Source organism: Streptomyces paradoxus (assembly GCF_014202475.1).
In the GTDB taxonomy this organism is placed as follows: Bacteria; Actinomycetota; Actinomycetes; order Streptomycetales; family Streptomycetaceae; genus Streptomyces; species Streptomyces paradoxus.
The window spans coordinates 1-112,669 of sequence record NZ_JACHGV010000011.1 but is presented as its reverse complement, the minus strand read 5'-3'; the positions used below and the strand labels follow the sequence as shown (position 1 = coordinate 112,669).

The 112,669-nt window shown below is 71.8% G+C and carries 101 protein-coding genes and 9 pseudogenes (1 of these 110 cut by a window edge); 66 read left to right on the top strand and 44 right to left on the bottom strand.

Features of this window, described 5'->3' with window-relative positions:
- The 4 genes from HNR57_RS30895 to HNR57_RS30880 form a co-directional block, all read left to right on the top strand.
- Nucleotides 1-68, top strand: partial view of a rod shape-determining protein gene (locus tag HNR57_RS30895; RefSeq protein WP_313675236.1) — the final stretch only. Its footprint begins 739 nt before the window's first position; the window shows 68 of its 807 coding nt (coding positions 740-807); its start codon lies beyond the left edge, outside the window; it ends in the stop codon at nucleotides 66-68.
- Nucleotides 69-182: 114 nt separating this feature from the next.
- Nucleotides 183-755, top strand: a complete 573-nt coding sequence (locus tag HNR57_RS30890) for a dihydrofolate reductase family protein (RefSeq protein ID WP_184565166.1) — start codon at nucleotides 183-185, stop codon at nucleotides 753-755.
- Nucleotides 756-1,057: 302 nt separating this feature from the next.
- Nucleotides 1,058-4,924 (top strand): Pls/PosA family non-ribosomal peptide synthetase, encoded by a 3,867-nt coding sequence (locus tag HNR57_RS30885; RefSeq protein ID WP_184565164.1) that lies wholly within the window; start codon nucleotides 1,058-1,060, stop codon nucleotides 4,922-4,924.
- 77 nt (nucleotides 4,925-5,001) lie between these two features.
- The gene (locus tag HNR57_RS30880; RefSeq protein WP_184565162.1) at nucleotides 5,002-6,345 is read left to right on the top strand and encodes a M1 family metallopeptidase; all 1,344 of its coding nucleotides are present in this window, start codon (nucleotides 5,002-5,004) and stop codon (nucleotides 6,343-6,345) included.
- Nucleotides 6,346-6,399: 54 nt separating this feature from the next.
- Here the strand turns inward: HNR57_RS30880 and HNR57_RS30875 are convergent, their stop codons facing one another.
- Nucleotides 6,400-7,794, bottom strand: a complete 1,395-nt coding sequence (locus HNR57_RS30875) for a hypothetical protein (protein ID WP_246555100.1) — start codon at nucleotides 7,792-7,794, stop codon at nucleotides 6,400-6,402.
- A gap of 239 nt (nucleotides 7,795-8,033) precedes the next feature.
- On the opposite strand from HNR57_RS30875, the gene HNR57_RS30870 reads away from it, so the two are divergent.
- The 11 genes and pseudogenes from HNR57_RS30870 to HNR57_RS30820 all read left to right on the top strand — a co-directional run bounded on the left by HNR57_RS30870 (nucleotide 8,034) and on the right by HNR57_RS30820 (nucleotide 20,112).
- Nucleotides 8,034-8,684, top strand: a complete 651-nt coding sequence (locus HNR57_RS30870; RefSeq protein ID WP_184565160.1) for a LysE family translocator — start codon at nucleotides 8,034-8,036, stop codon at nucleotides 8,682-8,684.
- A 121-nt stretch (nucleotides 8,685-8,805) separates the two neighbouring features.
- Nucleotides 8,806-9,369 (top strand): snapalysin family zinc-dependent metalloprotease, encoded by a 564-nt coding sequence (locus tag HNR57_RS30865; protein ID WP_184565158.1) that lies wholly within the window; start codon nucleotides 8,806-8,808, stop codon nucleotides 9,367-9,369.
- Between the two features lie 825 nt (nucleotides 9,370-10,194).
- Complete coding sequence (bdeA, locus tag HNR57_RS30860; RefSeq protein WP_184565157.1) at nucleotides 10,195-11,124, top strand: bis(hydroxyethyl) terephthalate hydrolase; 930 nt, start codon at nucleotides 10,195-10,197, stop codon at nucleotides 11,122-11,124.
- Nucleotides 11,125-11,444: 320 nt separating this feature from the next.
- Nucleotides 11,445-13,070 (top strand): annotated as a pseudogene (locus HNR57_RS30855) (helix-turn-helix transcriptional regulator); the annotation flags it as partial.
- 116 nt (nucleotides 13,071-13,186) lie between these two features.
- Entirely contained in the window at nucleotides 13,187-14,455 is a 1,269-nt protein-coding gene (locus tag HNR57_RS30850) for a PucR family transcriptional regulator (protein ID WP_184565152.1), read from the top strand.
- A 263-nt stretch (nucleotides 14,456-14,718) separates the two neighbouring features.
- Nucleotides 14,719-15,540 (top strand): ABC transporter ATP-binding protein, encoded by an 822-nt coding sequence (locus tag HNR57_RS30845; protein ID WP_184565151.1) that lies wholly within the window; start codon nucleotides 14,719-14,721, stop codon nucleotides 15,538-15,540.
- Nucleotides 15,537-16,337 (top strand): ABC transporter ATP-binding protein, encoded by an 801-nt coding sequence (locus HNR57_RS30840; protein WP_184565149.1) that lies wholly within the window; start codon nucleotides 15,537-15,539, stop codon nucleotides 16,335-16,337. Before HNR57_RS30845 ends, HNR57_RS30840 begins: the two co-directional genes overlap by 4 nt.
- Nucleotides 16,334-17,230, top strand: a complete 897-nt coding sequence (locus tag HNR57_RS30835) for a branched-chain amino acid ABC transporter permease (RefSeq protein ID WP_184565147.1) — start codon at nucleotides 16,334-16,336, stop codon at nucleotides 17,228-17,230. The genes HNR57_RS30840 and HNR57_RS30835 overlap by 4 nt, the downstream gene beginning before the upstream one ends.
- Nucleotides 17,223-18,362 (top strand): branched-chain amino acid ABC transporter permease, encoded by a 1,140-nt coding sequence (locus HNR57_RS30830; RefSeq protein ID WP_376772308.1) that lies wholly within the window; start codon nucleotides 17,223-17,225, stop codon nucleotides 18,360-18,362. The genes HNR57_RS30835 and HNR57_RS30830 overlap by 8 nt, the downstream gene beginning before the upstream one ends.
- A 5-nt stretch (nucleotides 18,363-18,367) precedes the next feature.
- Nucleotides 18,368-19,654 (top strand): ABC transporter substrate-binding protein, encoded by a 1,287-nt coding sequence (locus tag HNR57_RS30825; protein WP_184565374.1) that lies wholly within the window; start codon nucleotides 18,368-18,370, stop codon nucleotides 19,652-19,654.
- Nucleotides 19,655-19,734: 80 nt separating this feature from the next.
- Nucleotides 19,735-20,112 carry a VOC family protein gene (locus HNR57_RS30820; protein ID WP_184565145.1) on the top strand — a complete coding sequence of 126 codons (378 nt, stop codon included), beginning with the start codon at nucleotides 19,735-19,737 and terminating at the stop codon, nucleotides 20,110-20,112.
- Between the two features lie 33 nt (nucleotides 20,113-20,145).
- Here HNR57_RS30820 and HNR57_RS30815 read toward each other — a convergent pair whose 3' ends face one another.
- Nucleotides 20,146-21,255 carry a hypothetical protein gene (locus tag HNR57_RS30815; protein ID WP_184565143.1) on the bottom strand — a complete coding sequence of 370 codons (1,110 nt, stop codon included), beginning with the start codon at nucleotides 21,253-21,255 and terminating at the stop codon, nucleotides 20,146-20,148.
- 2 nt (nucleotides 21,256-21,257) lie between these two features.
- The gene (locus HNR57_RS30810; protein ID WP_184565141.1) at nucleotides 21,258-22,325 is read right to left on the bottom strand and encodes a hypothetical protein; all 1,068 of its coding nucleotides are present in this window, start codon (nucleotides 22,323-22,325) and stop codon (nucleotides 21,258-21,260) included.
- Nucleotides 22,326-22,492: 167 nt separating this feature from the next.
- Between HNR57_RS30810 and HNR57_RS30805 the strand changes: the two genes are divergently transcribed.
- Both HNR57_RS30805 and HNR57_RS30800 read left to right on the top strand, forming a co-directional pair.
- A complete protein-coding gene (locus tag HNR57_RS30805; protein ID WP_184565139.1) occupies nucleotides 22,493-22,840 on the top strand; it encodes an antibiotic biosynthesis monooxygenase family protein in 348 nt (115 codons plus the stop codon).
- Nucleotides 22,841-22,989: 149 nt separating this feature from the next.
- Entirely contained in the window at nucleotides 22,990-23,508 is a 519-nt protein-coding gene (locus HNR57_RS30800; RefSeq protein ID WP_184565137.1) for a hypothetical protein, read from the top strand.
- A gap of 289 nt (nucleotides 23,509-23,797) precedes the next feature.
- Here the strand turns inward: HNR57_RS30800 and HNR57_RS30795 are convergent, their stop codons facing one another.
- On the bottom strand, nucleotides 23,798-25,720 hold the full coding sequence (locus HNR57_RS30795; RefSeq protein WP_184565372.1) for a protein-arginine deiminase domain-containing protein: 1,923 nt from the start codon (nucleotides 25,718-25,720) through the stop codon (nucleotides 23,798-23,800).
- 156 nt (nucleotides 25,721-25,876) lie between these two features.
- Complete coding sequence (locus tag HNR57_RS30790) at nucleotides 25,877-26,299, bottom strand: DUF350 domain-containing protein (RefSeq protein ID WP_107458967.1); 423 nt, start codon at nucleotides 26,297-26,299, stop codon at nucleotides 25,877-25,879.
- Nucleotides 26,300-26,448: 149 nt separating this feature from the next.
- Between HNR57_RS30790 and HNR57_RS30785 the strand changes: the two genes are divergently transcribed.
- The gene (locus HNR57_RS30785) at nucleotides 26,449-27,138 is read left to right on the top strand and encodes a 2-phosphosulfolactate phosphatase (RefSeq protein WP_184565135.1); all 690 of its coding nucleotides are present in this window, start codon (nucleotides 26,449-26,451) and stop codon (nucleotides 27,136-27,138) included.
- A 187-nt stretch (nucleotides 27,139-27,325) separates the two neighbouring features.
- The gene (locus HNR57_RS30780; protein ID WP_184565133.1) at nucleotides 27,326-28,375 is read left to right on the top strand and encodes an enoyl-CoA hydratase/isomerase family protein; all 1,050 of its coding nucleotides are present in this window, start codon (nucleotides 27,326-27,328) and stop codon (nucleotides 28,373-28,375) included.
- A gap of 60 nt (nucleotides 28,376-28,435) precedes the next feature.
- Here the strand turns inward: HNR57_RS30780 and HNR57_RS30775 are convergent, their stop codons facing one another.
- The 5 genes from HNR57_RS30775 to HNR57_RS30755 all read right to left on the bottom strand — a co-directional run bounded on the left by HNR57_RS30775 (nucleotide 28,436) and on the right by HNR57_RS30755 (nucleotide 33,892).
- Nucleotides 28,436-29,476, bottom strand: a complete 1,041-nt coding sequence (locus HNR57_RS30775; RefSeq protein WP_184565131.1) for a vWA domain-containing protein — start codon at nucleotides 29,474-29,476, stop codon at nucleotides 28,436-28,438.
- A 227-nt stretch (nucleotides 29,477-29,703) separates the two neighbouring features.
- The gene (locus HNR57_RS30770) at nucleotides 29,704-30,075 is read right to left on the bottom strand and encodes a DUF6234 family protein (protein ID WP_184565129.1); all 372 of its coding nucleotides are present in this window, start codon (nucleotides 30,073-30,075) and stop codon (nucleotides 29,704-29,706) included.
- Between the two features lie 128 nt (nucleotides 30,076-30,203).
- Nucleotides 30,204-31,439 carry a SpoIIE family protein phosphatase gene (locus HNR57_RS30765; RefSeq protein ID WP_184565127.1) on the bottom strand — a complete coding sequence of 412 codons (1,236 nt, stop codon included), beginning with the start codon at nucleotides 31,437-31,439 and terminating at the stop codon, nucleotides 30,204-30,206.
- A 33-nt stretch (nucleotides 31,440-31,472) separates the two neighbouring features.
- A complete protein-coding gene (locus HNR57_RS30760) occupies nucleotides 31,473-32,393 on the bottom strand; it encodes a universal stress protein (RefSeq protein ID WP_184565125.1) in 921 nt (306 codons plus the stop codon).
- A gap of 38 nt (nucleotides 32,394-32,431) precedes the next feature.
- Nucleotides 32,432-33,892 carry an aldehyde dehydrogenase family protein gene (locus HNR57_RS30755; RefSeq protein WP_184565123.1) on the bottom strand — a complete coding sequence of 487 codons (1,461 nt, stop codon included), beginning with the start codon at nucleotides 33,890-33,892 and terminating at the stop codon, nucleotides 32,432-32,434.
- A gap of 192 nt (nucleotides 33,893-34,084) precedes the next feature.
- Between HNR57_RS30755 and HNR57_RS30750 the strand changes: the two genes are divergently transcribed.
- From HNR57_RS30750 to HNR57_RS30735, 4 genes are all read left to right on the top strand, one after another.
- On the top strand, nucleotides 34,085-36,514 hold the full coding sequence (locus HNR57_RS30750) for a SpoIIE family protein phosphatase (protein WP_184565121.1): 2,430 nt from the start codon (nucleotides 34,085-34,087) through the stop codon (nucleotides 36,512-36,514).
- A 65-nt stretch (nucleotides 36,515-36,579) separates the two neighbouring features.
- A complete protein-coding gene (locus HNR57_RS30745; RefSeq protein ID WP_184565119.1) occupies nucleotides 36,580-37,080 on the top strand; it encodes a VOC family protein in 501 nt (166 codons plus the stop codon).
- A 177-nt stretch (nucleotides 37,081-37,257) separates the two neighbouring features.
- Nucleotides 37,258-37,425 (top strand): hypothetical protein, encoded by a 168-nt coding sequence (locus HNR57_RS30740; RefSeq protein WP_376772307.1) that lies wholly within the window; start codon nucleotides 37,258-37,260, stop codon nucleotides 37,423-37,425.
- Between the two features lie 36 nt (nucleotides 37,426-37,461).
- Entirely contained in the window at nucleotides 37,462-38,094 is a 633-nt protein-coding gene (locus HNR57_RS30735; protein ID WP_184565117.1) for an HAD family hydrolase, read from the top strand.
- Between the two features lie 15 nt (nucleotides 38,095-38,109).
- Here the strand turns inward: HNR57_RS30735 and HNR57_RS30730 are convergent, their stop codons facing one another.
- Nucleotides 38,110-38,973: an LLM class flavin-dependent oxidoreductase gene (locus HNR57_RS30730; protein ID WP_184565115.1), complete on the bottom strand. Its 864-nt coding sequence runs from the start codon at nucleotides 38,971-38,973 to the stop codon at nucleotides 38,110-38,112.
- A 71-nt stretch (nucleotides 38,974-39,044) separates the two neighbouring features.
- Entirely contained in the window at nucleotides 39,045-40,349 is a 1,305-nt protein-coding gene (locus HNR57_RS30725; protein ID WP_221343257.1) for an MFS transporter, read from the bottom strand.
- A 94-nt stretch (nucleotides 40,350-40,443) separates the two neighbouring features.
- On the opposite strand from HNR57_RS30725, the gene HNR57_RS30720 reads away from it, so the two are divergent.
- On the top strand, nucleotides 40,444-40,602 hold the full coding sequence (locus HNR57_RS30720; RefSeq protein ID WP_184565406.1) for a hypothetical protein: 159 nt from the start codon (nucleotides 40,444-40,446) through the stop codon (nucleotides 40,600-40,602).
- A 95-nt stretch (nucleotides 40,603-40,697) separates the two neighbouring features.
- On the opposite strand, the gene HNR57_RS30715 is transcribed toward HNR57_RS30720, so the two are convergent.
- Complete coding sequence (locus HNR57_RS30715; RefSeq protein ID WP_184565111.1) at nucleotides 40,698-41,900, bottom strand: YncE family protein; 1,203 nt, start codon at nucleotides 41,898-41,900, stop codon at nucleotides 40,698-40,700.
- 85 nt (nucleotides 41,901-41,985) lie between these two features.
- On the opposite strand from HNR57_RS30715, the gene HNR57_RS30710 reads away from it, so the two are divergent.
- The 11 genes from HNR57_RS30710 to HNR57_RS30665 all read left to right on the top strand — a co-directional run bounded on the left by HNR57_RS30710 (nucleotide 41,986) and on the right by HNR57_RS30665 (nucleotide 54,639).
- Nucleotides 41,986-42,963: an ABC transporter substrate-binding protein gene (locus HNR57_RS30710; protein ID WP_184565109.1), complete on the top strand. Its 978-nt coding sequence runs from the start codon at nucleotides 41,986-41,988 to the stop codon at nucleotides 42,961-42,963.
- A 110-nt stretch (nucleotides 42,964-43,073) separates the two neighbouring features.
- Nucleotides 43,074-44,195, top strand: a complete 1,122-nt coding sequence (locus HNR57_RS30705) for a FecCD family ABC transporter permease (RefSeq protein ID WP_184565370.1) — start codon at nucleotides 43,074-43,076, stop codon at nucleotides 44,193-44,195.
- Nucleotides 44,192-45,199, top strand: a complete 1,008-nt coding sequence (locus HNR57_RS30700) for a FecCD family ABC transporter permease (RefSeq protein WP_184565107.1) — start codon at nucleotides 44,192-44,194, stop codon at nucleotides 45,197-45,199. The genes HNR57_RS30705 and HNR57_RS30700 overlap by 4 nt, the downstream gene beginning before the upstream one ends.
- Nucleotides 45,200-45,219: 20 nt before the next feature.
- Nucleotides 45,220-46,041 (top strand): ABC transporter ATP-binding protein, encoded by an 822-nt coding sequence (locus tag HNR57_RS30695; protein WP_184565105.1) that lies wholly within the window; start codon nucleotides 45,220-45,222, stop codon nucleotides 46,039-46,041.
- Nucleotides 46,042-46,097: 56 nt separating this feature from the next.
- A complete protein-coding gene (amiA, locus tag HNR57_RS39850) occupies nucleotides 46,098-46,211 on the top strand; it encodes a streptamidine family RiPP (RefSeq protein WP_244310224.1) in 114 nt (37 codons plus the stop codon).
- A 90-nt stretch (nucleotides 46,212-46,301) separates the two neighbouring features.
- Nucleotides 46,302-47,150 carry a hypothetical protein gene (locus tag HNR57_RS30690; protein ID WP_184565103.1) on the top strand — a complete coding sequence of 283 codons (849 nt, stop codon included), beginning with the start codon at nucleotides 46,302-46,304 and terminating at the stop codon, nucleotides 47,148-47,150.
- A complete protein-coding gene (locus HNR57_RS30685) occupies nucleotides 47,147-48,628 on the top strand; it encodes a CocE/NonD family hydrolase (protein WP_184565101.1) in 1,482 nt (493 codons plus the stop codon). Before HNR57_RS30690 ends, HNR57_RS30685 begins: the two co-directional genes overlap by 4 nt.
- Nucleotides 48,625-50,004 (top strand): YcaO-like family protein, encoded by a 1,380-nt coding sequence (locus HNR57_RS30680; protein WP_184565099.1) that lies wholly within the window; start codon nucleotides 48,625-48,627, stop codon nucleotides 50,002-50,004. The genes HNR57_RS30685 and HNR57_RS30680 overlap by 4 nt, the downstream gene beginning before the upstream one ends.
- A gap of 11 nt (nucleotides 50,005-50,015) precedes the next feature.
- The gene (locus HNR57_RS30675) at nucleotides 50,016-51,161 is read left to right on the top strand and encodes a SagB/ThcOx family dehydrogenase (protein WP_246555098.1); all 1,146 of its coding nucleotides are present in this window, start codon (nucleotides 50,016-50,018) and stop codon (nucleotides 51,159-51,161) included.
- Complete coding sequence (locus HNR57_RS30670) at nucleotides 51,158-52,897, top strand: ABC transporter ATP-binding protein/permease (protein ID WP_184565095.1); 1,740 nt, start codon at nucleotides 51,158-51,160, stop codon at nucleotides 52,895-52,897. The genes HNR57_RS30675 and HNR57_RS30670 overlap by 4 nt, the downstream gene beginning before the upstream one ends.
- On the top strand, nucleotides 52,894-54,639 hold the full coding sequence (locus HNR57_RS30665; RefSeq protein ID WP_184565093.1) for an ABC transporter ATP-binding protein: 1,746 nt from the start codon (nucleotides 52,894-52,896) through the stop codon (nucleotides 54,637-54,639). The genes HNR57_RS30670 and HNR57_RS30665 overlap by 4 nt, the downstream gene beginning before the upstream one ends.
- A gap of 34 nt (nucleotides 54,640-54,673) precedes the next feature.
- Here the strand turns inward: HNR57_RS30665 and HNR57_RS30660 are convergent, their stop codons facing one another.
- Together HNR57_RS30660 and HNR57_RS30655 are read right to left on the bottom strand one after the other, a co-directional pair.
- The gene (locus HNR57_RS30660; RefSeq protein ID WP_184565091.1) at nucleotides 54,674-55,108 is read right to left on the bottom strand and encodes a Fur family transcriptional regulator; all 435 of its coding nucleotides are present in this window, start codon (nucleotides 55,106-55,108) and stop codon (nucleotides 54,674-54,676) included.
- Between the two features lie 72 nt (nucleotides 55,109-55,180).
- On the bottom strand, nucleotides 55,181-56,350 hold the full coding sequence (locus tag HNR57_RS30655; RefSeq protein WP_184565368.1) for a GTP-binding protein: 1,170 nt from the start codon (nucleotides 56,348-56,350) through the stop codon (nucleotides 55,181-55,183).
- 292 nt (nucleotides 56,351-56,642) lie between these two features.
- Here HNR57_RS30655 and HNR57_RS30650 point away from each other — a divergent pair, with 292 nt between their 5' ends.
- Complete coding sequence (locus HNR57_RS30650; RefSeq protein WP_184565366.1) at nucleotides 56,643-57,608, top strand: hypothetical protein; 966 nt, start codon at nucleotides 56,643-56,645, stop codon at nucleotides 57,606-57,608.
- Between the two features lie 97 nt (nucleotides 57,609-57,705).
- Here the strand turns inward: HNR57_RS30650 and HNR57_RS30645 are convergent, their stop codons facing one another.
- The 3 genes from HNR57_RS30645 to HNR57_RS30635 all read right to left on the bottom strand — a co-directional run bounded on the left by HNR57_RS30645 (nucleotide 57,706) and on the right by HNR57_RS30635 (nucleotide 60,322).
- On the bottom strand, nucleotides 57,706-58,362 hold the full coding sequence (locus tag HNR57_RS30645) for a DUF1326 domain-containing protein (protein WP_184565088.1): 657 nt from the start codon (nucleotides 58,360-58,362) through the stop codon (nucleotides 57,706-57,708).
- 110 nt (nucleotides 58,363-58,472) lie between these two features.
- Nucleotides 58,473-59,309 carry a DUF2182 domain-containing protein gene (locus HNR57_RS30640; RefSeq protein WP_184565086.1) on the bottom strand — a complete coding sequence of 279 codons (837 nt, stop codon included), beginning with the start codon at nucleotides 59,307-59,309 and terminating at the stop codon, nucleotides 58,473-58,475.
- A gap of 116 nt (nucleotides 59,310-59,425) precedes the next feature.
- On the bottom strand, nucleotides 59,426-60,322 hold the full coding sequence (locus tag HNR57_RS30635; protein ID WP_184565364.1) for an AraC family transcriptional regulator: 897 nt from the start codon (nucleotides 60,320-60,322) through the stop codon (nucleotides 59,426-59,428).
- A 138-nt stretch (nucleotides 60,323-60,460) separates the two neighbouring features.
- Here HNR57_RS30635 and HNR57_RS30630 point away from each other — a divergent pair, with 138 nt between their 5' ends.
- From HNR57_RS30630 to HNR57_RS40675, 5 genes are all read left to right on the top strand, one after another.
- Entirely contained in the window at nucleotides 60,461-61,222 is a 762-nt protein-coding gene (locus HNR57_RS30630) for a nuclear transport factor 2 family protein (RefSeq protein WP_184565084.1), read from the top strand.
- Nucleotides 61,223-61,338: 116 nt separating this feature from the next.
- The gene (locus tag HNR57_RS30625) at nucleotides 61,339-61,719 is read left to right on the top strand and encodes a nuclear transport factor 2 family protein (RefSeq protein WP_184565082.1); all 381 of its coding nucleotides are present in this window, start codon (nucleotides 61,339-61,341) and stop codon (nucleotides 61,717-61,719) included.
- A gap of 189 nt (nucleotides 61,720-61,908) precedes the next feature.
- Nucleotides 61,909-62,508, top strand: coding sequence for a hypothetical protein (locus HNR57_RS30620; RefSeq protein WP_184565080.1), 600 nt, complete (start codon nucleotides 61,909-61,911; stop codon nucleotides 62,506-62,508).
- A 119-nt stretch (nucleotides 62,509-62,627) separates the two neighbouring features.
- Nucleotides 62,628-63,377, top strand: a complete 750-nt coding sequence (locus HNR57_RS30615; RefSeq protein ID WP_313675208.1) for a DNA alkylation repair protein — start codon at nucleotides 62,628-62,630, stop codon at nucleotides 63,375-63,377.
- Between the two features lie 61 nt (nucleotides 63,378-63,438).
- Nucleotides 63,439-64,425, top strand: coding sequence for a BtrH N-terminal domain-containing protein (locus tag HNR57_RS40675; RefSeq protein WP_184565075.1), 987 nt, complete (start codon nucleotides 63,439-63,441; stop codon nucleotides 64,423-64,425).
- A gap of 46 nt (nucleotides 64,426-64,471) precedes the next feature.
- Here HNR57_RS40675 and HNR57_RS30605 read toward each other — a convergent pair whose 3' ends face one another.
- Nucleotides 64,472-64,783, bottom strand: a complete 312-nt coding sequence (locus tag HNR57_RS30605; protein WP_246555095.1) for a response regulator transcription factor — start codon at nucleotides 64,781-64,783, stop codon at nucleotides 64,472-64,474.
- A 57-nt stretch (nucleotides 64,784-64,840) separates the two neighbouring features.
- Between HNR57_RS30605 and HNR57_RS30600 the strand changes: the two genes are divergently transcribed.
- Complete coding sequence (locus tag HNR57_RS30600) at nucleotides 64,841-65,140, top strand: hypothetical protein (RefSeq protein ID WP_184565074.1); 300 nt, start codon at nucleotides 64,841-64,843, stop codon at nucleotides 65,138-65,140.
- Between the two features lie 52 nt (nucleotides 65,141-65,192).
- Nucleotides 65,193-65,951 (top strand): annotated as a pseudogene (locus tag HNR57_RS40390) (DUF6531 domain-containing protein); the annotation flags it as partial.
- Between the two features lie 96 nt (nucleotides 65,952-66,047).
- On the opposite strand, the gene HNR57_RS30595 reads toward HNR57_RS40390, so the two are convergent.
- From HNR57_RS30595 to HNR57_RS30590, 3 genes and pseudogenes are all read right to left on the bottom strand, one after another.
- Complete coding sequence (locus HNR57_RS30595) at nucleotides 66,048-67,856, bottom strand: S8 family peptidase (RefSeq protein WP_313675205.1); 1,809 nt, start codon at nucleotides 67,854-67,856, stop codon at nucleotides 66,048-66,050.
- A 242-nt stretch (nucleotides 67,857-68,098) separates the two neighbouring features.
- Nucleotides 68,099-68,218, bottom strand: a pseudogene (locus HNR57_RS39835) (MarR family winged helix-turn-helix transcriptional regulator); the annotation flags it as partial.
- Between the two features lie 236 nt (nucleotides 68,219-68,454).
- Nucleotides 68,455-69,801, bottom strand: coding sequence for a jacalin-like lectin (locus HNR57_RS30590; protein WP_184565072.1), 1,347 nt, complete (start codon nucleotides 69,799-69,801; stop codon nucleotides 68,455-68,457).
- 207 nt (nucleotides 69,802-70,008) lie between these two features.
- Here HNR57_RS30590 and HNR57_RS40665 point away from each other — a divergent pair.
- Together HNR57_RS40665 and HNR57_RS30585 are read left to right on the top strand one after the other, a co-directional pair.
- Nucleotides 70,009-70,218: pseudogene (locus HNR57_RS40665) on the top strand (MBL fold metallo-hydrolase); the annotation flags it as partial.
- Between the two features lie 2 nt (nucleotides 70,219-70,220).
- Nucleotides 70,221-70,484, top strand: a pseudogene (locus tag HNR57_RS30585) (nuclear transport factor 2 family protein); the annotation flags it as partial.
- Here the strand turns inward: HNR57_RS30585 and HNR57_RS30580 are convergent.
- The 4 genes from HNR57_RS30580 to HNR57_RS30565 all read right to left on the bottom strand — a co-directional run bounded on the left by HNR57_RS30580 (nucleotide 70,483) and on the right by HNR57_RS30565 (nucleotide 73,252).
- Nucleotides 70,483-70,974 (bottom strand): DUF2975 domain-containing protein, encoded by a 492-nt coding sequence (locus HNR57_RS30580; protein WP_184565070.1) that lies wholly within the window; start codon nucleotides 70,972-70,974, stop codon nucleotides 70,483-70,485. The pseudogene HNR57_RS30585 and the gene HNR57_RS30580 sit on opposite strands and share 2 nt — an antisense overlap.
- Nucleotides 70,975-71,295: 321 nt before the next feature.
- Nucleotides 71,296-72,315 (bottom strand): zinc-dependent alcohol dehydrogenase, encoded by a 1,020-nt coding sequence (locus tag HNR57_RS30575; protein WP_184565068.1) that lies wholly within the window; start codon nucleotides 72,313-72,315, stop codon nucleotides 71,296-71,298.
- A 70-nt stretch (nucleotides 72,316-72,385) separates the two neighbouring features.
- Nucleotides 72,386-72,709 (bottom strand): putative quinol monooxygenase, encoded by a 324-nt coding sequence (locus HNR57_RS30570; RefSeq protein WP_184565066.1) that lies wholly within the window; start codon nucleotides 72,707-72,709, stop codon nucleotides 72,386-72,388.
- Between the two features lie 114 nt (nucleotides 72,710-72,823).
- Nucleotides 72,824-73,252, bottom strand: coding sequence for a serine hydrolase (locus HNR57_RS30565; protein ID WP_281403923.1), 429 nt, complete (start codon nucleotides 73,250-73,252; stop codon nucleotides 72,824-72,826).
- Nucleotides 73,253-73,273: 21 nt separating this feature from the next.
- Between HNR57_RS30565 and HNR57_RS30560 the strand changes: the two genes are divergently transcribed.
- A complete protein-coding gene (locus tag HNR57_RS30560) occupies nucleotides 73,274-73,858 on the top strand; it encodes a TetR/AcrR family transcriptional regulator (protein ID WP_184565064.1) in 585 nt (194 codons plus the stop codon).
- Between the two features lie 27 nt (nucleotides 73,859-73,885).
- Here HNR57_RS30560 and HNR57_RS30555 read toward each other — a convergent pair whose 3' ends face one another.
- Both HNR57_RS30555 and HNR57_RS30550 read right to left on the bottom strand, forming a co-directional pair.
- Nucleotides 73,886-74,362, bottom strand: a complete 477-nt coding sequence (locus HNR57_RS30555) for a tautomerase family protein (protein ID WP_184565062.1) — start codon at nucleotides 74,360-74,362, stop codon at nucleotides 73,886-73,888.
- 121 nt (nucleotides 74,363-74,483) lie between these two features.
- Nucleotides 74,484-75,110, bottom strand: a complete 627-nt coding sequence (locus tag HNR57_RS30550) for an NAD(P)-dependent oxidoreductase (RefSeq protein WP_184565060.1) — start codon at nucleotides 75,108-75,110, stop codon at nucleotides 74,484-74,486.
- A gap of 370 nt (nucleotides 75,111-75,480) precedes the next feature.
- On the opposite strand from HNR57_RS30550, the gene HNR57_RS30545 reads away from it, so the two are divergent.
- Nucleotides 75,481-75,651 (top strand): hypothetical protein, encoded by a 171-nt coding sequence (locus HNR57_RS30545; RefSeq protein ID WP_184565058.1) that lies wholly within the window; start codon nucleotides 75,481-75,483, stop codon nucleotides 75,649-75,651.
- A gap of 40 nt (nucleotides 75,652-75,691) precedes the next feature.
- On the opposite strand, the gene HNR57_RS30540 is transcribed toward HNR57_RS30545, so the two are convergent.
- The 3 genes and pseudogenes from HNR57_RS30540 to HNR57_RS30530 form a co-directional block, all read right to left on the bottom strand.
- Complete coding sequence (locus HNR57_RS30540; RefSeq protein WP_184565056.1) at nucleotides 75,692-76,156, bottom strand: winged helix DNA-binding protein; 465 nt, start codon at nucleotides 76,154-76,156, stop codon at nucleotides 75,692-75,694.
- Between the two features lie 99 nt (nucleotides 76,157-76,255).
- A pseudogene (locus HNR57_RS30535) lies at nucleotides 76,256-76,948 on the bottom strand (N-acyl homoserine lactonase family protein); the annotation flags it as partial.
- Nucleotides 76,947-77,356: pseudogene (locus tag HNR57_RS30530) on the bottom strand (hypothetical protein). The pseudogenes HNR57_RS30535 and HNR57_RS30530, both read right to left, overlap by 2 nt.
- Nucleotides 77,357-77,584: 228 nt before the next feature.
- On the opposite strand from HNR57_RS30530, the gene HNR57_RS30525 reads away from it, so the two are divergent.
- Nucleotides 77,585-79,105, top strand: coding sequence for an alpha/beta hydrolase (locus HNR57_RS30525; RefSeq protein ID WP_184565052.1), 1,521 nt, complete (start codon nucleotides 77,585-77,587; stop codon nucleotides 79,103-79,105).
- On the opposite strand, the gene HNR57_RS30520 is transcribed toward HNR57_RS30525, so the two are convergent.
- Nucleotides 79,068-79,526, bottom strand: a complete 459-nt coding sequence (locus HNR57_RS30520; protein WP_184565050.1) for an SRPBCC family protein — start codon at nucleotides 79,524-79,526, stop codon at nucleotides 79,068-79,070. The two genes, HNR57_RS30525 and HNR57_RS30520, sit on opposite strands and share 38 nt — an antisense overlap.
- 43 nt (nucleotides 79,527-79,569) lie before the next feature.
- Nucleotides 79,570-82,119: an AMP-binding protein gene (locus tag HNR57_RS30515; RefSeq protein WP_246555094.1), complete on the bottom strand. Its 2,550-nt coding sequence runs from the start codon at nucleotides 82,117-82,119 to the stop codon at nucleotides 79,570-79,572.
- 321 nt (nucleotides 82,120-82,440) lie between these two features.
- Here HNR57_RS30515 and HNR57_RS30510 point away from each other — a divergent pair, with 321 nt between their 5' ends.
- Genes HNR57_RS30510 through HNR57_RS30500 form a run of 3 tightly spaced genes read left to right on the top strand, consistent with a single transcriptional unit; the run spans nucleotide 82,441 to nucleotide 86,176 of the window.
- The gene (locus HNR57_RS30510; protein ID WP_184565048.1) at nucleotides 82,441-83,487 is read left to right on the top strand and encodes an iron ABC transporter substrate-binding protein; all 1,047 of its coding nucleotides are present in this window, start codon (nucleotides 82,441-82,443) and stop codon (nucleotides 83,485-83,487) included.
- Nucleotides 83,488-83,525: 38 nt separating this feature from the next.
- Nucleotides 83,526-85,121: an ABC transporter permease gene (locus HNR57_RS30505; RefSeq protein ID WP_184565046.1), complete on the top strand. Its 1,596-nt coding sequence runs from the start codon at nucleotides 83,526-83,528 to the stop codon at nucleotides 85,119-85,121.
- A complete protein-coding gene (locus HNR57_RS30500; protein ID WP_184565043.1) occupies nucleotides 85,118-86,176 on the top strand; it encodes an ABC transporter ATP-binding protein in 1,059 nt (352 codons plus the stop codon). Before HNR57_RS30505 ends, HNR57_RS30500 begins: the two co-directional genes overlap by 4 nt.
- Before the next feature lie 40 nt (nucleotides 86,177-86,216).
- Here the strand turns inward: HNR57_RS30500 and HNR57_RS30495 are convergent, their stop codons facing one another.
- A complete protein-coding gene (locus tag HNR57_RS30495) occupies nucleotides 86,217-87,164 on the bottom strand; it encodes a class I SAM-dependent methyltransferase (protein WP_184565041.1) in 948 nt (315 codons plus the stop codon).
- A gap of 93 nt (nucleotides 87,165-87,257) precedes the next feature.
- On the opposite strand from HNR57_RS30495, the gene HNR57_RS30490 reads away from it, so the two are divergent.
- Genes HNR57_RS30490 through HNR57_RS30475 form a run of 4 tightly spaced genes read left to right on the top strand, consistent with a single transcriptional unit; the run spans nucleotide 87,258 to nucleotide 90,879 of the window.
- Complete coding sequence (locus HNR57_RS30490; RefSeq protein WP_221343244.1) at nucleotides 87,258-88,271, top strand: branched-chain amino acid ABC transporter permease; 1,014 nt, start codon at nucleotides 87,258-87,260, stop codon at nucleotides 88,269-88,271.
- Between the two features lie 10 nt (nucleotides 88,272-88,281).
- Nucleotides 88,282-89,274, top strand: a complete 993-nt coding sequence (locus HNR57_RS30485; protein WP_184565038.1) for a branched-chain amino acid ABC transporter permease — start codon at nucleotides 88,282-88,284, stop codon at nucleotides 89,272-89,274.
- The gene (locus tag HNR57_RS30480; RefSeq protein WP_184565036.1) at nucleotides 89,264-90,136 is read left to right on the top strand and encodes an ABC transporter ATP-binding protein; all 873 of its coding nucleotides are present in this window, start codon (nucleotides 89,264-89,266) and stop codon (nucleotides 90,134-90,136) included. Before HNR57_RS30485 ends, HNR57_RS30480 begins: the two co-directional genes overlap by 11 nt.
- Nucleotides 90,137-90,138: 2 nt before the next feature.
- Nucleotides 90,139-90,879, top strand: a complete 741-nt coding sequence (locus HNR57_RS30475; protein ID WP_184565034.1) for an ABC transporter ATP-binding protein — start codon at nucleotides 90,139-90,141, stop codon at nucleotides 90,877-90,879.
- Nucleotides 90,880-90,901: 22 nt separating this feature from the next.
- On the opposite strand, the gene HNR57_RS30470 is transcribed toward HNR57_RS30475, so the two are convergent.
- Together HNR57_RS30470 and HNR57_RS30465 are read right to left on the bottom strand one after the other, a co-directional pair.
- Complete coding sequence (locus HNR57_RS30470; RefSeq protein WP_184565032.1) at nucleotides 90,902-92,149, bottom strand: ABC transporter substrate-binding protein; 1,248 nt, start codon at nucleotides 92,147-92,149, stop codon at nucleotides 90,902-90,904.
- Between the two features lie 170 nt (nucleotides 92,150-92,319).
- A complete protein-coding gene (locus tag HNR57_RS30465; RefSeq protein ID WP_184565030.1) occupies nucleotides 92,320-93,696 on the bottom strand; it encodes a pyridoxal phosphate-dependent decarboxylase family protein in 1,377 nt (458 codons plus the stop codon).
- Between the two features lie 437 nt (nucleotides 93,697-94,133).
- On the opposite strand from HNR57_RS30465, the gene HNR57_RS30460 reads away from it, so the two are divergent.
- Nucleotides 94,134-94,502: a VOC family protein gene (locus HNR57_RS30460; RefSeq protein ID WP_184565028.1), complete on the top strand. Its 369-nt coding sequence runs from the start codon at nucleotides 94,134-94,136 to the stop codon at nucleotides 94,500-94,502.
- Here HNR57_RS30460 and HNR57_RS41100 read toward each other — a convergent pair.
- Together HNR57_RS41100 and HNR57_RS30450 are read right to left on the bottom strand one after the other, a co-directional pair.
- Nucleotides 94,477-94,958: pseudogene (locus HNR57_RS41100) on the bottom strand (helix-turn-helix transcriptional regulator); the annotation flags it as partial. The gene HNR57_RS30460 and the pseudogene HNR57_RS41100 sit on opposite strands and share 26 nt — an antisense overlap.
- A gap of 77 nt (nucleotides 94,959-95,035) precedes the next feature.
- Entirely contained in the window at nucleotides 95,036-95,611 is a 576-nt protein-coding gene (locus tag HNR57_RS30450) for a CGNR zinc finger domain-containing protein (RefSeq protein ID WP_184565026.1), read from the bottom strand.
- 82 nt (nucleotides 95,612-95,693) lie between these two features.
- Here HNR57_RS30450 and HNR57_RS30445 point away from each other — a divergent pair, with 82 nt between their 5' ends.
- Nucleotides 95,694-96,866, top strand: a complete 1,173-nt coding sequence (locus tag HNR57_RS30445) for an epoxide hydrolase family protein (RefSeq protein WP_184565024.1) — start codon at nucleotides 95,694-95,696, stop codon at nucleotides 96,864-96,866.
- A 190-nt stretch (nucleotides 96,867-97,056) separates the two neighbouring features.
- Here the strand turns inward: HNR57_RS30445 and HNR57_RS30440 are convergent, their stop codons facing one another.
- A complete protein-coding gene (locus HNR57_RS30440; RefSeq protein WP_184565022.1) occupies nucleotides 97,057-97,656 on the bottom strand; it encodes a TetR/AcrR family transcriptional regulator in 600 nt (199 codons plus the stop codon).
- Nucleotides 97,657-97,840: 184 nt separating this feature from the next.
- Here HNR57_RS30440 and HNR57_RS30435 point away from each other — a divergent pair, with 184 nt between their 5' ends.
- Together HNR57_RS30435 and HNR57_RS30430 are read left to right on the top strand one after the other, a co-directional pair.
- Nucleotides 97,841-99,286, top strand: coding sequence for an FAD-dependent monooxygenase (locus HNR57_RS30435; protein WP_184565020.1), 1,446 nt, complete (start codon nucleotides 97,841-97,843; stop codon nucleotides 99,284-99,286).
- Nucleotides 99,287-99,483: 197 nt separating this feature from the next.
- Nucleotides 99,484-100,188: an alpha/beta fold hydrolase gene (locus HNR57_RS30430; RefSeq protein WP_313675190.1), complete on the top strand. Its 705-nt coding sequence runs from the start codon at nucleotides 99,484-99,486 to the stop codon at nucleotides 100,186-100,188.
- 13 nt (nucleotides 100,189-100,201) lie between these two features.
- Here the strand turns inward: HNR57_RS30430 and HNR57_RS30425 are convergent.
- Nucleotides 100,202-101,708: pseudogene (locus tag HNR57_RS30425) on the bottom strand (cryptochrome/photolyase family protein).
- 355 nt (nucleotides 101,709-102,063) lie between these two features.
- Between HNR57_RS30425 and HNR57_RS30420 the strand changes: the two are divergent.
- The 3 genes from HNR57_RS30420 (at nucleotide 102,064) to tpg (ending at nucleotide 105,513) form a co-directional block, all read left to right on the top strand.
- Nucleotides 102,064-102,639, top strand: a complete 576-nt coding sequence (locus tag HNR57_RS30420; RefSeq protein ID WP_184565018.1) for a hypothetical protein — start codon at nucleotides 102,064-102,066, stop codon at nucleotides 102,637-102,639.
- Between the two features lie 176 nt (nucleotides 102,640-102,815).
- Nucleotides 102,816-104,927, top strand: a complete 2,112-nt coding sequence (gene tap / locus HNR57_RS30415; RefSeq protein WP_184565016.1) for a telomere-associated protein Tap — start codon at nucleotides 102,816-102,818, stop codon at nucleotides 104,925-104,927.
- A 28-nt stretch (nucleotides 104,928-104,955) separates the two neighbouring features.
- Complete coding sequence (gene tpg, locus HNR57_RS30410; protein ID WP_184565014.1) at nucleotides 104,956-105,513, top strand: telomere-protecting terminal protein Tpg; 558 nt, start codon at nucleotides 104,956-104,958, stop codon at nucleotides 105,511-105,513.
- Nucleotides 105,514-105,875: 362 nt separating this feature from the next.
- Here the strand turns inward: tpg and HNR57_RS30405 are convergent, their stop codons facing one another.
- Both HNR57_RS30405 and HNR57_RS30400 read right to left on the bottom strand, forming a co-directional pair.
- Nucleotides 105,876-106,784 carry an SDR family oxidoreductase gene (locus HNR57_RS30405; protein ID WP_184565012.1) on the bottom strand — a complete coding sequence of 303 codons (909 nt, stop codon included), beginning with the start codon at nucleotides 106,782-106,784 and terminating at the stop codon, nucleotides 105,876-105,878.
- 38 nt (nucleotides 106,785-106,822) lie between these two features.
- Entirely contained in the window at nucleotides 106,823-107,599 is a 777-nt protein-coding gene (locus tag HNR57_RS30400; protein WP_184565011.1) for an SDR family oxidoreductase, read from the bottom strand.
- Between the two features lie 79 nt (nucleotides 107,600-107,678).
- On the opposite strand from HNR57_RS30400, the gene HNR57_RS30395 reads away from it, so the two are divergent.
- The 4 genes from HNR57_RS30395 to HNR57_RS30380 are packed head-to-tail and all read left to right on the top strand — an operon-like array spanning nucleotide 107,679 to nucleotide 111,155.
- On the top strand, nucleotides 107,679-108,461 hold the full coding sequence (locus tag HNR57_RS30395) for an enoyl-CoA hydratase family protein (protein ID WP_184565010.1): 783 nt from the start codon (nucleotides 107,679-107,681) through the stop codon (nucleotides 108,459-108,461).
- Nucleotides 108,458-109,324 carry a CoA transferase subunit A gene (locus HNR57_RS30390; protein WP_344517968.1) on the top strand — a complete coding sequence of 289 codons (867 nt, stop codon included), beginning with the start codon at nucleotides 108,458-108,460 and terminating at the stop codon, nucleotides 109,322-109,324. Before HNR57_RS30395 ends, HNR57_RS30390 begins: the two co-directional genes overlap by 4 nt.
- Nucleotides 109,321-110,094, top strand: a complete 774-nt coding sequence (locus HNR57_RS30385; protein ID WP_184565009.1) for a CoA-transferase subunit beta — start codon at nucleotides 109,321-109,323, stop codon at nucleotides 110,092-110,094. The genes HNR57_RS30390 and HNR57_RS30385 overlap by 4 nt, the downstream gene beginning before the upstream one ends.
- Entirely contained in the window at nucleotides 110,091-111,155 is a 1,065-nt protein-coding gene (locus HNR57_RS30380) for an NAD(P)H-dependent flavin oxidoreductase (RefSeq protein ID WP_184565008.1), read from the top strand. Before HNR57_RS30385 ends, HNR57_RS30380 begins: the two co-directional genes overlap by 4 nt.
- 16 nt (nucleotides 111,156-111,171) lie before the next feature.
- Here HNR57_RS30380 and HNR57_RS30375 read toward each other — a convergent pair whose 3' ends face one another.
- Together HNR57_RS30375 and HNR57_RS30370 are read right to left on the bottom strand one after the other, a co-directional pair.
- Entirely contained in the window at nucleotides 111,172-112,173 is a 1,002-nt protein-coding gene (locus HNR57_RS30375) for an acyl-CoA dehydrogenase family protein (protein ID WP_184565001.1), read from the bottom strand.
- Nucleotides 112,173-112,669: acyl-CoA dehydrogenase family protein (locus HNR57_RS30370; RefSeq protein WP_376772305.1), on the bottom strand; the 497-nt coding region annotated here is incomplete at its 5' end. The genes HNR57_RS30370 and HNR57_RS30375, both read right to left, overlap by 1 nt.

Below are 112,669 nucleotides of genomic sequence, written 5' to 3'. Positions count from 1 at the left end.
TCCTGCAAGCCGCCCAGGCCCACCCCTCGGCCTCCGCGGACCTCCCGCCCATCATTCGCACCCACTAGCGCCCGGCCCGATGCCGCGTCAGGTGGGGCACACCGCGATGGCCGATGGTGAAATGGGCGTCGTGAGCGGAGTGCGCCCCCGGTGGTCGGACCCGCTATCGAGGAGGTCTTCCGATGCGCAGCGTGACCTATTCGATGGGCGTCTCACTCGACGGATACATCGTCGGGCCGGACGGCGACTTCAACTGGACGGTGCCCGGCGACGACGTCTTCCGCTTCTGGATCGACGACATCCGGCAGGTCGGCGTCCACCTGCTGGGGCGGCGGCTGTACGAGACGATGCTGTACTGGGAGACCGCCGATCAGGACCCATCGCTCGACGACGCGATGCTCGAATGGGCCGCGCTCTGGAAGCCGCTCCCGAAGGTGGTGTTCTCCACCACGCTGTCGGAGGTGCAGGGCCATGCCCGCCTGGCTTCCGGCGGCGTGGCGGAGGAAATCGAGCGGTTGCGTGCCGAGCCGGGGGAGGGCGAGATCGCGATCGGCGGCGCGACGCTCGCCGCCGAGGCGGCCGCCTCGGGCCTGATCGACGAGTACCGGGCCATGGTCTACCCGGTGCTCGTGGGCGGCGGCATTCCGTTCTTCCCCCGGGATGAGCGCCGGGTGGATCTCGAACTCGTCGAAACCCGCACCTTCAGCTCACGGGTCGTCTACCTCCGCCACCGTGTGGTGCGTGAGCGGGCTTGAGCCGGGCTGAAATGCGTGCTGACCCTTCATCAGGTCCTGGCAGGCTCCGACCCGTCACGACCGGCGGACGCGACTTCTCTGTGGGGGAAGTCTCGTTCGCCCGAAGATCCCCAGGTCAGCGTCGGTGCGGTCGGCTCCGGACCACCCCCGAACGGCCGTGCCCGGTGGCATACCGAAGCGCACAAATCTAGCGTCGTACTAAGATTTCCGGCTTGTTACCGAGCTGGAGCCGGACAACCCCAGGCACACCTGCGGGCCCGCCAGCGCCCCGGAGTCATCCGGGATCGAGACGCGAGGACCGGATGGCAGCCATACAGGAGAGCGACGCTCTCGGCCTGCTCGACGAAACGCTCGGCGCGGAGATCCGGCAGGAGTTCGGGGACGCGGCCCGCTTCTCGGGGCGTCCGGCGGCGGCACCGCGCACGCTCGTCGACGTGTTCGAGGCGTCCGTGCGGTCGTATCCGGACGAGCCCGCCCTGGACGACGGCACGAGCGCTCTCACCTACCGCGCCCTGGCCGTGGAGGTGGACCGGCTGCGGCGGCGGCTCGCCTCGGCGGGCGTGGGGCTCGGGGACCGGGTGGGAGTCCGGGTCCCGTCCGGCACCAACGAGCTCTACATCGCGATCCTCGCCGTGCTCGCGACCGGAGCCGCCTACGTCCCCGTCGACGCCGAAGACCCCGACGAACGGGCCGACTTGGTGTTCGGTGAGGCGGGCGTACGGGCCGTCGTCGGGGCCGGGCACCACATCACCGTGCACGGGACCGGTGAGGCCCCCGCCGCACGCCCCGGCATCGAGCACGACGCGTGGATCATCTTCACGTCCGGCTCCACCGGGAAGCCCAAGGGCGTGGCCGTCTCGCACCGCAGCGCCGCCGCGTTCGTGGACGCCGAGGCCGCCCTGTTCCTCGCCGAGGAACCGATCGGGCCCGGGGACCGGGTCATGGCGGGGCTGTCGGTCGCGTTCGACGCCTCCTGCGAGGAGATGTGGCTGGCGTGGCGCTACGGGGCCTGTCTGGTGCCGGTGCCGCGATCGCAGGTCAGGAGCGGTGCCGACCTCGGGCCCTGGCTGGTCGAGCAGGAGATCACCGTCGTGTCGACGGTGCCCACCCTCGCCGCCCTGTGGGAGCCGGAGACCCTCAACGACGTACGCCTGCTGATCTTCGGCGGTGAGGCCTGCCCGCCCGAGCTGGCCGGACGGCTGGTGACCGAGGGGCGCGAGGTCTGGAACACGTACGGGCCCACCGAGGCGACCGTGGTGGCCTGCGCCTCGCTGATGAGCGGTCAGGAGCCGATCCGGATCGGGCTGCCCCTGGACGGCTGGGAACTGGCCGTCGTCGACGAGGCCGGCGAGCCCGTCCCCATGGGCGGCAGCGGGCAGCTGGTCATCGGCGGCGTGGGCCTGGCCCGCTACCTCGATGCCGAGAAGGACGCGGAGAAGTACGCGCCCCTGGAGTCCCTGGGGTGGCAGCGGGCGTACCGCAGCGGCGACCTCGTCAAGGCGGAACCCGAAGGGCTGGTCTTCCTCGGGCGGGCCGACGAGCAGATCAAACTCGGCGGGCGGCGGATCGAGCTCGGCGAGGTCGACGCCGCGCTCCAGGGCCTGCCCGGGGTCGCCGGCGCGGCGGCTGCCGTACGGACCGCGCGCAGCGGCAATCAGCTCCTCGTCGGGTACGTCGTCACCCAGGAGGGCTGGGACCACGCCCTCGCGGTCGCGAAGCTCCGCGCCGAACTGCCCGCAGCGCTCGTGCCGTTGCTCGCACCCGTCGAAGAGCTGCCGACCCGCACCTCGGGCAAGGTCGACCGGAACGCGCTGCCCTGGCCGCTGAAGGACCTGGAGACGGACGGCCCGGCGGAGCGGCTCTACGGCACCGAGGCCTGGCTCGCCGAGCAGTGGACCGAAGTGCTCGGCATCCAGGTCACCACAGCCTCCGACGACTTCTTCGCGATCGGCGGCGGCAGTCTGTCCGCCGCCCAGCTCACGACCCGGCTGCGTACCCGCTACCCGAGCGCGGCCGTCCTCGACATCTACCAGCAGCCGGTGCTGCGCAAGCTGGCCCGCCGGCTGGAGAAGTCGGCGCGGGACGACGAGGCCCGGCGCACGATCCCTCCGGTGCCGAGACGTACTCAGATCATCCAACTGCTGCTCCTCGTGCCGTTGTTCACCCTCCTCGGCCTGCGCTGGACCGTGGCACTGGCCGTTCTCGGCAATCTCCTGCCCGCCTACGCGTGGCTGCCCACGGCCCCCTGGTGGCTCCTCGCGGCCGGAGCCGTCGCCCTGTTCAGCCCGCCGGGGCGGCTCGCCCTGGCCGCAGGCGGCGCGCGACTTCTGCTGCGCGGTGTGAAGCCCGGCCGGTACGCACGCGGGGGCGGCGTGCATCTGCGGCTGTGGACCGCCGAGCGGCTGGCCGAGTTCAGCGGCGCGACATCGCTGACCGGCTCCTGGCTGCAGCGCTACGCGCGAGCCCTCGGCGCCAAGGTCGGCCCGGACGTCGACCTGCACTCCCTGCCGCCGGTCACCGGCATGCTCAAACTGGGGCGGGGCGCGGCCGTGGAGTCGGAGGTGGACCTGTCCGGCCACTGGCTGGACGGGGACCGGCTGGAGATCGGCACGGTCAAGGTGGGCGCACACGCCGTCGTCGGCACGCGCAGTGTGCTCCTCCCCGGTGCCCGGGTGGGCAAGCGGGCCGAGGTGGCCCCCGGCTCCGCGGTCACGGGACAGATTCCCACCGGTCAGCGGTGGGCGGGCGCGCCCGCGGTCAAACTGGGCAAGGCCAAGCGCAACTGGCCCAAGGAGAGGCCGCGGCGCGGCACGCACTGGAGCGTGCTGTACGGACTCACCGGCCTCGCGCTGACCGCCCTTCCGGTGCTGGCCGGTGTGGCGGCGCTCCTCGTGGCCCGGGTCTTCGTCACGCCGGGCTCGGTCCTCACGGGCGCCGCCCTGGCCGTCGTCCCGGCGACGCTCACCTACGGGGCGGCGTACGCCGTGCTGCTGCTGATCGCCGTACGGCTGCTGAGCCTCGGGCTGCGCGAGGGGACCCACCCGACGCACAGCCGGGTCGGATGGCAGGCCTGGACGGTCACCCAGCTGATGGACCGCTCGCGGGAGACGCTGTTCCCGCTGTACGCCGGGCTGGTGACACCCGTGTGGCTGCGGCTGCTCGGGATGCGGATCGGGCGCGGCGCCGAGGTGTCGACGGTGCTGGCACTGCCCAGCCTGACGACGGTCGGTGAGGGCGCGTTCCTGGCCGACGACACCCTGACCGCGCCCTACGAGCTCGGCGGCGGCTGGATGCGGATCGGCCGGGCCGAGATCGGACGGCGCGCCTTCCTCGGGAATTCGGGGATGACCGCGCCGGGGCGCAGCGTGCCGGACGGCGGGCTGGTCGGCGTGCTGTCGGCGACGCCCAAGAAGGCCAAGAAGGGCACCTCCTATCTGGGGCTGCCGCCGGTCAAACTGCCGCGCGCCGCCGCCGACGGCGACCAGAGCCGTACGTACGAACCGCCGGCCCGGCTGCTGTGGGCGCGCGGTCTGGTGGAGCTGTGCCGCATCGTGCCGGTGTTCTGCTCGGCGGGTCTGGCGGTGCTGACGATAGCCGCGCTGTGCGCCCTGGGGTCCTGGGCGCCGCTGCTGTCGGGGCTCGTGCTGCTCGCTGCGGGAGGCGGCGCGGCCCTCGTCTCGATCGCCGCCAAGTGGGCGCTCGTGGGCCGGCACCACAGCGGGGAGCACCCGCTGTGGTCCTCCTTCGTGTGGCGCAACGAGCTCGCGGACACGTTCGTCGAGGTGCTCGCCGTGCCGTGGCTGGCGGGCGCGGTGCCGGGCACACCGGTGATGACGGCGTGGCTGCGAGGGCTGGGCGCACGTATCGGCAGGGGCGTCTGGGTGGAGAGCTACTGGCTGCCCGAGACCGATCTGGTGACGCTCCAGGACGCGGCCACCGTGAACCGGGGCTGCGTCCTTCAGACGCACCTCTTCCACGACCGGATCTTGCGGACGGATACTGTGGTCCTCCGTGAGGGCGCGACGCTGGGCCCTGGCGGGATCGTCCTGCCCGGCAGCACGATCGGGGCCCGTGCGACGCTGGGTCCCGCGTCGCTCGTCATGGCCGCGGAGTCCGTCCCCGACGACACCCGCTGGCTCGGCAACCCGATCGAGGCATGGCGCCCCTGAGCGCGGGCCACTCGGAGCCGGAGGGCGACGGACCGGCAGGCAGTGGCAGCAGCGCGGCGCAGGGAGATCAGACGGCAGTGGCAGTCCAGCAGGCGGCGGGCGCGGACCCGTACTTCCCGGAGCACGGCGACCCCCGCTACCGGGTGCACCGGTACGAACTCGCGCTGGACTACCGCCCGGCCCCGAACCGGCTGTCCGGGACGGCCCGCGTCAACGCCATAGCGGGACGGGCGCCGCTCACCGAGTTCGTGCTGAACCTGGCCGACTACAAGATCGGCCGGGTGCGCGTCGACGGACGGCAGCCGCACTACACGCACCGCGGCGGCAGGCTGCGGGTCCGTCCCGCCAAGCCGGTCCGCGCCGGGGCGCCCTTCACCGTCGAGGTGCACTGGTCGGGCAACCCCGAGCCGGTCGACAGCCCCTGGGGCGGGCTCGGCTGGGAGGAGCTGGAGGACGGGGCGCTGGTCGCCAGCCAGCCGATCGGGGCGCCGTCCTGGTATCCGTGCAACGACCGGCCCGCCGACAAGGCGTCCTACCAGCTCTCGGTCACCACGCCGTCCGCGTACGCGGTGGTGGCGGGCGGACGTCTGCTGACCAGGACGACGAAGGCGAGCACCACCACCTGGGTCTACGAGCAGTCGGCACCGACGTCCAGCTATCTGGTCGGCCTCGCGATCGGCAAGTACCAGACGGTCCTGCTGGGCGACCCGGGGCCGGGCGGAGTCCCGCAGCACGGGCACATCCCCGCGCGGCTGCTGGGCGACTTCTCGCGGGACTTCGCACGCCAGCCGCAGATGATGGAGGTGTTCCAGGAGCTGTTCGGGCCCTACCCCTTCGACGAGTACGCGGTCGTGGTGACCGAGGAGGAGCTCGACGTGCCCGTCGAGGCCCAGGCGCTGTCGCTGTTCGGCGCCAACCACGTGGACGGGGCGCGGGGTTCGGAGCGGCTGGTCGCGCACGAGCTGGCGCACCAGTGGTTCGGCAACAGCGTGTCCATCGCCGACTGGCGGCACATCTGGCTCAACGAGGGGTTCGCGAAGTACGCGGAGTGGCTGTGGTCGGAGCGCTCGGGCGGGCGTACGGCACAGCAGCTCGCGGCCGCGGCCCACCGGATGCTGGCGGCCCTGCCGCAGGATCTGCGCCTGTCGGACCCGGGTCGCAAGTCGATGTTCGACGACCGGCTCTACGAACGCGGCGGGCTCGTGCTGCACGCGGTGCGCTGCGCGCTGGGCGACATCGCCTTCTTCCGCATGCTGCGCGGCTGGGGACAGCAGCACCGCGGCGGCACGGTCACGACCGCCGCCTTCGCCTCGCACGTGGCCCGTTTCGCCACCGAGCCGGTGGACGACCTGCTCCAGGAGTGGATCCACGGGACGACGCTCCCGCCGCTGCCCGGGGCGGGGACGCGGGCGGCGGGCTAGGACCCGCCTGTCGCGTCTGGCACGGTCCTCCCTGAGGCCACGGCGCCGTCGCTGTCAGCGGGGGATGCCCACGGCGTCCAGGTACTCGTGCATGACTGCCGCCGGGAGGCCGGGGTTGCTCAGGGCCCAGGAGGCGAGCTCCGGGTTCTCGCAGCTCGCCAGGACGAGGCCGACGGGCAGGGCGGGGTGCGCGGCGGCCATGCACCGGACGCGCTTCTCGGGGTCGGCGAGCAGCCGGACCACCACGGCGGCGGGAGCCTGCGTGTCGAGTCCCACCAGCCATCTGCGCTCCGGGTCCGGGTCGTCGGCGAAGCGCCGGCCGGCGCCCGCCCGGGGGAAGTTGGGGTGGCCGAGGAGACCGCCCTTGGTGATGACCTTGCAGTCCAGGTAGGTCTGCAGCACGATCTCGCCGTCGACGGTCGGCTGGTTCTCGCACAGCAGGAGTCTCACGGGGTAGTCGTCGTCGTGGGAGAGCAGTTCGACGGCGTCCGCGGGCAGGTGCGGACTGCACGCGGCGCTGCGGCGCAGCAGGACGTGGGCCGACCGGGCACAGTGGCGCAGCCGGTCCGGGTCGGCGCAGCGGAGCACCCACTCGACGGGCGACAGCCGGTCGTCCGGGTTGATGGTGATGCCGACGGCGGCCCGTTCGGCCTCCGTCAGCTCGGGCCGTACCGATACGGCCAGCCGGACGCTGTGCGCGTCGTCGCCGGCCAGCGTCCGGACGAGGTCGACGGCCACGTCCAGGTTGGCCGCCAGCTCGCGCCGGTCCGCCTCTTCGCCGCTCCTGGCGAGCCGTTCGGCGGTCGCCGTGCTCATGGCACCGCGGCGGATCACCTCCTGCCGGTCGAAGAGACCGAGGTCCGCGTCGAGCAGCAGGTCGGTGTACGCCGCGTCGTCGCGGCAGGCCTGCAGCATGGCCGCCTTGCGCACGTTCTCGTCGGCGTCGTGGAGGAGACGGTTCTGGACGTCGCCCGGCAGCAGGCGCCACTGGCGGCAGGCGGCCTTCCGGAGCTCCGCGTCCTCGTGGCCGGCGAGACGCGCCACGAGGTCCGGAGCCGTGTACCGGCAGGTGGCCGTGCTCCGGCGGACCCGTGCTTCCCCGTCGGCGAGCAGGCGCTCCTGTACGGACACGGGCAGGGGCTCCACGGGGATGCGGAACCAGTCGGGTCCGTGGGCCAGAGCCTCGCGTACCCGTGCGTCGGGGTCGTCGACGAGCCGGGCGCGTTGGTCCGGCGTCACCGAGGGGTTCGCGGCGAACGCCGACCGCAACCTGTGGTCGGGGTGCGCGACGATCGCGTCGACCACCTCGTCCGGCAGCGCGCGCCAGGCCAGCGTGTCCCAGGCCGCGACGGCCTCCTCGTGCAGCAGCCGGGTCAGTACGTCGACCGGTGCCGCCGGGTTGCGCGCGATGGCATCGATCGTCTCGCGGTCAGGACACTCGTCGCCCATGGTTCCCCCTGTTCGCCGGCGAACGACGCAGGCCAGCAGATTGTGCTCGTGTCGTGAACGCGAGGTCAACGCCGCTGATCACACCCTGCCGGGCACTGGTTCCACCCTCGTTCGGACAATGGGCTGTCCAGGCGGCCACAGGGGGTACCCGACGGTGCCGCCGGCTCGGTGGCCTTCGCACAAAGATGCCAACGGGCGTCGGCTGCGCGGGATTTCGCAAGCGTGGGAGTGGAGGGCGGATGACGGTCGACCTGGTCGGTTTCCTCGGGGTGGTGCTGATGGCGTACCTCGTGCCGGGCCCCGACTTCCTCGTGGTCGTCAGATCGGCGGCCGAGGATCCCTCTCGAGGCAGAGCCGCTGCGCTGGGCGCCCAGACCGGGTTGTGCGTGCACATGCTGGCCGCCGCTGCCGGCCTCTCGGCGATCGCCACCCGCTCACCCGTGGTGTACGACGGGATCAAACTGATGGGGGCGGCCTACCTGGTGTACCTGGGTGTGCGGGCCGTTCTCGCCGCCCGCCGGGCCGCCCGGGAGAGGCGCACCGCGCACGAGGCCGCGTCCCACGCCCCGCACGAGGGCGGGCCCGCCCGGCGACGCTCCCGGTCCGGCTTCACCCAGGGGTTCCTCACCAACCTGCTCAATCCCAAGGCCGCCCTGTTCTTCCTCAGCGTCCTCCCTCAGTTCGCCGACGGCGACGGGTCCCTGGCGCGGCAGATCTTCCTCCTGGGCCTGCTGGACGTCGTCATCGGCGTCGCCTACTGGTTCGCCCTCGTCGTCGTCGCCGCCCGACTGCGGGCCCTGCTCGCCAGGCCGAAGATCCGCCACCGCTGGGAGCTGACCACCGGCTGGCTGTTCATCGCCATCGGCGTCACGGTCGCGACCGCCGCCTGACGGACCGGCTTCCGCTGGGGCGCCGCGTACGCCGTTTGACGGATTCGATGGTGACCTTGCCGGGCCATGGGCTAAAGAATGTCATGAGCACGACTGCCCTTTCCCCACAAGGAGGTCGATCATGCACGTCCGAATGCTGACCGGCGGTCTCGCCGCCGCCTGTGTGGTGTCCTTGTCCCTGACGGGTGGCCAGGCCGTGGCCGCCGCCCCCCGAGTCGCGGAAGCCCCACTCGCCGCCCGCGTCCTGACCTATGACGCCAGCGGCTCCGCGGAGTTCAGGAGCGCCGTCAACCGGGGCGCGGCCATCTGGAACGAGAGCGTCGACGCCGTCGAGCTGCGGCCGGTCGCGGCCGGGCAGCGAGCGAACATCCGGGTCCTCGCGGACAACGGCTGGCCGCGCGCCCTGCCCACCACCCTGGGCAACGGCACCGTGTACATCGGGCGTCAGGCCGTCGACCAGGGGTACGACACCATCCGCATCTCCTCGCACGAACTCGGGCACATCCTGGGTCTGCCGGACCGCAAGCCCGGACCGTGCTCCAGCCTGATGTCCGGCTCCACCGCGGGCACTTCGTGCACCAACCCGTACCCGAACGCGGCGGAGAAGGCGGAAGTCGAGGGGAACTTCGCCGGCGCGCTCGCCGAGCGGGCCCCGGCGGGGCGTGCGGGGGTGATCGTGGACTGACGCGTGCGGCGTCACGCGTGAGAAGGGTCCCCACCCTCGCTCAACAGCGGCAGCAGCCCCACCGGGACCCCGCCGATGAGGACCCGCTGTCCGGACGACGGTGAGCCTCGGCGCCTCACCCCCGGCGGGAGTGAAAGCCGACCGCCCGGCGGAGGGCGTCGCGGCACGCGAGGACGGCGAGGTGCCGCCCCCGGGCTGGCGTACGACCGTGAAGATGCGGCGCGTGCGCCGGCCGCGGGGGAGTGGGCGCAGCGTGACGGTGGGGCCTGTCCGCTCCGGACCCGGCCATCAGGAAGGCCGCGGCGTGCTGCGCTGACCGCCGCAGGCCTCGCGGTCGCGCCGGCCGCCTCGCCCGCCCCCTGCCTCACCGTCAGGCTCCTCGGCCGGACACGTGCTGCTTCGGGGTGCGCAGTCGCTGCGGCAGCACCGCCGCACCGGACGGGTCTGGTCGGACACGCCTCACCCCGAAGATCGCCGTCTTCTGCACCGGCCTGCCGCCCACCCCGGCCCCGCCTCGACTCCCCGCTGGCCCGGGCCATGGCACTGCTCGTCGTCCTCCGCTCCGGCTGGGCGGCCACGTGTTCCCGCTGTCGAAGGCCGGGCCGGTCCTGCTCATCGGCTTCGGCCTCGCCGTGGCCGGCACTGCCCGCCGACGCGGCGGCGGCCGTACGAGACCGGTGACATTGCCGGTCCCCGCGCGGTGGCCGGTCCCCGATGGTGGCACGGCCAGCCCGACGGCGGTGCCCGACGCGGGCACGCGGCGGACGCCCCAGGTCCCGCGTGCCCGCGAACGGCCACCTGCCACGACAGAGAGGACGACTCGTCGTGCAACTCCACCCCCACACCGGCTCTCCCACCCGGACTCGGGACACCCTCGGGCACCGGGCCGGACGCCTGGCCGGTGCCGCAGCGGCCCTCGCGCTCGCCGTCGGCCTCGGGCCCCTGACCGGCCCGGGCGCCCACGCCGCCGACAACCCCTATGAGCGCGGCCCGGCCCCCACCACGTCCAGCATCGAGGCGGTCCGCGGCCCGTACGCCGTGTCGCAGACGTCCGTCTCCTCGCTGTCCGTCACCGGATTCGGCGGCGGCACCATCTACTACCCGACGAGCACCAGTGACGGCACCTTCGGAGCGGTGGCCATCTCGCCCGGCTACACCGCCTACGAGTCGTCCATCGCCTGGCTCGGACCGCGCCTGGCCTCCCAGGGGTTCGTGGTGTTCACCATCGACACCCTCACCACGCTCGACCAGCCCGACTCCCGCGGCCGCCAGCTGCTGGCCGCCCTGGACCACCTCACCGAGCGCAGCTCGGTGCGCGGCCGTGTCGACGCCTCTCGCCTCGGCGTCATGGGCCACTCGATGGGCGGTGGCGGCAGCCTGGAGGCCGCCAAGTCGCGTCCGGCCCTCCAGGCGGCGATCCCGCTGACCCCGTGGAACCTCGACAAGACCTGGCCCGAGCTCACCACGCCGACCCTGATCTTCGGAGCCGACGGCGACACCATCGCCCCGGTCTCCTCCCACGCGGAGCCCTTCTACTCCAGCCTGTCCTCCTCGCTGGACCGGGGCTACCTGGAGCTGAACTCGGCGACGCACTTCACGCCCAACTCGTCGAACACGACGATCGCGAAGTACAGCGTTTCCTGGCTCAAGCGGTTCATCGACAACGACACCCGCTACGAGCAGTTCCTGTGCCCGCTGCCCCGTCCGAGCTCGGCCGTCGAGGAGTACCGGGGCAACTGCCCCCACGGTTCCTGACCTCCGCCCCCTGCTGCCGAGCCGCGGCGGCGAGGGGGCCCGGCGGCGGGCGTGCACGATGTGTCCGCCGCCGGTGCCGTGCCCGGGTACATGCGGGACGGCCGGCCGTTGGGCCGGGGCACAACGCGTCACCGGGCCGGACCCGGTCAATGCGCAGGTGGGGCCGTGGCTGTGCCCACCGGGACGCGCGGACTTCAACCTTCCGGCCTTCCTTACGCACGAGTAACCTCCGTGGGGTGACCGGAGACAGCAGCAGGGCGCGGACGGCTCCCAGCGCAGGGAGCCGGTACGGCCGGGACGCCGCCCGGTCGTCCGCCGAGGACCGCGGGCGGACCGAACTCGCCCGTGGCCGACGGCAGTTGTTCGACGGCCCGGTGGACGACGCGCGCGAGACCCTGCTGCTGGCAGCGTCCCTGCTCGCCGCCGGTGCTCCGGACGGGGCCGAGGCCGCACGCCTCTGCGCGGCGGACGCCGCCTGGGCCGCGGGCGACGTCATGGCCTGTCTGACCGCCCTCGACGGCGCGGACAACCCAGGGCCGGCCGGCGGGAACGCCGTACCGGACACCGTCACGGCCGAGGAACCCGCCGACACCCACGGCGCCCCCGCGACGGGCGCGCACGGCGAGGCCCCGGCCGCGGCGCGAGGCGCCGGCGGCCCGCGGCCGCCCGACGCCGCGCACCTCACCGTTCCTCCCACCGAGGGCGGGCAGCCGGCGCCGCCCGGCCCCGGGCCGGGCCAGGATCGCGACCCCTTCTTCTGGGACTACCGCGACGGCATGCGGGCCCTGCTGACCCGGCGGCCGGAACACGCCGCCGGTCCGCTGCGGCGCGTACTGAGCCGCGTGCGCCACGACGACCCGCCGGAGCGGCTGCTGCGCGCCGCGTCGGCGGCCCTGCTGCTCGGGGACGTCCACGCCGCCCGCACGGCCGGGGCCCGAGCCCTCGCGGTCGCCCGCAACGCGGAGTGCGTCGCCTCCGAGGCGCGGGCCCTTGAGTACCTGGCCTACGGCGAACTGCGCGCCGGCCGTCACGCGCAGGCGCGCTCCCACGCGGAGGAGGGCGTGCGCGCGGCGCTGCTGGCCGGTCATCGCAACAGCGCGGCGAGCCACCACGCGATGCTCGCCCTGGCCGCCTCGATCGAGGGGGACACCGCCGCGGTCACCGGGTACGCCTCGGCCGCCATGGCCACCGCCCGCCGTCACGGCCTGGCCCAGGCCGCGACCCTGGCCGAGTGGGCCACCGCCCGCGCCGACCTGGCCCGCGGGCGCCCCTTGGACGCCGCCGACCGGCTCCGCCCGCTGGTCGGACCCGGCCCCCGGCGTGGTCACTTCGCCGTCTGGATGCTCGCCGTGCCCTGCTTCGTCGAGGCCGCGGTACTCGCCGGGCAGCCGGAGGACGCCCGGGGGCCCGTCGGCGACCTCGCCCGGTGGGCGGATTTCGGTGCCGATCCGCATGCGCCGGCCCAGCTCGCGCGCTGTCGTGCCCTGCTCGCCGCGGACGACCGCGAAGCCGACGACCTCTATCTGCGGGCGCTCGCCCTGCACGACGGGTCGGGCGGCGACTTCGAGCGGGCGCGGACCGAGCTTCTGTACGGCCGGTGGCTGCGACGCCGCCGCCGGCTGCGGGAGGCCCGTGGCAGGCTCGGAGCCGCCCTGGTCGCCTTCGAACGCTGCGGTGCCGGCGCCTGGGCCGACCAGGCGCGCGGCGAACTGCGCGCCAACGGAGCCGCGTCCGGGAAGGAGCCGGCCGCGGGACTGGCACGGCTGACACCGCAGCAACTGCGCATCGCCCGCCACGTGGCCGAGGGCGCCACCAACCGGGAAGTGGCCCAGCGGCTGGCCGTCAGCACCCGCACCGTCGACTACCACCTGCGGAACGTCTTCGCCGCTCTCGGCGTGCGCTCCCGCATCGAGCTGGCCCGCATGGTCGACCAAGAGCACCGCTGACCCCCCGGGATTCTCGGCGACCGCCCGGAGAAGAACGCCGCACGACTCTAGGGACCGACCGGACGGTATGCCATTCTTCGAAGCAGCAGTAGGACCGAAGTGGGGGGAGGACCGCCGTGCACCCTGCCGCACGCACACCTACGCCGTTCCGCGCCGGGCCGACACCCGTCCCGCAGCTGCGGTCCCGGCGGGTCCGGTCGCTGATCGACGCCGACGCGCTGCGCGTCCTGCACCGGGCCGCTCGCGTCCTGCTCGACGACCTGCCGGATCTGACCGACCGGCTGCTGGCGGTCCTGCGCGAGCAGGAACCGGCGTACCGGACGGCGCTGGAGAACGACCACGCCGCCACCTGGCAGGAGGTCTGCCGCTCGCTGCGGCACAGCGTGACCTCGCTGCTCGACCCGCGCGGCACCCGCGAGGCCGCTCACCGCTGCACCTGGCGGATCGGTGTCACCCGGGCCGAGCAGGGACTGCCGCTGGACGCCCTGCTGCACGCGTTCCGGCTGGGCGGGTCCCTGGTGTGGCAGCGGCTGGTCGAGGAGACCACCCGTTCGGAGCCCGAGGACATCCGGCTGCTCGTGCATGTGGCCACCGACGTGTGGAACTTCGTCGACGAGCACTGCACCCTCGTGGCGGACGCCTACCGGCAGGCCGAGCGGCAGCTCGCCTGGCGGCGCGAGAACAGGGTGCGCCTGCTGGCGGCGGCCCTCCTGGACGGCACGAGCCGGATCGCGGACCTGCCCGAGACCGCCGAGAGGCTGTGCCTGCCGGAGCACGGCCGGTACGTCGTCGTCGCGGTCGCCGGGGGCCGGCCGCAGGACCCATCGGCCGGCGGGAGCGCCTACTGGCACACGGGAGCCGAGGTGGATCACGGCATCGTCGTCGTCGGCGACGTGGGGGACGGCGAGGCCGACCGGGACCCCGTGGCGGCGCTGGCCCTGTCCACCGACGGCCCCGCGGGCCGCCGGATCGGCGTAGGCAGCGCCGTGACGGGACTCGCCGCCGTCGGCGACGCCCGGCGCCTGGCCGACCTGGCCCTGAGCATCTGCCCGCCCGAAGGTGGCACGGTCCGGCTCACCGACCACCTGCCCGAGGCGCTGGTCGTCTCCTGCCCCGAGCTCGGCGCGACCCTCGCCGAGAGGGTGCTCGGCCCGCTGCTGCGCCTGGAGCCGGCCGACCGTGACGTCCTGCTGGACACCCTGGTCGCCTGGTTCGCCTGTGAGGGTTCCGCCCAGCGTGCCGGTGAACGGCTCTACTGCCACCGCAACACCGTCCTGAACCGGCTGCGCCGCTGCGAACAGCTCATCGGCCGCTCCCTGGCCCGCCCGCACGACGTGGTGGAGATCAGCCTCGCCCTGACGGCCCGCCGACTGCTCCGCGGCTGACCGAACCTCCACCGGCGCCGCCGCGCGGCGGCGCCGGTCCCTCCCCTGCGCACGTCGTGTGTCTCGTCGCCGCGCGTCTCGTAGGCGCACCCGCTCGAGCGCACCCCCCGCTCCTGGGCAGCCGCACAATCCCCGCCGGACCCGGTTGGGACCACGCAGCCACCCGGCCCGAACACCTGTACCGCCCACCCGGGCCCGTGCTGTCGTGAGCTGCCCTTCCCCCGAAGCACCCGTGCCCGCCGGCACGGATCCGAGGAGCCGTGATGCCCGAAGCACCACCGGACGACGAGCCCGCCCTGCAGGTCGAGGACCTCGACGTGACCTACGGGCGCGCCGTGTCCGCCCTTCGCTCCGTGTCCCTGACCGTCCCGCACGGCACGGTCGTCGCCCTGCTCGGCGCCAACGGCGCGGGCAAGACGACCCTGCTGCGGGCCGTGTCGGGCACCCTGCGCCTGCACCGCGGCGCGGTCACGGCCGGCCGTATCCACTACGGCACGACGGAACTCGACGGACGCGACCCGGTCGCCGCGGTGCGCGCCGGGGTCGTCCAGGTCCCCGAGGGGCGCCGGGTCTTCGCCGGACTCACCGTCGACGAGAACCTCCGCTCCGGCGGGCTCGGCCTCGGGCGGCGCCGCCCCGACCAGGTCGCCCGGGCCAGGGAGCGGGTCTTCACGCTCTTCCCGCGCCTCGCCGAACGCACCCGGCAGGCAGCGGGGCTGCTCTCCGGCGGCGAGCAGCAGATGCTCGCCATCGGCCGGGCCCTCATGGCCGCGCCCCGGCTGCTCCTGCTCGACGAGCCTTCCCTGGGTCTCGCCCCGCAGATGGTCCACCGGATCGCCGAGGTCGTCCGCGAGATCAACGCCCAGGGCACCGCCGTCCTGCTCGTCGAGCAGAACGCCGGCATGGCACTGTCCCTCGCCGACACCGCCCACGTCCTGGAGGTCGGCGAGGTCCGGCTCTCCGGGCCCGCCGACGAACTCGCCCGCACGGACGCCGTGAAGCGCCTGTACCTCGGCGAGACCAGCGGCGAAGGCGCCGAGACCGCGCAGAGAGCCGGAACCACCGAGGGGCAGGGAGCCGCGTGACCGACCGCACCACCGCACCGCCCGAACTCGCCGTCACGGACGTGACCGTCCGCTTCGCCGGACTCACCGCCCTGGACGCGGTGTCGTTCACCGTCACCCCGGGTTCCGTCCACGCCCTCATCGGACCCAACGGAGCGGGCAAGTCCACCTGCTTCAACGTGCTGTCGGGGCTGTGCCGCCCGGCCGCGGGCACCGTGCGGCTCGGGGACGCCGACCTGACCCGGCTCGCCCCGCACCGCATCGCCGCCCTCGGCGTCGCCCGCACCTTCCAGAACATCGTCACCACCCAGGGCACGGTCGCCGACAACCTGATGCTCGGCCGCCACGCCCTGTCCCGCTCAGGGTTCGCCGCCAGCGCGCTGCGCCTGCCGCAGGCACGGCGCGAACAACGCGAACACCTCGACCGGGCCCGCGAGATCGCCGAACTCACCGGCCTCGCACAGCACTTCGACCACCCTGTCGCACTGCTGTCCTACGGCGACCGCAAACGCGTGGAGTTCGCCCGCGCCCTCTGCCTGGAGCCCAGCGTCCTGCTGCTGGACGAACCGGTCGCCGGGATGAACGCGGCCGAACGCGCCCGCACGGTCGAGGTCGTGCACACCGTACGGGCCGAACTCGGCCTGTCCGTCGTCCTGGTCGAGCACGACATGGGCCTGGTGATGCGGCTCGCCGACGAGGTCACCGTCCTCGACTTCGGCCGCCGCATCGCGCACGGCACCCCGGACGAGGTCCGCAGCGACCCCGAGGTGCTGCGCGCCTACCTCGGCACCGGCGCCGAGCAGGAGGACGCGGCATGACCTCCCTCCTCGACAACGTGTTCAACGGCCTCGCCCTGGGCGCGGTCTACGCCCTCGTCGCCCTCGGCTTCGTCATCATCTTCAAGGCCTCCGGCGTCATGAACTTCGCCCACGGCTCCCTGCTCCTGCTCGGCGGCTACCTCACCGCCGTACTCCACGACGACCTCGGCTTCGCCGGGGCCCTCGCGGTGTCCGTCCTGGTGACGGCGGCCGTGGCCGGAGCCATGGACCGCTTCCTGCTCCAGGCCGGCGGGCCGGACCCGCACACCGCCCATGTGCAGACCATCGTCACCATCGGCGTCGACATCCTCATCCTCACCGACCTGTCACGGCGTATCGGAGGGGACCTGCTCTCGCTCGGCGACCCCTGGGGCGACTCGGTCAGCGGGCTCGGCCCGGTGACCGTCGCGGACAGCCGTATCGCCGCGATCGTGGTCTCCGCCGTGGTCATCGCCGGTGTCTTCGCCCTGTTCCGGTACACCACCTGGGGCCTGTCGCTGCGGGCCTCGGCCGAGGACGTCGAGGCGGCAGCCCTGATGGGCGTACGGCTGGTGCGGGTCCGCATGCTGGCCTGGTGCCTGGCCGGAGCGCTGGCCGCCCTGGCGGCGGTCTTCCTCGCCGCGTTCCCCGCACCCGGCCTGGAGCGCACCACGGGGCAGATCGCCCTGAAGGCCTTCCCGGCGGCGATCCTCGGCGGCATGGCCTCGCCCCCCGGTGCCCTCGCGGGCAGTCTGCTGATCGGCATGACCGAGGCGCTCGTCGCGGGCTACCAGTCGGAACTGCACGTCCTGGGCGAGGGGTTCGGCGACGTCGCTCCCTACGCGGTGATGGTGCTGGTGCTGCTGGTCCGGCCGACCGGGCTGTTCGGCGGGAAGGCGGCGGTCCGTGTCTGAGCGACTCCCGCGCGCCCGCGCGATCCGGCTGGGCTGGACCCTCGCGGCCGTCGCCGTCCTGTGCGCCCTGCCCTTCTACCTCGACGCGTTCTGGCTGCGCATCGGACTGTTCTCGATGGCGGCGGCCGTGGGCGCGGTGGGCCTGGGACTGCTCTCCGGCACAGCGGGCCAGCTCTCCCTCGGGCACGCCTTCTTCCTGGCCATGGGCGCCTACGGCTACGTCTGGCTGGCCGGTGAACCCGGACCGGGTCTGCCCACCGCCGTGGCCGCCGTGCTCGCGGTGCTGCTCGCCGGGGCGGCCGGCGGGATCTTCAGCCCCGTCGCCGGCCGGGTGCGCGGCATCTACCTGGGCGTCGCCACCCTGGCCCTGGTCTTCCTCGGCCACCACGTCCTGCTGACCGCCGACTCCGTCACAGGCGGATTCAACGGCCGCTCGGTGCCGCCCCTGGAACTGGGCGGCTTCTCCTTCTCCACGGACTCCGAACTGACCCTGCTGGGCGTCCCGTTCGGCGCCGAGGAACGGCTCTGGTACCTGGGACTGGCGCTGTTCGCGGTCACCTGGTTCACCGCCCGCGGACTGCTCCACGGCCGTCCGGGACGCGCCCTGGTGGCGCTGCGGGACAGCGAGACCGCCGCCGCCGTGATGGGCGTGAACGTCTCCCGCTACCGCTCGGCGGCCTTCGTGGTGTCGTCGATGTACGCGGGCCTGGCCGGAGTGATGCTCGCCCTCTCCTTCCGCCGCGTCGTGCCCGACTACTTCGGCCTCGTGCTGTCGGTCGACTACCTCGCCATGATCGTCATCGGCGGTCTCGGGTCGGTGGCCGGAGCCACCGCGGGAGCCGTCTTCGTCACCGCGCTGCCCCTGCTGATGACCCGTTACGCCGACCAGCTCCCGCTGGTGGCCGCGCCCGGCACCACCGACGGCACGGTCGGCCCCACCGAAGCCGCCCGCTACCTCTACGGAGCGGCGATCGTCCTCATCCTCCTCTTCGCCCCCGACGGCCTGCACGGTCTGGTCCGCCGTCTGCGGGCACGCCTGCGCGGCCGCCGGGCCGCCCCACCACCCGCCGGTACCACTTCTCCGTCCCGACCGCCCACGTCGGCCGTACGAGCCAAGGAGCCCACCCCGTGAAGCCCATGCACCACCACACGCACCGCGCCGCACCACGCACCAGGACGCTCCTGGCCACGGCCCTCGCCGCCCTGCTGCTCGCGGGCACCGGATGCAGCTCCAAGGCCGGCTCCTCGGGGAGCACCGACGACGGCGCCGACGGCATCAAGACCGGGCCCGGCGTGACCGGAAAGACCATCAGACTCGGCGCCCTGACGGACCTCACCGGCCCCTACGCGACCCTCGGCAAGAGCATCGTGCAGGCCCAGCAGATGTGGGCGGACGAGGTCAACGCCCGCGGCGGCATCTGCGACCGGCGTGTCGAGATCGTCGTCAAGGACCACGGCTACGACGTCCAGAAGGCCGTCACCGCCTACGCCGACCTCTCCGCGGACGTCGTGGCACTGCCCCAGGTCATCGGCTCGCCCGTGATGGCCGCGCTGCTCGACGACATCGAGCGGGACAAGGTCCTCACCTTCCCGCAGGCCTGGGCCGCCTCCCTGCTCGACCGCGACGCGGTCCAGGTCCTGGGCACCACCTACGACATCGACATGATCGCCGCGGTCGACTTCCTCACCCGCACCAAGGGACTCGCGAAGGGCGACACGATCGGCCACGTCTACTTCGAGGGCGACTACGGCGCGAACGCGCTGGAGGGCTCGCGATGGGCCGCGAAGAAGGCGGGCCTCAAGCTGGCCGGCCAGAAGATCAAGGCCACGGACACCGACCTGTCCGCACAGGTCTCGGCCCTGCGCAAGGAAGGCGTCAAGGCGATCCTGATCAGCGCGGGACCGGCCCAGACGGCCTCACTGGTCGGCGTGGCGGCCTCCCGGGGCCTGAAGGTGCCCGTCGTCAGCAGCGCCCCCGGCTACGCGCCGCAGCTGATGAAGACCCCGGCCGCCCCCGCCCTGGCGGCCATGCTGAACGTGGTCAGCGCCGCACCCGCGGTCAGCTCCGACCTGGCCGGCGTGCGCAAGATGGTCGCCGCCTACAAGAAGAAGTACCCGGACTCCCTCGTCGACTCCGGCGTGCTCTCCGGCTACAACGCCGCCCAGTTGATGGGCACCGACCTGAAGAAGGCCTGTGAGAACGGCAGTCTGGCCCGCGAGGACGTGGTCAAGGCCCACCGCTCCCAGTCCAGTGTCGACGTCGGCCTCGGCACCGCACAGAACTTCTCCGACAAGGCGAAGCCCGCGAACACCTCGACGTACGTGCACAAGCCGGACGCCAAGGCGGTGGGAGCCGCGGTGAACGTCGAAGACGCCCATACCGCGCCGGGCGTCGAGCAGTACCTCGCTTCTCGCTCTCAGTGACACCAGGGGCCCGGTCCCACCCGGGCGGTGGTTCTTCGCCTGCCGAGAGCAGGCGAAGAACCACCCCCTAGGATCGGCCCGTGATCGCTGACCTGCAGTGCGTGGTGCTGGATTGCCCCGAACCGGTGGAGCTGGCCGTGTTCTACCGGTCGCTTCTCGGCGGCACCGTCAACCAGCCGGACCGGAGATGGGCGCTGAGCGACGCCTGGGCGACGCTGCACACGGCGTCCGGTGCCGTCCTCGCCTTCCAGCGGGTGACGCCCTACCGGCCGCCCGCGTGGCCCGATCCGGCCAGGCCGCAGCAGTTGCACCTCGACTTCGGAGTCGCGGACCTGGACCATGCGGAAGAGCAGGTCCTGGCCCAAGGGGCAACCGTGCTGGACGCCGGCAGGGACGGGCGGAGTTGGCGGATCTATGCCGACCCGGCGGGGCATCCGTTCGGTCTGGTCCGCCACTGAGGGGCGACCGCGTCGACCGCTCGGCGGGGCATCTCAGCCGTACCGCAGGACGCGCGGGGCGAAGGTGCCCTCGGGGCCGTCGGCGCGGCCGACCGACCAAACCGTCGCCGTGCCCGGCACCGGCGCCAGCCGCAGCGTCCTGGAGTCACCCTCACCGGCAACGGCCGGTTCGCCGTACTCGGTGAACGACTGGCCGTTCCAGGCGAGGAAATCGGGCCCGGGGACCCACGGGGGAGTGCTGCCCGGCGGGCCCCACTTCTGAGAGCGGGCCACCGAGACCCAGCCGAGCCCGCCGGACGCGTTGGGCGCCAGCGACGTGATGCCGCCGAAGTCGGTGGGCACGGTCACCCGGTTCCACGCCTGCCCGTCGAAGCGGACCAGCAGGGGCGGAATCGGCCGGCCCACCGGACCGCCGACGAACCCGGCGGTACCGCCCGCCCACACCTCCGTCGGCGAGACCGCCAGCACACTGCCGACGGCCGACCGCGGGAACCCGTCCACGACCGTCTGACGCCACGCCCGCCCGTCCCAGTGCGACACCGCCGCACCCGAGGCGGTCTCGCCCGCGGCCCAGACGTCGTCCGCCGCCAGGACGTGCAGGCCGTACACGGCTCCCGGCGGTGCCGGCACGTCCTGCCAGGCGCGCCCGTCCCGCCGCAGCAGCACCTGCCCACCGTCCCGCGTACCGATCAGCCAGGTCTCACCGCCGCCGGTGACGACCCTGGTCAGCACCACACCGCGCGGCGGCCGGCTCTCGGACCAGGCGTCGCCGTCGAAGCGGAGCAGGCGGGTCGCGCCCGCCGTGTCGCGGCCGACCGCCCAGAGGGCGGCCGGTGAGGTGCCGGCGACGGACAGCAGCTCTCCCTGCCAGCGGATCCCGGGCAGGCTCTGGCGATGCCACGCCGTTCCGTCCCAGCGCAGTGCCAGCGGGAAGCCCGGCGCCTCGCGGCCGACGGCGTCGGCACCCACCGCCCAGGCCCGGTCCGGCCCGAACGCCACGGCCTCGTTCAACCCGGCCTGCGGCCGCACCTGCGCCGGGACCGGAACGTGCTGCCAGGACGCCGTGTCCGCCCCGGCCGAGCTCATGCCGGCCATGATCGTCATGGCGATGGCGATGGCTGCGACGAAAAGTCTTCGTGCCATGGTCAGCCTCCCAGCCGCTCGCTCATCAGGTTGGGTTTCGAGCCGTAGATCTCGACGGTCCCGAAGGACAGCAGCGAGGACCCGGCCCTCGCCAGTGCCCGCGGCCTGACGACGATCGCGTCCGTGCGTTCGGGGCCGTAGGAGAAGGTGGTGCGGGGGCCGTCCACCCGCGCGTACTTCGACCGGAAGGCGCGGTCGCTGCGCACCGGCAGCCACAGTGCGCCGTCCGGGCCGCGCACCATGGCCTCGGCGGAGGTGTCGCCCAGCGGGGGGTACGTGGTGCGCCAGGCGTGCCCGTTCCAGGTCATCAGATAGGTGCGGGCGACGCCGTCGGTGTACTGACTGCCGCCGACGGTGACCCGGCCGGACGGTTCGGGCAGGACCGTGTGCACATTGCTGTCCGGCGGCAGCGGCACCTTCGCGTCGCGCCACGTCGTGCCGTTCCAGCGCAGGACGGTCGTCCCGGTGCTGGTGTCCGCCCAGGCCCAGGCGTCGGTGGCGGAGCGCGCGGTGATCCCCATGACGTACCGGACACCGTCCGGGGTGGACTGCGCGGTCCAGGCGGAGCCGTCGTAGTGCAGCACCTTCAGCCCGGTGTCGTCCTCACCCACCACCCACGCGGCACCCGGTACGGCGGCGAAGTCCTGGTAGGCCCACAGGGTCTGCGGCAGCGGCACGGTGCTCCAGGCTCCCGCCGACCGGCGCAGGATTTCGCCCGAGCCCGAGCCCGAGCCCGAGCCCGAGCGCTGGCGGAAGGTCCACATCTCTTCGCCGACGAACTGCACCTTGCCCAGCCAGCCCGGTTCGCCGGCGCCGGGGAAGCCGGTGTCCCGGCTCCACGCCGTGCCGTCCCACCGGTACGCCAGGGGCCGCAGTCCGTCGGCGGCGTGCTCGTACCCGGTCGCCCACGCCTCGCCCGGCCCGCGGGCGGCCAGGTCGGACACCGTCACCGGCGGAGCCGCCGCCGGCACCGGCAGCGCCGACCAGCCCGGCGTCACGGCCGAGGCCGGTGACACCACCGCGGCACACGCGATCACGAGGCAGACGACGACCGCGCGAAGCCCGTTCACGAGACCTCCCCAGAACGCGAAGGCCGCTCACCTTATGGCCGCTCACCCCTGCCGAACAGACGTCACACGGCCAATCAGGAGTTCCCCGATCGGGTGGTTGTGTGCTCGGACGGGTGCGCGAGATCGTTCGAGGCGAAGCTGCCGGTGTCGTCTGTTGGAGGACCTCCGTGACCGATGTCGCGCCCGCGTCGCTGCCCGCCCCGCCCTACTACGCCGTGGTGTTCACCGCCGTGCGGACAGCAGGCGACAACGGCTACGCGGAGACGAACGAGCGGATGATGAATCTCGCTGCCGACCAGCCGGGATTCCTCGGTGCCGACTCCGCCCGCGGGGCGGACGGCCTGGGGGTCACGGTGTCGTACTGGAGGGACGAGGAGTCGATCGCCGCTTGGCGCAATCACGCCGAACACACCCTGGCCCGTGGGCGCGGACGCGAGCACTGGTATGCCTCGTTCGCGCTCCACATTGCCAAGGTCGAGCGCGCCTACGGCTACACCCGCCCGGCAGAGCCGTAGCTCCACCGCCCGAACGCAGCGGCGTTACCGGTCCCGGGCGGCGGCGGGAGGCATGCTGGTAGCCGTGACCGGCTTACGCACAGCGCGGGTGCCGCGACGACCGGGCAGGGACGCGGCACCCGCGTCCCGGGACAGGCGAGGGGCATCAGGTGGCGGACGACCGGGGAGCGGATGTGCCGGCCGGCACGGAGGCCGGTGTACTTGCGGACCGTCTCAAGGAGCGGATCTACGCGACCATCACGATGATCGCCGTCGTGGTCGGACTGTCCCTCGGCGACGTGGGTTCCCTCGGCGCCGTCGCCACGGTCCTGACGACCGCACTGGGGCTGTGGCTCGCGGCGTTGGTCGCCGACCAGCAGGCCCACCGCACGGTCCACCGCCACCTCGCCACCGGCCGCGAGCTGCGCCGCATGCTGTACGTCAGCAGCCCCCTGCTGTCCTGCGCCGTGGGTCCGGCCGTGCTGATCGCCCTGGCCGCGCTGGACGTCCTGTCCCTGGACGCCGCGCTGATGACGGCGGCGGGGGTGGGCGTCTTCTCCCTCTTCCTGTGGGGCTGTGTGGGCGGGCTGCGCATGGGAGGCGGCGCCGTGGCGGCGACGGTGGCGGGCCTCGTGGACGCGGCGATCGGTGTGGCGGTCGCCCTGGTGAAGGCGGCCGCCGGGCACTGATCAGGGGCGGGCCGGCAGACGGTGGCGAGCCGGATCCCGTGGAGGCGGCCCCGGTCAGCGGCGGCGACAGCGTCGAGGCGGCACAGCGGTGGCTGTGACCTCCCCCCTACGGTCATGGCCTGTGCTGCGAGGGAGCCGGGGTCTCCTGCGTCGCGGCCCAGGAGGCGAGCAGACGCAAGCCCTCCTCGGAGGGCACCGGCGACGGCACCCCCGAGACCCGGTGGGCGGAGCCCGTCACGGACCAGCAGTACGACGGACCCCGCACCCGCAGCCGGTAGCCACTCGCCGGCTATGCCCCGTCGCCACTCGCCACCGGGCGCTGCCACCACGCGGCCGTCGCGTCGCGCAGGGTGTTGGTGCCGCAGTGCACCTCACCCATACCGAGGTGGTACGTGTACCAGTCGTCGATGTACGAGACATTCAGGCCGACCCGCTGGTAGGCGGCGGTCACGGCTTCCGTGAAGATGTCCTTGCCGCCGATGACGGGTCCCCACTGGCGGGGCGCGAGGTAGCGGTCGCGCCCCAGGAGCACGCCGTTGACCGCACCCGGCACGTATGCGCTGGTCGTCACCGTGGCCGGAGCCGCCGCCCGTTGGGCGGGGTTCTCGGCGAGCCACTTCTGCTGGCCCTGCTCCCGGAGGCTGTCCACGAGGTCGGAACCGGCGCCCATGCGCGTCAGACGCGGCACGGGAACCTCCTGTCCGTCGGCGGTCAGGGCCTCCGAGTCACGGGTGTACAGGGCGGGCACCCGCACGATCTCCTCGTCGGTGACCCCCGTCTCGCGCTTGAGGATCTCCAGGTTGGCCGCGATGCGACGCGCCGCCATCTCGTTGTCGGCCACCAGATGACGGGAGGCGAGCGCCTGGTCGATGGTCTCCTTGGGCGCCGGAGTGCCACTGCGACCGGGGACGGAGAACATCTTCGTCCTGCCGTGGCCGTCGCGCTTGGCGTCGCGCAGCAGCCGCAGCCCCGCCTGCGGGTCGGCGATGCCGATGCGCCAGCCGCGCGGGGTGTCGGCGGGCAGGAACTGCACGAACTCGTCGACGTGGCCGACGCCCAGCCAGGAGGTGTCCAGCAGCAGCGGGTTCTGCAGTCCCTGCGAGGTGAGCATCGTCCGCATCACCTTCGACGGGCGCGCCCCGCTGTCCTTGCGCTCGCCCATGATGATCCGGCCGGCCGGGAAGGAGCGTCCGCCGTGCGCGTAGGGAGGGATGGTCTCCAGGTTCCCCATGGAGTTCAGCGACCAGTCGTCGGGCTCCGCCCTGTCGGTCACCTGCACGACACCGATGTCCCGGCCGCGCACCCTCTCGAACAGCTCCCGGCCCGCGTCCCGGTCCGGCTGGGCGGACCGCAGCATCACGCGCATCACCTGCCGCTGACCGCCCGGCCCGGTCATGCTGACGTAGGCCGGTTCGACGAAGTCCTGGGCCCAGCGGTCGGCGTACTTCTCGAAGGTGATCAGGGGCGTCGTGATCCCGGCCTTCTTGACCTCCTTCCCGAGAGCGGCGACGAACTGGCGCTGCAGACGGCTGTCCGGGCCGTTGCCCTGGACCTTGGACACCATCACCTGCTGCGTGTTCTGGAGGTGATGCTGCGTCAGCAGCGGCGCGACGCGCAGGGTCACGGCGTCGGAGGTGGACTTCTGTCCGGACGTCACCGTCAGCCGGACCACCGCACGGCCGTCCCACTTGGCGGTGTCACGGACGACGTCGGTGGCCTCGATCCCGAACTCCGCCCCGGAGCGCAACTCGGCGGCCGTCAGCCGGGTCCCGGACGTCACCGGGATCCACTTGCCGGCCCGCTTGAGGAAGAGGTGCGCGTGCTTGCCTCCCGTGGTGATCTTCAGACTGCCCTTGGCGTCCGCGGGAAGGCCGGGCATGGGCACGGAACGCATCCGGGCGAGGTCGGCCGCGTCCGCGGTGCCGTTGACCTTCGTGTCGGAGCCGTCGTTGCACGCGGCCAGCTTGGCGTCGGTCAGTGGCTCCCCACCGGGCGTGGTCACCGGACACCGCTTGGAGTCGTCATCGATGTTGGGCAGGTACACGGCTCCACGGTTGACGGACCAGCCGTCCTCACCCGTGTTGTCGCTGCCACCGGTGACATCGACCCGGCCGTCGCGGTTCACGTCCGCCCGCAGATCGGCGCTTACGCCCGTCCCCGCGGCGAAGGCGGGGCCGGCCGGCCCTGCCAGCACGGATCCGGCGGCAGCCATGGCCAGGACCACCGACCCGGCCGGGTACAGGCGCGAACGTATACGTCTGGGTGAACGCACGGCACGTTCCTCTCAGTTGGGGGGCTTCTCCGCCCTGCAAGAGGTGGAACAGTGCCTGTGCGTTCCCTGTGCGTCGGGAGTTGCCTCGCCGGCGGTTCAGGCGATGGACGCCGCGATGACGGCGGACACGGCGAGGTTGCACGAGGCCGTCACCCAGACCGCGGGATGAGGCTCCGTCTCGACCAGCGTGGCACCCAGGCGGCCCGGCGTGACCAGGTCCACGAGCAGGAACGCCAGCGCCATCATCACCAGTCCCAGCAGCCCGAACGCCGCGGTCGAGACAAGGCCCTTGCCGAAGTCCTCGTACGTCGTCCAGATCGACGTGAACACGATGCCGCCGATACCGAGCAGCGCGGAGCTGAGGACGGTGGCCGCGTTACGGTTGCGCTGTTCCCATATCTGCCGCCCGAGCTTTCCAGGCGTCAGCACGTCGACCAGGACGATGCCGAGGAGCAACAGGACCAGTCCCAGACCGCCGTATGCGGTGGCCCGCCCGAGTCCATTGACGATGTCGCTCATGGGGTTGCCAACTCCGAAGCGTAGAGATCAAAGAAAGGCAAAATGTAGCGCACACGTGAAGCCTGCTGATCGGCGCCCGGTCCTCCCCGCGGCCGGCCTGTTGTCCGCATCCTGCTGGACGCGGGAAGGGCATGCGCGATCATGACCCGATGGAGACTCGGTTCCTTGGCATCCCGGAGCTCGCCGAAACCCCGTCCGTGGCCGTCGTGGTCGACGTCATGCGTGCTTACACGGTGGCCGCCTGGGCCTTCGCCCGAGGGGCGGAGAAGATCGTTCTCGCGGAATCGCTGGACGACGCCCTCGCGCTCAAGGCCCGCCACCCCGACTGGGTGGCGCTCAAGGACGGTCCGCCCGCGCCCGGGTTCGACGCCGTCAACTCACCGGGACTGCTGCGCTCCGCCGACCTCGCCGGGCGGACCGTCGTGCAGAAGACGACGGCGGGGACGGTCGGCGCCCTCGCGGTCAGGGAGGCGTCGCTCGTGCTGTGCGCCGGCTTCGTGGTGGCGGAGGCGACGGCCCGCCTCCTGCGGACGCGCGCGTGCGACCGCGTCACCTTCGTGGTCACCGGCGAGGGCGGGCAGGCCGATGAAGACCTCGCGTGCGCCCAGTACATCGCCATGCGGGCCACCGAGGCCGGGACGGAGGCGACCGACTTCCTCCGGCGCGCCGGTGCGTCGCGTGCCGCCGCCGAGCTGGCGGAAGGTGTGCGCCAGGGCGTCCACCCCGACGACGTCGCGCTCTGCCTCGAGCTCGACCGGTTCCCCTTCGCCATGGTGGCGAGCTCGGAAGACTCCCTCATGATCCTCCGCCCCACGATGCGGAGCGTGCCGGGCCGGTGATGCGGCGGATCGCGGGCTCGGGGCGGGGGACCCCTGACACGTCCGGCCATCAGGCACCGTAGGGTCCGCGGTGGCGAGGTGATCCGGCGCCGGCAGCGGCGGACGAAGAGGCCTCGACGTGAAGGGAAAGGAGTCGACACGTCATGCGCGTCATCGTGGCCCAGGGCCTGGGGGAGGCGTTGTTCCGATGAGCGGAGCCGAGGAACCGGAACCCGTCCTCTTCCACACCAGCGGGCATGCCGCCCACATCACACTCAACCGGCCCCGGGCCCTCAACGCCCTGACGCACACCATGGTCCGCCGCATCGACGAGGCCCTCGTCGAGTGGGAGCGGGACCCTGCCGTGAAGACCGTCGTCATCACCGGCGCGGGTGAGCGGGGCCTCTGCGCCGGCGGTGACATCCGCGCCATCCACGACGACGCCCGCGACGGCGACGGCACGGCTTCCGCCGGGTTCTGGCGCGACGAGTACCGCCTCAACGCCCGCATCGCCCGCTACCCCAAGCCGTACGTCGCCGTGATGGACGGCATCGTGATGGGCGGCGGCGTCGGTGTCTCGGCACACGGCAGCGTCCGCGTCGTCACCGAGCGGTCCCGGGTCGCCATGCCGGAGACCGGCATCGGCTTCGTGCCCGACGTGGGCGGCACTCATCTGCTCGCCCGGGCTCCCGGGGAGTCCGGCACGCATCTCGCCCTGACGGGTGCTCAGATCGGCGCCGCCGATGCGCAGTTGTGCGGACTCGCCGACCACTGCGTGCCGGCGGCCTCGTTGCCGGAGTTCCTCGAAGCCCTGGCCGAGCTGCCCGTGCGGGAGGCCCTCGACAGCCATGTGCGGACACCGCCGGAGGGCGTCCTGGCCGCCCGGCGCGACTGGATCGACGGCTGCTACGCCGCCGGCACCGTGGAGGAGATCGTGCGCCGGCTGCTCGCGCACGGCGACCCCGCAGCCAAAGAGGCAGCGGAGACCATGCTCGCCAAGTCGCCGACCGCCCTCAAGGTCACCCTCGCCTCCCTTCGCCGCGCCCGGGAGCTCGGCTCGCTGGAGCAGGTCCTGAACCAGGAGTACCGCGTCTCCTGCGCCGCCTTGGACATGCCCGACCTGGTGGAGGGGATCCGCGCGCAGGTCGTCGACAAGGATCGCCGGCCGCGCTGGTCCCCGAAGACCCTTGCCGACGTCACCGACACCGATGTCGAGCGCTTCTTCACCCCGCTCGGCGAGCGCGAACTCGGCCTGTGAGCCGACGAGGTGGGGTGCCGGGGGCGGCGAGGCCTCCGGCACCCCGACGTTCACGACATGTCAGAGCATCAGCAGCAGCCGCGTGCTGGGTACGAGTTTCCGGTTGACGCTGGTGCTCTGCACGAAGATGGTGAAGTGGTCATTGTGGTCCGGCTTGACGCGGACTTCCGCGTCGGGCAGTCCGAGCAGCGTTCGCGCTTCGGGCCCCGTATAGACGCGGTCCGTCTTCTTCTCCAGCACCGCGATCTGCTTTTGTGCCTGGATCTTCTCCGATTTGCTCAATTGGTAGAAGGCCGCGCCGGTCCGGTAGGTGTGCCCGCATTCGACGACCCACTCCCTGATGGCCGCATTGCGGGCCACCGGTATCAGCCGGTATTTCGACGGATCGACCGGCGTGAGTCCGGCCGCCTTGATGGTGTCCTTGTTGACCGCTTCCGCGCCGGTGGAGAACACCGCGCGCGATCCCCGGATGCCCTGGGTGCGGCCCATCATGAAATTCTCGGTGGCCTGCCGGATGACCTGCCCGGCCTCCTCCAGGCCCTGCGTGCTCGTGGCGTCCCAGATGGCGATGTTGTCCTTGGGGAAACCGCACTGCATGGCCTCGCGCTTGCCCATCTGGTCCGGCACCAGGACGGCCAGCGTCCAGTTGTCCTGCTGCGTCGCGATCATCTGGGCCACGGCCTGGACCAGTTCGCGGGGATCCCTGGCCGGGGAATCAGGGCAGCGGTGACTGGCGTTCTCCTGCCCGTCGGTCAGCACGAACGTCAGGAAGCTGTGGTCGCCGTACAGCTGGGCCGTCTGAGCCAGTTCGTGCTGCGATTTCAGCGCGGCTGCCAGGAGGGCCGTCATTCCGCCGGTGCGGTACAGCTGCTTCAGCGACGGCATGCGCAGCACGTCCTTGTCGTAGATGACGCACTGCACCTTGTCGGCGAAGACGTACACCGTGACGCGGGTTTCCTGATCCAGTTCCTTGGACCGGCGGGCGAGGTACGCGATCTGCTGATCGGCGACTTCGACGACCTTGTGGCTCAGGTGCGACATGGACGAGCTGGCATCGAGCACTAGAGCAACGTGATTGATGTAATTCTGGCTTCCGGACATCACAACTCCCCCTTGTTCCGGTGTTCCGGTTCGATGCTTCTACCTTCTCACCCACCACTGACAATCGATCTTGGCTCCCGGCGCCGGGTCGGCGGGTGAGGCGTGGGATCCGCATCTCGGGGTATCCGGTTGCGGCTGGACGGGAAAGGGCTGCGCACCTGGGGAGGTCACGCAGCCCTTCCCCTGCCTCGCGGCGGTGCGCCGGGCAGGGGCGGGGAGCGCCGGCGTCACGACAGCAGCATGCGCGTCCAGGCGACGGCCAGGAAGACGCAGGCGAGCGTGAACAGGCCCTGCACGACGGCGGTGACGGGCATCCTCAGGCGGGCGTGCACGAAGGCGCCCGCTGCCGCCAGTGCCGGACCGCCCCAGATGATGAGCCAGGTCACAGCCGGGGTGTCGCGGGTGCGCGGGGCCGATGAGGAGCGTGGCGGCTCCGAGGTTCCCAGCCCGACCGCGAGGAGCAGCAGCCCGGCGACGACGACGATGACGGCGTCCGCGACCAGGAGCAGCAGGGCAACGGCGATGTCGGTCAGCCGTGAGGGGCGTTCGCGCCGCGACGGCGTCGGGGAGTCCTGGTCATCCGTGGACGGTGAGGCCATGACCCGACTGCACCACGGAATGGCGTGTTCAGGGCCGTCCCGGACCGTGGAGGAACCCGACTGTGACCATCGGTCACCCGGACCGGCCCGCATCACGAGCCGCCCGGCGGGCGGGCACGTGTACCGGACTACAAGCGGATGACGATCAGGGCGATGTCGTCCGGGGCGCCTTCGGTGACGTCGAGGCGGGCCAGCAGCGCGTCGGCCAGCGGGCCGGGGAGGAGCGTGCGGTCCGCGCCCAGAGCCGTCGTCAGGCGTTCCAGGCCGGCGTCGATGTCCTCGTCGCGGCGCTCGATCAGCCCGTCGGTGTAGAGCACGAGGGTGTCGCCCGGCGTGTAGGTGACGCCGGCCTGGGGGCGCGGGACATGGTGCTCGCGTGCGCCGAGGGGCGGATCGGTGGCCCTGTCGAGCAGCTCGCACGTTCCGTCCCGGTGCAGCAGAACGGGCGGAGGGTGCCCGGCGTTGCTGTAGATGATCAGTCTGCTGCGGGTGTCGATGAGCACCTTGACCGCCGTCGCCGCCATCGCGCCGTCCACGGACCGGGCGTACAGGCCGAGGACCTCCAGCGCTTGCGCGGGGCTGGGAATGGCCCGGATGACGGCGCTCAGGGCGCTGCGCAGCATGCCCATCACCGCCGCGGCGTGCAGGCCGTGGCCGACGACGTCCCCGACGGCCGCGGCATAACGGTCGGGCGGCAGGTCGACGACGTCGTACCAGTCGCCGCAGACGTTCAGTGAGGTGGTCGCCGGCAGGTACCGCACGGCGATGTTGTCGTGGCGGCTCAGATCGGGGACGGAGAGCATGGCCTCCTGCAGCGTGACCGCGACCTGCCGTTCCCGGGCATGGGCCTGGAGCAGTTCCCGGTTCAGCCGGTGCAGTTCGTCGGTGCGCGCGTAGAGCTCGGCCGCCAGCCCCTTCTCCCGGGTGGTGATTTCCTCGCCGAGCTGTCCGGCCCGGCCCGAGTGGAAGAAGGCGGTGACGTCCTCGGCCCGCTGGACGATCCACTTCACCGTGCCGTCGGGTCCGGGAAGCGGAGTGTGGATCTTCGACCACCATCGTTCCTCGAACCCGTCCAGCCGGCCGGGGGCGGGGATGTCGTAGCGCTGGAGCACCAGGACGTCCGGCTTCCCGGTGTCCAGGGCCCGGACAAAGGACGCCTTCACGTTCTGTTGCGGGTCGTCGGGGGTGCCGGGACGCGGCGGCAGGGCGTCGAAGAAGTGCTTTCCGATCAGTTCGCCACGGGTCCGGCCGGTCGTCTGCAGGTAGGCCGGGTTGGCGTAGCGGATCACCAGGTCCGTGTCCAGAACCAGATACGGGCTCGGCGTGGTGTCGAAGAAGGCCGTGAAATCGATGTCCACCGTCATCACGCGCTCGCGGGCGCCGCTTGCAGTTGCAGTCTACGGGGGACCCCCTTCACCGCCCTCCGCTGCCGCGGGGTCCTTGCCCAGGTGACGAACCACCGCGACAGGACAGTGCGCGTGGTGCAGGACGGCCTGGCTGACCGAGCCCAGCAGCAGGCCGGTGAAGCCGCCCCGGCCGCGCGCTCCGACGACGAGCAGCTGCGCGTCCGCGCTCGCGTCGATGAGGGTGTGCCGCACCCGGCCGACGACCGGCCTACGCACCACCGGGACGTCCGGATACCTCTCCTGCCGGCCGGCGAGTGCCGCGTCGAGGACGCGCTCGGCGTGCTCCCGCAGGTGCGTCTCGTCATAGGTGACGAAGGGAGGATCGGCGGGACCGTCGTAGACATCCGGACTCCCCGTGCGGCACACGTGCAGCGCCATGAGGTCGGCGCCCCGCAGGGACGCCTCGGTGAAGGCGAAACGTACGGCTTCCTCGGAGGCGGGTGAGTCGTCGACCGCCAGGAGCACGGGACCTGCCGGGTTCGGGCGCCCCCGCACCACCAGCACGGGGCAGCGGCCGTGCGCGGCGAGATGCCCGGACGTGGAGCCCAGCAGCAGGCTGCTGAACGCGCCCAGACCGCGGCTGCCGACCACCACGAGTGAGGCCGTGCGCGAGGCGATCTCCAGCACCGTCAGCGGCTCTCCCACGGTGACGTCGCGGGTGATGTCCACCCGGGGTGCCACGTCGCGGGCCCGCCGTTCGGCTGCCGCCAGTGTCCCGTCGAGCAGTTCGCGCACCCCTGCCCCGGCGGGGTCCCACGGCGGTCCGCCGGCCGGGAGGTGCGAGGACGAGCGCCCGAAGGCATGAACCAGCCGAAGCTCCGCACCACGGATCGCGGCCTCATGGCCGGCCACCTCGACCGCGTCCAGACTCGACGGTGAACCGTCGACTCCCGCCACCACCGGCTTCGTCATGGTGGCACTCCTCCCTCGTGGAGGGGCCCTGCCCGGTGTCACGACGGTCCTGGTGCCGTCATCCAGCGCCACTGGGTGAACTGTTCCAGGCTGGCCGTGCCGCCGATGCGGGAGCCGTTGCCGGACACACCCATGCCTCCGAAGGGAGCGTTCGCCGCGTCCTTGGCGGAGACGTCGTTGATGTGGACCATGCCGGTGCGCAGCCGCTCCGCGACAGCAGTCGCCCTAGGTACTGAGCCGGAGTGCACGGCTGCCGCCAGACCGTAGGCGGTGTCGTTGGCGATCTCGACGGCCTCCGCCTCGCTGCGGAAGGGCAGGATCGGGGCGACGGGACCGAAGATCTCCTCCGTGTAGGCCGGCATGGCCCGGTCGACGCGGTCCAGGACGGTGGGCGGGTAGAAGAACCCCTCGCGCCGGCCGCCCGTGAGTACCCGCGCCCCGGCGGCCACACTCTCGTCGACGATGCGCTCGATCCTGGTGGCCTGCCCCAGGCTGATGACCGGGCCGACGCTCACGCCCTCCTCGCGCGGGTCGCCGACGCGCAGGGCCAGCGCGTGCCGGACCAGCGCGTCGGTGTACGCCTCGACCAGGCCGGCGTGGACCAGATGCCGGCCGGCGGCCACGCACGCCTGCCCCTGGTATCCGAAGGTGCTCACCGCTCCGGCGAGGGCGGCCGCCTCCACGTCCGCGTCCTCGAGCACGACGAGCGAGTTCTTGCCGCCGAGCTCCAGCAGGACCCGTTTCAGCCCCTCACCCGCCACACGGGCCACGGCACGCCCGGCCTCGGTGGAACCGGTGAACGCGATCATGGCGACGTGGGGGTCCGCCGCGACCGCCTGCCCGGTCTCGGCGCCGCCCGGCAGGACGTGCAGCACCCCGTCGGGCAGACCGGCGTCCTCGAAGAGCCGGGCGACGAGGACGCCCCCGGACACCGGGGTGAGCGGGTCGGGTTTGAGCAGCACGGTGTTGCCCAGCGCGAGCGCGGGCGCCAGCGCGCGCAGGGCGAACAGCAGCGGAGCGTTCCAGGGATTGATGACACCGACGACACCGAGCGGCACCCGCCACGCCAGGCTCGTGCCACCGGGGGCCTGCGGGGCCAGAACCTCACCCCGGGGCAGCGAGGCGAGTGCGGCGGCGTGCGTCAGCTGGGCGAGGGCGGCGGCGATCTCGTAGTCGCCCTTGGCGGGGACGCCGGCAGACTCCCGGACGATCCACTCGCGGAAGACGTCGCTGCGTTCCCGCAAGGCGCCGGACGCCCTCAGCAGCACCCCGACCCGATCGGCGGGAGCTGCCGCGGCCCAGTCCCCGGCGGCGCCGGCGGCCCGTGCGCCGGCCCGTGCGACATCCGCGGGCGACGCGATGCCTACGTGGGCCAGTGTGTCCCCGGTGGCCGGTTCGATCACTTGACGGGTGCCGCCCTCGGACTCCCGCCAGCCCGAGCTGAAGATCTTTCCGGCCCATTCGGCCCGGTCCGGCCACCTCTCGCCGATGACAGCCATGGGTGCCACCCTCCGTCCGGGACCGGTGCCGCCGCTCCTGCTGTGAGGACCGCCGCCCTGCCGTGAGGACCTGTTCGCGCACATCTGTCACGCTTGATGTCTAGTGTCGTAAAAAGTGAAGGTGCGGCGCACCTCGGGTTCAGGGCGCTCCCCGGCAGACGGCCCCGGGCGAAGGTGAGGCGGGATGAGGTCATGATCGGATCCGCGTCCGCCCGGGACGGGGGCCCCTCGGGCGGCGGGTCGCGGGAACGTGTCGACGAGGCGGCCACGGCCAGGGCTGTCGTCGATGGCCGCGGTGTCGTGACCGCGTGGAACGAAGGGGCCCGGCGGCTGCTCGGATACCGGGCCTCCGAAGTGATCGGTGAGAGCGCGGCGCGGCTTCTCGCGGACGCCGCTCACCCTCACCTGCCGGACTCGCTGACCGGCCTGCGGAGGTGGAGTGGGACTGCCACCCTCCTGCACCGGGACGGTCACCGGCTCACGGTCGGACTGCTGGCCCACCGTCGGGAGAACGACGGAGACGACGACTGGCTCCTGGTGTCCCCGGTGGCCCGGCCGGCACCCACGCCGCGGGACGACGCGTTCGTGCGGCGCAGTTTCGCGCAGGCTCCCTACACCATGGCCCTGTACGACACCGGACTGCGGTTGTGCTGGGCGAACGGGGACATGGAACGCGTGATGGGCCTGTCCGAGGAGGAGATGCGCGGTCTGCGGGTGACGGAGATCGTCCTCGACCCGGAGAGCGATCGGACCGAGGAGGGCATGCGCACCGCGCTGCGGACCGGTCGTCCCCAGGAGCTCGGAGCCGCGCTGCACCTCGCCGGCCATGAGCGGGAGAGCGTGTGGTCGGTCTCGCTGGTGCCCGTGCGCGACTCCGGTGGGCGCCTCGAAGGCGTCCTGCTGTCGGCGCACGACGTGACGGAGCAGTACCTCGCACGGCAGCGGCTGGTCCTGGTCGACGACGCCAGCCTGCGGATCGGCAGCACGCTCGACCTGCCCCGCACCGCCCAGGAACTCGCCGACGTGGCCGTCCCCCGGTTCGCGGACTTCGTCACGGTCGATCTCCTCCCGTCGATCGAAGGGGGCGAGGACCCGCCGCAGGGTCCTCCCCACGGTCCGGTGATGCTGCGCCGGGTCGCCTCCCAGTCGGTTCTGGAGGGCTGCCCCGAAGCCGTGGTGCCGCACGGGACGGTGGCGAACTACCCGGAGCGTTCCACCGCGGCACACTGTCTGGCGCAAGGGCGGCCGGTCATCGAGCACATCACGCCCGCCGCGCTGGAGGACCTGGACCGGACCGCCCCGCAACGGGCCGCACGCATGCGGCAGTTCGGCTTCCACTCGGTGCTGGCGGTGCCCATGCGCGCGCGGGGTCTCACCCTGGGAGTGGCCACGTTCTCCCGCCATCAGCGGCCCCAGCGCTTCGAGCAGGACGATCTGCTGCTGGGTCAGGAGATCACCGCCCGTGCCGCCGTGTGCATCGACAACGCCCGGCGCTACACCCGTGAGCGTGACACCTCCCTCACCTTGCAGAACAGCCTGCTGCCCCAACGACTCCCCGAGCAGGCGGCCCTGGACGTCGCCTCCCGTTACCTGCCCGCCAGCGCCCGGGCCGGAGTGGGCGGCGACTGGTTCGACGTCATACCGCTCTCCGGTGCCCGGGTCGCTCTGGTCGTCGGTGACGTAGTGGGCCACGGCATCCAGGCCTCGGCGACCATGGGGCGGCTGCGCACCGCCGTACGCACGCTGGCGGATGTCGACCTGCCCCCCGACGAGTTGCTGACCCACCTCGACGACCTGGTCAACCGCTTGGCCGGCGGGGGAGACACCATGGCGCCGCTCGACGGCGACATCGGTGCCACCTGCTTGTACGCCGTCTACGACCCGGTGTCCCGGCACTGCACCATCGCGCGGGCAGGCCACCCCCTGCCCGCGCTCGTGACACCTGCCGGCACCGTCGAGTTCCTCGATGTGCCGGCCGGGCCACCGCTCGGCCTGGGCGGCCTGCCCTTCGAATCGACCGAGCTGGAGCTGGCCGAGGGCAGCCTTCTCGTCCTCTACACGGACGGGCTGGTGGAGGGCCGCGGCCGTGACGGCGACGAGGAGATCGCCGTCATGCGTGAGGTGCTGCGGCGACCGGCTCATGATCTGGAGGCCACCTGTGACGCCCTGCTGAGCACCCTCCTCACGGATCGCCCCTCCGACGACGTGGCGCTCCTGGTGGCGAGGACCAGAGCCCTCGACACGTCCCACGTGGCGACCTGGCGGGTGCCGCCGGATCCCGCCGTGGTCGCCGAGATGCGCAAAGCCGCATGCCGGCAGTTGTCCGAGTGGGGTCTGGACGAGGCCGTGTTCGTGACCGAGCTGGTCGTCAGCGAACTGGTGACCAACGCCATCCGCTACGGCCGCCCTCCTGTCGAACTGAGACTGATCTACGACCGCACGCTCATCTGCGAAGTCTCCGACGGCAGCACGACCGCGCCCCACCTGCGCCGGGCCCGTACCTTCGACGAAGGCGGACGCGGGCTGCTCCTCGTCGCCCAGATGACCCAGGGCTGGGGCACCCGTCAGATACCCAACGGCAAGATCATTTGGGCGGAGCAGGCCCTTCCCGGTGACTATTAGGCCGGGATCTGACCTACAGCCCCCCTAGCTTCGGAAGGAGCGGCACGCACTCGGGAGGAAAACGAATGACCGTACAACCGATCCCGGACGGCTACCACACCGTCACGCCCTGGATCATCTCGCGCGACACGGCCGGGCTGATCGACTACCTGAAGGAGGCGTTCGACGCCGAGGAGATCGCTCGGGTCGTCGGCGAGGACGGCCGGATCGGGCACGCGGAGGTGCGGATCGGCGACTCGATCGTCATGCCGTTCGACGCCCCACCCGACTGGCCGCCGACGCCCGCCTTCCTGCGCCTCTACGTCGAGGACGCCGACGCCGCGCACCGCAGGGCCGTCGCAGCCGGCGGCACGTCCGTGACCGAGGTGACGCATCTCTTCTTCGGCGACCGCATCGGGCGGGTACGCGACCCGCTGGGCAACCTGTGGTGGCTCCAGACGCGGGTGGAGGACGTCAGCCCGGAGGAGATGGAACGCCGCCTCCACGACCCGAAGTGGACCGAGGCGATGGCGTACGTCCAGGGCGCCGACTTCTTCCCCGGGGCTACGGGTAACGCACACCGGTGAGCCGTTCCGAGAGGTGGGCGCGGTGGGTGCGATGGCGGCGCTCGGGAGCGCTGGTGGTGCGACCGGCGGCCTCGCGGTAGGTACGCGCGGCGACTTGGTGCCGGCCGAGTCTTTCCAGCAGGTGAGCGCGGGTGGCGAGCAGCCGGTGGTGCTGCGCCAGGCGCTTGTCGCAGCCGGATGGCCGCGGTCTTCGGGGAGGAGGCCGCGGACGCGGTGCTCGACGTCACGGGCGGGGACGTCAATGACGAACTGCTGGCAGTGCGCGACACGGTCTCGCGGATCACCGGTTCCCCGGGCAGGACGTTCCGGCAGTGGGCTGCGGAGAATACCCACAGCTTCCGCTGAGCCGGCCGGTGACAGTCCCTGTGCTATTCAGGGGCGATGACGCCGATCAACACCTCTGACAGGCCCTTCGACGCGGTGCTGTGCGACCTCGACAACGTGATCCGGTTCTACGACCTGACCCGGCTGGCAAGGCTTGAGCTGCTGGCTGGACTGGCCGAGGGGACCACCACGAGGGTGGCCTATGCGCCGGAGACTGACCTGCCGCTGCTCCTTGGAAAGATCGGCAAGGAGGAGTGGGTGGAGACCATCGTGCGGGGCCTCGTCGGTGAGGTCGCGGAGCCCCAGGCCCGTGAGCTGGCAACGGCACTGGCGGAGGCGCCTTTCCGGGCTGACGACGTGGTGGTCACGATGCTTCGCCGGATACGGGAACACCTGCCGCTGGTCCTGGTGACCAACGCGACCCTGGAGTTGGAGAGCGACCTCGAATCCCTGGGACTGTCCGACCTTGCGGACCACGTCGTCAGCAGCGCCCGGGTCGGAGTGGCCAAGCCCGACCGCGAGATCTACGAGATCGCCGCCGAGCGGGCGGAGACCGCCGTCGAGCGATGCCTCTTCGTCGACGACCGGCTGGAGAACGTCGACGCCGCTGTCGCCCTGGGCATGACGGGTGTGCACTACCGCGGGCCGCAGGACCTGCGGGAGGCGCTGGCTTTCGCTCTCGGGGGCTGAGGCCGAACGGGTCACCTAGAGGGTTGGCGGGCCGGCCTCCACGCGGCGCAGCACCGGCTCCAGCCGGTCCAGGTCGGGGCCGGTCTGGATCTGCCGCTCGTCCCACCAGGTGGCGCCGGCGTCACGCAGGGGGCCGATGACGTCCTTGGCCTTGGCCGCGTCCGGAGGTGTGGCGCCGCCCAGTACCAACTCGAAGGGACGCTCGCCGCCGGCCTGCCGGTGCTCGCGCAGGTATCCGGCCAGTTCCCGGACTTCGGCCACATCGGGTACGTGACCGTGCCGGGCCGTCTCGAAGAGCGGTACCGCGCCGTCCCAGCGGGCTGCCCGCCGCATGGGTGGGCGGCGCGGCCAGAATCCGCCGATCCACACCGGTGGGCCTGGCTGCTGCACGGTGGCGGGCAGCAGCGTCACATCCTCGACCTGGTAGTGCCGGCCGTGGTGGTCCACCGGCTGGCCGGTCCAGAAGCGCCTCAGCAACTCCAGCCCCTCGTCGAGCCGTTCGGCGAGCAGGCGCGGATCGGCGGTGTCACCAAAACTGCGGTACTCGTCCTCGACCGGACCGCCCAGACCCGCGGCGAACGTCACCCGGCCGCCGCTGAGGTGGTCCAGGGTGGCGACCTGGCGGGCGAGTTGCTGCGGGCGGTAGCGGGGGACCGGCGTCAGCAAGGTGCCCAGCCGCATGCGTGAGGTCGCCAGTGCGGCCGCGGTCAACAGCATCCAGGGATCCCCGAAAGGACGCCCCTGGTGATGCCGGTGCAGCACATGGTCCCAGACGAAGAGCCCGTCCCAGCCGGCCTGTTCGGCGGCGGACGCGACCGTCGCGACGTTCCGCGGGTCCGCGAAGTCCCCGAAGTTGGGGATGTTGATGGAGAAGCGCATCCCAGCAGGATGTGCGGCGGGGCGGCGAGGGGCAATCGGATTCCTGTGACCAGGATCCTCGTACTACGGCATCACCCCTCGACGTGCGCTTGTTCCGGCTTCCCGGCCTGCGGGAGATCACGCGTGCGGCGCATCGGGCTGATGGCGAGGATGAGCCAGCAGGGCGCCACCAGACCCGTCATGATCCACATGGCCGGCCGGTATCCGACGGCGTCGCCGAGCACGCCGCCGATCAGGGATCCCAGCGGGATGGTGCTGTGGTTGATCATCATGGCGGTCGCCACGACCCGGCCGAGCATGTGCGGCGGGCTGTAGGTCTGCCGGAAGGTGCCGACCACGATGTTGGCCACGGAGACGCCGACTCCTATGAGGAACGCTCCTGTCGCGAACAGCAGCAGCCCCGGCCCCGGCGTGGTCATCGGCAGCAGCAGTACGAACGGCGAGGTGGTGAGCTGCAGGAGAAGCAGCCCTCGCGCCGTGCCGAACCGCCGGCTGAGCCGGGTGGCCACCAGCGCGCCGACGATGCCGCCGGCGCTGCCGCTGGTCAGCAGCAGCCCGACCATGCCCGGGTTCAGCCCGACGGTGCGGACCAGGAACACGACCTGGACCGCCTGATAACCCGTCAGCGCCAAGTTGATCACGGCGCCCCACGTCACCATGGGCCGCAGGTACCGGTCCCGGCCCACGAACCGGAGCCCTTCCACGATCTGCCGCCGCAGAGAGGCGCGTTCCGGGTCGGGGGCACGGTCCGGCTCGACGACGCCGATCCGCTGCAAGCAGACCGCGGAGACCAGGAACGTCACGGCGTCGGTCACGAGCGCGGTGACCGCCCCGAGCGCCTGGGCGAGGAGCCCCGCCACCCCCGGCCCGGCGATCTGGGTGGCGGCCGCGCTGCCCTGCAACTTGGCGTTGCCCTCCAAGAGGTCGCGGCCGTCGAGCACGACGCGGATGTACGAGTGGTAGGCGGTGTTGAAACACACCGCCGCCGTGCCGCAGACCAACGCGACGACGACCAGGTGCTGAAAGGTCAGCACGTCGAGCCACGCCGCCGACGGCACACTCACCAGAGCCGCGGCGGCCGCCACGTCACACGCGATCATCAGTGGTCGCTTGCGCCTCCGGTCCACCCATGCCCCGACCGGGAGACCTATGAGCAGCCACGGCAGCCACGCCGCCGCGGTGAGCAAGCCGACGGCGGTGGAGCCGGCGTCCAGCCCCACGACCGCGATCAGTGGCAAGGCCACCACGGTGATGCTGTTCCCCAGGCCGCTCACGGTCTCGCCCACCCAGAGCAGGCGGAAATCCCGTTGGCTGAAGACTCCCCAGCGCGGTCGGGGCCGGTCCGACGTGTCATTCCTCGGGTTCACCCGAGGCATCATGCCGTGGGCCCCTGCACATCCGCCCACGGGAAGCGGCCGGAGACTCCGGCACCTGGCGTCCCAGGTGTCCCCGGTGGTGGGATGGCGCGCCATGCGCCCTGAGCACCGGGCGACCAGGAACCACATCGAGGTGTGGCACGAGCGAGCGCTCCCGCCGAGTGCGCGACGGATCACGTTCATGGTGTTGCGTGGTTCGCTCCTTCCGGTCCTGGTCTGGGTCGGCTTCGACAAGTCCATGGCCGGTTGCTGAGGCGAGGAGCGCCTCCAACCGTCCGCGGAACGGGGCGCCTGCCCCGGCCCCTGGTCCGGCCCCTGGTCCGTCGGCACGGAGGCGTGGTCACGTGGTCACCGGCCCACGGGATCGCCCTCGGCGCCGTCGGTCCGGCTGCGCAGGGTCATGTGGCCGCCGTGGTGCAGCGGCGTGCTCAACCGCGGGCGGGACACCTCGTGGCCCGTCCGCGCGTCGACGATGTGGACTTCGCCGTGGCCGCCGCGGGTGACGGCGACCCAGTCGGAGCCCGGTGAGGCGGCAACGGCCCGGCGCTGGACGCCTTCCCAGGGGGTGCCGCCGCGACGCGGAGCGCCGTCCATCGCGGGCAGGGGGACGCGGCGGACGATGCCGTCGGCGCCGAGGAGGAGCAGTTCGTCGCCGTCGGGGTGGACGCGGGTGAACGCGGTGTGGTCCCGCGCGAGAGCCAGCCGGAAGACCAGGCCCGGACCGAGCTCCGTGAGGGCCGTGCGACCCGTCTCCGGATCGTGGTGCCATGCCTGGTTGGTCCACTCCGGCCACCGCAGCGGATCGGGAGCGCCGCCGCGCAGTGTGCTCCACAGTGCCGCCCGCCGGGTGTCCCAGCGCAGGTACCAGCCCCGGGCGGGCGCCTCCCAGGGGATCACGGCCTCGGCCACGAGCGTGTCGTGCTTCCTCCGGGCCCGGTGCACACCCTCGCCGGTGGCCACGAACACGTGCCCCGGGCCGGGGGCTTGTGCGTCGCCGTGGCCGTCGTCGGGCAGCGGCAAGAGGCCGTGGGGGGTGACCACGGGGCAGCCGGGCGGTGCCGCGAGGAGATCCGCGAAGCGGTGTGCGGCGAATGCCCCGGGTTCCCGGTGCCGCAGCACGACCAGGGGATCGCCGCCGCCCAGCACCGTCACGCCCGGCTCGCCCACCCGCGTGCGGACGCGTGCGGTCTCGCCGGTGGCCAGGTCGACGACGGTGAGCAGGTCCGACCACGGCTCGGAGTTCTTGCCCAGGCCGGTGGTCACGGCCAGCCGGCGCCCACTCGGATCGCAGGCGAGGTGCTCGGCCGGCACGGCGACCGGGACGGCGCGTTCCACGAGCCTCTCGCCGTAGGGGTCGAGGACCAGGAGTTCCCCGCGGCGGTCGTCGACGCAGGCGACCCGCCCTCCGGGCAGGGCCAAAAACCCGGCGTGCTCGGAGAGATGACGGCCGGTGAGGCGGCCGGTGACGGTGCCGTCCGGCACGGTCAGCACATGGACGGATCCGGCCACGTGGTCGGAGACGAGCAGGACGGGTGCGGCATTGGCGGTCATGAGTCCTCCGAAAACCAGTTTTATGAAAACGATTATCATGTATGTTCAGTGCGTTCCCGGCACCTGAGAAGAAGCGAGGGCATCGATGCTGCGCTCACCGTCGAGATTCGTCCGCAGTTGGATCACCGCAGCGCTGGTGGGTTCCGCGCTGGTCGGATGCGGCTCGTCGTCCGACGAACCCGCGAGTGACGAGGCCAAGCCCGCGGCGAGGACCGAGGTCACCGTCGACCCGATCAAGGCGTCGACGGACGTGACCGACACCAACGGCGTCAAGGTCTCCGTGAAGAAGGAACCCGGGCGCATCGTCTGCCTGTTCGCGCTGTGCGACGACATCCTGACCGAACTGGGCATCGTCCCGACGGCCACCAACAGCGCGCTGCTCGCCCACCCCCGCTTCCTGGGGGCGGAGAAGGCCAAGGAGGTCGACGTCATCCCCGGGGGGTTCATCGCACCAGAGGTGGAGGCGATCCTCTCTCACAAGCCCGACCTGGTCATCGGGCTGGGGGACACCCACGGCAAGCTCGCTCCGGCCCTGAAGGGTGCCACCACGTTCTGGCCCATGCAGCCCGAGACGTGGGAGGACAGCGTCGGCTACCTGCGCGACGTGGCGGCCCTGACCGGCCGGACCGCCGAAGGCGAGAAGGCCGAGAAGGCCTTCCGCACCAAGCTCGCCGAGGCCGAGAAGACGCCGAGCGACAAGACCGCGCTCATCATCTACGGCAGTGACGAGAACTTCGGCGTCGCGACCCCCGAGGCCGACGTGGCCGCCAGCCTGTTCCCGAAGATCGCCCGGTATCCGTGGAAGTCCCGTGGTGTCGAGGGCGGTTACAGCCTGGAGGAGATCCTCGCTCAGGGCGTCGACGTGCTGTTCGTCGAGACGATGAGCTTCGGCGACGCCGACGGCAAGCTCTCGGAGAAGCTGGCCGGGAACCCCCTCTGGAGCAAGATCCCGGCCGTGAAGAACGGCGACGTCCACGAGGTCAACTCAGAAGTGTGGGCCAAGGGGCGCGGCACCCGTTCGCTGGGCATCGTCCTCGACGAGGCCACGGCCGCGCTGCGGTGAAGGCGCCCGTGCCCGTCCCGGCGCCCGCGGCGGCGGACCGCCCCGCGGCAGGCGGACGGCGGCCCCCGCGCGGTGCGCGAACGTGGCAATCCGTCCTGGTGGTCGTCCTGCTGGCGGCCTCCTCGATCTGCGCGCTGAGCCTCGGCACGCCCTACGTCCCACCGCACCGGCTGGTGGGTGCGGTACTGGACGGGGACAGCACCCTCGCCGGGATCGTGGTCGGCGAACTCCGCGTGCCCCGCCTGGTGCTGGCGCTCGTCGCCGGTGCCTGTCTCGGGGCGGCCGGACTGGTGCTGCAGGAGGCACTGCGCAATCCCCTGGCGGTACCGGAGATGCTGGGTGTGTCGTCCGGGGCCGCGCTGGGAGTGGCCGCGCCTCTGGTGCTGACGCTGTCCCTGCCTGCCGCGGGCCGGCCGCTGCTGGCCATCGGCGGGGCCGCGCTCGGCGGTGGGCTGACGCTGCTCGCCGCCGGACTGGGCCGCAGCCCGTCCGCCGTCCTGCTGACCGGCGCCGCGGTCGCCGCCGCGTTGCAGGCCGCGCTGCTCGTGCTGATGGTCATGGCCGACCAGCTCGACCTCCAGCTCATCTACCGCTACCTGCTCGGCTCCCTCTCCGCCCGGACCTGGGACGACATCGCGGGGCTGTGGCCGTGGCTGCTCGTCGCGGTCCCCGCGCTCGTGCTGTGCGCGCCGGTGCTGTCGGTGATGCGGCTGGGGGACGAGGATGCCGAGGCGCTGGGCGTGCGTGCCCAGCGGGCGCGGCTCGCCGCGCTGGCCATCGCCGTGCTGCTGATCGCCCCGGTGACGGCAGTGTGCGGGCCCGTCGCGTGGGTGGGTTTCCTCGCCCCGCATCTGGCCCGGTGGTTCACCCCCGCGGCGGGGGCGGTGCGCTGGCTTCCGTGGTCGGCCGCCTGGGGTGCCGCCGTCGTGACGGTCGCCGATGTCCCTGCCCGGCTGGCGCTGGCACCCGTGGAGACACCGGCCGGCGCCTGGACGGCCCTGCTGGGGGTGCCGGCCGGGGTCGCTCTGATGCGGTCGGGAGGCCGAAGCCGGGCCGCCCGGTCCGCGCCGGCCGTGGGCAGGGCGCCGCACGGTTCGCGGACGGCTGTATCCGGCGCGGCGGACGAAGCCCCTCGCGCCGGTGCCACGAACGACGCTCGCCGAGACGATCCCGGGGACGGCGGGACCCACCCGTCCCCTTCCCGGCCGACGGGAACGGAGGACGCACGGTGACCCGGCGATTCGCGGCGCTGGCGGCCCTGGCCGTCGTGTGCGCCGGGGTGGAACTGGTGGCAGGGCGCGGCATGTCCCCGGGCGTGGTCTGGGACGTCGTGCACGGTGGCGGTGACGCGACGGAACGCCACATCTTCCTCCAACTGCGCCTGCCCAGACTGCTGGTGTCGCTCGGTGCGGGCGCGTGCCTGGCCGTGGCCGGGCTGGTCCTCCAGTCGGCGTTGCGCAACCCGCTCGCCGGGCCGGAGGTGACGGGCGTGACGCCCGGCGCGGTCCTCGGAGCCGTCACCGCGACGGCCCTGGGACTCGCCGGGTGGGACTCGCCGCTGGCCGTCGTCATCGCGGCCTGTACGGGCGGATGTGCGGGCGCGGCGCTGCTGTGGCTGCTCGCCGGCCGCGGCCGTGGCGACCCGGCACAGACCGCCGTGCACGGGGTGCTGGTGTCGGCGGTGCTCGGCGGACTCACCGCCATGGTGCTCCTGGTGGAGCCGGGCGAACTCGGCAGCGTGGTGCAGTGGTTGGTGGGCACCACCGAGGGCCGGGTGTGGCAGCACTGGCACCTGCTGTGGCCATGGGCACTGGTCTGGGGGACCGCGGCCTGGCTGCTGGCCGGGCCACTGACCCTGCTGCGCTGCGGGGACGACATCGCCCTCGCGGCCGGCCTGTCCGCTCGCCCGGCGCGGACCCTGGCGCTGCTGTGCGCGGTGGCGCTGACGGCGGGCGCGGTGGCCGCGGTCGGGGCGCTGGGCTTCGTGGGGCTGCTCGTTCCGCACCTGGCCGTGGCCGTCTTCGGCGCGGATCTGCGGGTGAGCCTTCCCGGCGCCGCACTGGTGGGCGCGGTCGTGGTGTGCGGGGCGGATGCCGCGGCGCAGTTGTCCTCGCGCCTGCTGTCCCAGGGCCTGGACTCCGGTCGCCTCACGCTGCCGGTCGGGGCGCTCACCGCCTGCCTCGGCGCCGCGCTGTTGCTGGTCGTCGTGCGCCGCACGCCGAGCCGTACGTTCTGAAGTCGAGGTAAGGACAGAGCATGACCGAGCCCGTGGGGATCCACGTCGAGGGGGTCCACTTCGGCTATCCCGGACGACCCGTGCTGAGGGGCGTCGACATGACCGTCCGGCCGGGCGAACTGACCGCCCTCATCGGCCTGAACGGCTGCGGCAAGTCGACCCTGCTGCGGCTGGCCGCAGGACTGCTGCGACCGGACGCGGGGCGCGTACTGCTCGGTGGGGACGATCTCGTCCGGCTTTCGAGGCGCGCCACGGCACGCAGAGTGGCGCTGCTGCACCAGTCCGCCCCGACCGTACCGGGCATGACGGTACGTCACCTCGTACGCCAGGGGCGGTATGCCGCACGCGGACCGCTGGGCATGCTGCGCGAGGGCGACGACCCCGTCGTGCGACGGGCCCTGCGTGATGTCGGGGTGGAGCAGTGGGCCGATCGTGACGTCGACGCGCTGTCGGGGGGTGAACGGCAGCGGGTGCGGCTCGCGATGGCCCTCGCCCAGGACACCCGTGTCCTGCTGCTCGACGAGCCGACCACCTACCTGGACCTGCATCACCAGCTCGACGTGCTGCAGACCGTGGTGCGCCTGCGCGAGGAGCGCGGGCTCACCGTGGTGATGGTGCTGCACGACCTGGCCCACGCGGCCCGGTTCGCCGAGCGGATCGTCGCCCTGCGGGAGGGCCGGGTGGTGGCCGACGGGACGCCGAAACAGGTCGTCACACCGGGGTTGCTGGCGGAGGTGCTGAACGTGGCCGGACGGGTCGGTGAGGATCCGGAGGGAGGGTGGCCGGTGTGTTACCCAGATCACCCCATCGCAGCTCTTGAATATGAAAATCAGATTCATTAGCGTGATCTCACGGCGCTCAACCGAACGCCGTATCTCCCTGACATGAAGGAGAGTTCATGGACAACGAGCAGGTCTTCGCGCCGATCGTCGACCCGGGTCAGCTGGCTCACGACTCGGCCTCCCACTCCAACGCGCTCGTCGAGAACCCCTTCGAGGACACCGAGGAGTAAGCGAGGGATCGGTTCCCTCGACCGTGGGCCCGCCCGTTGCCTTCCGGGCGGGCCCACGCCCGTCCCCAGCCCGTCGCCAGGAGGAACGCCGTGTCCCACAGCCGACTCGTACCCGGTGCAGAGGTCGTCGCCGTACCCGGGCGAGGTCTCGCCGTCCGCACCCCCGAAGGGGAGTTCCTCACCGTCAGGACCGGCGACGCGGACGAGCGGCTCCTGCTCTCCCGGCTCACCGGCGACGCGTCCGTCCCTCAGGCGGACACCGAACTCGACCGTGTCGTCCGGGGTTTCGAACAGGCAGGCTTCCTCGCGGACGGCATCCCGCCCGCCGAGTGGCCGGCCGACCGCCGGCACATCCGGCTCATCGGCGATCCGGTACTGACCGGACCGCTCGGCGCACATCTGACGGCCATGGGCGCCGACCCGCACACCGCTCCGGCCGTGACCACGTCACCGGTCGACGTCGACGACCTGCTCGCCACGGCCCCCGCCGCCGTCGTGTGGTGCCTCGACGGACCCGTGCCCGACGGGCTGTGGGACGCCGCCGACCGGCTGCCCGAGCACGGCGTCGCCTGGCTGCGCTGCCACCGCGAGGGCTGGCAGGCCTACGTCGAACCGGTCGCCGCCGACCCCGGAGACGTCACCTCGGCCCACATCCGTGCCCGCCGGCTCGCCGCCACCCCCGCGTACCGCGAACTGTCCGCGTACTGGAGCGGGCCCCGCACCGTCGGCACACCGGTCCGGCTCGCCGTCCCCGCCGCCACACTGCTCGCGGGCCTGCTCGCCGACGACCTCAGCCGGTGGGCCACCGGAGCCCCCGACGCGGCCGGCCTCCCGGCACGGCGCCGGCTGCGCCGCGTCGATCTGCGCAACCTGACCGTCACCGAACACCCCGTCCTGCCGGTCCCGGACGTCGCTGCGATGCCGAAGCAGGACGGATGACGGCGTTCAGCACGGCCGTCGACGGGCTCGCCACCGACGTCCGCCTCCCCGCCGGCGACGGCCCCTTCCCGGCCGTCCTGGTCCGCACCCCTTACGACCGCGCCCGGCACCGGGCCGAGGCGTCCGGCTGGGCCCGCCACGGATTCGCCGCCGTCGTCCAGGACGTGCGGGGCCGCTTCGCGTCGCCGGGGGAGTGGCACCCCTACGCGAACGAGGCCGCCGACGGAGCGGCGACCGTCCGCTGGATCAGGCGGCAGCTCTGGGGCGACGGCCGGCTGGTGGCCGCCGGGGCCTCCTACGCCGCCCACTGCGCCCTCGTCCTCGCCCTAGACGCGCCCGAGGACGCGCGGCCGGACGCCGTCATCGCGGCGGTGCCCGCCCTCGGTCTCGCGGAGACGGCGCGCGAGGCGTCCGGCGTGGAACGGCTGCGCCCGCGCGCCGGATGGTGGGCCGCCCACGGCGACCGGCGGGACTCCGACGAGGGCGCCTTGGACAAGGCCCTCGCCGCCGACCCTGGCCTGCTCGCCCATCTGCCGCTGACCGCCCTCCCCGAGCGGCTGGGCCGGAGCCTCCCCTCCTGGGCGGGCCTGTGGCGCCACCACGATCGCGGGCGCCTCGTGGCACGGGCCGCGCACGCCGGGCAGCCCCTGCTCGCGGTGGGCGGCCATCACGACCACTTCACCGACGAGACGGTCGCACTGTGGCGCGCCTGGGGCGGCTCCTCGGCGCGGCTGCTCCTCGGCCCCTGGGGGCACGGCCTCCTCTCCGCGCCGGGCCCGGACGCCGGACCGGCCCACCGGCTGAACCTCGGCGAGCTGTACGTGCGGTGGGCCCGCCGCGCCCTGTCCGGCGAACTCGCCCCCGTCCGCCACGGCGCACTGGCGCTGGGCGGCGCCGACCTGTGGCTGACCGCCGGCACCCACGGTGAACCGCGCGCACAACGGCCGCGGCTGCTGCACGGCTCGGTCTTCACCGCCGACCCCGGCCGGCCCGTCCGCTCCGACGACCTGACCGTCCCCACCGACGGACCGCCCGACCGCTGTGTGCTGGTCACCCCGCCGCTGCCCCGTCCCCTCGACGCGGTCGGCCCCGTCAGCGCGCGACTGCGGGCCACCGCCCACACGCCGTCCGCGGACTGGGCCGCCCGGCTCGTCGCGCTCACACCGGAAGGGAGCGCCCAGCGGCTCGCGGTCGGCGTCGTCCGGCGCGCCGAACCGGAGGGCCGCGAGGCCGAGTTCACCATCCACCTCGGCCGGCTCACGCGTCGGCTGCGGGCCGGTACCCGGCTGCGCCTGGAGATCGCCGGACACCACTTCCCGGCTCACGCCCGCAACCCCCACACCGGCGACGACCCGGTGACGGCCCACCGACTGCTCGCCTCCCGGCGCGAGGTCGATCCGGGCACGGTCGAACTCACTCTGCACGTGCTCCCGTCCCGTCCCACCCCCACCGACCCAGCCGAGGAGATCCTGCGATGACGGCGCTGCCGCTGGAAGCACTCGTCGACCCCGTCTGCGGCATCGTCCGCAAGGTCAAGCCCGTCGAGCACCCCCCGGGCACCCCACCCCGCTACACCGCGCTCACGGCCGAGATATCCGACGCCCGCAGACTCGGACTGTGGCCGGCCGACCGGGTCTCCCTCGGCACCACCTTCGGCGACCCCGGGCAGGCCCGCACCGCCGCGATAGCCGAGGGCGTGGAGCGGTACTGCGGCAACCGCGTGCCGCCGCCCGGCCACCCCGACGCCCCCCTGCGCGCCACCGCCGCCGAACTGGCCGAGAAGGGCCTGCGCCTGTACGGCCCCGGGGACGTGCCCGCCTACGCGCCCTGGCAGTACGCCCGGGAGAGGTTCCCCTACCGTCCCCTCACCGCCGACACCCCGGCCCTGTGGACGCGCGGAACGGAGGCACTGGCCGACGGGACCACCGCCGAGGTCTGGGCACCCGTCTCGCTCACGCACCTCAACTGGCGCCAGGGCGACCTGCGCGAGCTGCCCCGCACCCACCACCTCAACTACGCCGGGATCGCCACCGGTCAGGGCCTCGACGACGCCGCGGAGCGCGGCCTGCTGGAGATCGTCGAACGGGACGCCCTGGAACTGTGGTGGCACCTGGACGGCCCGGCCCGGGGCATCGACCCGGCGAGCGTGCCCGGCCTCGCCGACGACCTCGCCGGCTCCGCTCTCGACGTCCACATCGTCCAGATGCGCTCGGAGTTCGCCCCCTGCATGGCCGCGCTCGTCCACGACCCGCGCCTCGGGCTGTACGCCGCCGGTTTCGCCTGCAAGTACGACCCTGCCGAAGCCGCCCGGAAGGCCGTCCTCGAAGCCGTTCACACCTGGGTCTTCACCCAGGGCCTGACCGGTTCCGACGGCTGGGTCTTCCAGGCCGTCGAGGCCGGACTGCTCGCCCGCGGGCTCTACCTGGAGCACCGGGCCGACGGCCGCTACCTCGACGCGTGCGGCGAACAGTTCGAACACGTCCGGGACCTGGGCGCGCACGTGCAGGTGTGGCTGGATGAGCGGATGGCCGCCGAGGCCCGGCGATTCACCGAACCGGCCCTCGGGACCGTGCCCGTCGACGTGGTCGAACCCGGCAGCCGGGAGCGGCTGGAGAACGCGCTGCGCGAGGGCGGCCACCGGGTCATGACCTTCGACCTCACCACCGAGGACGTGGCCGAGACCACCCTGCGCGTCGCCAGGGTCCTCGTCTCGGGGCTCCTGCCCAACGCCCCGGCGGCCTTCGGCTACTTCGGCTGCCCGCGCCTGCCCGAGGCCGCCGTCGCGCGCGGATGGCGCACCGACCCGCCGAGCGCGCCGGAGGACTTCACGCTGGCGCCTCCGCCGCACATGTGAGGGCCGTCCCCGTGGAACACGCCCGCGCGGACAGCCCGCCGGACCTCGTCGCCGCCCTCGCCCGCGCCCGCTCCCCGCGGCGCCCCGGACCCGGAACACCCGCCGGGGGAGCCGTCCGGGCCTGGCCCGGCCCGCCGGCCGCCTTCCCGACGGCCGGGCCGGGGGATCTCGACGTGCAGGTCCTGCTGCGCCTCTCCCTGGCGGCCTCGGACGGCTCCGGACGACTGCGGCCCGCTCCGTCCGCCGGTGCCCTGCACCCGGTGGACACCGAACTGACCGTCGGCGCCGGCTGCTCCCTGCCGCCCGGACGCTACGGCTACGACCCGCTGCGCCACCGCGTGCACCGCCTCGGCCCGCAACCCGACGGCACGCCGCCGGGCGTGACGGCCGCACTCTCCGTCACCGCACGGCGCACGCTCTCCCACTACGGCCACCGGGCGTGGCCCCTGCTGCTCCTCGACACCGGTCACGCCGCCGCCGCGCTGTACCTCGCGGCCCGCGCGCTCGGCGTGAGCGAGCCCGAAGTACGGCTGGACGGCCTCGCCGAGAACCCGCCGGCCGCCGTGCACATCCCGCCGCCCGGAAGGCGGGGCCCGGCGCGCCCGGCCGACAGCGCCCGTCGCCCGGAGCCGTCCGAGCCCACGCCCGCGGAGCTGCTGGCCCGTCGCAGTGCTCCACCGCCGTTGCCGGGGGCCCCTTCCCAGGACGCACTGAGGGCTGTCCTCGCCACCGCCGCCCGGGCGGGCACCGGCGATCTGCGCTGGTGCGCGGCGGTCGGCCCGCCACGGCCCGGGCTGGTGGAGCCGGCCGCCGACGGCGCCGCCCTGCGGCGGTACGCGGCGGGAGAGGCCCGGCCGACGCTCGCCGCCTGGGCCGCGGGCCAGGCGTGGATCGCGGACGCGGGCGCCGTGCTGCTCGCCGTCGGCTGCCCCGCCGACGCCGACGCCCCGCACATCCGCCGCGCCCACCTGCGGGCCGGCTTCGCCGTCCACCTGGCCCATGTCACCGCCCGGCGCCACGGGCTGGCCGCCCGGCCCGTCGGGTCCTGGCAGCAGGCGGACCTCGGCGCCGCGCTCGGCGCCGCCCCGGGCCGGGACTGGGTCGTCCACGCACTGGCCCTCGGCACCCGCCACGCCGACGAGGAGAACACCACGTGATCGTCCACCCCGAGCTGCGCCGCGCCGCCCGGCGCGCACGGCGCCCCCTGCTCGCGGCCACCCTCCTGCAGGGCGCCGTCACCCTCACCCACCTTGCGCAGGCCGCCCTGCTGGCCCTCGCTCTCGCCGGACTGGCCCGCGGCGACACCGGCCGGCTCCCATGGCTGCTGGCCGCGGTGCTCGCCGTCGTCGGCACCCGCGCCGGGCTGACCGTGTGGCAACGGCGTACCGCCACCCGTGCCGGGGCCCGGGTCCGGGTGGCCCTGCGGGACGAACTGCTGGCACACCTGGGCCGGTTGGGACCGGCTCACCTGACCACCGCGCGGGCCGGAGCCGTCCGCACCACCCTCGTCGACGGGGTGGAGGGCGTCGACGCCTACGTCTCCCGCTACCTGCCCCAGCTCCTGATCACCCTCACGGTGCCGCCCCTGATCCTGGCCGCACTGGCCGCCATCGAACCCCGGGTCCTCCTCGGCCTCGTCCCCGCCCTGCTCCTCGCCCTGGCCGGGCCACGCGCCTGGGACCGGCTCCTCGCCGCCCGGGGCAAGGAGCACTGGGACACGTACGAAGGGCTGGGTGCCGACTACCTGGAGGCCCTCCAGGGCATGCCCGCCCTGCGCGCCGCAGGCGCGGTCGGACGCACCCGCGCACGCCTGGAGGAGCGGTCCGCGGCGCTGCACCGCGCAACCGTCGCGAAACTGCGGGTGTCCCTGGTCGACACCGGCATCACCGACCTCGCCATCCAGGGCGGCACTGCCGCCGCGGCCCTCCTGGCGTGCTGGTCGGCCGTCACCGGATCCACCACGGCGACCGGCACGTACCTGGTGCTGCTGCTGGCGTCGGAGTGCTTCCGCCCCGTCCGCGACCTCGCCCGCGAATGGCACGCCGGATACCTCGGGGCATCGGCCGCCGACGGCCTCGCGGCCCTGCGCACGGCCGCACCGGCCGTCGCGGACACCGGAACGGCCTCCGCGCACGGGCAGGCTCCGCCCGAACTGCGCTTCCACGACGTCCGGTTCACCTACGACGGCGCACCGGCCCCGGCCCTGGACGGCGTCTCGTTCACCGCGCAGGCCGGACGGACGACCGCGATCGTCGGCCCGTCCGGGGCGGGAAAATCCACCCTCCTGGCCCTGCTCCTGCGCCACCACGACCCGCAGGAAGGCCGGATCACCCTCGACGGACGCCCCACGACCGAGTACGCGCTCGACGCGCTGCGGCAGGGCATCGCCGTCGTCTCGCAGGAGACCTACCTCTTCCACGCCACCATCGCCGACAACCTGCGCCTGGCCCGGCCCGGCGCCACGGACGACGACCTGACCAGGGCGGCGCGCGCCGCCGGGATCCACGACGAGATCACCGCCCTCCCCGACGGCTACGCCACGCTCCTCGGCGAACGGGGCGCCACCCTCTCCGGCGGTCAGCGGCAGCGCCTCGCGCTCGCGAGGGCCCTGCTGGCCGACGCCCCCGTGCTCGTCCTCGACGAGGCCACCAGCTCGGTCGACGAGCGCCGCGAGGCGGACATCGTCCGGCAGTTGCCGACCGCCGCGAGCGGCCGGACGGTCCTGGTGGTCGCCCACAGGCTCGCGGCCGTCCGGCACGCCGACCGCATCGTCGTCCTCGACGCGGGACGGGTGGACGCCGTCGGCGAACACGCCGGTCTCGTCGAGGCCGGCGGCGTCTACACCCGGCTCGTCGAGGCCGGCCACGCCCACCGAGGAGAACTCGCCGCATGAGCACCGTCGCCACCACCGACGCGGACGTACCCGCCCGAGGCGCGCTGCGCGCCCTGCTGCCCGCCCTCGCCGGGCACCGGGCCATGACAGCCCGCACCTGCGCGGCCGCCCTCCTCGAACAGGGCTCCCTCGTCGCGCTGCTGACCCTGGCCGCCCAGACCGTGGGCGCCGCCGTCATCGACGGCCGCGCCCCCTCGGCCGGCATCGTCACCGCGCTCGTCACCCTCGTCGTGCTGCGCGCCTTGATGACCTGGCGGGAGATGGACCTCTCGCACGACCTCGCCTACCGGGTGCTGGCCGCGCTGCGGGTACGCGTCTTCGACGGGCTGGCCCGCAGCGCGCCCGCCCGGGTGGCGGGACGGCGCAGCGGCGACCTCGCCGCCACCGCCATGGCCGACGTGGAGGCCCTGGAGTTCTTCTACGCCCACACCACCGCCCAGGTCCTGGCGGCGGGCACGGTCTTCGTGGGCGGCTCCGTGGTCCTCGCCATGGTGGAGCCGTGGCTGCCGGCGGCCGTGCTGCCGGTCGCGGCCCTCCTCGCGGCGGCGCCCTTCGCCGACGCACGGGCGCGCGCGGTGCGCGGCAGCCGCACCCGGACGGCCGTGGCGCGCCTGTCGGCCGACACCGTGGAGACCGTCGACGGGCTGCGCGAACTGCTCGCCTTCGGCGCCCTGGCGCAACGCCGCCGCCAACTGGCGGAGCGGGGGCGGCAGGTGGGTGCCGCACAGCGCGCAGAGGCCACCTCGGAGGCCGTCGCCGCCGCCGTCCGTGACCTCCTCATCGTGGCCGCGGTCCTCGGCGTGGTGGCAGCGGCGGCCCACTCCGTGACCTCCGGACGGCTGCACGGCGCATGGGCTCCGGCGGCGATGGCGCTGGCCCTGTCCGTCCTCGGCCCCGTCGCGGAATCGGCCCGCGCCCTGAGCCAGGCCGTGGCACTGCGCGCAGCCGCCTCCCGCGTCGACGCCGCCGTCAAGGCCCCCGCACTCGCCCCGCCGCCCGCCGTACCCCGTCCCCTGCCGCCCGGACCGCTGGGCGTCCGGCTGCACCGCGTGAGGTTCGACTACGGCGGCACACCCGTGCTGGACGGCCTCGAACTGACCGTCCCTCCGGGGCGGACACTCGCCCTGGTCGGCGTATCGGGTGCCGGCAAGTCGACCTGCGCCCACCTGCTGGCCCGCTTCTGGGACCCGGCGGCCGGCGCGGTCCAACTGCTCCCCGCCGACGGCGACCCCGTGGACCTGCGGGAGGTGAGCGATGCGGAACTGCGGCGTGCGGTGACGCTGGTGGGACAGGACACGCCCCTCTTCCACGGCACTCTCGCCGAGAACCTGCGGCTCGCCGCGCCCGAGGCGGACGACAGGGCGCTGGCCGAGGCGGCAGGGCTGTGCGGCGTCGACCGGATCGCCGCGATGGACGCCCTCGTCGGGGAGCGCGGCGCCACGCTCTCCGGCGGCCAGCGGGCCCGTATCGCTCTCGCCCGCGCGCTGCTGGTCCGGCCGCGCGTCCTCGTACTCGACGAGTCCACCGCCCACCTGGACAACGCGGGCGACGCCCAACTCGCCACCGCCCTGGGGGAGGAGAGCCGTACGACCATCGTCATCGCCCACCGCCCGGCCACCATCCGCCGTGCCGACCGCATCGCCGTCCTGGAGGAGGGCCGCATCGTGGAGGAGGGCACCTGGGAGGAACTCACCGGCCGCCCGGGCAGCGCGCTCAACCGGGTTCTGACCACGACGTCATGAGGAGGGCGTGGCCTGGCCGTGATCTCCGGGGCTTCTACGTTTCAGGAGCCTGTCGGCGGTCCGGGCGGGACAGGCATTCGTCGCACACGCCCGTGAGTTCGACCGTGTGGGACACCGCGTGAAAGCCGATGTCACGCGCGATCCTGGTCACCCACCGCTCGACCTCCTCGGCGTCGACGGCGAGGCTGAGCCCGCACTCCCGGCAGACCAGGTAATGGCGGTGCCCCTCGTCGGGCCTGGGCCGGTAGAGGCGTTCACCGTCCCCGTCGCGCACCATGTCGACGTGCCCGGCCGTCTCCAGTAACCGCAGCGTGCGGTAGACGGTGGTCAGCCCCACCGTCACGCCGTCCGCGACCAGAGCGGCGTGCAGGGTCTGCGCCGAGATGAAACCGTCGCACGCCCGAAGTGCCGCGAGGACCGCGGTGCGTTGCGGGGTGGTACGCCACGCACCGGGAGTCGTTCCGTACATGAGTGTGCCTCCCATCACGTCTGGAAGGCCGTCCGGGCGCCCGCACGGTGCCCGGACGCCCCGGTGCTCCGGCTAGACGGCCGCCGCCGGATGCGCGTGCTCGTGTTCGAGATCGCAGACGTCCCCGGTGTCCCACAGGGGAAAGGGATCGTCGGCGGGGGGCTGCTCGCCGTCGGTCATCAGGCACGCGGCCAGGGCGGCGCGCAGACTCGGCTCCCGCAGGCCGACACCGATGAAAACCAGCTCCTGGGCGTGCGGCGCCTCGGTGTCCCGGACCCCGGACGGCTCGAAGCGGGCCACGGACCCGGCCTGGGACCACAGGCCCGTCACACCCTCACGTCCGGCCAGGGTGAAGAAGCCTTTGGAGCGCAGCACTTGGCCGTGTGCCCCGCTGTCCAGGGCTTCGGTGACGAAGTCCCACAGCCGCCCGGGGTGGAACGGCGCGGAGGACCGGAAGACCAGGGAGGAGATGCCGTACTCCTCTGTCTCCGGTACGTGGTCGCCGTTGAGTTCCTGGACCCAGCCCGGGGCCTGCTGTGCGCGCTCCAGGTCGAACCGTCCGGTCTCCAGGACGTCGCGCACGCCGATCCGGCCCTGCACGGCCGGGATCAGACGGGCCGTCGGATTCAGCCGTGACAGCACCCCGCGCACCCGGTCCGCGTCGGCCTCACCGACCAGGTCCAGCTTGTTGAGGACGAGCACGTCGGCGAACTCGACCTGGTCGATCAGCAGGTCGCTCACGGTGCGCTCGTCGTCCTCGTAAGGAGCCAGGCCCCGTTCGGCCAGGTCGTCGCCGGTGCCCAGCTCGGCGAGGAAGTTGGCGGCGTCGACGACGGTGACCATGGTGTCCAGCCGGGCGACGTCCTCCAGGGTGGCGCCGTCGTCGCGCGCGAAGGCGAAGGTGGCGGCGACCGGCATCGGCTCGGAGATGCCGCTGGACTCGATGAGGAGGTAGTCGAAGCGGCCGTCCCGGGCGAGCCGGTCGACCTCCTCCAGCAGGTCGTCCCGCAGGGTGCAGCAGATGCAGCCGTTGGTCATCTCCACCAGCCGCTCCTCGGTGCGGGAGAGGGCCGCTTCGCCGCCGCGCACGAGGGCGGCGTCGATGTTGATCTCGCTCATGTCGTTGACGATCACGGCCACCCGCAGGCCCTCGCGGTTGGTGAGGACGTGGTTGAGGAGGGTCGTCTTCCCGGCGCCGAGAAACCCCGACAGCACGGTGACGGGGAGACGCTGCGAGGGCATGGGCGTCAGCGGCTCGGGCACGGCCATGGGGTGTCCTCTCGGTCGGGAGGGTCGTACGGCATGGACGTGCCTCAGCATACGACAACGATTTTCATGTGCGATACCCGACCGTATCCGGCTTCCGAGGAATCGTCAGATGTACGGCACAACCTTGTCGGCGAGTGGTGAGTCTCATGATCGATCACGTTGTGATCGGAGCCACGAGGAGACCACCATCAACGCCATACGCAAGACCCTGATCGCCACCACCGTCGTCGGTGCCGTCCTCGCGGGCGCGGCCGCCTGCGGAACGGTGGAGCAGCTCTCCGCCGGGCAGAAGCTCGACCGGGCCTTCGAGAAGCTCGGCAAGAAGAAGACACTCTCCTTCGAGCTCGACCTGGACACGGACGTCGCGTCCTTGAAGGCGCTGGACGCCAAGTCCGACCCCGCGCCCGACGAGGAGATCCCGGAACAGGCCGCCGAGTTGCTCAGCGGCGCGAAGATCACCGTGACCGTGCAGTCGAAGCGGCCGCTCGACGAGTCCGGCGAGAAGGACCTCGTCGGCACGGCCCTGAAGGTCAGCACCGCGGACGGCGACCTCGCCGAGTACCGGGTGATCGGCGACTTCACCTATGTCCGTGCCGACATGGCCGCGATGGGCAAGATGACGGGCAACCCTCTGCCGGACGCCGACGAGTTGCCCCCGGAGGCCGGGGCGATGAAGGACGTCCTCGAGGGCAAGTGGGTGAAGATCAACACCAAGGAGATGGAGAAGGCCACCGGCGGCAGCCGGAAGGCCGAGGGTGGTCCCGCACCCGAGCCGTCCCTCGACGCCAAGACGCAGAAGAAGCTCGTGAAGGCCCTCCGGGAGGTCATCGCCCGTGAGGTGAAGTTCAAGACGGCGGACGGCGGGGACGGCACCGAGCACGTCACGGCTACGGCCCCCTTCCGCACGCTGATCACCGAGCTGTTCGGCGAGATCCGCCCGCTGGTGAAGGACCTGCCGCCGGGCGTGGATCTGCCGACGGACAAGGTCCTGAAAGAGGCCCCCAACGCCAAGGTGACGGCGGACTTCACGCTGAAGAACGGCGCACTGTCCCAGGTGGACGTGGACCTCGCCAAGCTGGCCGAGAGCGCCAAGGTGAAGAAGCTGGGCCTGACCCTGCGGGTGCGCGAGGGCGTCAAGCCCACCGTTCCGGCCGGTGCCACGAAGCTCGACCTGAACAACCTCATGAACGGCTTCTTCGGCGCGGCGATGAGCGACGCCGAGTCGGCCTGAGGGGACGGCGTGGGGCCGGTCATGTGGTCACGTGCGGCCCCACGGGGCGGCCGGTGACCGGGATTCCCGACCGTCCGGTGCCGGCCGGCCTCTGCGCTCAGTCGGGTCCGGTCCAGTCGAAGGGGAAGTACTTGCTCGACTTCCCCGAGCGTTCCCACGAGAAGCCGAACGCGTCGGCCCGGTCGGCGGTGGCCCGCCCCCACGTGGCGACCTGGCCCGGTCCGACCTCGGCCCCCGGGGCGTTGTGGACCTGGACGCGGGTGCCTTCCGGAGTCGTCGGGCCGGTGAGCGCCTCGGCGGTGGCCGTGACCCGGCCGGGGATCTCCGCTGTCCAGGTGGCGAGGTCCTCGTCGATCTCCACGCGGATCGGTGCGAAGTCCATGCCGCGCATCTCGGGCTGGAACATCTGGCCGAACTGTGCCGGCCAGCCCCCTGCCTCGCCGCCGAAGACGGTCCCGAGCGCGGCGCGCTGCCGGTCGTCGGCGCGTTCGTCGAGGAAGACCGCGGCGTACGCGTCGGAGTGCTCACCGGCCCAGACGTTGCCCACGAAGGCGCCCAGCATCAGGACGTTGAGATCGTCGAGGCGTACGTCGCCGTAGTTGCCCTCGCGGATGTGCCAGACCAGCACGCCTTCGCAGTCACCGTAGGTCGGGGGCTGCGCGAACGTGCAGGGGCACGGTATGGCGCATTTGCACACGTCGAACCAGTCGCCGGCCAGATGCCAGCGGGTCCCGGTGCCGTCCTGTTCCGTCATCTCGCTTCCTCCCGTCGAGCCCGAGAGAGCTCCTCCGGAGTGGCGAGACCGCACGTCCCGAGCCCGCACGCGGATCGCGAGGCGGCCTCACTTCCAGCTTGCCCCGCTCCTCACATGCCGTCCATCGAAGGCGCCGATTCCTGCAGCCCCGGCAGCAGCCAGTCCTGGAACGGCGCCAGCACGGCGAGGACGAGGAAGACGACACCCACCACGCCCGCCAGCAGCGGCCCCCGCGACCACAGCTTCTCCACGAAGATCACCACCGCCAGCCCGGCCATCGCCGCCACGTTCATCACTCCGAGCGGCACGAGGACGACCATCAGTCCCGCGCAGCAGCCGACGCAGTAGGCGCCGTGGTGGAGACCCACCCGCAGATCGCGGGCCGGCTGCCGGAACCCGGAGTAGCGCACCAGCTGGCCCATGGGGTCACGGCAGTGCCGCAGACAGACGTTCTTGAGGGGACCCAGCTGATAGAGGCCCGCCACCAGGAACGCGACCGAGCCGATCCAGCGTCCCGCCGTCGGATGATCGCCGACCAGGTCGCCGGTGAGGTGCAGAGCCGCGTAGGCGAGCAGCCCGAAGGCCGTCCACACCAGCAGGTACCCGCCCAGGAACTCCGCGGTGCGCCCCGCCCGGCTCCACCCGGACGTCCGACGCCCGATCCCACGCACCCAGGTGAGGGCGACCGGTGCCATGGAAGGCAGCATCATGGCCGCCATCATCGTGACCCAGAGCAGCAGGAACAGCGGCAGGACCAATCCCATCGTGCCGGGTTCGACCCCCATGTCCCGGGCCTGTGCGACGGTCAGCACCCAGGCCGGCACGGCGATGAGGACGACCAGGGACCAGGCCACCGCGAGCTCTCGCGCCGGCAGCAACCCCCCGCCCGCTCCGGTGGGCGCGGGCGACCGGGCGGAGACGAGGACGGAAGTCCGGAGATGCCGCATCGATGCACTCCCTGCGTACCACCTCAGGACAGCACGCCCCCCGCCGCGCCGCGACCGCGCCACCCGCACCGACAGCGGGCAACGCCGGTGGTGGCACTCGCGCGGATGAAGGCGGCTCACCTGGGGCCGTGCCCGCGGACCGTTTCGCGGAAGGCGATCGGGCTCTGTCCCGTGCGCTTATGGAAGAACTTGCTGAAGTGGGTGGCGCTGGAGAACCCGAGGCGGCCGGCGATGCGGGCTGCCGGCTGATCGCTGTGGGCCAGGAGGCGCTTGGCTTCGAGGACGACGCGGCGGTCGATGACCTCCTTGGCGCCGAGGCCGACGGAGGCGAGGGTGGCGCGGGAGAGGGTGCGGGACGAATAGCCGAGCGCTTCGGCGTAGTCCTCGACCCGGCGGGTGCGGGCGAAGTCCCTCTCCACCGCGTCACGGAAGCGCAGATAGGTGGCATCGGGCCCGGGGCCGGGGCTCCCGGCGGGGGAGGTGAGGTGCGCCAGCCGCAGGACGAGGACGGCGAGCAGGTGACGCAGGGCCGCGGTGTGAATCTCCAGCGGCAGGTGTCCGAGTGCCCGGAACTCGGAGGAGAGGTGCTCGGCGGCCAGTCGCAGGGCCGCGGCATCCTCGGACAGGGGCCGGCGCAGGACCGGCGCGTGCGGGTCTTCCAGTCGGGCCCCGGCAGCGGTGGCCGGGTCGAGGAAGTCCTGGCGGAACAGGACCAGGGTGCCCTCGGCCTGAGTGAGGTCGTCCCACTGCTGCACCTGGCCGGGACGGATCCACAGCCAGGAGCCAGGTTCCAGGGCGTAGCCGGTGAAATCGACCGTGTGCGGCAGAATCCCCTCGCTGAGGGTGATCAGGTGATGGAAGTCCGGGCGCTGCGGAACCGTGAGCCGCTCGCCGGGCACGCGGTGGCGCAGGTCGGCGAGGGACAGCACCTCGACGCCGGCGGGGGTGCCGACGGGCGCTGCGAAGGAGACCTCCGGGATCCCGTGGCCACCATCATGTCGGTTTTTGACCATCACCAGTCGCGAGCGTATCCGATCCGGCCTGTTCAGCAACCTTAGTTTGGAGATGCCAGCCGCCTCCGGCGCCCACGGTGTCGGAAAGCAGCAAGAAAAAGTGCCCCGCCCACGACCGCCCTCGCGAGGAAGACCGTCATGAGCAACACGAAGAACACCGTCCTGACCGCCGCCGGTGAACTGTTCGGCCGGAAGGACCCCGGTGCGGTGGACCGCTGGGCCGCCGCCGACTACACCCAGCACAGTGCCCTGGCCGCCGACGGCCCCGAGGCCCTGCGCCGGCTCGTCGCCGGCCTGCCGGACGACTTCCGCTACGAGGGCGCCCGGGTGATCGCCGACGGCGACCTGGTCGCCCTGCACGGCACGTACCACGGCTTCGGGCCGGACCCGCTGGTCGCCTTCGACGTCTTCCGCGTCGACGCCGACGGCAGGCTCGCCGAGCACTGGGACGCTTTGACGCCCCTCGTACGGCAGACCGCCTCGGGCCGTTCGCAGACCGACGGCCCCACCGAGGTCACCGCGCCCGGGGAGACCGAGGCCAACCGGGCCCTGGTCGCCCGGTTCGCGCAGGAGGTCCTGGTCGGCGCCGACTACTCGGTGCTCACCGACTACATCTCCACCGACACCTACCTCCAGCACAATCCGGAGGCCGCCGACGGCCTCGACGGCTTCGGCGCCGCCGTCGCGCAGTGGGCCGGGCAGGGGAAGAACCTCGTCTACAAGACCGTCCACAAGGTCATCGCCGAGGGCGAGTTCGTGCTGCTCCAGTCCGAGGGCGAGTTCGGCGTGCCCGTGGCGTACTACGACCTCTTCCGCGTCCACGGTGGCAAGATCGTCGAGCACTGGGACGTCGTCGCCCCGATCCCGGCGGAACTGCCCCACGACAACGGGCTGTTCTGACGCCACGGAAGCCGGCGGCGAGGATCCCGGTGGACCCTGCCCGTCCCGGTAGGGGCCGATCACCTGCTGGACGCGCTCACTGAGTCACGCCTCACGCCCGAGCCCACGGAGACACCATGAGCGACCCCGAGAAGAACAAGGCCACCGCCAAGGCGTTCTACGACTTGATGTTCAACCAGTGCCGTCCCGCCGAGGCCATCGACAGGTACGCCGGTGACACCTACATCCAGCACAATCCCCACGTAGGCGACGGCAAGCAGGCGTTCATCGACTACTTCGAGCGGATGGCCGCCGAATACCCGGGCAAGCGGGTGGAGGTCAAGCGCGCTTTCGCCGAGGGCGACCACGTCATCCTGCACTGCCACCAGACCTGGCCCGCCGAGGAGTACGCCGGCATCGACATCTTTCGTTTCGACGAGGGCGGCAAGATCGTCGAGCACTGGGACGTCCTCCAGGTCGTCCCACCGACCTCCAAGAACGACAACACCATGTTCTGACCACCTCGCGGCCCTTCGCGAAGGCCGGTGGCCGCCGCTCAGGAAGTCACCGACGCGCGGATAGTCGTCCGGCTCCTCGATGAACAGCACCACCGGCTGGACTCCTCGCCTGACCAGCTCCTGCCGGATGCCGCGGAGGTGGAACCGGCGGTGCTGCTGCGCTGCCGATGCCGGTCCTAAGCTGGTGTGATGGGTGTGGGGACAGAGGTGCTGATCGTGGACTGGCCGCGCGTGGAGGCGACCGCGCCCGGTGACCGGGAGAGACTGCTGATCGATGCCGCCTTCGGTGAGGTGTTCAGCGACGACCTCTTCGAGCATGGCTGGTCGTGGCCCTCGCAGCCGGGGGAGGACTGGTACGGAAGGTATGCCTTCCGGAACTCGATGGGCTCCTACAAACCGCACTTCTGGGCCGGCCACTGCTGGGACCACGTGCGGGACTTCGTCGAGCCGAAGGTGCGCGAGGCACTGGACCGGTTCAACGACGCACTGTTCTGGCACGGTCTGGAGGACACCACCGGAGTCGGTTCGGGGCTTCCGCAGCGGCCGTGTCCCTGGGACGCGGACCTGTTGCTGTGGTGCCCTCCCGACCATGTGCCGGTGATCGCCGAATGGTGGCGGCAGGCGGCACCCCGCCTGGAGACCGTGCGCGAGCCGTTCACCCAGCACGCTGCGGAACCCCGCGGATGGATCCCGGACTTCGCATCGTTCGCCGACCTCCTCACCGACTGGGGAGAGGTGGTCAGGGAGGCGGAGCGCCGCGGCTGGGGCGTCGTGGCCCTGCGCTGCTGAACCGGTACCTGGGGTAGGGCCTGGACGGGCAGAACCTGACGGGCCGTTCGAAGGACACCATCCAGGCTGTCGCCGACATGCAACAGGAGCACGAGTACGTCATGCACGATCGGCACTCCGTGACCCACGTTCCAGCCGCCGCCGACGAGCTGGTGAACACGCTCGCGGCCAAGGCCGACCCGGACTTCGCCGTGCGCATGCAGCGGTACTTCCCGCACGAGATCCGGGCCCTCGGGGTCAGCAACGCGGCGGTCGCCGACATCGCCGCCGACTACTTCCGCGAGCGGCGCGACACTCCCGCGGCGACGCGGCTGCTCCTGGCGGAGGAGGTGCTGGCGCGCGCCGAGTACCACGAGGAGGTGCTCCTGGGCTTCGCGGTCCTGCACAAGGTCGCCAGAACCGGACTCGGTGACGAGTTGCTGGACCACTGCGAGCACTGGCTGCAGACGTACGTGTCCAACTGGGCTCAGTGTGACGACATGTGCCTCAAGCTGCTGTACCCGTTCCTCCTCGGGCACCTGGAGCTGATCGAGCAGACCCGCCGCTGGGCCGGGTCCGCCTCCCCATGGGCCAGGCGTGCCGCCAACGTGGCCGTCGTGAAGTTCGTCCGGCGCAAGGTGGGCCGCACGGTCTTCGAACTGCCGCTGTCGCACGTCTTCGGCAACTGCGTCCGGCTGATGCACGACGACCACGTCTACGTGCAGAAGGGCAGCGGCTGGCTGCTCAAGGTCACCGCCGAGGCCCATCCCGACGAGGTGGCCGACTTCCTGCGCACCTGGCACACCGAGATGCCCCGCGACACGTTCCGGTCCGCGCTGGAGAAGATGGACCCGCGGCTGCGGCGGTCCTTGATGGAACTGGGACGGTAACTTCTCTCGTATTTAGAACGATTGCGTTAGTCTCTACGCGAAGGAAAGGAGACGAGGACAAGTGTCGCTTTTAGAGGCAGATCCGTACGTCGGTAACCACTGCGAATCGACCACCCTCGTGAACCTGCTCCGGCAGCGTGAGATCGACTTGTCGGAGCCCCTCATCTTCGGGCTCGCCGGTGGCTTGTCCTTCATCTACTGGCGGACGAAGCAGATGCCGACACCGTTCGTCGGTGGCCGCATCAAGCCGGACACGCTGTCCGAAAATCTCGCGAATGCGCTGAACCTGCGGCTGTCCGTTCACGAGACGTCGTCGGTCAACCGGGCCAGGGAACACCTGCTGGCCGAGCTTGATTCCGGAACCGTCGTGGGTCTCAAGCTCGACCGCTACTTCCTCGACTACTCCACGGACGACTTCCGCTTCGCGGCCCACTATGTGGCCTGCGTCGGATACGACGACGACCGTTTCGCCCTGGTCGAGACGCAGCCGCTCGGTCTGCGATGGACCTCCGGTGAGTCCCTCGCGACCGCGCGAAGCGCCCGGGGCCCGATGAGTTCACGCAACCGCGCCTTCACCATCGATCTCCCGGAGGGCGGCCTTCCCGACCTGCCCAGAGCTGCCCGCGAAGGCATCAGATCGGCGGCGGAGAACTTCTTGAATCCGCCGATCTCCAACTTCGGGTACAAGGGCATGCACAAAGTCGCCGACCTGATGCCGCACTGGCTCGACGACCTCGATTCGCCCGCCGAGAGCCTCACCGAGATCTGCACGATCATGGAGGACGCGGGAACCGGCGGCGGCCTGTTCCGCACGATGTGGGCGGAATTCCTGGCGGAGGCCGCCGAAATCACCGGCACCGGCGAATTCCGCGAAGTCTCGGACGCTTACCGCGAAGTGTCGAAAAAATGGACCGAGGCGGCCGGACTTCTGAAAGAAGCGGGAGTCACCTCGTCGCGGGAATCCCTTCACAGCGCGTCGAAGATCGTGCATGAGGCAGCCGACAAGGAGCAGTACCTGATGCGTCGCCTCCTGGAACTGTCGAGCTGACCCGGGCCCGGGGTCTGGCGGGCAGGCCGGCACTCTCCGAGAAGCCCTACGTGGAGCCCCGGGGGTGTCCCAAGCCCGCGTCTCGCGCCAGGGCTGCCGCCTCCGTGCGCGACCGGGCGTGCAGTTTGGCCAGGACGTCGCTGCCCCGGTGGCGGATGGCCTTCTCGGAGAGGCTCAGGCGGCGGGCGATGGAGGCGTTGTCCAGGCCGCGGGAGATCAGGTCGACGGTCTCTCGCTCGCGGTCGGTGAGATGAGGGAAGGGGAGGGGAGACCGGTGGCGGGCGGCAGGGAGAAGTGGGACAGGACGCGCTGGGCGATCCGGGGGGCCGAAGACCGCTTCGCGGTGAGCTTGCCCCATCGGCGGATCCGACGCCGACGGGCCGGCGCTGTCAGTGGTGGCTGCGAGTGTGAGCGGATGGACCGCGATGACGAGCAGTTGCTGCGTGGCCGGGTCTACGGCCACGACCACGACGACCCCGATCCGGGCCCGCGCCGAGGGCAGACCTACGCCGAACTCGTGGGCGGCCCGCTGGACGGACTGCTGCTGGACATCACCGGCTGGCGGGCGGAGGAGGTCGACCACGGTGCTGCTCTGCCCACGGAGCTGGGGCGGTTCCCGGGCGGCCGTTCACTGTACGAGCCGGGGCCCGGGGGTTCCCGCACACTTGGCCCGGGGGTGAGTTGCCGCTTCTACCACTCCGGGGACACGCCGTGATGCGCCTCCCTTCGGAGGTGATTCAAGTCGTGACCATGTCATATCGGTCGGAGTGCCCCTGCGGGGTGATAGCGGAACAGGCAATTCCTCTCATTTGGGATGGAGATTTGCCTGGGTGAGTCCAGATTCGCCCAGGCGAAAGGGTGGGGCTGATTCCGGCCCGCATGGGACAGATGTTGCGGGGCACGGCCCGACGGCTTGTGTGGCCGCGGTGACCGTTCGAGGCGCCGTTTCTGACTCCCTGTCTGACTTCCTGTGGGGGGAAGCTGATGCACTCACGTGCTGGAGGCACGCCGTTTCGGCATGCCCGAGAACGCACAGAACCGCTCCCGTCGCGGCGATCACCACGGCCGCTGTGCTGATCGCCGCAGCGCCCGGTGCTGCCGCACCGGCGAAGCCGGAGTTACCGGAGCCGCAGAGTCCGTGGACGAGACCGACGAAGGTCGAGGTGCCCGCAACGCCGGAGGGATCGATCAAGGCGCCGCCGCCTTCGGAGGCCGAGGCCGATCCGTCGGCAGAGGTCGCCGCCTGGCGGGCCGCGCAGAGAGCCCGTGTCACCGGCGGAAAGGCCAAGGGCTCCGCGGCTCGCGCGGCGGCCGCCGAGGCCACGCCCTACACCCCGGAGGGGCAGGGCGATGTGCCCTGGCACCGTGTCATCGACACGCGCCTGAACGATGCGCTGGTGGCCCGGGTGAACGTCTCCAACGGCAACCTCATGCTCGCCGCGACCGACTTCGACATCGCCGGCGTCGGCCAGAAGCTCCAGCTCACCCGCAGCTACAACTCCCCTGAGTCGCCGTGGGGCAAGGTGTCGCAGCGCTGGTGGCAGGCCGTGACACGAACGTGGACGGCCTCGCGGCCGGGCGGGCACACCGTCCGGCCGCGAGGCGCGCCGCGCTGCTCGCTGTCAGAAGGTGAGGTTCCAGGCGTCGATCCGCCCGGTGTCCTGCGAGGCGATGTCGCGGACGCGCAGTTTCCACGTACCGGACGCGGTCTCCGACGAGGCGTCGACGGTGTACGTCTTGACCACGTCGTCCGCGCTGTCGCCGTCGGCGAAGTCCTCCAGGGAGTAGACCGACCCGTCAGGGGCGACGAGGGACAGCACCAGGTCGCCGCGGTACGTGTGCTTGACGTCCACGCCGACCTTCAGCGCGGCTGGGGCATTGCCCGTCACGCCGGTCACGGCGATCGGCGACTCGACCGTGGCGTTGTCGGCGACGCTGACGTCGGTGGTGTTCTCGAAGTACCGGCCGGGCTGCGGTCCGGAGCCGCCGACGGCCTTCAGCGCGTCGACCTGGCCCTCCCCGAAGAAGGCGTTCTTCGCCGTGGTGCCGGTGCAGCGGCTGTCGGACGGGCACGCCGTGTCCGTGGCCTGGCTTCCCAGCCGCGCGCGGAGATCAGCGGGGGTGGCGGCAGGGTCGGCACTCTTCAGCAGGGCGGCGACGCCGGCCACATGCGGTGAGGCCATCGAGGTGCCGTTCATGTTCCCGTACTTGCCGCCGGGCAGCGTGGAGTAGACGCCGTAGGCTCCGTCGCCCCCCGGGGCCGCGACGTCGATGATGTCCCGGCCGAAGTTGGAGTAGGACGCCTTGATGTTCCCGTTGCCCATCGCCGCGACGGTCACGACGCCCGGCAGCTCCGTCGGGATGTCGACGCAGGCGTTCGTGATGGTGCGGCTGACGGGGGTGGAGTCGTTCGGGCTGGAGCTGTCGCTGCGCTTGTTCGCCAGGTCGTAGTTGGAGTTGCCCGCCGCGGCGACCTGGAGCGAGCCCTTGCCCTCCGCGTACTCCTGCGCCCGGCGCACGCCCTCGATGATGGCCGCCTGGTCGGGGTCGTCCGGGCAGTTGAACATCCACGGGTCCGTGTAATAGCTGTTGTTGGTGACGTCGAAGCCGTGGTCACCAGCCCATATGAACCCGCAGATGGTGTTCTCGGCGAAGAACATGCTGGTGCTCGGCTCGGCGATGCGCACGGAGGCGATCTTCACGCCCGGCGCGACGCCCACCACTCCCTTGCCGTTCTTCGCGGCGGCGATGGTGCCCGCCACGTGCGTGCCGTGGGTGCCGACGTCACGCCAGGCGCCGGCGCGGGAGTCGGCCTTGCCGTAGGCGCAGGAGACGGAGTCCGCCGCGTCGAAGTTGGGTGCGATGTCCTGGTGCCGTTCGTCCACTCCGGTGTCGAGAACACCGACCGTGACGGCCGGCGAACCGGTGCTGACGGCCCAGGCCTTGTCGGCGTTGATCCTGGTCATGTCCCACCGTGCGGTCTCGGTGAGCGTCGTGGGCGACTGCGAGGGAGCGCTCGGCAGGGTGGGGGAGTAGGCGTCCGCCGGAACGTCCGAGGTGCGCGTCGCGCCCACCTTCTGCACGCCCGCGACGGAGCGCATCGCGGTGGCGAAGCCGGTGGAGGAGGAGTGCGCGACCACGACGCCGATCGCGTCGTAGTGTGCGAAGACCGAACCGCCGTTGGCCGTCACGGCGTTGCGTGCGGCCGACGTGTCACCGGGAGCGGTGATGACGAGGTAGGAGCGGGTGCCGGCGGCCCATCCGGCGGCGGTCTGGGCGGGCACGACGCGGGCCGCGGCCGGACCCGGCGGAAGGCCGGTGTCCACGTCGGCCGCGCCGGCGGGCGTGGCGAGCGCGAGAGCCGCTCCGACAGCGGCGACGGACAGCAGCGGCCGTCTGAGACGGCGCTGGGATATGCGGGGGGTTGTCACAGCATCCTCCGAGAGCCCGGGGGAAGGGGTGGCACCGGCCGGGCCATGGGCTGAATGGGTCGACGCAAGATCTCAGATGAGGGCATGACAAGGGAAGGGCCGACGGCGCATGAATCACCCTGCGCGGACAAGTAGGTGACTCCGCTCCGGATTGATCACGGACACGGCCGTAGGGCTGCCGTCGGGCACCTTCCCGTAGGCACATCGAAGAGGGCAAGTGACACCCGGCGACGGTGGGTCGGATGGCTGATGCCGCACTCCGCCTCCAGCGCCCGGCCCAGGATGTACTCCATCCGGTTCGCAGCCCCCTGCAGCCGGCCGAAGGCCAGCACCAGGGCGTCGTTCGCCGCATGACCCGGCATCCGCGCACCGGTGGCGGATGATCCGTTCCCGCGGCTGCGCGCAGGGCCCTCGGACACCGGTGTCCCCACCCGACCGGGCACCCCGCGGGCTGGAGCCGCCCCGCCGGTCGGCTCCGCCACACCGGTCGGCGCCGTCAAGCCGGTCGGAGCCTCGCACCGGACGGCGGCGACGGCCGTTGCGAGGCCGTCGCCGCCGACCGCGCGCAGGCGCTCGCAACGACCGGCAGGGGAACGCGTCAGCGCTTCGTGTAGATGAGGCCCAGTTTGTCGACCTCGGCACCGGCCCGCCCGTGGAACCCGGCGATCTGCCACCCCGACGGCGCGGTGCGCGTCACGCAGTCGGACGTGGTGGTTCCGCCGGACAGGCTCCTGCCGAGGTTCGTGGTGAACCTGGCGGAGAAGATCCGGGTCCGGCCGTCCTTCACGCCCCGGCACAGCTGGGCTGAACCGAGGTACTCCCCGTTGCCCAGATCCAGGGACGACGCCGTGCCACCGGTGCCGCCGTGGCTGATGACCTTGCCGTCGCCGAGCGTCAGGCCGACGCCGTCGACGCGGGTACCGCTGCGCAGCGTCAGGCTGACCGGGCGCGCGCCCGCCGGTACGGCGTCGATGTCGTTGTAGTAGTCGCCGTGGGGCCCGCCGAACTGCTCGCTGAGCTGGAAGTCCGCGGCGCGCGACCAGGAGAAGTCCACCTTGATCGGGTCGTGGTCGGACAGCATGAGCCCGCCGTCGTTGAGGAACCTGGCGTGCTCGTTGCTGTAGGAGGTGGCGTTGAGCGACACGAGTTTGCTGTCGCGGTACAGGACCTTGTCCACGACCTCGCAGGTGTTGGGCACGGTAGGCCCGGTCTGGTCGCAGACCAGTGCGTCGCTGCCCTTGGCGGGAGGTGTTCCGCCGCGGATGAGCTGGACCCAGGGGTCGGTCAGACCGTTCGCGGCGGCGAACTCGGCGATGGTGTCGCCGGAGCGCGTGTAGCGGGTGTTGGTGTCGCCCATGACGACGACCGCGTTCCCGGCCGAGTGGCTCTTGATGAAGGCCGTCAGCTGGTTGAGGTTGTCCGCCCGTGCGGTCAGGTCGCCGGGGTTCGTGCCGGCGTTGGTGTGCAGGTTGTAGAAGTCCACGTACACGCCCTCGGCGAGACGCTGACGCATGAACGTGAACCCCTTGGGCGTGAGGCAGTCACCGGAGTCGAACTGGCAGGACTTCCAGCGCACCCGCTCGAAGTCGTCGGTGTCGTACGGGAGCTTCGACAGGGTGTTGAGACCGCTGCCGATCCCCGCGCCCCCGCTGGTGGGAGTCCGGTACGCGTGCGCGGTGACACCAGCGTAGAGGAAGGCGTGGTAGTTGAAGTCCTCCTGGACGTTGACCACGTCGTACGGGGCGATCCGCCGGCCGATTTCCGTGGTGGCCGGTTCGCGGGGAGTGGGTGCGCTGGAGATGCTCTCCGGCAGGCCCGCGACGTTGTAGGCGAGGACGCTGAAGGATCCGGACACGGGATCGGCGGCAGCGGCGGGGGACGTGTTCGTGATGAACCCGCCGATCGCGGCTGACGCCACCGCGATGGAGGCTAGAAGTCGGCGCATGAAACCGGAGCTCCTGACAACGGGGAGTGGGGGGCCGGAACTTACCGGTGGTAACCCCCGTTCGTCCCGCACTTGGGCAAGCGAGACCGAATCTTGACCGACCGTGGTAGTGGCGGTCGGGGAGCGCGGCCGGGCCGCCCCTGGGCTCGACGCGGTTCCCTTCAAGGATGAGGTCGCCGGTGAGGGGCTCCAGGCCGACCAGGCGGACCCGGCCACCGCCTGCCCGGCGCTCCCGCCGACGCCTCCGCCATCACCGCGACCCGCGAGTACCTCGTCGCGTTCGAGGAGGAGCTGGGTGAGGCGGCCGGCGGCGCCGCGCTCACCGGCGCCCTGGTCGAGCGCTTCCCGGACCACGGCATGCTGATCGCCGCCCAGATCGGCGCGAAGGTCGCCAAGGGCGAGGTGAAGTGGGGCTGACGATGAGCGAGTTCGCCAGGTGCACGGCCCCGGCCGACGTCGTACGCCGCCAGTCCCCGGCCTCGGCGGCCGGCGATCTGGCGGCGCTGAGGGCCACGCTCGCCCCCGACGTGGAGTGGACGGAGATGGCCGGCTTCCCTCTCGCCGGCACCTACCGCACCCCTGAGGGCGTCGCCGCCAACGTCATGGAGAAGTTCGGCGAGGACTGGGACGGCTGGACCGCCCACGACGACACCTACGTCGCCGACGGCGAGAACGTCGTCGTCAGATCACCTCGTTCAACTCGGCCCGCATCTGCGACGCTTCGACGTCGCGCGCGACGGCCTGGGCCAGCAGCATCCGCAACACGAGCACGATGAGCGCGACTCCCAGGATGGCCAGGCCGACGCCGCCCATGATGACGGTGACGCCCGGGTCGGCCCGCTGGCCCGGCGCGTTGAGGATCGTGACGGCGAACCACACGAGGGCAGCCGCCACGATCGCGCCGATCACGGCGTCCACGTAGCGGAAGGCGGCGCGGGAGAACACGGTTCTGCGTCGCACCATCGTCACCAGCCGCCATACGCAGACCAGCACGACCTCGGCCGACACCAGGCCCAGGATCGTGATCACGCGCAGCGGCGTCAGTGGGAGCGACCCGTCCTCCGGGTCGTTCCCGCTGACCAGCGTCCACACCATCAAGGCCTGTACGAGCACGGTGCCGACGAGCAGCACCACCAGCACAGCGCGCAGCGCACACAGTGTCAGCTTCCCCATGCCTCATCCTCCCATCGAGTAGCGATGGGAATCTATCGAATTTCGATATGTGGGGCAAAGGGTGGAGGGCGCGAAGGCGGCCGCCCGGGGGAGTGGCGCGGATCACTGCGGATGCGGGCGGAGTGCGGAACAACAACAGCTGGTTGCCCGTTGAACAAACCGTGGGTGCGGATGGGACAGAGTCCCCGGGCCTCACCATTCGCCCACAGGGACGATCGTTCGGCTGAAGCCCTGTGGAGCCCTTCGCCGCGAGGCGACCGCCATCCGCGCCCACCACCGGACCGCCCCGGCCGTGATTCCCCCGTCCGGCCGGGGCTCTTCTCAGTTCTCCAGGACGAAGACCGGCTTGTGGCCGGCCCGGCCTGAGGTCAGCACGCGGGGGATCTCGTCCCAGCCGTAGACGCCGCTGGTGACCAGCTCGGGGTGGAGGGTGCCCGCGGCCACCGCCTCCAGGGTCGGCGTCATGTTCGGCCGCGCGTGGCCCTTGCCGTTGTGGAAGTGGACCCCGCGCTGGTACAGCGCGAGCAGGGGGAGCCGGACGTCGTCGAAGTAGATGCCGACGCTGTTGACGTGTCCCTCGGGCATGACCGACAGCAGTGCCTTGCGCAGCCGTTCTGGGTTGCAACTGGCGTCCACGGCGAGGTGGAAGTCCTTTTCGCGCTTGCCGTGGATGTCGTGGACCTCGGCGCCGAGCTGCTCGGCGACCTTCATCCTGGCCGGGTCGTCGTCGTGGTAGACGGTCCGGGCGCCGGCGCAGTGGACGGCGACGTCGACGCAGTACAGGCCGATGGAGCCGGTTCCGCCGAAGACCGCGATCTTCGGGTCGGAGACTCCGGCGACGGTCGGCATCACCGTCTCCCAGCCGAGGGCGAGGTTGTCGCCGATCGAGGCCAGATGCACCGGGTCGACCCCGGCGGGCAGCTTGGCGAGGTTGAAGTCCGCGTAGGGGACGCGGATGAGTTCGTCGAACGTCCCTCCCCAGGCGCCGTTCACCGGCAGGCCGTACTGGGCGTCGCCGTGGCGGAGACAGCGGGCGGTGTGTCCGAGCTCGCACTGCGCGCAGGTGCCGCACGCGATGTGCGACGCGACGCCCACGACGTCACCGACCGCGACGTCCGTGCAGTCGGGGCCGACCTCGACCACCGTGCCCACGCACTCGTGGCCGATCGGGAACGGGCCGAAGCCGGAGAACGGCGTCTTGTCCTCGATGACATGGTGGTCGAGGTCGCATGTCGTCGCCGCGAGCGGGCGCACGAGCGCGTCCGTGCCCTCGACGAGGGAGGGGGCGTCGACCTCGTCGAAGCGCAGCTGCCCGGGCGCGACGAACATCAGGCTCTTCATGGGAAAGCTCCTCGGTTGCAGGGGTCCCGGGCCGACCGGTGTCACCCGTCGGCCCGGCCCGCGTGGTCGGTCAGTGAGCGCCGGCGTTCAGGTCGCCGGCGGGCAGGGCATCCAGGAAGACCAAGTGCGGGGGCCCGGTCAGTGCCTGTGCCAGGGTGGTGCCGACCTCACGCATGGCGGCGCCCTTCATGTGTGCGCCCAGCGCCTCCTGCGAGGCCCACTTCTCGATCATGACGAACTCACCGGTCGTGCCCGCCTTGCGGTGCAGCGCGTAGCGCAGGCACCCGGGTTCGGCGTGCACCGCGGGCAGCGCCGCCGTCAACGTCTTCTCGACCAGCTCTTCTTGACCCGGCTTCGCGACCATCGTCGCCACCAGGACCAGCGGCTCGGTCATGGGGTCCACCTCTCTCGATATAACACTCGTTATAATCATGTCAGACGTGCGGGCCGCTGGTCACAGCGGCCGGTTGCGCCGCAGCCCGGCGGGTGAAGGGCCGCTGACGTGCCTTCAGTCCAGGCCCGCGAAGGCGGCCTTGACGTACTGGGTCGTCCGGTCGCTGCCGAGCAGCCCGGTTCCCATGCTGTTCATGACGTACGAGATCGCGGCCCGGCGTTCGGTGTCGATCACGACCACCGAACCGCCCCACCCGGTCCAGAAGCAGATGCGTCCCGGCGGGAGATACGGCACAGCCGGGGACGGCAGCCCGAAGCCGATGCCGAAACGCAGATGCGTCCCGAGCACGAGGTCAGGCCCGTCCGTCTGCTGACGGAAAATCAGGTCGATGGTCCGCGGCGACAGCAGGCGCACGCCGTCGAGCGTTCCGCCGCAGCCGCCTGCTGGTGCTCCAGGTGCTCGGCTCCCGCTGCTGCGGGCGGCTCGGTGAGGGGGAGGTGCATCGGGTTCTCCGGTGTAGGCTATGACAATTGTTATAAACAAGAGGTCGGGAGGGGTTTCCAGGTGACCGAGTCCGGTGCGTCAGCCCGCGAGCGGATCGTGGCCGGTGCGGCCGACATGATCAGCCGGCGTGGCCTGAACGCGACGAGCATTCGCGAGACGGCCAAGCACGCCAGGGCGCCGCTGGGGTCGACGTACCACTACTTCCCCGAAGGCAAGCAGCAGTTGGTCACCGAGGCCGTGCGCTACACCGGCGAGTGGACCACGCGCAGCCTGCGCAAGGAACTGCAGGCCGGTCCGGTCGCCGGACTGCTGGCCTTCCTCGCCCTGTGGCGCAAGATCGTCGTAGACAGCGACTTCCGGGCCGGCTGCCCCGTCCTCGCGGTCTCCATCGAGGAACCGGCGGCCGGTCAGACGTCCGCCGCCCTCGCGGCGGCCGCCGACGTCTTCGCCGCCTGGGAGGGGCTGCTCGCCGATTCCCTGCGTGAGCACGGCGTCGAGCCGGAGCGGGCGGCGCAGCTCGCGACGCTCATCGTCGCGGCCGTCGAGGGAACCGTGGCCATGTGCCGCGCCAAGCGCAGTACCGAGCCCCTCGATCGCACCGCCGAGCAGTTGCGGACGCTCATCCGCGCCGCGGTCGAGGGCTGACCCCGGCTCAGGATCCACAGCCCGGCTTCAGGTGCCCAGCGCGGCACGGACCGCCTTGACCCGCTCCTCCGTGAACACCCCGCTCTGAAGCAGCGGCAGGATCGACAGCACACCGCCGGACGAGCCCCAGCTGCCCTCGTCGATCACCCGGAAGTTGACCCACCAGCCCGGGGCCGGCTGGTCGAGCCCGCAGGCCGCCGCCAGTGCGGCCAGCGCACGCTCGATGACCTCGGCCCGTACCTCCGACTGCCAGGCGGCGTCCATGACCGCGAGGTCGATCACCATCACGTCGGGTTCCGGGTCGGCGTCCGCCAGCAGCCGGCCGCCGATGGCCATCATGTCCCGCTCACGCTCGACGAAGTGCACCTGGAACCCGGGCCGCGCCGCCGGGGCGAACTGACCCACCTCGGGCACCAGTACCGCGTCCGTCAGCGTCTCGGCCAGCTCACGGCGCTGCTCCGAACTGAGGCGTCCCTTGGGCGTGTTCACGGTGATGATGGTCACGGCATCCTCCTATGACAGTCGTTATGGAAGGCAGGGTACACGCCCGCTATAACGACTGTCATACAGGTGGGCCGGGGCTTCTGGGGCGATTCAGGGCGGGGCTGATCCGGTCGTGGGCAGGTCAGTCGGTGATCACGGGGCTGCGGTGGATCCAGTCGCTGCCGTGCGCCGCCCGGTGCATGAAGGCGGCCACGTCCGCGCGACTGATGGTCGGGTTGCCCTTCATCGGCAGGCGGTCTCCCGCGCTGTACGTGCCCTTGGCGGGGCCGTGGGTCAGCCGGGTCGGGTAGACCACGGTCCAGTCCAGGCCGCTGGAGCGGATGCGGTTGTCCGCGATCTCCTTGTCGGCGTAGATCGACCGCAGCAGTGTGCGGTAGATCGTCTTCTGGGTGGCGCTCGACTCGGCGAAGGTGGAGCCGACGCCGAACGATGACAGCCACACCAGTCGGGAGACACCTGCCTCGTCGGCCGCGCCGATCACGGCCGCCGAGGCCTGCGTGAAGAGGCCGTCGGCGCGCACCGAGTTTCCTCTGCCGAGCGCGGAGACGATCGCGTCCTGTCCGGCCGCGGCGGCGGCGATGTCGCGGTGAGACGTGGCGTCGCCCGTGACCGGCGTGACCTTCTCGGCCAGGTCGCCCAGGGCCGTGGGGTTGCGAACGAGAGTCGTGACCGAGTCGCCGGAGCGCAGGGCCAGATCGGCCAGATGGCGACCGGTGGGGCCGGTCGCACCGAGGATGAGCAGCTTCATGGCAAGGGATGCCGTGAGCCGCGACGGTGGATCTCTAGAGCGGCGCCCGCTCGGCCCGCAGCTCCGCCACCGGGTCGCCCGGCGCGGCCGACGGCGGGCACCCGCCCGTACGACACCCCGCAACCGGGCGCCCGACCGCAGCGGCACGTCGATGAGCTCCGGCTCCGCATCGCTCGGATGGCCAGCCCTTACCTGCTGGACCTCAGGTACATGAACGATCTCACTAGGATCGTGGGGTGATTGAGTACCACGGGTGGATCACGGTCAGGGAGACCGCGGGTGATGACGATGACGAGGCGCGTCTGCCGACGCCTGCCGGCGCGAGCTCCGCGACGACCTCGGCAGCGACCCGGGCGCCGGGCTCAAGGCCGTGCATCAGGAACTGCTGCAGGCCGAGGCGCCCGCGGTCCGGTACGGCGGAGCCGGACGTGTCGCCATCCCGGTTCTCCTGACCGCGGTGACCTGGTCGTACGCAAGCCGGCACAGGGCAGGGCGCCGTCTCCTCGGCGACGGCGATGCCGAGCACGGCGCGGTCGGCTGACAGTGGCGACGCGCCGTGTACGACCGCTGGCGGCACCCCGTCAGTCGGGCAGGTTGCCGTCGCCTCCCAGGTTGGCGACCATGCGACGCAGGACGTTGATCGTGGTCACGAAGTCGGCCGTTTCAACGCCTTCGTGCACCTGCCGATGCACACGAAGGTTTCGCTCCCTGGCCCGGAGGCGCCCGCCCTCTCCTGCCTCGGTCAAGGTCATGAGCCCCGCATCCTCTGTCAGCCAGCCACGACCGACAAGGTCATCGAAGACACCATGGAAGTCGGTCCCGAGGTCGTCCCACTTCGTAAGCCGCGCGATCAACGCTGCGCGGGTCCACTTACCCGGCTTCGCGGCGACGTGGTTGAGTGTCCACCAATGCGGCTGTGTGAGGTCCTCCACCGCCAACTGCTCACGGATGGCCCCGACCACCAGCCGGCAGGCCATCCCAGTCCATGCGCCGATGGGCTGAGCGGCCAACTCCTCCTGCGAGTACTCCTTGAGCGTCACGCTCATGTGTCCTCCTCGTCGTGATCAACGGAATGTGATGACCGTAGAACCTCAGGTTCACTTGAGGTCAAGGCGGCGTCAGCGGCCGGCATTCGGCGTCATGCGTCACGGCGCGCCCTGGAACGGGCTCTGCGACGGTTCCCAGACCGAGCAGTCGTGAGCGAAGAGAACGCGTCGTGGGTCGAAGTCGGCGAGTCGCTCCAGCCAGGGCCGGTAGGTGGGAAGTGGCTGTTCCACGCCGTGAAGTGCCGCTTGGCGGGCCATCTGGTCGGACGCGAAGTGCGAGGCGAAGTCGTGTGCCTGGCCCGCGAGGACTACGGTGCCGTCGGGTTGCCCGAGGACCAGTGATTGATGCCCTTGGGTGTGCCCCGGCGTCGGGATGATCCAGGCTCCCGGCCAGATCTCGGTTTCACCAGCGAGCTCCTCATAGGTCGCGGCGGAGAAGTCGATCAGTGCGTCGATGGTGTAGCCGCCCTTGCGGGCAGTGGCGAGCTCGACGTCCTGAACCAGAATCGGCCTGCCGCCCAGGAGAGGGTTGCCGCCGCAATGGTCGAAGTGGAGATGGCAGTTCGCGACGAGGGAGATGTCATCCAGCGCAACTCCGGCCGCGGACAGGGCATTTTGCAGGTCTCGGCGCCGGGGCCGGTAGCGGGCTTCGGTCTCGGGGCCCGCGCTGCCGATGCCGGTGTCGAAAAGGATCAACCCCTGGTCGTGCTGCACGAGGTAGGCAAGCACAGGTTCGACGCGCGGCTTCGGGCCACCCGTCTCCGACGCAGGCCGGACGAGGTACCCCGCCTCACTTCAGGTGCCGGTCCAGGAACCGGCAGCCGTCCTCCAGCTCGAACCAGGGGTGCCGGTGTGCCCTCCCGGATTCGCGTGCAGCGTCTTCTCCTCGCTGCCGAAGGCGTCGAACAGGTCCAGGGCCCGTTGCCGGGGGTTGCAGTTCGAGAAGGGCGTCCAGAGTGGTCTGCCATTCCGGCACCGCGTTGTCGACCAGGGGGCCGATGAGGGACTCGAAGATCTCGTCGACCGGCTCACCGGCCCGCATCGCCCGCCGGAGGTCGGCACGGGCCTGCTCGTCCGCGGCGGAACGGGGGCGTTCGCCGCACCCGGCGGCGTCGACGGTGGCCACGGCGTAGCCGCGCGCCGCGGTGTACCGGGCCCGGGCCGGGGGTCCGCCTCGGGCAGGCCGTCGTTGTGGGCCATCAGGACCAGCGGGGCCGGGGCGGAACCAGGGGTCCACAGGGTGCCGGGAATTGCGCGCACCTCAGGGGCACCCCACGTGCCCGACCACCCCTGAGTGGACCCCGACCCGACCCGGAAAAGCCCCTGACCGGGCCTCCACACGCGCGCCAACGCACCTACCGTGACGACGGTGCCCCGGCCGGGTCCGCACACCTGACACGAGCAGCACTCTTATCAAAGGGAGGACCCATGCCGTTAAGGCGCAGATCCGTACCACGGCGCATCGCCGCGCGGGGTACGGCCATGGCCGTGGGAGGCGTCATGGCCGCCACCGCCGGGCTCGCCGCCGCCCCCGCGGTCCACGTGTCGCCCTCTGCCACAGGATCCCTGCGGTGGGCACCGTGTCACGAACCGGCGAACCCCGGAGCCGAGTGCGCCACCCTTTCGGTACCGGTCGACTGGGCCCACCCGGACGGGCCGACACTCGAACTGGCCGTGGCGCGGCGCAAGGCCACCGACCCCGGCGCACGCGTCGGGTCGATGGTGTTCGGCCCCGGCGGACCGGGCGACTCGGGTGTGAGGATGGTGGTGGACCGAGTCAGCCGCTTCAGCCCCGAAGTCCGCCGCAGGTTCGACATCGTCAGCTTCGACCCGCGCGGCGTGGGCGACAGCAACCCGGTGACCTGCTCCGGCGACCTGCTTGCCCAGCGGCCGTCGCCGGTGCTGAAGAGCCAGGCGGACTTCGACGCCACCATGGCGTACAACAAGCGGCTCCGTGCCGACTGCCGGGCCCGTACCGGCCCGGTGTTCGACCACCTCGACACCGCCCAGACGGTCCGGGACGTGGACGCCCTGCGCGCCGCCCTGGGCGAGCGGAAACTGACCTTCCACGGCAGCTCGTACGGCACGCTGCTCGGGGCGCAGTACGCCGAGACCTACCCGCGTCGCGTGCGCGCGATGGTGCTGGAGAGCGTCATGGACCACAGCGTCGCGGCCACCCGCGACTTCCTGCGGGCCGAGGCGGCCTCGGCTGAGGATTCCTTCCAAGAGTTCGTGAAGTGGTGTGACCGGACCGCCGACTGCGAGCTGCACGGCCGCGACGTCCGCGCCGTCTGGCGGAGCCTGTTGACCCGGGCCGGACGCGGCGAGCTGGAGGACCCGGTGAAGCCGGGCAGCCCGCTGTCGTCGACGGACCTGGTCAACAAGGTCGCGTTCCGGAAGTTCTACGAGGCCGACTACGCGGGTCTGGCCACGGCGATCGCGACGATGCACGCGAGCGAACCGCTGCCCGCGTCGCCCACCTCGACCGCGCCGCTGCCTCCGGCGACCCCCGTCTTCTGCTCGGACTGGCACCTGCCGGTGCGCGACCACCGGGCGTACGCCTCGCTCGTCGCCATGATGAACAGGACCGCGGCCGACCTGCCCTACCTGCTGCCGATCCACATGGTGGCGGCGTGTCTGGGCGCGCCGACCGCCAACCCGCAGCACCGCCTGGACGTACGCGGCGCACCGCCCATCCTCGTGTCCAACGCGCTGCACGACCCCGCCACCGGCTACCCGTGGGCGGTCTCGGTGGCCCGGCAGCTCGGCCGCAGGGGCGTGCTCCTCACTTACGAGGGCCACGGCCACGGCAGCGTCACCAGCGGACCGTGCATGGAGGACGCCGTGAACAGCTATCTCACCGACCTGACGGTCCCCCCGCGGGGCACCAGCTGTCCCGCCCTGGACTCGGTCAACGCTGCGGGATCGCCGCCTCGGCCGCTGCCTTGATCCGGGCAGCGAAGGCGGGGGCGTCCTTGCGGGCGGCGGTGAGTGCCAGGCCGACGAGCAGCTTGCCGAGTCCGTGGCCCTCCAGAACGTTGTGGAGACGGACCCGGGTTCTGCCGTCGGCCAGCGGCTCCAGGTCGTAGCCGCCCTCGGCCACCGCCACGCTGTTCTTGGACACCTCGGCCCACCGGATCCGCGCCGGGGCGTCGAGCTCGGTGATACGGAACTCCCTGGCCGTCTTCACGCCGGCGTCCTTGACCGTGCTGCGGAAGACCGTTCCCACGGCAGTCGGCGTCTCGGGAACCCGCTCGATCCTCAGCACTCTGGGGCTGAACTGCGGATCGTTGCGCCCGTCGGCGAGGTAGTCGAACACCGCCTCGACGGGCCGGTCGATCTCGGTGGTCGCTTCGAACTGTCCTGACATGAGGGCTCCTCGGTCACTGGGTCCGCGCGGTCGTGAAGGGCCGTCAGCTCGTCCTGCCGTAACGGCATCGAGACCCTACGGGAGCGCCGGGCATCACGCGAGACGACAAGCAGGCCATCCGGGTGCCGGCCCGGAGTGATGAAAGGAGTCTGGCCGTCAGACGGGTGGCCATTGCTCCGTACGCCACACCGCAGATCAAAGAGACGAGCAGGGCCGCCACGGGGGAGTGGTCCCGCAGGTGGGGATAGACCTGGAAATGCGTCAGGTAGATGTAGAGCGAGCTGCCCGCCAGGACGCCCGCCAGCCGGTTGACCGGGTCGATGCTGGGCAGGGCGGGCACCCAGAGCAGCAGGACGAGGCCGCCGAGCACGATCGATGTCCGCAGGGTTTGCTCCCCGGGGAAGAGACCGGGCACGGTGAGCAGCGTGACCGCGGTCAGCCCCAGCCGCTGTCCCGCCGTGCGGGCCCGGGCCGCCGCCCAGCCCAGTGCGAACAGGAAGAAGACCACGGTCGGGCTCAGGTGGAAGCGGACGTGTGCGAGGCCCCAGGGGTCGTAGCGTCCGACGAGTCCCAGGGCGACCAGCGCCAGGGCGAAGCCGAAGGGGGTGCGCCGCTCAGCGCGGTGCACCCAGGGGATCGCCAGCAGAACCGCCAGCCCGGCGAGGAAGTAGACCAGCGCCTCGACGAACCAGTAGCGCCACTCGGGGTCGGAGTTGTCCTGCTCGAAGAGGCTGTTGGCCAGGACGACGTTGGCCAGATCGTATTCGCGGGTCAGCAGCAGCGCGAAGGCGATCCACACCATGCTCGGAACGGCGATGCGGGCGATGCTCCGCCCCATCCTGCCCAGACGCTCCCGGCGTTCGCCGACGGAGAGGTGGAAGCGCGCGAAGTTGTATCCGGCGACGCCGAGCAGCACGTGGGCGCCGCCTTGGACGAGGAAGACGGGGATGTGCGAGCCGACGACGAGGACGATGCCGACCGCCCGCAGGGCGATGCCCGTCTCCAGGCTGCGCCGCAGCCCGCGCCGCGGGAGGGCCGGGGGCGTGCGCCGCGCGGTGTCCGGGGCCCGCAGCCGGCGGATCGGTGTGGTGTGCCAGTCGGCGGGCAGCACGCCCAGGACCTGCTCCAGCCGCAGCGACATCTCGACGTACGAGAGTGAGTCGCCGCCCAGACTCACGAAGCTGCTGTCCTCGGTGACGTCGGTCCGGTCGAGGATCTCGGCGTAGAGGGCACAGAGGTCGTCGTCGCCCGGGGCCGGTGCCGAGGCCGAAGCGTCGCGAGCCAGCCGCCGTACCGCTTCGTAGTCGGTCTTGCCCGAGGCGAGCCGCGGAAGCTCGGCCACCGGCAGCACCCGTATCGCGCGCGGCGGCAGACCGCAGCCTTCGCTCACCAGCCGCCGTACGGCCGTCGCCTCGGCACCCGCCGTGTTCGCCGCGACGACGGTCAGCGCGTCGTCGTCGCCCACGCACGCGGCGTGGATGCCGTGTTCTTCCAGTTGCGCCTCGACCCGGTGCGGGTCGAGGCGCAGACCGAGGATCTTGATGAAGCGGCTGCGCCGCCCCACGATCTCGTACAGCCCGTCGGGGGCGCGCCGGGCGATGTCCCCGGTGGGCAGTTCCTCCAGGGTGCGGCCGAGGGCGAGGTCCGCGGGCGTCTCGGCGTAACCGAGCATGACGTTGGGGCCCGAGTAGACCAGTTCGCCGGTGTCGGGTGACGCGATGCCGTCGACCGGCCGCAGCCGGAAGGAGCCTCCGGGGATCGGTACGCCTATGGTCTCCGGGCGCTCGTGCGCGAGCGCCGGGGGCAGATAGGCCATGCGGGCCGTCGCCTCGGTCTGCCCGTACATGACGAACAGCTCCCAGCCGGATCTGCGGCCCAACTCGGCGAACGCGGCGACTCGTTCGGGTGCCAGGCGGCCACCGGCCTGGGTCACGTAGCGCAGGTGGGGCAGCCGCATGTGGGCGAAGCCGACCCGGTCGAGCAGGTCGAAGGTGTACGGCACCCCGGCGAGCGCGGTGCCGCGGGCCACGCGGAACTCCTCCCAGAAGGCGGTGTCGGCGACCGACCGCTCGGTGAGGATCAGCCCGGCGCCGCGCAGCAGGTGACTGTGGATGACGGACAGGCCGTAGCAGTAGTGCGGGGGCAGGGTCGTGGCCGCGCGGTCGGACGGACGGATGCCCAGGTAGCCGGCTATGGACTCGGCGTTGGACTGGAGGTTGTCGTGCGACAGCCGGACCAGCTTCGGTGAGCCGGTCGAACCGGAGGTGCTCAGCAGCAGCGCCAGATCGGGGTGGAGGGTGTGCGTGCTCGTCCGGCGCCGCTCGTCGAGGGTCCAGGTGCCGTGGTCGTCCGGGCGCGCGACGACGTCGGGGTCGTAGGCGGCCGTCAGGGCATCGATGGTGGAGGTGCTGTCGCCGGGGACGAGCAGGACGGGGTGGCCGCCGGCGAGGGCCGCGAGGTGGACCACGAGCGCGTCGGCCCGGTTGGCGCCGGCCAGCAGCACGAGGCGGCGCGTGCGGCCCAGGCGTTCGGCGGTGGCGGCGACCCGCTCCGCGAGCGCCCGGTAGGTGACCTCGCCCGATGGCGTGATCAACGCGGTGCGATCTCCGTGAGCCGCGAGGTCACGCGCGAACGGCACCCCAGGTCCACGCGTGGGCGGCCGGGGCGACGAAATAGGGGCAAAGCGCGGAAATGGCGTGGTCAACGGGACCGAGGCAGGTCGGGATGAGTCGATCACGGGCGCGCAACCTTTCTGCGGCAGCGTCCGCAAATAGCACTGATCCCTTGACGGTTAGGCAAGCTTTACCTTATTCATAGCATGTTCACAGCTGGCTTGAAAGCATCGCTTCGCCGCTCGCTGACCCGACGACGCGACCCGCGCCGTACCGGCGAGCCACCCAGGAAGGCACACCACATGCGACGCCCCTCGGCTCGCCGGATCACCGCGCTCCTCGCGGCCGGCCTGCTCCTGCCCGTCCTCGCCTCCTGCGGCTCCGGCGACGACAAGGGCGGCTCCGCGGAGGGCGGCGACTCCGCCCTCGTCATCTACTCCGGGCGCCACGAGAAGCTGGTCAAGCCGATCCTGGACAAGCTGGAGAAGGCGGTCGGCGCCAAGGTCGAGGTGCGCTACGGCGACAGCGCCGAACTGGCCGCCCAGATCCTGGAGGAGGGCGACCGCACCAAGGCCGGACTCTTCTTCTCGCAGGACGCCGGTGCCCTGGGCGCCCTGTCCAAGGAGGGCATGCTCGCGAAGCTGCCGCAGTCGAGCCTCGACGAGGTGGACAAGGCCTACCGCGGCGAGGAGGGCGACTGGGTGGGCCTGTCGGGGAGGGTGCGTGTCATCGCCTACAACCCGGACAAGGTCGCCGAGGACAAGGTCCCGGACCGGGTGGCCGACGTGACGAAGCCCGAGTGGAAGGGCAAGGTCGGCTTCGCGCCGACCAACGCCTCCTTCCAGGCCTTCGTCACCGGCATGCGCGTCCTGGAGGGTGACGACGCCACCCGGCTGTGGCTCAAGGGCCTGAAGGCCAACGGGAAGGTGTACACCAACAACCTCGCCACCCTCGACGCCGTCGAGTCGGGCGAGGTCTCCCTCGGCCTGGTCAACCACTACTACTGGTACGAGCGGGTCGCCGAGAAGGGCGAGGACAAGGTCGGCGCACAGCTCAAGTTCCTGCCCGGGGGAGACCCCGGCGCGCTCATCAACGTCGCCGGCGTCGGCATCCTCAAGGACGGCGGCCAGGCCGGGACCGCCCAGAAGGCCGTCGACTACCTGCTGTCCAAGGAAGCGCAGACCTACTTCGCCGACACGACCAAGGAGTACCCGCTGGCCGCGGGCGTCACCAGCAACGTCGAAGGCCTGCCGCCGTTCGAGTCCCTGGAGTCCCCGGACATCGACCTGGGCAAGCTCGAATCCCTCCAGGAGACGCTGGCCATGCTCCAGGACGTCGGACTGGTCTAGGAAGCGTGAGAAGACCGGCAGAAACCCCTGAGCCCGACGTGACCGCATCGGCATCCGGAGGCCGCCCGGCGGGAGCACCCGCTCCCGCCGGGCGCCGCCCCGTCCGCAAGACGGACGGGGCGCCCGCCGGCCGCAGACCTCCGTTGGTCCTGCTCGTCCCCGCCTGCGTGGCCGCGCTGTTCGCGCTGCTGCCCCTGGGCTACCTCGCGGTCCGCGCCTTCGAACGCGGTCCGCGCTACGCCTGGGACGTCGTCGGCGACGAGCGGACGCTGCAACTCCTCGCCCGCAGCCTCTCCCTGACGGCCGTCGTCGTGGCGGCCTGCCTGGTGCTCGGCGTCTCCCTGGCCTGGCTGACCGTACGCACAGCCCTGCCCGGGGCACGCGCCTGGTCGGTGCTGGTCACCCTGCCGCTCGCCGTGCCCAGCTACGTCGCCGCCTTCGCGTGGCTGGCCAGCGCACCCCGGACCGCCGGCTTCGCCGGGGCCGCGCTCGCCCTCACCCTCGTGAGCTTCCCCTACGTCCACCTTCCCGTCGCCGCAGCGCTGCGCGGGATCGACCCGGCTCAGGAGGAGGCCGCCCGCTCCCTGGGCCACGGCCCGCTGCGCACCTTCCTGAGGGTCACACTGCCCCAGCTGCGCCCGGCCGCCGCGGGCGGAGCGCTGCTCGTCGCGCTGTACGTGCTCTCCGACTTCGGCGCCGTCTCGCTGATGCGCTACGACACCTTCACCCGCGCCATCCACACCTCCTACCGCGCCTCCTTCGACCGCACGCCGGCCGCCGCGCTCAGCGTCGTACTGGTGGTGATGACGGTGGCGCTGGTGGCCGCCGAGACCCGCACCCGGGGGCGCGCCGGCCATGCCCGGACCGGCGCCGGAACCGCCCGCCCGGCCGTCCCGGTGCCCCTCGGACGCTGGCGGGTCCCCGCCCTGGCCTGGTGCACCACGCTGGTGGCCGCGGCGGTGGCATTCCCGCTCGGCACCCTCGGCTACTGGCTGGCCGTGGGCAACTCGGCGACATGGGACGCGGGCGCGCTCGGGGAAGCCGCCTGGACCACCCTCGGCGTCGCCGCGGCCGGAGCCGCCCTGACCACACTGCTGGCACTGCCCGTCGGGGTGATCGCCGCACGCCACCGGGGACGCGGGGCCCGGCTGCTGGAGCAGGCCGCCTACGCCGGCCACGCACTGCCCGGCATCACGGTCGCGCTGTCCCTCGTCTTCTTCGCGGTGCGCTACGCCTACCCGCTCTATCAGCAACTGCCCCTGCTGATCGGCGCCTACGCCGTGCTGTTCCTGCCGGTCGCGGTCGCCGCCACCCGCGCCGCCGTACTCCAGGCGCCGCCCGTCCTGGAGGACGTGGCCCGCTCCCTGGGCCGTTCCCCCCTGCGGGTGCTGCGCGAGGTGACCGTGCCGCTGGCCGCACCGGGCGTCGCGGCCGGCGCCGCGCTCACCTTCGTCGTCTGCATGAAGGAACTGCCCGCCACGCTGCTGCTGCGCCCCACCGGCGTGGACACGCTGGCCACCCGGCTGTGGACCGAGACCGGATCCGGCTCGTTCGCGGCCGCCGCACCCTACGCCGCGGCCCTCATCCTCCTGGCCGCCGTCCCCTCCTACCTCCTGGGCAGGCACCGCACATGACCGACCACGGCAACGAGCTCCGCATCGAGCAGCTCACCAAGTCCTACCGCTCCGGCGCCCCCGTCCTCCAGGGCCTGGACCTCACCGTGCCGGGCGGGACACTGGCCGCCGTGCTCGGCCCCTCCGGCTGCGGAAAGACCACTCTGCTCCGCGTCATCGCCGGGTTCTTGCGCGCCGACACGGGCACGGTGGCGCTCGACGGACGCACCCTCGCGGGGCCCGGCGTGCACCTGCCGCCGGAACGGCGCCGCATCGGCATCGTGCCGCAGGAAGGCGCCCTCTTCCCGCACATGACCGTGGCCCGCAACGTGGCGTTCGGGCTGACCGGCCTCGACCGCGGCGAGCGCCGCCGCAGGACGGCGGACATGCTCGACCTCGTCGGACTGGCCGGGTACGGCGACCGCATGCCGCACGAACTGTCCGGCGGACAGCAGCAGCGCATCGCCCTGGCCCGGGCACTGGCTCCGCGCCCCGCACTCGTCCTGCTCGACGAACCGTTCAACGCCCTCGACAGCGCGCTGCGCGCAGGAGTCCGGGCGGATGTGCGATCCGCCCTGCGAGCGACCGGGGCCACGGCCCTGCTGGTCACCCACGACCAGCAGGAAGCCCTGTCCACGGCCGACCTCGTCGCCGTCGTACGTCAGGGCCGTGTCGCTCAGTGCGACACCCCGCAGGACCTCTACCGGCGCCCCGCCGACCCCTGGGTCGCCGGTTTCGTCGGCGACGCCGTCCTGGTCCCCGCGACGGTGCACGCGAGCGGTTCCACGGCCACGACACCGCTGGGGACCGTGACCCTGACCGCCCCCCTGGAAGGCCGCAGCACCGGCACCGTCGTCCTGCGCCCCGAGCAGCTGCAACTGACCGATGCGGACACGGAGGAGGCCGTGCGGGGCACGGTCCGGGACGTCTTCTACTACGGCCACGACGCCAAAGTCACCCTGGCCGTACAGGGCGTCGACGACCCGGTCGACGTCCGCGTCGCGGGCCCGCTGTCGGTGGGCCCCGGCCAGGAGGCCGCGATCCGCGTGACCGGCGAGGCGACGCTGCATCCGTAGCCGTCCCGGCCGAACGCGAGCCCGCAGAGGTGATGAGGGCTCAGGCCTGGCTGCTGATCTGCCGCTTGTCCACCTCGACCGAGACGGGAGGACCCCCCGTGCTCTCGAAGACGTACGCCGTGTAGCACGTGCCGCGCCCGATGGCCTGGTGAGCCCGGACGATCGCGATGACCTCGTCCCACTCGCCGGCGTCGAGTTCCCTCAGGCCGGGCCACCGCACGCACAGGGCCTGCCGGCCGGCCCGGGTGGCCGCGGCGCCGGCGAACAGGGCGGAGAGCTGGGCGGCCCTGTGGAGCACGGGGGTGGTCCAGTCGAGGATCCGGTGGGTGCTGAAGCCGGCGGCGGAAGCCATCAGCGGGTACCGCTTGTACGGCTCGATGTCGTCGAAGCGCCAGGTGCCGCGTACCAGGCCGTTCGGGTCGAGGGTTCCGATCGGCTGATCGGTACGGGACGTGACGTCCACGAGGACGAGCCGCCCGCCGGGGCGGAGCAGTCGGAAGCTCTCGCTCAGGAATGACGTACGGCCTTCGTGGCCGAAGTGGAAGGCGGCTTCCAGGCAGTGCACGCGGTCGAAGGAGCCGTCCGGCAGGGGGATGTCCGCCGCCTGCGATGGCAGGGCCGTCGCGTCGGCGACGGCGAAGCGCGCGCCTGAGCGGCTGGAGAAGCGGCGACGAGCCTGGTCGATCTGCGCGGGCTGGATGTCCACCCCCAGCGCCCGGCAGCCGGCGGCGCCCAGCCGCGCCGTCGTGTCACCGCGACCGCACCCGGCATCGAGGACGAACTGCCCGGGCCGGGCATCCAGCAACGCCAGCGACCTGCGGGCCAGACGGCGCTGAAAGAACACCGGCCCCGCCAGGGCCGCGAGCGGAAAGGTGGGCAGCGTGAAGTAGCCGATGTTGGCCAGGTCGTCCCAGCCGAGGTGCCGGAGCACCCGGAAGAGCACGCTCTCGTCGCTGTAGGCACCGGCGAGGTCGCCGTTGTCGCCCATCCCGCACCCCCTGCTGCCCGTGGACACATCTGTGGCCCGCTGCCTGTATCACCGTCCCGACCTGTATCTACACTGAACTCATTAGGGATGTTCGTGACAACCGGAACCATCATGCGCTACCAGCGGATGCTCGTACCGGTCCTCACCCTGGTCCTTGTCATGGTGCCCGTCACCTGCGCGCAGGCACAGGGTGAGGAAGTCCCGCACGGGCCCACGTTCGCCGCGCGCGCTCTGCAAGCACTGATCGACGGCATCCAGTTCGGAGTGATCATCGCGATCACATCGGTGGGACTCTCGCTGATCTTCGGCACCATCCATCTGATCAACTTCGCGCACGGCGAGTTCGTCACCATCGGCGCCACCTTCGCGTTCTTCCTCAACGTCTCCCCGGCCGGTCCCGGATGGCACCTGATCCCCGCCGCCCTCGCCGCGGTGGTCTTCGGCGCCCTGCTGGGCGGGGCGGTCGACCGCGGCATCTGGCGCCCGCTGCGGGCCCGGGGCACCGGGCTGATCAACATGTTCATCGTCACCATCGGGCTCTCACTGCTGCTGCGCCACGTCGTGCTCGTGCTCTACGGGACCCGGCCCGCCTCCTATGCGCAGTACGACATCCAGAGCGCCTTGGACCTGGGCCCGGCCGGTATCACCCCGCGGGACCTCACCGTCACCCTGCTCTCCGTACTGGTGCTGCTCGGCACCGCCGCGCTCCTGCAGAAGACGCGGATCGGCACGGCCGTCCGGGCCGTCTCCGCCAACCGTGACCTCGCGGAGGCGTCGGGCATCGACGTCCAGCGGGTGGTGCTGTTCGTGTGGATGCTCGGCGGCGGGCTGGCCGCGCTCGGCGGAGTCTTCTTCGGCCTGGTGGAGATCGTCACCTGGGACATGGGCTTCAAGCTCCTGCTGCTCATGTTCGCCGGGATCATCCTGGGCGGCCTCGGCTCCGCCTACGGCGCGATGGTCGGCAGCCTCGTCATCGGCATCGTCGCCCAGATGTCCACCCTGTGGTTCCCGGTCGACCTGCAGTACGCGTGGGCGCTGCTCGTCCTCATCCTCGTCCTCCTCGTCCGGCCGCAGGGCATCCTCGGCCGGGCCGAACGCGTCGGGTGAGGGGTGTGCCATGGACTTCTCGGCCATCGTCTCCGACGCCCTGCGCTCCGGGATCGGCCCCATCGCCGCCGTCTACGCCCTCGCGGCGATGGGACTGAACCTGCACTTCGGATACACGGGGCTGCTGAACTTCGGCCAGGTCGGATTCATGCTGGTCGGCGGCTACGGACTCGCCATCACGGTGTCGACGTACGGCGGCGCGATGTGGCTCGGCGTCCTGGGCGGAATCGCCTGCGCGATCGTGCTGGCCCTGCTGCTCGGCCTGCCCACCCTGCGGCTGCGTGCCGACTACCTCGCGATCACCACGATCGCGGCGGGGGAGACGCTACGGCTCTTCTACCGGTCCAGCTGGGCCGAGCCGGTCACCGGCGGGGTGTTCGGACTGCAGCGCTTCGCCAACGACTTCTACTCCCTCAGCCCCATCGAACCCGGCACCTACGGCGTGTGGCTGGTGAGGTTCAGCTCCCGTGACCTCTGGGTGATGATCGTCGGATGGGCGCTGGTGCTCGTGGTCGGAGGGCTCCTCGCCCTGCTGATCCACAGCCCCTGGGGCCGGGTCATCCGGTCGATCCGCGAGGACGAGGTCGCCGCGCGCAGCCTCGGCAAGAACGTCTACGCCTACAAGATGCAGAGCCTCGCGCTCGGCGGCGTCATCGGGGCGGTCGCGGGCATGATGCAGGCCATCCAGGTGCAGTCCGTGAACCCGGACAACTACGACCCGGGCGTCACGTTCTTCCTGTACACGCTGCTCGTCCTCGGAGGCGCCGGGCGGATCCTCGGGCCGGTCGTCGGCTCGATCCTGTTCTGGTTCGTCCTCAGCTTCCTCGACAGCGCGCTGCGCCAGGCCATCGACGCCGAGCACATCTCGCCGGACCTCATCAGCACCTCGGAGGTCGGCGCGGTGCGCTTCGCCCTGGTCGGGGTCGCCCTCATCCTGCTGGTCGCCTTCCGGCCACAGGGCATTCTCGGCAGCCGGAAGGAGATGCTGCTCAGTGGCCGCTGACCCGGCCGTGCCCCACCCGGGCCGGCTCTCCGCGATCGATCCCGAGCCGGGGGTGCGCAAACCCGACCCCCTGCTGATCCTCGACGAGGTGACCCGCACCTTCGGCGGCCTGGTCGCCGTGCGGGTCGAGCACCTGGAAGTGCAGCGCGGGGCCATCACCGCGCTCATCGGCCCCAACGGCGCCGGCAAGACCACCCTGTTCAACGTGGTGAGCGGCTTCGACCGAGCCGACGACGGCCGGTGGTCATTCGAAGGGCAGCCGCTCACCGGCGCCCCGGCACACCGGGTTGCGCGGCGGGGACTGGTCCGTACGTTCCAGCTCTCCAGAGCGCTCGCCCGGCTCACGGTGCTGGAGAACCTGCTGCTCGCCGCGCCGGGGCAACGCGGGGAAGGGGCCCTGCCCGCCCTGCTGCGACCGCTGTGGCGCGGGCAGGAGCGGGAGTCCGAGCACCGGGCCGACGAACTGCTGGACCGGTTCCGGCTCGGGCCCCTGCGCGACGACTTCGCCGGCACGCTCTCCGGCGGGCAGCGCAAACTGCTGGAACTGGCCCGCGCGCTCATGACCCGGCCGGTGATGCTCCTGCTCGACGAACCGATGGCCGGGGTGAACCCCGCGCTGGCCCAGTCGCTGCTCGGACACATCACGCGGCTGCGGGACGAGGGGCTGACGGTGTGCTTCGTCGAGCACGACATGGACGTGGTCATGGGCATCAGCGACTGGGTGGCCGTCATGGCCGACGGCCGCCTGGTGGCCGAGGGCCCACCGCACACGATCGGCCGGAACGCCGCCGTCGTGGACGCCTACCTGGGCAAGCGGCACGACGAACCGGAGGCGGCCGACGACCAGGGAGAGGAGGACTAGCGATGTCCGCTGAGGAGCAGGCACCGGTGCTGGCGGCCGACGAGATCGTCGCCGGTTACGTACCGGGCGTCGACGTACTGCGCGGATGCAGCGTCGAGGTGCGGCCGGGCGAGGTGGTCGGCGTGATCGGCCCCAACGGCGCCGGCAAGTCGACCCTGGTCAAGGCCGTCTTCGGGCTGCTGCGGGTACGCGGCGGGACCGTGCGGCTGCACGGCGAGGACGTGACCGGACTGCCCGCCCACGAGCTGGTCCGGCGTGGCGTGGGCTACGTACCGCAACTGCAGAACGTGTTCCCCACGCTGACCGTCGAGGAGAACCTGCGGATGGGCGTGTATCTACGGCCCAAGGACCACGCGCGGCGGGTCGCGGCGGTCGAGGAACTCTTCCCCCTGCTGGCCGACCGCCGCAAGCAGAAGGCCGGTGCCATGTCGGGCGGCGAGCGCCAGATGCTCGCGATGGCCCGCGCCCTGATGATGGAGCCGCAGCTGCTGCTGCTCGACGAGCCGTCGGCCGGCCTGTCACCACTCCACCAGGACCACGTCTTCGACCGGTGCAGAATGATCAACAGCGCGGGCGTCGCCGTGCTCATGGTCGAGCAGAACGCCCGCAGGTGCCTGCAGCTCTGCGACCGCGGCTACGTCCTCGACCAAGGCCGCAACGCGTACACCGGCACGGGTACGGCCCTGCTGCACGACGAGAAGGTGATCGAGCTGTACCTCGGCACGCTCGCCCGCGTCCGTTGACTCCCGCTGTCGGTTCTCCCGGTCACTCCTCGGCCTTGCTGGTCTCGGTACGCAAGGTCTGCAGCTTCCCTTCGTCGTCGTAGCCGTACACCTCGATCGACGCCTGGCCTGGTTCGCCCTTGTCGGTGAAGTCGAGCGGACCGCTCACACCGTCGTAGTCGATGTCCTTGCCGTCGGCGATCAGCTCCTTGCAGGCGGCGAACGAGTTGCACTTCTCGCCGTCCTTGGTGATGCCGTTCATCTCCTTCACGTAGTCGCCCGGATCGTCGGACTCCGCCTTCTCGGCGGCGAGCGCGATCGTCGTCGCGCAGTCGAACACCTGCGGCGCGAACTGCAGCTCCTTCAGATCCGGCGCGAATTCCTGGAGGTCCTTCACGTACTGCTCGTTCGACGCCGAGGCCGGGGCGGTCCCCTTCATCCCGGAGAGCCTCTCGGGCTGGCCCGGGGCGACCAGCGAGGGCAGTTCCTCGCTGCGCAGGCCGTCGGCGCCGTAGACGCCGATCTGGTCGGGCCCGAGTCCGGACTCGATCATGCCCTGCAGGATCTGGGTGCCTTCCTCGAAGGCGATCACCACGGCGGCGTCCGGCCTGGAGTTCTCGATCTGCTGGACGACCTGGTCGAAGTTGCTCGCCTTGGGGTCGTAGGTCTCGGCCAGCGTCACCGTCGCACCGCGCTCCTCCAGCGTCTTGCGGGTGGCCTCCATCAGGCCGCGCCCGTAGTCGTCCGCCCGCGCGACCAGCGCCACCCGGTCGTGGCCGTCGTCGCGGACGACGTCGGCCAGGATGGGACCCTGCAACGCGTCGCTCGGGACGGTACGGAAGTAGAAGCCGTCGTCCTCGTAGTCGGTGAAGGTCGGCGCGGTGTTCGACCCCGAGCACTGCACGACGCCCGCACCGGTCACCCGGTCGATGAACGCCAGCGACATGCCGGAAGCCGCGGCGCCGACGATCGCGTCCACGCCTGCCGCCAGGACCCGGTCCGCCGACTGTGCGGCAACGGCCTCCTGGCCCGCCTCGTCACTGGAGACCACGGTGGGCACGGACTTGCCCAGGACCCCGCCGGCGTCGTTGATCTTCTCTATCGCGAACTTCAGCGACTCGATCTGCGGCGGGCCGAGATAGGCCAGCTGTCCCGTCTCCGGCAGGACGTAGCCGAACTGGAGCTCACCATCGCCCGGATCGGCCTGGGCGGTGCCCGTCGTGCCGCAGACGGCTATCACAAGAGCGGCCGCGCTCGCGAAGATCGCGGACCGCCGTATCGACGCTTTCATCTCCGCCTCCGCTCGTACAGGCGGCGGTGGTCGACTGGCCGGCCATCGCCCGCCATCTGTACTTGAGGTTAGATCTCAAATGGAGCCCGGAAAAGCACGAAACGTACACTTTTTCGATCGAGTGGGCTCAGCCTGCATCGAGGTCGCGCACGAGGCGAGCGCCGCCAGGGTTACGACGCCCGCGCCAGTCGCACGATCGCCGCGATCGACCGGTCGACGTCGGCCTCGGTCGTGGAGTGGCCGGAGACCGAGATGCGCATCAGCCGTCGGCCGCGCCAGGTGGTGGCGCCCATCCAGCAGGTGCCGTCGTCCTGCACGGCCTGCACCACCCGGTCGGTGCGGGAGTCGTCGCCGAAGCCGACGAGGACCTGGTTGAGCGTCACGTCGTTGACCACGTCGAAGCCCGCCGCGGTCAGGCCGTCGGCGAAACGGCGGGCGAGGGAGCAGCAGCGGTCCACGAGTGCCGAGACGCCGTCCCGGCCGAGTTCGCGCAGCGCCGCCCAGGTGGCGAAACCGCGTGCGTGGCGGGAGGACTCGACGGTGTAGTCGGCCCCACCGACCGGAGCGCCGTCGGCACGGGTGAGGTAGGAGGCGGTGTACGACAGAGCGTCGGCGTGGACGGCGGGGCGGGAGCAGAACGCGTAGCCGCAGTCGTAGGGCACGTTGAGCCACTTGTGGCCGTCGCAGGCCCAGGAGTCGGCCAGCTCGACCCCGTCGACGAGGGGGCGGGTCGCCGGGCTCGCGGCCGCCCACAGGCCGAAGGCGCCGTCGACGTGCACCCAGCCGGCGCGGGCGTGCGTGACATCGCAGGCGGTACGGAGATCGTCGCAAGCCCCGGTGTTCACGTTGCCCGCCTGCGTACAGACGATCGCCGGGGTGTCCGGGTCGGATGCCAGTACGCGGCGGAGGTCCTCGGCGTCGAGGGCGCCGCGCCCGTCCGTGCGGACCATGTCCACGCAGTCGGTGCCCAAACCGAGCAGCCGCAGCGAGCGGTCGATGGTGGCGTGACGCTCCTCGCCCGCGACCACCCGCAGGCGCGGGGCGCCGCCCAGCCCCTGGCGCGCGACATCCCAGCCGGCCTGGGTGAGCAGGTGCTGCCGGGCGGCCGCGAGTCCCGCGGTATTGGCCGCCTGCCCGCCGGTGACGAACCCGGTGGACGCCGTGGCGGGGAGCCCGAGCAGGTCCTTCAGCCAGGCGCCCGCCGCCTCCTCCGCGGCGAGGGCGGCGGGCGAGAGCGCGGCGTTGAAGGCGTTCTGATCCCACCCGGCGGCCAGGATCTCCGCAGCGGTGGCCGCGGGCAGCGCCCCGCCGACGACGAAACCGAAGAAGCGCGGCCCCGCAGTGGCGACGAGTCCCGTCTCGGCGGCGGCCACCAGCTCGTCGATCACCGTGAGCGGGTCGGCGGGGGAGTGGTTCAAGGGGCGGGAGAAGGCGGTGCGCAGGGCTGCGTGGTCCACGGGACGCGCCACCGGCCGCCCGGGCAGCGAACGGCGGTAGGCGGCGGCGTGCTCGGCGGCGTGACGGATGATCCTGGTCAGCTCGTCCATGCCCGGACCGTAACCGCCCGTCTGAGCGGGCGGGAACGGCCAATGGGGGGAGACTGGCCTGCGCTGGAGGAGCGGTTCGCACCGAGGGCGGCGCTCGCCGCCGGCAGGTTTACCTGGTCGAGGACCTCCAGACCGCGCTCGCGGCGTACCCGGGGGCGGTGGTCGCCGTCTCGCACGACCGCGGGTTCCGCGCAGGATTCGAAGGGGAGCGGTTGGAGCTGCACGAAGGCCACAGACGTTGACCGCGTCGGGTTTCCCTCCGCCGCGAACGGCCTTCACCGCCTGTCCTTGAACTGCTCCGCATCCCTGAATCCCCGAACGCTCGTGCGGTGGGGCGGTGGGGCGGTGGGGCGGTCGGGCGGTCGGGCGGTCGGGCGATGAGTTCACCGTCCTCGAACGGTCTACCCGGCGACACGACCGTTCTCGACAGGAGTGCCATGTCCACCATCCAGCCAGTGATCGTGACCGCCGACCAGGACGCTCTGCTCGGCTTCTACACGAAGTTGTTCGGCGCTGAGGAGACCTTCCGGGTACCGGCGGAAGGCCCGGCCTTCTACCTCGGCTTGCGCATCGGCGACACCGACCTCGGACTCGTGGCCCAGGCGAACGCGGGGACCGGGCCGGCGTCGCGGATCCTGCTGAGCATCGGTGTCGAGGACGTCGACGAGACGCTCGGCCGGGTGGTGGCGCTGGGCGGCTCGGTCCGCAGCGGCCCCAACGACATGCCGTGGGGCCAGCGCGTCGCCCACATCTCGGACCCCGACGGCAATCCGGTGAACATCACTCAGCCGATCCCGGCCCGGTGACGCCGTTCCGGGCGACGCCGGCAACCGGCCGGCCGCCGACGTCGGCCGCGGGGCGGTGACGGTACTGCCCAGGTGGCATGCCGTACTCGCGCTTGAACGCCTTGGCGAAGGCGAACTCCGATGTGTGGCCCGCGCGTTCCGCCACGACGCGCAGCGGCGTGTCGCCCGAGCGCAGCAGTCGGCCCGCCGCTGTCATGCGCACCCAGGTCAGGCAGGCAAGGGCGGCCTGCCCGCCAGGGCGGTGAGGCGACGCGCGAATGCGCCCCTGGACAGGAGGACATGCGAGGCCAGCCCGTCCACTGTCCAGGGCAGAGCCGGGTCGGAGTGCATCGCCTGCAGTGCGGCGGTCACCGCGGGGTCCCGCAGGGCTGCCGCCCAGCCCGTCGTCTCCCGCCCCTCCGGTGATCTCCGCAGCCACCAGGTGCGCAACAGGTACACCAGCAGCGTGTCCAGTACGCCTTGTCCGCCAGCACCACGAAAGGCCGGGTCCTGGGCCTGCGGCACGGCCATCCTGGACAGGACCGTTCGCTGGCTCAATCCGCTGGTCTGGGATTCTTGCGCTGGTTGGCGTTGAAGCGCGCTTTCTTCTGACGATTCCCGCACGTGTTCATGTCGCACCATCTGCGGGTGCGACTTTGGCTGGTGTCGAAGAAGGCGGCTTGACAGGTGGGAGATGCGCACAAGGCCAATCTCCCGTCCCGTTCACCGGCGATGATGCTGATCGCATCGGCGGCGATCACGCTCAGGGCGTCTTCCACACAGGAACGCGAGCCGAGCCGCCACTGCCGCTTTCCTTCAGGCGTCAGGATCGCGGCAGCCCGCCCTTCGACACTGCGGTCATTGATGACGTGGACAGCAGATTCAGGGAGCGGGTCCTGCATTGCGGCCGCTGTCGCGGCGGCGTGAATCGACTCCCGCAGTTCCCGGGCGAGGTCGAGCTGGGCAGTGGTGCAGGAGTCCACGGGGAGGCCGCTCACTGTCAGCCAGTCGACGAGTCGGTGCGGCGTGGGAATGCGCTCCACGGCGTTGCCACGACGCTCCGTCAGAGTCGCCGTGAAGCTGGTCGCCAGCACCTTGCCGAGGCGGAAATCAGGGAACTCAGCACGCATGGAACCACCTTAGCCGGTTGTGAGCCGGCGCGGTGGCATGCTAGAACCGTCTTAGCCGGTTCCGCGATGGCCAGGAGGCCTCATGCCCCGTCCAACCAGCGACGTGCAAGCATTTGAAGCCCATGCGACTGACACCGACCTCGACGATCTGCGCGGGCGACTAGCTGCGGCGCGCCTGCCGGAGACCGAGACGGTCCATCGCGCCGCGCCGGATCCTCGCCGATGGGAGCAGGGCGTTCCTCTGGCGGACCTCGTCGATCTCGTGGACTACTGGCGCACCGGGTACAACTGGCGGTCGTTCGAACAGCGCCTTGCGGGTATCGGCCAGTTCCGCACGACCATTGATGGTCTGGGAATTCACTTCCTGCACCGTCGATCCGCGCGCGCAGATGCCGCTCCTCTGATCTTGACGCACGGCTGGCCGGGCAGCATCGCTGAGTTCATCGATGTGGTGGACGAGCTCGCAGATCCGGCCGCTGCGGAGGCGCCGGCGTTCCACGTCGTGGTCCCGTCACTTCCTGGCTTCGGCCACAGCGACAAGCCGGCCGCCACCGGGTGGGGAACCGAAAAGATCGCTGCCGCATGGGTCGAGTTGATGGGAAGGCTGGGCTACAGCAAGTTCGTGGCCCACGGCGGCGACTGGGGAGGCAACATCACGACGGTCCTCGGCGGCAGGTTCCCGGCGCACGTTCTCGGTATCCACACAACGTTCGCGGAGGCGCCGCCCGGGTTGACAACAGACGGGCTGACGGCCGCCGAGCGTAAGTGGACCGAGGAAACACGCCATTTCTGGCGCCACCGCGCCGCGTACGCGAAGCAGCAGGCGACCCGACCGCAGACCATCGGCTACTCGCTCGTCGACTCACCGGTCGGCCTTCTTGCCTGGATCCTCGACAAGTTCGCCGAGTGGTCAGACACCGAGGACAGCCCGTTCGAGAGGATTTCCAGGGACCGCATTCTCGACAACGTCACCCTCTACTGGCTGACGCGGACCGGCGCATCGGCGGCTCGCATCTACTACGAGAGCCACAACTCGCTCGATCCCGAACTTCGTGTCGACGTCCCGTCAGCAATCACGATGTATCCCCGCGACATCGAGAAGTGTCCACGCCCCTGGGCGCGGGAGCGGTACCGGCAGATCGTCCGATGGAGGTCGCCCGAAATCGGGGGACACTTCCCGTCGCTGGAGGTTCCCGAGTACTTCGTCAAAGATCTGCAAGAGGGCCTCGCGGCGGTGCTGGCCGCTGAGCGGTGAATGCGCCTCGGTGACTCGGCACTCGACGAACGGTGACCGGGGCGGGGCCGTTTGCGTCAATGGTGCCGCGGTTCAGGGTCACCCAGTCGCGATCGGCCACGGCCGTCGAGGTCAGTTGCTGCACGGGGCTCGGTCGGTCTCGCTGTGGACCCGTCCCGTGGCTCCGGGTGATGCGAGTGCTCGGCAAATCTCAGGGACTCGGCGCGGTCAGGTACCGCTGGATCGTCGGTGCCAGCCATGCCACGATCTCCGCCCGCACCAGCTCCACCGCCGGCGGCATCCGCAGCACGTACCGCGTGAGCGCCAGGCCCAGCAGCTGCGACGCCATGAGTGCCGCCCGTGCCGGGACCTGCTCGGGGTCGGGGCACACCTGCCGGGCGACCGGCAGCAACTGGTCCCTCAGGATGCCCTGCATGCGCTCCGCCCCGGCCTGGTTGGTCACGCCGACCCGCAGCAGGGCGGTGAGGACCTCGTTGTCCTCCCACATGTCGAGGAAGTGCTCGACGAGGATCCGCCCCGCGTCCTGCCGGCGGTCCGCTCCGCTCACGTCCGGCAGCCGCAGGTCGATGGCGACGGCCGCCGCGAAGAGGCCCTCCTTGTTGCGGTAGTACCGCATCACCATCGACGGATCGATGTTCGCGTCCTTGGCGATGGCCCGGATGGTGGCTCGCTCATAGCCGTCGGCCGCGAAGCGCTCGCGGGCCGCCGCGAGGATCGCGCCGCGAGTGGCGTCGGAGCGGCGGGGGGCACCGGAGCCGGGACCCGTGGAGATGCTGTCGCTGCCGTTCATGCCAACAAGCGTAGGCCAACGGACGTAGGTCAACGAAGGTTGGCCAACGAGTGTTCGCCAACGAGTGTTTGCCAACGGTTGTTGACGCCATCCTTGGTACCCCGCTATCGTCGTCAACGAGCGTTGGCCAACATCTGTTGGCACGCAGTCGATGGCACGCCGGCGTTGGCAACAGGAGGCCACCATGAACGGCACCGCCCCCCACCGCACCGTGATCGTCGTCGGCTCCGGCCCCACCGGCCTGCTCCTCGCCGGTGACCTCGCCACAGCCGGCGTCACCGTGACCCTCGTCGAGAAGCGGCCGCGCAAGATCAGCAACCTCTCCCGGGCCTTCGGGGTGCACGCCCGCACCATGGAGCAGCTCGACGCCCGCGGGCTGGCCGACGAACTCCTCGCCACCGGCGACACCATCACCGGCCTGCGGCTCTTCCGCCGCCTCGCCCTCGACTTGAGCACGTTGCCCTCGCGTTTCCCGTTCCTGCTCATCACCCCGCAGTACGAGGTCGAGCGGCTCCTGGAGCGGCGAGCCCGGGAGGCTGGGGTCGAGTTCGCGTACGAGAGCGAGGTCGTAGGGCTGCAGCAGGACGACGAGGGGGTCGACCTCGACGTGCGCGGCGCGGACGGCGCGATCGTCACCCGCCGGGCGGCCTATGTCGTCGGCGCCGACGGTCACCGCAGCGCCGTGCGGGAGGCGATCGGCCTGGACTTCCCCGGTGTTTCCGTCATCAAATCGCTGATCCTGGCCGATGTCCGGCTGGCCGAGAAGCCCGAGGGCGTCCTCACCGTCAATGGCCGCGGCGACGCCTTCGCGATGATCGCATCCTTCGGCGACGGCTGGTACCGAGTCATGGGCTGGAACCGCCGCAACGAGGTCTCCGACGACGCCCCGCTCGACCTCGACGAGGTCAAGGAGATCACCCGCCGTGCCCTGGGCACCGACTACGGTATGCACGAGGCCCGCTGGCTCTCCCGTTTCCACAGTGAGGAGCGCCAGGCACCGCATTACCGGGTCGGGCGGGTCTTCCTTGCCGGAGACGCCGCGCACATCCACTCGCCGGCCGGCGGACAGGGTATGAACACCGGCCTCCAGGACGCCGCCAACCTGAGCTGGAAGCTCGCCGCGGCCGTCCAGGGCCGGGCGCCCGAAGGGCTCCTCGACAGCTACGAGGCGGAGCGCCACCCGGTCGGCAAGGCGGTGCTGCGCAGCAGTGGCGGACTGGTCCGGCTGGCCCGCGCGCGGAATCCGCTGCTGCGTGCCGCCCGCGCTCTGGTTTCCGCGTTCGTCGACATGGCCCCGCCCGTCCAGCGCAAGGCCCTGGGCCAGATCACCGGGATCGGCTATGCCTACCCCGCCCCCCGCGGCGCCCACCGCCTCACCGGCACCCGCGTCCCCGACGTCGCCCTGAAGGACGGCCGGCTCTACGAGGCGCTGCGCGGCGGCCGGTTCGTGCTGATCACACCCGGGACGTATGAAGGCCCCGGTGCCCGTGAGGGGTGGCTGACCGTGGAGCGCTGGGCGGGCGACCGCCGTACGACCGTCCTGGTACGGCCCGACGGATACGTGGCCTGGGCGGCGGAGGGTGCGGATGCGGCGGTGGTCGAGGAGGCGGTGGCCCGGTGTCAGGGCTAGGTACCTCTCGGCTGGATCGTGTTGGGTGCACCGATGGCGCCTTTCGAACGTGGCCTCCTGCTTGAACGCTCTGAAAGGATGGCAACGTGACGACCAACTCCCACGGACGATCTGACGTGCCGCCAGGGGAAGTCAGCGTTCCCACTTCCGACGGCGGTCGACTTTGGGCTGATCGCAACGGCACCGGAAGCCCGGTCGTGCTGCTGCACGGCGCCGGCATGGACTCGCGCCTGTGGGACGCCATCGTTCCCGAGTTGGCCCGCCACCACGACGTGATCCGCTACGACGCCCGCGGGTTGGGACGCTCCACGCCTCCAGGCAAGCCGTTCAGCGATGTCGAGGATCTGCGCGCGGTCCTTGACCACTTCGGCCTTCGTCAAGCCGCCCTGGTCGGGTTGAGCATGGGCGGGGAGACGGCGCTGGACTGCGCCCTCGCCCACCCGGAGCGTGTCGCCGCACTTGCCCTGATCGGTGCCTCGGTCAGCGGTCACGTCTGGCCGCAGAGTCCCGAGTTGTCGGCCTACGCCACGGCCCGGCGCAAGCGGGACACGGCCGCCCTGGCCGAGCTGGAACTGACGATCTGGGCAGCCATGGGCCGCGCGGCTCCCGGGGGAGAGCTCATCGAGAGCATGGTCGCCTCGAATGCCGAGCGGCGAGTCGTGAGCGAACAGCACTGCGTCGTCTCCACGGGCCGTGATGCAGAACCACACCTCGGAGACATCGTCGCGCCGACGCTGGTCATCCACGGCGAGCACGACCACCCGGAGATCGCGGTGATCGCCGAACGACTCGTCACCGGCATCCCCGGCGCCCGGGCCGAGACGATCCCGGACGCCGACCACTACCTGCCACTCCGTACGCCCGAACGTCTCACCGAGCTACTGCTGTCACTCCTGCCCTGACACGCACCACTCGTCAGGGCGCCTCGTCGCCACGTGCCGCTCCTGGCGCAGCACTTCGTCGAGGTCGTTGAGCCGGTCCAGGCCCTGCACCGCGCGCCGCATTCGGGCGTTGCCGGACAACCGGTGCCTGTGCCGGTGCTGAGGAAGGCCCAGTACCCGGCGGTGTAGGGACACGCCCGCGGGCCGGTGCGGTCGGTGGGCCGGAAGGCGCAGCCGTCGCACAGGTCGCTCATACGGTGGATGTAGGCGCCGCCGGAGGTGTACGGCTTGGTGGTCATCCGGCCCCCGTCCGCGTACTGGGACATGCCCAGCACGTTCGGCACCATCACCCAGTCGTAGCCGTCGACGAAGCAGCGGTGGAACCAGTCGGTGACGGCGGCCGGGTCCCAGCCGCGCTGCAGGGCGTGGCTGCCCAGCAGCATCAGGCGGGGGATGTGGTGCGTCCATCCGGTGTCACGAACCTGGGCGAGCGCTGTGGCCAGGCAGCGGGCGGTGACCGTGTCCGCGTCGAGTTCGCTGAAGTAGGCCGGCAGTTCTCGTGTGTGCCCGAGTGCGTTGCCGTGCCGGTAGTCCTCGCCGAAATGCCAGTACAGCTGCCAGACGTACTCCCGCCAGCCCGCGACCTGCCGGACGAATCCTTCGGCGCTGTTGACGGGGACGGTGCCCTCCCGCCAGGCGTGCTCCGCGTGTTCCACGCACTCGGCAGGGTGCAACAGCCCCAGGTTCATCGAGGACGACAGCAGACTGTGGGCCATCACCGGGTCGCCGGCCAGCATCGCGTCCTCGTACGGCCCGAACGAGGACAGCCGGTACGCCACGAAGCGGCGCAGCGCCGACAAGGCCTCGCGCCGGGTGGCGGGGAAGAGGCGGGGGCCGCCCCGGCCGACGAACCGCACCCCGTCCTCGCGCTCCCACCTGTCGAGGTCCTGGCGCACCTCGGCGTCGATGTGGTCCTCCCGCGGCCGGTACGGCCCGGGCACGTGCAGTGTGCCGGCGCCGCGCGGCGGAGGCTCGCGATTGGCGTGGTCGTGGTTGAAGCGGCCTCCGGCCGGGTGGCCGCCGTCCATCAGCAGGTCGTGCCGTTCGCGCACCCAGTGGTAGAAGTTCTCCTGGAGCAGCCGCCGCCCACCGAGCTCCTCGGCCCAGCCTGTGAACTCCTCGTGCGAGACCAGGAAGCCGCAGGCGGGCAGCACACGTACCCCTGGCAGGGAACGAACCAGCCGCAGCGCCGCGTACGAGGTGGGGTGGCACACGGTCACCGGGGCGTCGCCCACCGCGCGACGCAGACCCTCGCGGTAGGTCTCCGCCCGCACGTACGTCACCTGCTCACCCAGCTCCGCCGCGCGGTGCCGCATCGCCGAGAGCACCAGATGGGCCTTGGCGCGGTGGAATCGTCTGCGCCGGAAGACCGATTTCGCCTCGACCATCACCACGGGCGCCCCGCGGTCGGGTCCCTGCTCACGGACGGGGGTGAGGAAATGCGGGCGTTGGTCGCCGAAGAGCCAGTGCGGGGTGGACATGCAGGGAGCCTTCCGTCAGGGGCGGGGCATGCGGAGGGTTCGCCCACCGGATCGGTACCGGATGCGGCGGACCGGGGAGCGTCCCCCGTACGGGTGCTGATCAGCCGCTCTCCCCAGGTGCCTTCGATGCGTCCTGACAGGTGTCAGGAAGACACCGGCGATCAGGGTGGGTACGTTCCCGGGAATGCCGCAGTGCAGCACCGTGTGCCCCACCACCGGTGTGCGCCCCGCCTGACCTGTTCGTAGCCCCGGCTGTCGTCTTCGCGCCGGCCCGATGATGAACCGCCTGTACGCATGCCGGACCGGCACCCGGACAAAGTCCCTGTCCCTCTTGCCTCCTCAGGAAAGGAAAGGCATGTCCATTCTGAAGCGGTACGCATCCCTCGCGGCTGCGGCCCTCGCCCTGTCGGCCGTCGCACTGACGGGACCGGCATCCGCGGACACGGCACGAACCCCGGCGGCCTTCGACAAGCAGGCCCGCGCCGCCGGACTCAGCCGGGACGACGCCGACGCTCTCCAGGCCAAGGTGGACCGCTACCTCGCCCGCCAGGACGGACGACAGGTCTCGGCGAACGAGATCGCCCTGGCCGACGGCGTCAAACTGACGGTCACCGTTCCCGGCGAGCGATACGTGCGTGACCTGAGCACACCGGCCGCAAACCGTGCCGCGGCACAATGGGAGTGCGACTACACGTACTTCTGCATGTTCCGTCAGACACTCGGCATGGGCGACCGGCTCGCGCTGTACCACTGCCAGGACTACGCCCTGCGGGACTGGACCGGCGAAGGCTCCTACTACAACAACCAGACCCCCGGCACCCGGGCAGTGTTCAAGAACCGGAACCGCAACGTCATCCACACCACCCTCGGCGCCCCCTTCAGCGTCGCGAGCTATGACTGGACCCCCGTCTGGTTCGTCAGGCCCTGCTAGCAGCTCGCCTCGGGCGACATGATCGCCATGCGGAGGCCGGGCACCGCTTCGGTGAGATGCTCGTACCTCGACCCACTCGCGGCCTTTCCAGCGCCGAGACACGCCCCGAACTGGGTTAAAGGTCGGGTTAAGCGGCGGGGTAAAGGTTGGTAGTCTCCGGGTGGAGGTGGACCGACATGGCATCCGAGGAAGAGCTGTTCGCCAACGTGGACGCTCTGCTGGAAGAGGAGCCGCAGCTCCCGCACCCGGCGGAGCGGGCACGGCTGCGAGAGGCCGCCGGCATCACCCAGGCCCGCCTCGCCCAGGCGTTGAAGACCACGACGCAGACGGTGAAAAACTACGAGAACGGCCGCTCGGAGCCGAAGTCGCCACGCCTGGAGGCCTACCAGCGTCTGCTCCGCGGCTGGGCAGAGAAGTACCCCGCACACAGCGCCCCGGCTCCGGGCCCCTCGCCCCGGCCGGAGTCGCGGAAGCCGCTCGGCAGCCCACCCGCTTCCGAGGAGACGGAGCCGGAGAGCGTCGCTCCCGGCAGAGCACCCGTCGCCCCGGAGCGCGGTGCCCCCCGGCGCACAGTGACGTCGCCGCGGCGCCCGGCGCCGAAGAGGACCCCGCAGCCCCCCGCCGACTCACGGTTCCCGCACGGGCCGCTGGCCGTGCTGGACGGAGACGGCTCCGCATACGGCGTCGACGGCATCGTCCTCGACTGCCCCGCCGCGTCCGTGCCGGAGTTGGTCGAGTGGACACTGCGCGAATCCGGCCTCGGCGCACCGCGCCTGCACCGCAACGGCAAGGACTCCGACCCGCTGATCGTCCTCACCGCCGCGGCCGCCGTGAAACTCGGGCTTCCCGAACGCCTGGAAGGCCATGAGCAGCGCCGCTCCCTGCGCCTGCCCGAGGACCACCCCGTGGTCAAGCAGGTGAAGAAGGCGAAGTGGCAGCTCACCCAGCGCGGGTTCGGCCCATGGGCGCGCATCTACCGCAAGGCGCACGGCACCCAGCGACAGTGCGTGCAGCTGGCACTCCTGTCCTGGGACGCCCTCGACGAGCGGTCCTGGCCCGGCCTCGCCGACATGGAGCCGGCCGACATCGCCCGCGTCCTCGGTGTCTACGCCCAGCGCGTCATCACCCCGCGCGGCTCCACGGCCGTCTCGGGGCTGGAGCTGATGACGGCCCTGCGCCCGCCCACCCGCGCGGTACGCGACGAAGCGACCGGGAACTGGATCCCCGGCCACAACCCGGGCAGCCTGGGCACGGAGCCGATGGACCCGGCGCCGCCGGAGGCCACGCCGGAGCATCCCGTGGTCGTCAACTCCGGCTGGAAGGGCGGCTTCCTGAACGAGGAGGCGTACCAGTGGGTCCGCGACGTCGACCTGCTGACCGACGAGGAGTGCCACCTGCCCTATGCGGTCGGCCTGGACCTGAACACGGCGTTCCTCGCGGCCGCCGCCCGGCTCACGGTCGGGCTGTCGGCACCGGACCACTTCCGGGTGCCTCAGTTCAATCCGAAGATCCCCGGCTCGTGGCTGGTGGACCTCTCGCACGTGGAGCTGGACCCGCGCCTGCCCAGCCCGTTCACGCCGACCGGTGAGCGGCCGGCCGGCCCGGCCTGGTACCAGACGCACACCGTCGCCTATGCCCAGGAACTCGGCTACAACGTGCAGCCGCTGGAGGCGTATTTGCGGCGGGAGACCGGCGCGTACCTGGATCCGTGGCACGACCGGCTCAAGGCCGCCTACCTCGACACCCTCGCCGACCTCGGGGTCACCCGGGACCTGGACGACAGCGCCTTCCTCGCGGCGATGGAACGGCACAAGGACGCCGACCCGGCCCTGACCGCCGTCCTCGCGGCGATCAAGGCCACCGTCAAGGGCGGCATCGGCAAGTTGCGCGAGCGCCCCCAGGGGCGGCATTACAAGGAGGGGGAGCGCTGGCCGGCCCTGGAACGCCCGACCTGGCGCCCCGACATCCGTGCCGCGGTCATCTCCAAGGCACGGGTCAACATGCACCGCAAACTGCTGAACATGTCCCGGATGACGGGCCTCTACCCGCTCGCGGTGCTGTCCGACTGCGTCGTCTACCCGAGCCCCGGCCCCTCACCGTTGGACTTCCTCCCCTACGCCGCCTCCGGCAAGCCCCAGCCCGGTGGCTTCCGCCTCGGCCCCAGCCCGGGCATGGCGAAACTGGAAGGCGTCCAGGCGATGCTCTGGGCGGTCGACCTGATGGAGAAGGGCCTGAACCCCTCCCGCCACGTCAAGGGCGGCGACGCCGTCCTGGACGACGGCGAGTAGCGTGTGACCCGGGAAGGGAACTGACGCCGTGGGAGAAATCGACGACGCCATCGAGCGCGCCGACCAGGAGTCCTTCACTCGCCTGCCACCCAGGACCCTCAAGGGCCAGATCAACTTCCTGATGAGGCAGCTGAAGACGACACGGGCCGTCGCAGCGGAACTCGGGGTGAGCCAGCGGTCGGTGGAGCGCTACCGCACGGGCGAACGCAAACGCCCGCCGGAGGACATCCAGCAGCGGATCGACGCCGCCGTCCGGTCTCGATGGCAGCCCCAGGTCCGCAGACGCCGGCGCAAGGAGGCCGCCACCAGGCGCGGTATCACGGTGGAGACCAGGGCCCGCTTCGGCTACACGGCACCGGTCGGCACGACCGACGACGGCCGCTTCCGCCGCCTCACCGTGCACCTCCCCCCGGCATACGCCCAGCAGCTGTTCGACGCCCGAGAAGCAGGCGCCACCGACCAGCAACTGCGTCAGATCATCGCCGACGGATTCAGGACCACGTACTTCCAGGACGGCGGAGCCCGCGCAACGGACCTCTCGGACGTCGCCATCAACGACATCGACTACATCGACCTCGACTACTGAAGGCGTAGGCCGCGGTGACGGCAGCCGATGCCGCAGGGCGGGGTACCTACGATCGATGCGGGGTCGGGCCCAGCCGGCGAGATCGAGGGCGTCGGCGCCGGAGTCGAGAGCCCTGCGACTCGGCACCCATGTCGTCGGAACCGGCCCGGGATCCTTCGCCCAGTACATGACGATGCCGGCCTGCGTCTACCCACCCGGCACACCCCGGATTCATCGCCTGGCCGAGGGACCGGCAGTACTGCAGCGACTGGCGGCGGGCGAGACCAGCGGCAAGCTCGCGCTCGATCCCTGGCGCTAGGAAACGCCCGTTGCCTGCTGTTGCTGATGCTTCACCCGGCCCGCGTCAGCCACCTACCAGGAACTTACTGCGCCCCGTACACCGGCTCCGGAGCCGTCGCCTCCGCGAGGAGCTTCAGCGCGGCTTCCCCGGCCTCGGCCGGGGACCACCGGGCGCCCTTGTCCGCCGTGGGGCCGGGGCGCCAGCCCTCCATGACCGTGATGCGACCGCCCTCCGCCTCGAAGACCCGGCCCGTCACACCGGCGGAGGCCGCGGAGCCGAGCCACACGACGAGCGGGGACACGTTCTCCGGCGCCATGGCGTCGAAGCCGGTGTCGGGGGCCGCCATGGTCTCGGCGAACGTCGCCTCGGTCATCCGGGTGCGTGCCGCCGGAGCGACGGCGTTGACCAGGACGCCGTAACGGCCCATCTCGGCGGCGGCGACCAGGGTCAACCCGATGATCCCGGCCTTGGCCGCGGAGTAGTTGCCCTGGCCGACGCTCCCCGACAGCCCAGCTCCGCTACTGGTGTTGACGACCCGGGCTGCCGGGATGCGGCCGGCCTTGGTCTCCGCGCGCCAGTGGGCCGCCGCGTGCTTCAGCGGAAGGAAGTGCCCCTTGAGGTGGACGCGCACGACGGCGTCCCAGTCGTCCTCGTCGAGGTTCACCAGCATGCGGTCGCGCAGGAAACCGGCGTTGTTGACCAGGGTGTCGAGGCGGCCGTAGGTCTCGACGGCGGTGCGGATCAACGAGGCCGCGCCCTCCGTCGTGGCGATGTCCCCGCCGTGGGCGATCGCCTGCCCTCCGCGGGCAACGATCTCGTCGGCGACGAGCCGCGCGGGCCCCGTCTCGGTACCGGTCCCGTCGAGGCCGACGCCGAGGTCGTTCACGACGACCTTCGCGCCCTCGGCGGCGAGGGCGAGGGCGTGCGCCCGGCCGAGTCCGCGCCCCGCCCCGGTGACGATCGCGACACGTTCGCTGCACAGTCCGGACATGCTCTGGGTCCTTCCGATGGGAAGTCTGGAAAGCGAGTTCAGTTCCCGGCGGTGGCGGCGTCGAGGAAGGCCGGGCGTTCGCCACCCCCATGGACGAGCAGGCTCGCGCCGCTGATGTACGCCGCGCGTTCTGAGGCGAGGAAGACACAGGCGTCGCCCACTTCGGCCGGGTCGGCGAGCCGGCCGAGCGGCACCGTGCGGCCGACGGCCGCTACGCCGTCCTCGTCGCCGTAGTGCAGATGCGACAGCTCGGTGCGCACCATGCCGAGGACCAGCGTGTTGACCCTGACCAGCGGGGCCCATTCCACGGCCATGCTGCGGGCCAGCTGCTCCAGCCCGGCCTTGGCCGCACCGTAGGCCGCCGAGCCCGGTGACGGACGGCTGCCGCTGACACTGCCGATCATGACGATCGACCCGCCGCCGGGCTGAGCACGCAGTAGCTCGTAGGCGGCGAGGGAGGCGGTCAGGGGGGCGAGCAGGTTCAACTCGACGACCCGTGCGTGCCGTCCGGCCCCGCCCTGTTCGAGCATCCGGTACGGCGTGCCCCCGGCGTTGTTGACGAGGACGTCCAGCCTGCCGTACTCGTTCCTCACCTGCGTGAAGAAGGCGCCGACGGCCTCCGCGTCACGCAGGTCGACCGGAAGGAACCGGGCGGTGCGCCCAGCCGCTTCGACCGGCCGGTCCGCGGGGCGCCGGGCGCAGGTCACCACCTCGGCTCCGGCCTCCAGCAGGGCCCGGGTGATGCCCGCGCCCACGCCCCTCGTCCCGCCGGTTACCACCGCCACGCGTCCGCTCAGATCGGTGATCGTTGCCATGGGGGACCTCCCGCGAGGCGTACTCCGCTGCTACCTTCATGCCTAACAAACGTTTGGTGGAAAGGTAGCTGATCCGCTCATGGGTGTCTCCACCACAAGCCCTGAAGAGGGCATCGCGGTCATCACCGTGGACTTCCCACCGGTCAACGCCCTTCCTGTGCAGGGCTGGTACGAGCTGGCCGCCGCGGTGCGCGCGGCCGGTTCCGACCCCGGCGTGCGCTGCGTCGTCCTCACCGCGACGGGGCGCGGGTTCAACGCGGGCGCCGACATCAAGGAGATGCAGCGCACCGAGGGGTTCACGGCGCTCGTCGGCACCAACCGCGGCTGCTACGACGCGTTCGCGGCGGTCTACGACTGCGAGGTCCCCGTGGTCGCCGCCGTGCAGGGCTTCTGCGTCGGCGGCGGGATCGGCCTGGTCGGCAACGCCGACTCGATCGTGGCGAGCGACGACGCGACCTTCGGGCTGCCCGAGCTGGACCGGGGTGCGCTCGGCGCGGCCACCCATCTGGCCCGGCTGGTTCCCCAGCACCTGATGCGGACGCTCTACTACACCTCGCGCACCGTGACGGCCGGCGAACTGCACCGCCACGGCTCGGTCTGGCGGGTCGTCCCGCGCGAGCAGCTGCACGCCGCGGCGATGGAGCTGGCCAGGGAGATCGCCGCCAAGGACGGGCAGCTCATCCGCTTCGCCAAGGCGTCGATCAACGGCATCGACCCGGTGGACGTCCGCCGCAGCTACCGCTTCGAGCAGGGCTTCACGTTCGAGGCCAACCTCAGCGGCGTGTCGGACCGGTACCGCGAGGCGTTCGTGGCGTCCTCGGCCTCCACCCCGTCCAAGTCGCCGGAAGGGGAGGCGCGTTGAGCGACAAGACGATGACCGCCGAGCAGGTGGTCGGCCGGCTCCGCACCGGCATGACGCTGGGCATCGGCGGCTGGGGATCGCGCCGCAAGCCGATGGCCCTGGTCCGCGCACTGCTGCGCTCCGGCATCACCGACCTGACCGTGGTGTCCTACGGCGGTCCCGACGTCGGTCTGCTCGCCGCGGCGGGACGGATCCGCACCCTCGTGGCCCCGTTCGCCACCCTCGACTCCGTCCCCCTGGAACCGCACTTCACCGCGGCCCGGCAGCGCGGGGCCTTCGACCTGGTGGAGCTGGACGAGGCGATGTTCATGTGGGGCCTGACCGCCGCCGCGCAGCGACTGCCCTTCCTGCCGGTCCGGGCCGGCCTCGGTTCCGACGTCATGAAGGTCAACCCGCACCTGCGTACGGTCACCTCGCCCTACGAGGACGCCGAGGAACTCGTCGCGGTGCCCGCCCTGCGCCTGGACGCGGCGCTCGTCCACCTCAACCGGGCGGACCCGCAGGGCAACGCGCAGTACCTCGGGCCCGACCCGTACTTCGACGACCTCTTCTGCCAGGCCGCTGCCGCCTCCTACGTCTCCTGCGAGCGGATCGTCGACACCGCCGACCTGCTCAAGGAAGCGGGTCCGCAGACGCTGCTGGTCAAACGGGCCTTCGTGAACGGCGTCGTACAGACCCCGAACGGGGCGCACTTCACCTCCTGCGTCCCGGACCATGAACGCGACGAGGCGTTCCAGCAGGCCTATGCCCGGGCCGCCCGCGACCCGGACGCCTGGCAGAGGTTCACCGAGCGGTTCCTCTCCGGCGACGAAGAGGCCTACCAGGCCGCCGTCAAGGCCTTCCACGCGGAGCAGCCGTCATGAGCAGCGGCGGGACGACGACCGGCGTGACGCGCGCCGAGTACTGCGTGGTCGCCTGCGCGGAGGCCTGGCGCCACGCCGGGGAAGTCCTGGCCGCCCCCATGGGCACCGTCCCCGCCGTCGGCGCCCGGCTGGCCAAGCTGACGTTCGCGCCCGACCTGCTGCTCACCGACGGCGAGGCACTGCTGATCGGCGACGTCCCTGCGCTCGGAGCCCGCCCTCAGGTGGTGGAGGGCTGGCTGCCCTACCGTCAGCACCTGGCGCTCGTGGCCACGGGACGACGGCACGTGATGATGGGCGCCAGTCAGATCGACCGCCACGGCAATCAGAACATCTCCTGCATCGGCGACTGGGCCCGTCCTGCCCGGCAACTGCTGGGCGTCCGGGGCGCACCGATCAACACCCTGAACAACCCGACCAGTTACTGGGTGCCCAAGCACTCCCCGCGCGTGTTCGTGGAGCAGGTGGACATGGTGTGCGGAGTCGGATACGACCGCGCGGCCGAGGCCGGCTGGTCGGCCACCCGCTTCCACCACGTCCCGGAGGTGATCAGCAACCTGGGGGTCTTCGACTTCGCCACCCCGGATCACACCATGCGGCTGCGCTCACGGCACCCGGGGGTCACGGTCGAGCAGATCCTGGCGGCCACCGGCTTCGCCCTCACCGTCCCGGGCGACGTGCCGTACACCCGTGAGCCCACCACCGAGGAGCTGCGCCTCGTCCGGGAGGTCATCGACCCGAAGGGCGCCCGCGACCGTGAGGTGCCCGCATGAGTGACACCGCGATCGCCACGGCCCTCACCGAACTCGTCGGAGTGCGTACCCCCATCGTCCAGACCGGCATGGGCTGGGTCGCCGGACCCCGCCTCGTCTCCGCCGCCGCCAACGCCGGAGCCCTGGGCATCCTCGCGTCCGCCACCATGACGCCGGAACAGCTCCGCTCGGCCGTGCGCGAGGTCAAGTCCCGCACCGGCGCGCCCTTCGGGGTCAACCTGCGGGCCGACGCCTCGGACGCGGGGGAGAGGGTGCGGATCATCCTCGACGAGGGCGTGAAAGTTGCCTCGTTCGCGCTCGCGCCCCGGCCGGAGCTGATCGCCCGCCTGAAGGACGCCGACGTGGTCGTCATCCCCTCGGTGGGCGCCCGGAGACATGCCGAGAAGGTCGCGGCCTGGGGCGCCGACGCCGTGCTGGTGCAGGGCGGGGAGGGCGGCGGCCACACCGGCAGCGTCGCCACCACGGTGCTGCTGCCGCAGGTCGTGGACGCCGTGGACATCCCCGTCATCGCCGCGGGCGGCTTCCGGGACGGACGCGGACTGGTGGCGGCCCTGGCCTACGGCGCTGCCGGCATCGCCATGGGCACGCGCTTCCTGCTGACCTCCGACAGCACCGTCCCCGATGCGGTCAAGGCCCGCTACCTCGCGGCGGGCGTCCAGGACGTCACCGTCACCACCAAGGTCGACGGCCTGCCCCACCGGATGCTGCGCACCGACCTGGTGGACGCGCTGGAGCGCTCCGGCAGCACGGCATCCCTGCTGCGCGCGCTGAGGCACGCCTCCGCCTTCAGGCGGGACTCCGGCATGAGCTGGGCCGGCATGGTGCGCGACGGTCTCGCCATGAAACACGGCAGGGAACTGACCTGGAGCCAGGTCCTCCTGGCCGCCAACACCCCGATGCTGCTCAAGGCCGCGATGGTCGAGGGCCGCACCGACCTCGGTGTGATGGCCTGCGGTCAGGTCGGGGGGCTGATCGACGACCTGCCGTCCTGCGCCGAACTCGTCGACAGGATCATGGCGGAGGCACACGCCACGCTCGGCAGACTCACGACTGGCCTGTGACTACCGGCAGTCAGCTTCATCGCACTGCTCCGCCTGCCAGTACCCGGGCTCGGCATACGGCCGGAGTACCCCAAGCGCCGCGCAGGGGGCGGGCCTTGCGGATCCACAGGGACAGATCCAGTTCCTCGGTGTAGCCGACGGCGCCGTGGAGTTGCAGGGCCGTACGCGCCGCCGCGTACGCCGCTTCGCAAGCGGACACCTTCGCCGCGGCCACCTCCCGGCCCGCCGCCGGATCGTCCGCGGCCAGGGAAAGGGCGGCGGAGTACACCAGCGGCTGGGCGAACTCCAGGGCGATGAGGGTGTCGGCCAGACGGTGCTTCACCGCCTGGAACGAGCCGACGGCCATCCCGAACTGGGTGCGCTGCCGCACGTACTCCACCGTGCGTTCCAGCAGTGCCCGCCCCACCCCGAGGGCCTGCGCGGCGGTGACCAGCGCCGCCACATCGGCGGCGTACGCGGCGGCCGCTGTCACCATGGGCCCCCGCATGAGCACGACTCCTCCGAGCGGGCGGGCCTGCCTCCGGGCGGGGTCGGCCGACGGCTGCACCGGGCCGTGCGAGTCCGCGAGCCGTACGGTGTCACCGTCCACCACGAACACCGCGTCCGCGACGTCGGCGTCCAGCGCGTACGGGCTGCTCCCGTGCGACATGACGCACAGGGACGCCACGGCCTTGCCGGACGCGAGCTGCGGCAGCCAGACGTGGGCCGCGTCGCCCCCGAGCCGGCCCAGCAGGGCACCCGCGGCGACCGTCTCGGCCAGCGGACCGGGAACGGCATAACGGCCCAGCTCACCGAAAGCGACGGCCAGTTCGACGGGCAGCATGCCCAGGCCCTCGTGCTCCTCCGGAATGGCGAGGGCGAAGACGCCCGCCTCCGCCAGCCTGGCCCACAAGGCGCGCCCGGGTACGTGGTCGCCGGACGCCCAGGACCGTACGACGCCGGGTGTGCCGGCGGATCTCAGCATGCCGTCCAGGGTGCGGGCGAATTCCCGCTGCCCGTCGTCGAGGAGGAAACGCATCACCGGCGTCCCTTGGGCAGGCCGAGCAGCCGCTCCGCGATGATGTCGCGCTGGATCTCGTTGGTGCCGGCGTAGATCGGCCCGGCCAGCGAGAAGGTGTGGCCCTCGGCCCAACTGCCGTGCGCCGGCGCTTCGCCGGCCTCGTCGGACAGCTCGCCGTAGGGGCCCAGCAGGTCGAGGGCGGTCTCGTGCAGGGCGATGTCCAGCTCGGACCAGAAGACCTTGTTGAGGCTGGACTCCGGGCCGATCGATCCACCCGCGGCGATGCGCGAGGCCTGCGCGTAGGTGAACAGCTGGTAGGCGCGCGCGCCGATGACGGCGTCGGCGACCCGGTCGCGCAACGCCGTGTCGTTGAAGACGGAGACGGAGCCGGACTCGACCTGTGGCGTTGCCCCCGGGGGTCCGCCCGGGGGACGCCCCACGGGGGGGACCCGGGGGGCCCCGGGGGTGGAGCGCCCCGGGGGGCCCCAGGGGCCTCCCCGCGCGGTTGCCCGGG

Coding starts and splice junctions, on each gene's coding strand:
- HNR57_RS30550 (WP_184565060.1), bottom strand. CDS start 75,110: ATGAAGCTGCTCATCCTCGGTGCGACCGGCCCCACCGGTCGCCATCTG.
- HNR57_RS30755 (WP_184565123.1), bottom strand. CDS start 33,892: ATGGCTGTCATCGGCGAGAGGTGGCCGGACCGGGCCGAATGGGCCGGA.
- HNR57_RS30865 (WP_184565158.1), top strand. CDS start 8,806: ATGCACGTCCGAATGCTGACCGGCGGTCTCGCCGCCGCCTGTGTGGTG.
- HNR57_RS30635 (WP_184565364.1), bottom strand. CDS start 60,322: ATGGTCAAAAACCGACATGATGGTGGCCACGGGATCCCGGAGGTCTCC.
- HNR57_RS30510 (WP_184565048.1), top strand. CDS start 82,441: ATGCGACGCCCCTCGGCTCGCCGGATCACCGCGCTCCTCGCGGCCGGC.
- HNR57_RS30435 (WP_184565020.1), top strand. CDS start 97,841: ATGAACGGCACCGCCCCCCACCGCACCGTGATCGTCGTCGGCTCCGGC.
- HNR57_RS30625 (WP_184565082.1), top strand. CDS start 61,339: ATGAGCGACCCCGAGAAGAACAAGGCCACCGCCAAGGCGTTCTACGAC.
- amiA (WP_244310224.1), top strand. CDS start 46,098: ATGGACAACGAGCAGGTCTTCGCGCCGATCGTCGACCCGGGTCAGCTG.
- HNR57_RS30795 (WP_184565372.1), bottom strand. CDS start 25,720: ATGGCTGCCGCCGGATCCGTGCTGGCAGGGCCGGCCGGCCCCGCCTTC.
- HNR57_RS30655 (WP_184565368.1), bottom strand. CDS start 56,350: ATGCCCTCGCAGCGTCTCCCCGTCACCGTGCTGTCGGGGTTTCTCGGC.
- HNR57_RS30580 (WP_184565070.1), bottom strand. CDS start 70,974: ATGGGGAAGCTGACACTGTGTGCGCTGCGCGCTGTGCTGGTGGTGCTG.
- HNR57_RS30765 (WP_184565127.1), bottom strand. CDS start 31,439: ATGACGGTGGACATCGATTTCACGGCCTTCTTCGACACCACGCCGAGC.
- HNR57_RS30470 (WP_184565032.1), bottom strand. CDS start 92,149: ATGAAAGCGTCGATACGGCGGTCCGCGATCTTCGCGAGCGCGGCCGCT.
- HNR57_RS30785 (WP_184565135.1), top strand. CDS start 26,449: ATGGAGACTCGGTTCCTTGGCATCCCGGAGCTCGCCGAAACCCCGTCC.
- tap (WP_184565016.1), top strand. CDS start 102,816: ATGGCATCCGAGGAAGAGCTGTTCGCCAACGTGGACGCTCTGCTGGAA.
- HNR57_RS30725 (WP_221343257.1), bottom strand. CDS start 40,349: ATGCCTCGGGTGAACCCGAGGAATGACACGTCGGACCGGCCCCGACCG.
- HNR57_RS30760 (WP_184565125.1), bottom strand. CDS start 32,393: ATGACGAAGCCGGTGGTGGCGGGAGTCGACGGTTCACCGTCGAGTCTG.
- HNR57_RS30620 (WP_184565080.1), top strand. CDS start 61,909: ATGGGTGTGGGGACAGAGGTGCTGATCGTGGACTGGCCGCGCGTGGAG.
- HNR57_RS30525 (WP_184565052.1), top strand. CDS start 77,585: ATGCCGTTAAGGCGCAGATCCGTACCACGGCGCATCGCCGCGCGGGGT.
- HNR57_RS30780 (WP_184565133.1), top strand. CDS start 27,326: ATGAGCGGAGCCGAGGAACCGGAACCCGTCCTCTTCCACACCAGCGGG.
- HNR57_RS30420 (WP_184565018.1), top strand. CDS start 102,064: ATGTCCATTCTGAAGCGGTACGCATCCCTCGCGGCTGCGGCCCTCGCC.
- HNR57_RS30710 (WP_184565109.1), top strand. CDS start 41,986: ATGCTGCGCTCACCGTCGAGATTCGTCCGCAGTTGGATCACCGCAGCG.
- HNR57_RS30630 (WP_184565084.1), top strand. CDS start 60,461: ATGAGCAACACGAAGAACACCGTCCTGACCGCCGCCGGTGAACTGTTC.
- HNR57_RS30770 (WP_184565129.1), bottom strand. CDS start 30,075: ATGGCCTCACCGTCCACGGATGACCAGGACTCCCCGACGCCGTCGCGG.
- HNR57_RS30605 (WP_246555095.1), bottom strand. CDS start 64,783: ATGGGGCAAGCTCACCGCGAAGCGGTCTTCGGCCCCCCGGATCGCCCA.
- HNR57_RS30405 (WP_184565012.1), bottom strand. CDS start 106,784: ATGTCCGGACTGTGCAGCGAACGTGTCGCGATCGTCACCGGGGCGGGG.
- HNR57_RS30590 (WP_184565072.1), bottom strand. CDS start 69,801: ATGCGCCGACTTCTAGCCTCCATCGCGGTGGCGTCAGCCGCGATCGGC.
- HNR57_RS30825 (WP_184565374.1), top strand. CDS start 18,368: ATGCACCACCACACGCACCGCGCCGCACCACGCACCAGGACGCTCCTG.
- HNR57_RS30730 (WP_184565115.1), bottom strand. CDS start 38,973: ATGCGCTTCTCCATCAACATCCCCAACTTCGGGGACTTCGCGGACCCG.
- HNR57_RS30660 (WP_184565091.1), bottom strand. CDS start 55,108: ATGTACGGAACGACTCCCGGTGCGTGGCGTACCACCCCGCAACGCACC.
- HNR57_RS30835 (WP_184565147.1), top strand. CDS start 16,334: ATGACCTCCCTCCTCGACAACGTGTTCAACGGCCTCGCCCTGGGCGCG.
- HNR57_RS30400 (WP_184565011.1), bottom strand. CDS start 107,599: ATGGCAACGATCACCGATCTGAGCGGACGCGTGGCGGTGGTAACCGGC.
- HNR57_RS30575 (WP_184565068.1), bottom strand. CDS start 72,315: ATGAAGAGCCTGATGTTCGTCGCGCCCGGGCAGCTGCGCTTCGACGAG.
- HNR57_RS30695 (WP_184565105.1), top strand. CDS start 45,220: ATGACCGAGCCCGTGGGGATCCACGTCGAGGGGGTCCACTTCGGCTAT.
- HNR57_RS30735 (WP_184565117.1), top strand. CDS start 37,462: ATGACGCCGATCAACACCTCTGACAGGCCCTTCGACGCGGTGCTGTGC.
- HNR57_RS30500 (WP_184565043.1), top strand. CDS start 85,118: ATGACCGACCACGGCAACGAGCTCCGCATCGAGCAGCTCACCAAGTCC.
- HNR57_RS30385 (WP_184565009.1), top strand. CDS start 109,321: ATGAGCAGCGGCGGGACGACGACCGGCGTGACGCGCGCCGAGTACTGC.
- HNR57_RS30645 (WP_184565088.1), bottom strand. CDS start 58,362: ATGACGGAACAGGACGGCACCGGGACCCGCTGGCATCTGGCCGGCGAC.
- HNR57_RS30870 (WP_184565160.1), top strand. CDS start 8,034: ATGACGGTCGACCTGGTCGGTTTCCTCGGGGTGGTGCTGATGGCGTAC.
- HNR57_RS30745 (WP_184565119.1), top strand. CDS start 36,580: ATGACCGTACAACCGATCCCGGACGGCTACCACACCGTCACGCCCTGG.
- HNR57_RS30875 (WP_246555100.1), bottom strand. CDS start 7,794: ATGGGCGACGAGTGTCCTGACCGCGAGACGATCGATGCCATCGCGCGC.
- HNR57_RS30450 (WP_184565026.1), bottom strand. CDS start 95,611: ATGCGTGCTGAGTTCCCTGATTTCCGCCTCGGCAAGGTGCTGGCGACC.
- HNR57_RS30845 (WP_184565151.1), top strand. CDS start 14,719: ATGCCCGAAGCACCACCGGACGACGAGCCCGCCCTGCAGGTCGAGGAC.
- HNR57_RS30440 (WP_184565022.1), bottom strand. CDS start 97,656: ATGAACGGCAGCGACAGCATCTCCACGGGTCCCGGCTCCGGTGCCCCC.
- HNR57_RS30495 (WP_184565041.1), bottom strand. CDS start 87,164: ATGGGCGACAACGGCGACCTCGCCGGTGCCTACAGCGACGAGAGCGTG.
- HNR57_RS30600 (WP_184565074.1), top strand. CDS start 64,841: ATGGACCGCGATGACGAGCAGTTGCTGCGTGGCCGGGTCTACGGCCAC.
- HNR57_RS30570 (WP_184565066.1), bottom strand. CDS start 72,709: ATGACCGAGCCGCTGGTCCTGGTGGCGACGATGGTCGCGAAGCCGGGT.
- HNR57_RS30640 (WP_184565086.1), bottom strand. CDS start 59,309: ATGCGGCATCTCCGGACTTCCGTCCTCGTCTCCGCCCGGTCGCCCGCG.
- HNR57_RS30790 (WP_107458967.1), bottom strand. CDS start 26,299: ATGAGCGACATCGTCAATGGACTCGGGCGGGCCACCGCATACGGCGGT.
- HNR57_RS30465 (WP_184565030.1), bottom strand. CDS start 93,696: ATGGACGAGCTGACCAGGATCATCCGTCACGCCGCCGAGCACGCCGCC.
- HNR57_RS30445 (WP_184565024.1), top strand. CDS start 95,694: ATGCCCCGTCCAACCAGCGACGTGCAAGCATTTGAAGCCCATGCGACT.
- HNR57_RS30395 (WP_184565010.1), top strand. CDS start 107,679: ATGGGTGTCTCCACCACAAGCCCTGAAGAGGGCATCGCGGTCATCACC.
- HNR57_RS30685 (WP_184565101.1), top strand. CDS start 47,147: ATGACGGCGTTCAGCACGGCCGTCGACGGGCTCGCCACCGACGTCCGC.
- HNR57_RS30720 (WP_184565406.1), top strand. CDS start 40,444: ATGCGCCCTGAGCACCGGGCGACCAGGAACCACATCGAGGTGTGGCAC.
- HNR57_RS30520 (WP_184565050.1), bottom strand. CDS start 79,526: ATGTCAGGACAGTTCGAAGCGACCACCGAGATCGACCGGCCCGTCGAG.
- HNR57_RS30715 (WP_184565111.1), bottom strand. CDS start 41,900: ATGACCGCCAATGCCGCACCCGTCCTGCTCGTCTCCGACCACGTGGCC.
- HNR57_RS30540 (WP_184565056.1), bottom strand. CDS start 76,156: ATGAGCGTGACGCTCAAGGAGTACTCGCAGGAGGAGTTGGCCGCTCAG.
- HNR57_RS30380 (WP_184565008.1), top strand. CDS start 110,091: ATGAGTGACACCGCGATCGCCACGGCCCTCACCGAACTCGTCGGAGTG.
- HNR57_RS30375 (WP_184565001.1), bottom strand. CDS start 112,173: ATGCGTTTCCTCCTCGACGACGGGCAGCGGGAATTCGCCCGCACCCTG.
- HNR57_RS30885 (WP_184565164.1), top strand. CDS start 1,058: ATGGCAGCCATACAGGAGAGCGACGCTCTCGGCCTGCTCGACGAAACG.
- HNR57_RS30815 (WP_184565143.1), bottom strand. CDS start 21,255: ATGGCACGAAGACTTTTCGTCGCAGCCATCGCCATCGCCATGACGATC.
- HNR57_RS30485 (WP_184565038.1), top strand. CDS start 88,282: ATGGACTTCTCGGCCATCGTCTCCGACGCCCTGCGCTCCGGGATCGGC.
- HNR57_RS30680 (WP_184565099.1), top strand. CDS start 48,625: ATGACGGCGCTGCCGCTGGAAGCACTCGTCGACCCCGTCTGCGGCATC.
- HNR57_RS30665 (WP_184565093.1), top strand. CDS start 52,894: ATGAGCACCGTCGCCACCACCGACGCGGACGTACCCGCCCGAGGCGCG.
- HNR57_RS30750 (WP_184565121.1), top strand. CDS start 34,085: ATGATCGGATCCGCGTCCGCCCGGGACGGGGGCCCCTCGGGCGGCGGG.
- HNR57_RS30460 (WP_184565028.1), top strand. CDS start 94,134: ATGTCCACCATCCAGCCAGTGATCGTGACCGCCGACCAGGACGCTCTG.
- HNR57_RS30475 (WP_184565034.1), top strand. CDS start 90,139: ATGTCCGCTGAGGAGCAGGCACCGGTGCTGGCGGCCGACGAGATCGTC.
- HNR57_RS30775 (WP_184565131.1), bottom strand. CDS start 29,476: ATGTCCGGAAGCCAGAATTACATCAATCACGTTGCTCTAGTGCTCGAT.
- HNR57_RS30890 (WP_184565166.1), top strand. CDS start 183: ATGCGCAGCGTGACCTATTCGATGGGCGTCTCACTCGACGGATACATC.
- HNR57_RS30740 (WP_376772307.1), top strand. CDS start 37,258: ATGGCCGCGGTCTTCGGGGAGGAGGCCGCGGACGCGGTGCTCGACGTC.